The organism is Domibacillus epiphyticus (assembly GCF_001975785.1).
Lineage (GTDB): Bacteria > Bacillota > Bacilli > Bacillales > Domibacillaceae > Domibacillus > Domibacillus epiphyticus.
This window is the reverse complement of record NZ_MSFI01000005.1, coordinates 1-115,343: the sequence shown is the minus strand read 5'-3', so window position 1 is coordinate 115,343 and position 115,343 is coordinate 1. Positions and strand designations below refer to the sequence as shown.

General features: G+C 42.8%; 122 protein-coding genes, 1 tRNA gene, 1 other RNA gene and 2 riboswitches (1 of these 126 running past the window's edge). Of the genes, 98 read left to right on the top strand and 26 right to left on the bottom strand.

What is annotated here, in order from left to right; translation table 11 throughout:
* The 11 genes from BTO28_RS03200 to BTO28_RS03150 all read left to right on the top strand — a co-directional run.
* Window positions 1-333 carry the 3' portion of a hypothetical protein gene (locus BTO28_RS03200; RefSeq protein WP_076763977.1) on the top strand. It extends 237 nt beyond the left edge of the window, so 333 of the gene's 570 nt are visible here — the last part of the coding sequence; its start codon lies beyond the left edge, outside the window; the stop codon is at window positions 331-333.
* Complete coding sequence (locus BTO28_RS03195; protein WP_076763976.1) at window positions 330-872, top strand: redoxin domain-containing protein; 543 nt, start codon at window positions 330-332, stop codon at window positions 870-872. Before BTO28_RS03200 ends, BTO28_RS03195 begins: the two co-directional genes overlap by 4 nt.
* A 73-nt stretch (window positions 873-945) precedes the next feature.
* Window positions 946-2,076, top strand: a complete 1,131-nt coding sequence (locus BTO28_RS03190) for a trans-sulfuration enzyme family protein (protein ID WP_076763974.1) — start codon at window positions 946-948, stop codon at window positions 2,074-2,076.
* Between the two features lie 90 nt (window positions 2,077-2,166).
* Complete coding sequence (locus BTO28_RS03185) at window positions 2,167-3,360, top strand: PDZ domain-containing protein (protein WP_076763972.1); 1,194 nt, start codon at window positions 2,167-2,169, stop codon at window positions 3,358-3,360.
* Window positions 3,361-3,494: 134 nt separating this feature from the next.
* A complete protein-coding gene (gene yhfH, locus BTO28_RS03180; protein WP_076763971.1) occupies window positions 3,495-3,623 on the top strand; it encodes a protein YhfH in 129 nt (42 codons plus the stop codon).
* 137 nt (window positions 3,624-3,760) lie between these two features.
* Window positions 3,761-4,399: a YfbR-like 5'-deoxynucleotidase gene (locus BTO28_RS03175; RefSeq protein WP_076763969.1), complete on the top strand. Its 639-nt coding sequence runs from the start codon at window positions 3,761-3,763 to the stop codon at window positions 4,397-4,399.
* A 63-nt stretch (window positions 4,400-4,462) separates the two neighbouring features.
* Window positions 4,463-4,699, top strand: coding sequence for a CsbA family protein (locus tag BTO28_RS03170; protein WP_076763967.1), 237 nt, complete (start codon window positions 4,463-4,465; stop codon window positions 4,697-4,699).
* Between the two features lie 153 nt (window positions 4,700-4,852).
* Window positions 4,853-6,829 (top strand): excinuclease ABC subunit UvrB, encoded by a 1,977-nt coding sequence (gene uvrB, locus BTO28_RS03165; protein ID WP_076763965.1) that lies wholly within the window; start codon window positions 4,853-4,855, stop codon window positions 6,827-6,829.
* A gap of 14 nt (window positions 6,830-6,843) precedes the next feature.
* Entirely contained in the window at window positions 6,844-9,696 is a 2,853-nt protein-coding gene (uvrA, locus tag BTO28_RS03160; protein WP_076763963.1) for an excinuclease ABC subunit UvrA, read from the top strand.
* Between the two features lie 64 nt (window positions 9,697-9,760).
* Window positions 9,761-10,939, top strand: a complete 1,179-nt coding sequence (locus tag BTO28_RS03155) for a DUF4097 family beta strand repeat-containing protein (protein WP_076763961.1) — start codon at window positions 9,761-9,763, stop codon at window positions 10,937-10,939.
* 27 nt (window positions 10,940-10,966) lie between these two features.
* Complete coding sequence (locus BTO28_RS03150; RefSeq protein WP_076763959.1) at window positions 10,967-11,314, top strand: phage holin family protein; 348 nt, start codon at window positions 10,967-10,969, stop codon at window positions 11,312-11,314.
* Window positions 11,315-11,371: 57 nt separating this feature from the next.
* On the opposite strand, the gene BTO28_RS03145 is transcribed toward BTO28_RS03150, so the two are convergent.
* A complete protein-coding gene (locus BTO28_RS03145) occupies window positions 11,372-11,899 on the bottom strand; it encodes an N-acetylmuramoyl-L-alanine amidase (RefSeq protein ID WP_076763957.1) in 528 nt (175 codons plus the stop codon).
* 128 nt (window positions 11,900-12,027) lie between these two features.
* On the opposite strand from BTO28_RS03145, the gene hprK reads away from it, so the two are divergent.
* From hprK to BTO28_RS03115, 6 genes are all read left to right on the top strand, one after another.
* Complete coding sequence (gene hprK / locus BTO28_RS03140; RefSeq protein WP_076763955.1) at window positions 12,028-12,966, top strand: HPr(Ser) kinase/phosphatase; 939 nt, start codon at window positions 12,028-12,030, stop codon at window positions 12,964-12,966.
* An 11-nt stretch (window positions 12,967-12,977) separates the two neighbouring features.
* The gene (gene lgt, locus BTO28_RS03135; protein ID WP_076763954.1) at window positions 12,978-13,805 is read left to right on the top strand and encodes a prolipoprotein diacylglyceryl transferase; all 828 of its coding nucleotides are present in this window, start codon (window positions 12,978-12,980) and stop codon (window positions 13,803-13,805) included.
* The gene (locus tag BTO28_RS03130; protein WP_076763952.1) at window positions 13,802-14,743 is read left to right on the top strand and encodes a nucleoside recognition domain-containing protein; all 942 of its coding nucleotides are present in this window, start codon (window positions 13,802-13,804) and stop codon (window positions 14,741-14,743) included. The genes lgt and BTO28_RS03130 overlap by 4 nt, the downstream gene beginning before the upstream one ends.
* The gene (gene ppaX / locus BTO28_RS03125; protein ID WP_076763950.1) at window positions 14,740-15,396 is read left to right on the top strand and encodes a pyrophosphatase PpaX; all 657 of its coding nucleotides are present in this window, start codon (window positions 14,740-14,742) and stop codon (window positions 15,394-15,396) included. Before BTO28_RS03130 ends, ppaX begins: the two co-directional genes overlap by 4 nt.
* Window positions 15,393-15,881 (top strand): acyltransferase, encoded by a 489-nt coding sequence (locus tag BTO28_RS03120; protein ID WP_076763948.1) that lies wholly within the window; start codon window positions 15,393-15,395, stop codon window positions 15,879-15,881. Before ppaX ends, BTO28_RS03120 begins: the two co-directional genes overlap by 4 nt.
* Window positions 15,882-16,045: 164 nt before the next feature.
* Window positions 16,046-17,485 (top strand): carbon starvation CstA family protein, encoded by a 1,440-nt coding sequence (locus BTO28_RS03115; RefSeq protein WP_076763946.1) that lies wholly within the window; start codon window positions 16,046-16,048, stop codon window positions 17,483-17,485.
* Window positions 17,486-17,554: 69 nt separating this feature from the next.
* Here the strand turns inward: BTO28_RS03115 and BTO28_RS16940 are convergent, their stop codons facing one another.
* Window positions 17,555-17,944 (bottom strand): hypothetical protein, encoded by a 390-nt coding sequence (locus BTO28_RS16940; protein WP_144289443.1) that lies wholly within the window; start codon window positions 17,942-17,944, stop codon window positions 17,555-17,557.
* Window positions 17,945-18,186: 242 nt separating this feature from the next.
* Here BTO28_RS16940 and BTO28_RS03110 point away from each other — a divergent pair, with 242 nt between their 5' ends.
* The 16 genes from BTO28_RS03110 (at window position 18,187) to BTO28_RS03035 (ending at window position 31,982) form a co-directional block, all read left to right on the top strand.
* The gene (locus tag BTO28_RS03110; RefSeq protein ID WP_076763944.1) at window positions 18,187-19,371 is read left to right on the top strand and encodes an ATP phosphoribosyltransferase regulatory subunit; all 1,185 of its coding nucleotides are present in this window, start codon (window positions 18,187-18,189) and stop codon (window positions 19,369-19,371) included.
* Window positions 19,371-20,009: an ATP phosphoribosyltransferase gene (hisG, locus tag BTO28_RS03105; protein ID WP_076763942.1), complete on the top strand. Its 639-nt coding sequence runs from the start codon at window positions 19,371-19,373 to the stop codon at window positions 20,007-20,009. The genes BTO28_RS03110 and hisG overlap by 1 nt, the downstream gene beginning before the upstream one ends.
* A 6-nt stretch (window positions 20,010-20,015) precedes the next feature.
* Window positions 20,016-21,281, top strand: coding sequence for a histidinol dehydrogenase (gene hisD / locus BTO28_RS03100; protein WP_076763990.1), 1,266 nt, complete (start codon window positions 20,016-20,018; stop codon window positions 21,279-21,281).
* 15 nt (window positions 21,282-21,296) lie between these two features.
* Window positions 21,297-21,887, top strand: a complete 591-nt coding sequence (gene hisB / locus BTO28_RS03095; protein ID WP_076763940.1) for an imidazoleglycerol-phosphate dehydratase HisB — start codon at window positions 21,297-21,299, stop codon at window positions 21,885-21,887.
* A complete protein-coding gene (gene hisH / locus BTO28_RS03090; RefSeq protein WP_076763938.1) occupies window positions 21,888-22,526 on the top strand; it encodes an imidazole glycerol phosphate synthase subunit HisH in 639 nt (212 codons plus the stop codon).
* A complete protein-coding gene (gene hisA / locus BTO28_RS03085; protein ID WP_076763936.1) occupies window positions 22,523-23,254 on the top strand; it encodes a 1-(5-phosphoribosyl)-5-[(5-phosphoribosylamino)methylideneamino]imidazole-4-carboxamide isomerase in 732 nt (243 codons plus the stop codon). The genes hisH and hisA overlap by 4 nt, the downstream gene beginning before the upstream one ends.
* Window positions 23,251-24,009, top strand: coding sequence for an imidazole glycerol phosphate synthase subunit HisF (gene hisF, locus BTO28_RS03080; RefSeq protein WP_076763934.1), 759 nt, complete (start codon window positions 23,251-23,253; stop codon window positions 24,007-24,009). Before hisA ends, hisF begins: the two co-directional genes overlap by 4 nt.
* Window positions 24,006-24,632, top strand: coding sequence for a bifunctional phosphoribosyl-AMP cyclohydrolase/phosphoribosyl-ATP diphosphatase HisIE (hisIE, locus tag BTO28_RS03075; protein ID WP_076763932.1), 627 nt, complete (start codon window positions 24,006-24,008; stop codon window positions 24,630-24,632). Before hisF ends, hisIE begins: the two co-directional genes overlap by 4 nt.
* A gap of 108 nt (window positions 24,633-24,740) precedes the next feature.
* Window positions 24,741-26,252 (top strand): tetratricopeptide repeat protein, encoded by a 1,512-nt coding sequence (locus tag BTO28_RS03070; protein ID WP_076763930.1) that lies wholly within the window; start codon window positions 24,741-24,743, stop codon window positions 26,250-26,252.
* Window positions 26,253-26,349: 97 nt separating this feature from the next.
* A complete protein-coding gene (gene trxB / locus BTO28_RS03065) occupies window positions 26,350-27,303 on the top strand; it encodes a thioredoxin-disulfide reductase (RefSeq protein ID WP_076763928.1) in 954 nt (317 codons plus the stop codon).
* Between the two features lie 365 nt (window positions 27,304-27,668).
* Window positions 27,669-28,127, top strand: a complete 459-nt coding sequence (locus tag BTO28_RS03060) for an NUDIX hydrolase (RefSeq protein WP_076763927.1) — start codon at window positions 27,669-27,671, stop codon at window positions 28,125-28,127.
* A gap of 15 nt (window positions 28,128-28,142) precedes the next feature.
* Window positions 28,143-29,033, top strand: coding sequence for an RNase adapter RapZ (gene rapZ / locus BTO28_RS03055; RefSeq protein ID WP_076763925.1), 891 nt, complete (start codon window positions 28,143-28,145; stop codon window positions 29,031-29,033).
* Complete coding sequence (locus tag BTO28_RS03050; protein WP_076763923.1) at window positions 29,030-29,992, top strand: gluconeogenesis factor YvcK family protein; 963 nt, start codon at window positions 29,030-29,032, stop codon at window positions 29,990-29,992. Before rapZ ends, BTO28_RS03050 begins: the two co-directional genes overlap by 4 nt.
* Before the next feature lie 27 nt (window positions 29,993-30,019).
* On the top strand, window positions 30,020-30,973 hold the full coding sequence (gene whiA / locus BTO28_RS03045; RefSeq protein ID WP_076763921.1) for a DNA-binding protein WhiA: 954 nt from the start codon (window positions 30,020-30,022) through the stop codon (window positions 30,971-30,973).
* Window positions 30,974-30,990: 17 nt separating this feature from the next.
* On the top strand, window positions 30,991-31,254 hold the full coding sequence (locus BTO28_RS03040; protein ID WP_076763919.1) for an HPr family phosphocarrier protein: 264 nt from the start codon (window positions 30,991-30,993) through the stop codon (window positions 31,252-31,254).
* A 233-nt stretch (window positions 31,255-31,487) separates the two neighbouring features.
* Window positions 31,488-31,982: a hypothetical protein gene (locus tag BTO28_RS03035; RefSeq protein WP_076763917.1), complete on the top strand. Its 495-nt coding sequence runs from the start codon at window positions 31,488-31,490 to the stop codon at window positions 31,980-31,982.
* 279 nt (window positions 31,983-32,261) lie between these two features.
* Here the strand turns inward: BTO28_RS03035 and BTO28_RS03030 are convergent, their stop codons facing one another.
* Both BTO28_RS03030 and BTO28_RS03025 read right to left on the bottom strand, forming a co-directional pair.
* Entirely contained in the window at window positions 32,262-33,575 is a 1,314-nt protein-coding gene (locus BTO28_RS03030) for an MFS transporter (protein WP_076763915.1), read from the bottom strand.
* Window positions 33,576-34,064: 489 nt separating this feature from the next.
* A tRNA-Arg gene (locus tag BTO28_RS03025) sits at window positions 34,065-34,136 on the bottom strand.
* Window positions 34,137-34,347: 211 nt separating this feature from the next.
* On the opposite strand from BTO28_RS03025, the gene clpP reads away from it, so the two are divergent.
* From clpP to ssrA, 14 genes are all read left to right on the top strand, one after another.
* Window positions 34,348-34,953, top strand: coding sequence for an ATP-dependent Clp endopeptidase proteolytic subunit ClpP (clpP, locus tag BTO28_RS03020; protein WP_076763913.1), 606 nt, complete (start codon window positions 34,348-34,350; stop codon window positions 34,951-34,953).
* 84 nt (window positions 34,954-35,037) lie between these two features.
* On the top strand, window positions 35,038-36,363 hold the full coding sequence (gene rpoN / locus BTO28_RS03015) for an RNA polymerase factor sigma-54 (protein WP_076763989.1): 1,326 nt from the start codon (window positions 35,038-35,040) through the stop codon (window positions 36,361-36,363).
* 12 nt (window positions 36,364-36,375) lie between these two features.
* Entirely contained in the window at window positions 36,376-36,621 is a 246-nt protein-coding gene (locus BTO28_RS03010; RefSeq protein WP_076763911.1) for a glutaredoxin family protein, read from the top strand.
* 154 nt (window positions 36,622-36,775) lie between these two features.
* Window positions 36,776-37,804, top strand: coding sequence for a sugar-binding transcriptional regulator (locus tag BTO28_RS03005; protein WP_076763909.1), 1,029 nt, complete (start codon window positions 36,776-36,778; stop codon window positions 37,802-37,804).
* Window positions 37,805-37,870: 66 nt separating this feature from the next.
* Window positions 37,871-38,878: a type I glyceraldehyde-3-phosphate dehydrogenase gene (gap, locus tag BTO28_RS03000; protein WP_076763908.1), complete on the top strand. Its 1,008-nt coding sequence runs from the start codon at window positions 37,871-37,873 to the stop codon at window positions 38,876-38,878.
* Window positions 38,879-39,014: 136 nt separating this feature from the next.
* Window positions 39,015-40,196 carry a phosphoglycerate kinase gene (locus BTO28_RS02995; protein WP_076763906.1) on the top strand — a complete coding sequence of 394 codons (1,182 nt, stop codon included), beginning with the start codon at window positions 39,015-39,017 and terminating at the stop codon, window positions 40,194-40,196.
* Window positions 40,197-40,223: 27 nt separating this feature from the next.
* Complete coding sequence (gene tpiA / locus BTO28_RS02990; protein ID WP_076763904.1) at window positions 40,224-40,985, top strand: triose-phosphate isomerase; 762 nt, start codon at window positions 40,224-40,226, stop codon at window positions 40,983-40,985.
* Window positions 40,978-42,510, top strand: a complete 1,533-nt coding sequence (gene gpmI / locus BTO28_RS02985; protein WP_076763902.1) for a 2,3-bisphosphoglycerate-independent phosphoglycerate mutase — start codon at window positions 40,978-40,980, stop codon at window positions 42,508-42,510. The genes tpiA and gpmI overlap by 8 nt, the downstream gene beginning before the upstream one ends.
* Before the next feature lie 13 nt (window positions 42,511-42,523).
* Complete coding sequence (eno, locus tag BTO28_RS02980; RefSeq protein ID WP_076763900.1) at window positions 42,524-43,819, top strand: phosphopyruvate hydratase; 1,296 nt, start codon at window positions 42,524-42,526, stop codon at window positions 43,817-43,819.
* 316 nt (window positions 43,820-44,135) lie between these two features.
* A complete protein-coding gene (gene secG / locus BTO28_RS02975; RefSeq protein ID WP_076763898.1) occupies window positions 44,136-44,369 on the top strand; it encodes a preprotein translocase subunit SecG in 234 nt (77 codons plus the stop codon).
* 123 nt (window positions 44,370-44,492) lie between these two features.
* Window positions 44,493-45,239, top strand: coding sequence for an alpha/beta hydrolase (locus tag BTO28_RS02970; RefSeq protein ID WP_076763896.1), 747 nt, complete (start codon window positions 44,493-44,495; stop codon window positions 45,237-45,239).
* Between the two features lie 23 nt (window positions 45,240-45,262).
* Entirely contained in the window at window positions 45,263-47,623 is a 2,361-nt protein-coding gene (gene rnr / locus BTO28_RS02965; RefSeq protein WP_076763894.1) for a ribonuclease R, read from the top strand.
* Window positions 47,624-47,640: 17 nt separating this feature from the next.
* Window positions 47,641-48,108: an SsrA-binding protein SmpB gene (smpB, locus tag BTO28_RS02960; RefSeq protein ID WP_076763892.1), complete on the top strand. Its 468-nt coding sequence runs from the start codon at window positions 47,641-47,643 to the stop codon at window positions 48,106-48,108.
* Window positions 48,109-48,193: 85 nt separating this feature from the next.
* Window positions 48,194-48,556: a transfer-messenger RNA gene (ssrA, locus tag BTO28_RS02955) on the top strand.
* 77 nt (window positions 48,557-48,633) lie between these two features.
* Here ssrA and BTO28_RS02950 read toward each other — a convergent pair.
* The 7 genes from BTO28_RS02950 to BTO28_RS02920 are packed head-to-tail and all read right to left on the bottom strand — an operon-like array spanning window position 48,634 to window position 54,402.
* Window positions 48,634-48,987, bottom strand: a complete 354-nt coding sequence (locus tag BTO28_RS02950; RefSeq protein ID WP_076763890.1) for a Na+/H+ antiporter subunit G — start codon at window positions 48,985-48,987, stop codon at window positions 48,634-48,636.
* Window positions 48,965-49,249: a Na(+)/H(+) antiporter subunit F1 gene (locus BTO28_RS02945; protein ID WP_076763888.1), complete on the bottom strand. Its 285-nt coding sequence runs from the start codon at window positions 49,247-49,249 to the stop codon at window positions 48,965-48,967. Before BTO28_RS02945 ends, BTO28_RS02950 begins: the two co-directional genes overlap by 23 nt.
* Window positions 49,246-49,731 (bottom strand): Na+/H+ antiporter subunit E, encoded by a 486-nt coding sequence (locus BTO28_RS02940; RefSeq protein ID WP_076763886.1) that lies wholly within the window; start codon window positions 49,729-49,731, stop codon window positions 49,246-49,248. The genes BTO28_RS02945 and BTO28_RS02940 overlap by 4 nt, the downstream gene beginning before the upstream one ends.
* Window positions 49,732-49,761: 30 nt before the next feature.
* The gene (locus BTO28_RS02935; protein WP_076763884.1) at window positions 49,762-51,243 is read right to left on the bottom strand and encodes a Na+/H+ antiporter subunit D; all 1,482 of its coding nucleotides are present in this window, start codon (window positions 51,241-51,243) and stop codon (window positions 49,762-49,764) included.
* Entirely contained in the window at window positions 51,236-51,577 is a 342-nt protein-coding gene (locus BTO28_RS02930; RefSeq protein ID WP_076763882.1) for a Na(+)/H(+) antiporter subunit C, read from the bottom strand. The genes BTO28_RS02935 and BTO28_RS02930 overlap by 8 nt, the downstream gene beginning before the upstream one ends.
* A gap of 1 nt (window position 51,578) precedes the next feature.
* Window positions 51,579-52,001 (bottom strand): Na(+)/H(+) antiporter subunit B, encoded by a 423-nt coding sequence (locus tag BTO28_RS02925; protein WP_083711276.1) that lies wholly within the window; start codon window positions 51,999-52,001, stop codon window positions 51,579-51,581.
* The gene (locus BTO28_RS02920; RefSeq protein ID WP_076763878.1) at window positions 51,988-54,402 is read right to left on the bottom strand and encodes a Na+/H+ antiporter subunit A; all 2,415 of its coding nucleotides are present in this window, start codon (window positions 54,400-54,402) and stop codon (window positions 51,988-51,990) included. The genes BTO28_RS02925 and BTO28_RS02920 overlap by 14 nt, the downstream gene beginning before the upstream one ends.
* A 257-nt stretch (window positions 54,403-54,659) precedes the next feature.
* Here BTO28_RS02920 and BTO28_RS02915 point away from each other — a divergent pair, with 257 nt between their 5' ends.
* Window positions 54,660-55,340: a universal stress protein gene (locus BTO28_RS02915; protein WP_076763877.1), complete on the top strand. Its 681-nt coding sequence runs from the start codon at window positions 54,660-54,662 to the stop codon at window positions 55,338-55,340.
* Between the two features lie 80 nt (window positions 55,341-55,420).
* On the opposite strand, the gene BTO28_RS02910 is transcribed toward BTO28_RS02915, so the two are convergent.
* Complete coding sequence (locus BTO28_RS02910) at window positions 55,421-55,960, bottom strand: tyrosine-type recombinase/integrase (RefSeq protein WP_076763875.1); 540 nt, start codon at window positions 55,958-55,960, stop codon at window positions 55,421-55,423.
* Window positions 55,961-56,246: 286 nt separating this feature from the next.
* Here BTO28_RS02910 and BTO28_RS02905 point away from each other — a divergent pair, with 286 nt between their 5' ends.
* Genes BTO28_RS02905 through BTO28_RS02895 form a run of 3 tightly spaced genes read left to right on the top strand, consistent with a single transcriptional unit; the run spans window position 56,247 to window position 58,831 of the window.
* Window positions 56,247-57,044 carry an ABC transporter ATP-binding protein gene (locus BTO28_RS02905; protein ID WP_076763873.1) on the top strand — a complete coding sequence of 266 codons (798 nt, stop codon included), beginning with the start codon at window positions 56,247-56,249 and terminating at the stop codon, window positions 57,042-57,044.
* Window positions 57,045-57,060: 16 nt separating this feature from the next.
* Complete coding sequence (locus BTO28_RS02900) at window positions 57,061-58,074, top strand: ABC transporter substrate-binding protein (RefSeq protein WP_076763871.1); 1,014 nt, start codon at window positions 57,061-57,063, stop codon at window positions 58,072-58,074.
* Between the two features lies 1 nt (window position 58,075).
* Entirely contained in the window at window positions 58,076-58,831 is a 756-nt protein-coding gene (locus BTO28_RS02895) for an ABC transporter permease (RefSeq protein ID WP_076763869.1), read from the top strand.
* A 167-nt stretch (window positions 58,832-58,998) separates the two neighbouring features.
* Here BTO28_RS02895 and BTO28_RS02890 read toward each other — a convergent pair whose 3' ends face one another.
* Together BTO28_RS02890 and BTO28_RS02885 are read right to left on the bottom strand one after the other, a co-directional pair.
* Window positions 58,999-59,394 (bottom strand): secondary thiamine-phosphate synthase enzyme YjbQ, encoded by a 396-nt coding sequence (locus tag BTO28_RS02890; RefSeq protein WP_076763867.1) that lies wholly within the window; start codon window positions 59,392-59,394, stop codon window positions 58,999-59,001.
* Window positions 59,395-59,419: 25 nt separating this feature from the next.
* Window positions 59,420-60,298, bottom strand: coding sequence for an alpha/beta fold hydrolase (locus BTO28_RS02885; RefSeq protein ID WP_076763865.1), 879 nt, complete (start codon window positions 60,296-60,298; stop codon window positions 59,420-59,422).
* 345 nt (window positions 60,299-60,643) lie between these two features.
* Here BTO28_RS02885 and BTO28_RS02880 point away from each other — a divergent pair, with 345 nt between their 5' ends.
* Entirely contained in the window at window positions 60,644-62,044 is a 1,401-nt protein-coding gene (locus BTO28_RS02880; RefSeq protein WP_076763864.1) for an amino acid permease, read from the top strand.
* Window positions 62,045-62,101: 57 nt separating this feature from the next.
* Here BTO28_RS02880 and BTO28_RS02875 read toward each other — a convergent pair whose 3' ends face one another.
* Window positions 62,102-63,499, bottom strand: a complete 1,398-nt coding sequence (locus tag BTO28_RS02875) for an amino acid permease (RefSeq protein WP_076763862.1) — start codon at window positions 63,497-63,499, stop codon at window positions 62,102-62,104.
* A 79-nt stretch (window positions 63,500-63,578) separates the two neighbouring features.
* Window positions 63,579-63,759: riboswitch (Lysine riboswitch) on the bottom strand.
* 270 nt (window positions 63,760-64,029) lie between these two features.
* On the opposite strand from BTO28_RS02875, the gene BTO28_RS02870 reads away from it, so the two are divergent.
* Window positions 64,030-64,860, top strand: coding sequence for a methyl-accepting chemotaxis protein (locus BTO28_RS02870; protein ID WP_076763860.1), 831 nt, complete (start codon window positions 64,030-64,032; stop codon window positions 64,858-64,860).
* A 21-nt stretch (window positions 64,861-64,881) separates the two neighbouring features.
* Here BTO28_RS02870 and BTO28_RS02865 read toward each other — a convergent pair whose 3' ends face one another.
* The gene (locus BTO28_RS02865; protein ID WP_076763858.1) at window positions 64,882-65,211 is read right to left on the bottom strand and encodes a MerR family transcriptional regulator; all 330 of its coding nucleotides are present in this window, start codon (window positions 65,209-65,211) and stop codon (window positions 64,882-64,884) included.
* A gap of 180 nt (window positions 65,212-65,391) precedes the next feature.
* On the opposite strand from BTO28_RS02865, the gene BTO28_RS17400 reads away from it, so the two are divergent.
* The 14 genes from BTO28_RS17400 (at window position 65,392) to BTO28_RS02805 (ending at window position 75,591) form a co-directional block, all read left to right on the top strand.
* Window positions 65,392-65,586, top strand: coding sequence for a hypothetical protein (locus BTO28_RS17400; RefSeq protein WP_076763856.1), 195 nt, complete (start codon window positions 65,392-65,394; stop codon window positions 65,584-65,586).
* 76 nt (window positions 65,587-65,662) lie between these two features.
* Window positions 65,663-65,764 (top strand): hypothetical protein, encoded by a 102-nt coding sequence (locus BTO28_RS17395; RefSeq protein WP_233129812.1) that lies wholly within the window; start codon window positions 65,663-65,665, stop codon window positions 65,762-65,764.
* A 154-nt stretch (window positions 65,765-65,918) separates the two neighbouring features.
* On the top strand, window positions 65,919-66,665 hold the full coding sequence (gene cobA / locus BTO28_RS02850) for a uroporphyrinogen-III C-methyltransferase (protein WP_076763855.1): 747 nt from the start codon (window positions 65,919-65,921) through the stop codon (window positions 66,663-66,665).
* 121 nt (window positions 66,666-66,786) lie between these two features.
* Window positions 66,787-67,605, top strand: coding sequence for a formate/nitrite transporter family protein (locus BTO28_RS02845; RefSeq protein ID WP_076763853.1), 819 nt, complete (start codon window positions 66,787-66,789; stop codon window positions 67,603-67,605).
* A gap of 82 nt (window positions 67,606-67,687) precedes the next feature.
* Complete coding sequence (locus BTO28_RS02840) at window positions 67,688-68,287, top strand: alpha/beta hydrolase (protein WP_076763851.1); 600 nt, start codon at window positions 67,688-67,690, stop codon at window positions 68,285-68,287.
* 80 nt (window positions 68,288-68,367) lie between these two features.
* Window positions 68,368-68,667, top strand: a complete 300-nt coding sequence (locus tag BTO28_RS02835; RefSeq protein WP_076763849.1) for an AbrB/MazE/SpoVT family DNA-binding domain-containing protein — start codon at window positions 68,368-68,370, stop codon at window positions 68,665-68,667.
* A gap of 51 nt (window positions 68,668-68,718) precedes the next feature.
* Window positions 68,719-69,540: an undecaprenyl-diphosphate phosphatase gene (locus BTO28_RS02830; protein ID WP_076763847.1), complete on the top strand. Its 822-nt coding sequence runs from the start codon at window positions 68,719-68,721 to the stop codon at window positions 69,538-69,540.
* Between the two features lie 190 nt (window positions 69,541-69,730).
* Entirely contained in the window at window positions 69,731-70,999 is a 1,269-nt protein-coding gene (gene hflX, locus BTO28_RS02825; protein ID WP_095532636.1) for a GTPase HflX, read from the top strand.
* A 233-nt stretch (window positions 71,000-71,232) separates the two neighbouring features.
* Window positions 71,233-71,391 (top strand): hypothetical protein, encoded by a 159-nt coding sequence (locus BTO28_RS17065; RefSeq protein WP_158068778.1) that lies wholly within the window; start codon window positions 71,233-71,235, stop codon window positions 71,389-71,391.
* Between the two features lie 335 nt (window positions 71,392-71,726).
* Entirely contained in the window at window positions 71,727-71,849 is a 123-nt protein-coding gene (locus tag BTO28_RS17640) for a hypothetical protein (RefSeq protein WP_269843852.1), read from the top strand.
* 115 nt (window positions 71,850-71,964) lie between these two features.
* The gene (locus BTO28_RS02820; RefSeq protein ID WP_076763844.1) at window positions 71,965-72,915 is read left to right on the top strand and encodes an ABC transporter permease; all 951 of its coding nucleotides are present in this window, start codon (window positions 71,965-71,967) and stop codon (window positions 72,913-72,915) included.
* Window positions 72,908-73,855 (top strand): iron chelate uptake ABC transporter family permease subunit, encoded by a 948-nt coding sequence (locus tag BTO28_RS02815; RefSeq protein WP_076763842.1) that lies wholly within the window; start codon window positions 72,908-72,910, stop codon window positions 73,853-73,855. The genes BTO28_RS02820 and BTO28_RS02815 overlap by 8 nt, the downstream gene beginning before the upstream one ends.
* Complete coding sequence (locus tag BTO28_RS02810) at window positions 73,855-74,613, top strand: iron ABC transporter ATP-binding protein (RefSeq protein ID WP_076763840.1); 759 nt, start codon at window positions 73,855-73,857, stop codon at window positions 74,611-74,613. The genes BTO28_RS02815 and BTO28_RS02810 overlap by 1 nt, the downstream gene beginning before the upstream one ends.
* Window positions 74,614-74,631: 18 nt before the next feature.
* Window positions 74,632-75,591 carry a siderophore ABC transporter substrate-binding protein gene (locus tag BTO28_RS02805; RefSeq protein ID WP_076763837.1) on the top strand — a complete coding sequence of 320 codons (960 nt, stop codon included), beginning with the start codon at window positions 74,632-74,634 and terminating at the stop codon, window positions 75,589-75,591.
* Window positions 75,592-75,615: 24 nt separating this feature from the next.
* Here BTO28_RS02805 and BTO28_RS02800 read toward each other — a convergent pair whose 3' ends face one another.
* From BTO28_RS02800 to BTO28_RS02785, 4 genes are all read right to left on the bottom strand, one after another.
* Window positions 75,616-77,046, bottom strand: coding sequence for a sensor histidine kinase (locus tag BTO28_RS02800; RefSeq protein ID WP_076763835.1), 1,431 nt, complete (start codon window positions 77,044-77,046; stop codon window positions 75,616-75,618).
* On the bottom strand, window positions 77,033-77,716 hold the full coding sequence (locus tag BTO28_RS02795; protein WP_076763834.1) for a response regulator transcription factor: 684 nt from the start codon (window positions 77,714-77,716) through the stop codon (window positions 77,033-77,035). Before BTO28_RS02795 ends, BTO28_RS02800 begins: the two co-directional genes overlap by 14 nt.
* Window positions 77,717-77,800: 84 nt before the next feature.
* Window positions 77,801-78,259, bottom strand: coding sequence for a hypothetical protein (locus BTO28_RS02790; protein ID WP_076763831.1), 459 nt, complete (start codon window positions 78,257-78,259; stop codon window positions 77,801-77,803).
* A gap of 229 nt (window positions 78,260-78,488) precedes the next feature.
* A complete protein-coding gene (locus BTO28_RS02785) occupies window positions 78,489-79,103 on the bottom strand; it encodes a nitroreductase family protein (protein ID WP_076763830.1) in 615 nt (204 codons plus the stop codon).
* 162 nt (window positions 79,104-79,265) lie between these two features.
* Here BTO28_RS02785 and BTO28_RS02780 point away from each other — a divergent pair, with 162 nt between their 5' ends.
* From BTO28_RS02780 to BTO28_RS02775, 3 genes are all read left to right on the top strand, one after another.
* Entirely contained in the window at window positions 79,266-79,589 is a 324-nt protein-coding gene (locus BTO28_RS02780) for a winged helix-turn-helix transcriptional regulator (RefSeq protein ID WP_076763828.1), read from the top strand.
* A 69-nt stretch (window positions 79,590-79,658) separates the two neighbouring features.
* Complete coding sequence (locus BTO28_RS17635; protein ID WP_269843851.1) at window positions 79,659-79,793, top strand: hypothetical protein; 135 nt, start codon at window positions 79,659-79,661, stop codon at window positions 79,791-79,793.
* A 109-nt stretch (window positions 79,794-79,902) separates the two neighbouring features.
* Window positions 79,903-80,823, top strand: coding sequence for a CobW family GTP-binding protein (locus tag BTO28_RS02775; RefSeq protein WP_233129811.1), 921 nt, complete (start codon window positions 79,903-79,905; stop codon window positions 80,821-80,823).
* Between the two features lie 81 nt (window positions 80,824-80,904).
* Here BTO28_RS02775 and BTO28_RS02770 read toward each other — a convergent pair whose 3' ends face one another.
* Entirely contained in the window at window positions 80,905-81,225 is a 321-nt protein-coding gene (locus BTO28_RS02770; RefSeq protein WP_076763825.1) for a thioredoxin family protein, read from the bottom strand.
* A gap of 155 nt (window positions 81,226-81,380) precedes the next feature.
* Between BTO28_RS02770 and BTO28_RS02765 the strand changes: the two genes are divergently transcribed.
* A complete protein-coding gene (locus BTO28_RS02765) occupies window positions 81,381-82,553 on the top strand; it encodes an FtsW/RodA/SpoVE family cell cycle protein (RefSeq protein ID WP_076763823.1) in 1,173 nt (390 codons plus the stop codon).
* A gap of 140 nt (window positions 82,554-82,693) precedes the next feature.
* Here BTO28_RS02765 and BTO28_RS02760 read toward each other — a convergent pair whose 3' ends face one another.
* The gene (locus BTO28_RS02760; RefSeq protein WP_076763821.1) at window positions 82,694-84,298 is read right to left on the bottom strand and encodes a GGDEF domain-containing response regulator; all 1,605 of its coding nucleotides are present in this window, start codon (window positions 84,296-84,298) and stop codon (window positions 82,694-82,696) included.
* 345 nt (window positions 84,299-84,643) lie between these two features.
* Window positions 84,644-85,054: a VOC family protein gene (locus tag BTO28_RS02755; RefSeq protein WP_076763819.1), complete on the bottom strand. Its 411-nt coding sequence runs from the start codon at window positions 85,052-85,054 to the stop codon at window positions 84,644-84,646.
* A gap of 294 nt (window positions 85,055-85,348) precedes the next feature.
* Between BTO28_RS02755 and BTO28_RS02750 the strand changes: the two genes are divergently transcribed.
* The 19 genes from BTO28_RS02750 (at window position 85,349) to BTO28_RS02660 (ending at window position 104,303) form a co-directional block, all read left to right on the top strand.
* Window positions 85,349-86,638: an ABC transporter substrate-binding protein gene (locus BTO28_RS02750; protein ID WP_076763817.1), complete on the top strand. Its 1,290-nt coding sequence runs from the start codon at window positions 85,349-85,351 to the stop codon at window positions 86,636-86,638.
* An 87-nt stretch (window positions 86,639-86,725) separates the two neighbouring features.
* Window positions 86,726-87,586: a carbohydrate ABC transporter permease gene (locus tag BTO28_RS02745; RefSeq protein ID WP_076763815.1), complete on the top strand. Its 861-nt coding sequence runs from the start codon at window positions 86,726-86,728 to the stop codon at window positions 87,584-87,586.
* The gene (locus BTO28_RS02740; RefSeq protein ID WP_076763813.1) at window positions 87,586-88,404 is read left to right on the top strand and encodes a carbohydrate ABC transporter permease; all 819 of its coding nucleotides are present in this window, start codon (window positions 87,586-87,588) and stop codon (window positions 88,402-88,404) included. The genes BTO28_RS02745 and BTO28_RS02740 overlap by 1 nt, the downstream gene beginning before the upstream one ends.
* 23 nt (window positions 88,405-88,427) lie before the next feature.
* Window positions 88,428-89,462, top strand: coding sequence for a LacI family DNA-binding transcriptional regulator (locus BTO28_RS02735; RefSeq protein WP_076763811.1), 1,035 nt, complete (start codon window positions 88,428-88,430; stop codon window positions 89,460-89,462).
* The gene (locus BTO28_RS02730) at window positions 89,459-90,178 is read left to right on the top strand and encodes a ThuA domain-containing protein (protein ID WP_076763809.1); all 720 of its coding nucleotides are present in this window, start codon (window positions 89,459-89,461) and stop codon (window positions 90,176-90,178) included. The genes BTO28_RS02735 and BTO28_RS02730 overlap by 4 nt, the downstream gene beginning before the upstream one ends.
* 3 nt (window positions 90,179-90,181) lie before the next feature.
* Window positions 90,182-91,207: a Gfo/Idh/MocA family protein gene (locus BTO28_RS02725; RefSeq protein ID WP_076763807.1), complete on the top strand. Its 1,026-nt coding sequence runs from the start codon at window positions 90,182-90,184 to the stop codon at window positions 91,205-91,207.
* 15 nt (window positions 91,208-91,222) lie between these two features.
* Window positions 91,223-92,266: a Gfo/Idh/MocA family protein gene (locus BTO28_RS02720; protein WP_076763805.1), complete on the top strand. Its 1,044-nt coding sequence runs from the start codon at window positions 91,223-91,225 to the stop codon at window positions 92,264-92,266.
* A gap of 16 nt (window positions 92,267-92,282) precedes the next feature.
* Complete coding sequence (locus BTO28_RS02715; RefSeq protein ID WP_076763803.1) at window positions 92,283-93,251, top strand: sugar phosphate isomerase/epimerase family protein; 969 nt, start codon at window positions 92,283-92,285, stop codon at window positions 93,249-93,251.
* Window positions 93,252-93,352: 101 nt separating this feature from the next.
* Complete coding sequence (locus BTO28_RS02710) at window positions 93,353-94,453, top strand: ABC transporter ATP-binding protein (RefSeq protein ID WP_076763801.1); 1,101 nt, start codon at window positions 93,353-93,355, stop codon at window positions 94,451-94,453.
* Window positions 94,454-94,628: 175 nt separating this feature from the next.
* Window positions 94,629-95,474: a VOC family protein gene (locus BTO28_RS02705; RefSeq protein ID WP_076763799.1), complete on the top strand. Its 846-nt coding sequence runs from the start codon at window positions 94,629-94,631 to the stop codon at window positions 95,472-95,474.
* Window positions 95,475-95,723: 249 nt separating this feature from the next.
* The gene (locus BTO28_RS02700; protein ID WP_076763798.1) at window positions 95,724-97,097 is read left to right on the top strand and encodes an ATP-binding protein; all 1,374 of its coding nucleotides are present in this window, start codon (window positions 95,724-95,726) and stop codon (window positions 97,095-97,097) included.
* A gap of 167 nt (window positions 97,098-97,264) precedes the next feature.
* On the top strand, window positions 97,265-97,471 hold the full coding sequence (locus tag BTO28_RS02695; RefSeq protein WP_076763796.1) for a DUF1657 domain-containing protein: 207 nt from the start codon (window positions 97,265-97,267) through the stop codon (window positions 97,469-97,471).
* Between the two features lie 75 nt (window positions 97,472-97,546).
* The gene (spoVAC, locus tag BTO28_RS02690) at window positions 97,547-98,026 is read left to right on the top strand and encodes a stage V sporulation protein AC (RefSeq protein ID WP_076763794.1); all 480 of its coding nucleotides are present in this window, start codon (window positions 97,547-97,549) and stop codon (window positions 98,024-98,026) included.
* A complete protein-coding gene (spoVAD, locus tag BTO28_RS02685) occupies window positions 98,026-99,045 on the top strand; it encodes a stage V sporulation protein AD (RefSeq protein ID WP_076763792.1) in 1,020 nt (339 codons plus the stop codon). The genes spoVAC and spoVAD overlap by 1 nt, the downstream gene beginning before the upstream one ends.
* Window positions 99,042-99,248, top strand: coding sequence for a DUF1657 domain-containing protein (locus tag BTO28_RS02680; RefSeq protein ID WP_076763790.1), 207 nt, complete (start codon window positions 99,042-99,044; stop codon window positions 99,246-99,248). The genes spoVAD and BTO28_RS02680 overlap by 4 nt, the downstream gene beginning before the upstream one ends.
* 31 nt (window positions 99,249-99,279) lie before the next feature.
* Window positions 99,280-100,140 (top strand): DUF421 domain-containing protein, encoded by an 861-nt coding sequence (locus BTO28_RS02675; RefSeq protein ID WP_076763788.1) that lies wholly within the window; start codon window positions 99,280-99,282, stop codon window positions 100,138-100,140.
* A 277-nt stretch (window positions 100,141-100,417) separates the two neighbouring features.
* Window positions 100,418-102,139, top strand: coding sequence for a thiol reductant ABC exporter subunit CydD (gene cydD / locus BTO28_RS02670; RefSeq protein WP_076763785.1), 1,722 nt, complete (start codon window positions 100,418-100,420; stop codon window positions 102,137-102,139).
* On the top strand, window positions 102,136-103,854 hold the full coding sequence (gene cydC, locus BTO28_RS02665) for a thiol reductant ABC exporter subunit CydC (protein WP_076763783.1): 1,719 nt from the start codon (window positions 102,136-102,138) through the stop codon (window positions 103,852-103,854). Before cydD ends, cydC begins: the two co-directional genes overlap by 4 nt.
* Before the next feature lie 155 nt (window positions 103,855-104,009).
* The gene (locus BTO28_RS02660) at window positions 104,010-104,303 is read left to right on the top strand and encodes a hypothetical protein (protein WP_198936733.1); all 294 of its coding nucleotides are present in this window, start codon (window positions 104,010-104,012) and stop codon (window positions 104,301-104,303) included.
* 58 nt (window positions 104,304-104,361) lie between these two features.
* On the opposite strand, the gene BTO28_RS02655 is transcribed toward BTO28_RS02660, so the two are convergent.
* Window positions 104,362-104,955, bottom strand: a complete 594-nt coding sequence (locus tag BTO28_RS02655) for a TetR/AcrR family transcriptional regulator (RefSeq protein WP_076763780.1) — start codon at window positions 104,953-104,955, stop codon at window positions 104,362-104,364.
* A gap of 124 nt (window positions 104,956-105,079) precedes the next feature.
* Between BTO28_RS02655 and BTO28_RS02650 the strand changes: the two genes are divergently transcribed.
* The 6 genes from BTO28_RS02650 to BTO28_RS02625 all read left to right on the top strand — a co-directional run bounded on the left by BTO28_RS02650 (window position 105,080) and on the right by BTO28_RS02625 (window position 110,894).
* Window positions 105,080-106,072: an NADPH:quinone oxidoreductase family protein gene (locus tag BTO28_RS02650; protein ID WP_076763779.1), complete on the top strand. Its 993-nt coding sequence runs from the start codon at window positions 105,080-105,082 to the stop codon at window positions 106,070-106,072.
* A gap of 334 nt (window positions 106,073-106,406) precedes the next feature.
* Window positions 106,407-107,777 carry an adenosylmethionine--8-amino-7-oxononanoate transaminase gene (bioA, locus tag BTO28_RS02645; protein WP_076763777.1) on the top strand — a complete coding sequence of 457 codons (1,371 nt, stop codon included), beginning with the start codon at window positions 106,407-106,409 and terminating at the stop codon, window positions 107,775-107,777.
* Complete coding sequence (gene bioF, locus BTO28_RS02640) at window positions 107,774-108,940, top strand: 8-amino-7-oxononanoate synthase (RefSeq protein ID WP_233129810.1); 1,167 nt, start codon at window positions 107,774-107,776, stop codon at window positions 108,938-108,940. Before bioA ends, bioF begins: the two co-directional genes overlap by 4 nt.
* Before the next feature lie 3 nt (window positions 108,941-108,943).
* Window positions 108,944-109,639 (top strand): dethiobiotin synthase, encoded by a 696-nt coding sequence (gene bioD, locus BTO28_RS02635; RefSeq protein WP_076763775.1) that lies wholly within the window; start codon window positions 108,944-108,946, stop codon window positions 109,637-109,639.
* A 24-nt stretch (window positions 109,640-109,663) separates the two neighbouring features.
* Window positions 109,664-110,158, top strand: a complete 495-nt coding sequence (locus tag BTO28_RS02630; RefSeq protein ID WP_076763774.1) for a hypothetical protein — start codon at window positions 109,664-109,666, stop codon at window positions 110,156-110,158.
* Window positions 110,139-110,894, top strand: coding sequence for a 6-carboxyhexanoate--CoA ligase (locus tag BTO28_RS02625; RefSeq protein ID WP_083711270.1), 756 nt, complete (start codon window positions 110,139-110,141; stop codon window positions 110,892-110,894). Before BTO28_RS02630 ends, BTO28_RS02625 begins: the two co-directional genes overlap by 20 nt.
* A gap of 41 nt (window positions 110,895-110,935) precedes the next feature.
* On the opposite strand, the gene gntK is transcribed toward BTO28_RS02625, so the two are convergent.
* The gene (gntK, locus tag BTO28_RS02620; protein WP_076763772.1) at window positions 110,936-112,480 is read right to left on the bottom strand and encodes a gluconokinase; all 1,545 of its coding nucleotides are present in this window, start codon (window positions 112,478-112,480) and stop codon (window positions 110,936-110,938) included.
* Between the two features lie 314 nt (window positions 112,481-112,794).
* Window positions 112,795-112,995: riboswitch (cobalamin riboswitch) on the top strand.
* Between the two features lie 112 nt (window positions 112,996-113,107).
* On the opposite strand from gntK, the gene BTO28_RS02615 reads away from it, so the two are divergent.
* Window positions 113,108-113,959 carry a class I SAM-dependent methyltransferase gene (locus BTO28_RS02615; protein ID WP_158068777.1) on the top strand — a complete coding sequence of 284 codons (852 nt, stop codon included), beginning with the start codon at window positions 113,108-113,110 and terminating at the stop codon, window positions 113,957-113,959.
* 58 nt (window positions 113,960-114,017) lie between these two features.
* On the top strand, window positions 114,018-114,587 hold the full coding sequence (locus BTO28_RS02610; protein ID WP_076763768.1) for a nitroreductase family protein: 570 nt from the start codon (window positions 114,018-114,020) through the stop codon (window positions 114,585-114,587).
* Window positions 114,588-114,665: 78 nt separating this feature from the next.
* Here the strand turns inward: BTO28_RS02610 and tlp are convergent, their stop codons facing one another.
* Window positions 114,666-114,905: a small acid-soluble spore protein Tlp gene (tlp, locus tag BTO28_RS02605; RefSeq protein WP_076763766.1), complete on the bottom strand. Its 240-nt coding sequence runs from the start codon at window positions 114,903-114,905 to the stop codon at window positions 114,666-114,668.
* Between the last annotated feature and the right edge of the window lie 438 nt (window positions 114,906-115,343).

The following is a 115,343-nucleotide window of genomic DNA, read 5'->3' as shown; positions in this document are numbered from 1 at the left end:
GGTTTCTGGCTTGGGCTGGCATCGGCACTTTTCTATGCGTATGTGAAAAAAATGCCGACTTTTAATACGGCTGAAGCATGGGCGTTTGTTGTTGCCATATATCCGTTTGCTTTATCAATTCTCTCCAATACGTTTACAATATGGCATGTTGTACAGTTCACTGGCAGTCTTCTCTTTTTCATTTTTGCGAAAGAAGGACTTGAGAAGGCGCTTATTCTATTGTTATTCTGGCAGCTGCTCTTTTTATCAGGGGACGGGCGTTTATTTTCAGTGGAGTCACTTGTATACATAAGCGTCACGGTTTATTTCATTTTCTGGAGGAAGAAAACATGAATAAAAAATGGTTTGGCGTCATTTTATTGGCGCTGCTAATCGGGATTGCTGGATTTAACTTGTACAGTGATCGTAAAGATGTGACCAGCATTGAAAATATCGGCATCGCCGTTAATAATGATAAAACAGGTATTGAGCAGGGAGAGAAAGCCCCGGATTTCACGCTGAAGACGATAGATGGCAAGGAAGTGAACCTGTCTGATTACGAAGGGAAAAAAGTGTTAATAAACTTTTGGGCAACGTGGTGTCCGCCATGTAAAGCAGAAATGCCGCATATGCAGTCTTTTTATGACGGGGAACCGGAAAATGTCGAAATTCTCGCGGTTAATTTAGAAGAAAAAGAAGCGAAAGTAAGCGAATTTGTTAAACAATATGAATTAACGTTCCCGATACTGCTAGATGAAGAAGGTTCAGTAGGCGAAACATATGAAGTGTACACGATTCCAACGACGTATTTGCTCAATGAAGACGGGACCGTCAATCAAAAAATTATCGGCCCAATGGATGAAGCGATGATGAAGAAGTTAATAAAAGATTGATCCGCCTGCTATAGGCGGATTTGTTTTTGTTTATTTTTCGGAATATAATGAACCAATAAAAGGAGTGGAATTTATGGATTCATTTAATACAAAAGCAGTACACGGTGAAAAACTGCCGACGTCAATTCGCAGCAAAGTAACGCCGATCTATCAAACATCGGTTTTTTCATTTGACAGTTTGGAAGAATTGGAAGGGTACTATAACGGCAATTCCCCTTATTTATATACACGGGCTGGTAATCCGAATTCAGACGAATTGGCATCCGTAACGGCACGGCTTGAAGGAGCGCCTGCGGGAGTTGCTGCCTCATCAGGACTAGGAGCGATTATGGCAGCTGTGCTTGCTGTTGCGAAAAGCGGTGACCACCTTGTGGCCGCCCGTGATGTATACGGCGGCACTTTTTTTACGTTAAAAGAAGAGCTGGCTCGAATGGGGATTGAAACAACATTTATTGATTTTGAAGATGAACTGGCTATCGAATCGGCTATCCGTTCGAATACTGTTATTTTATATACGGAATCGGTCACCAATCCATTTTTACGGATTGAAAATCTGGAGCGGTTAGCCGGTATCGCAAAAAAACACAGCCTTGTTTTTATTGTCGATAATACATTTGCGACACCGTATTTTGTCCAGCCGTATGCTTTAGGCGCAGATATTATTGTCCACTCGGCAACAAAATATATTGGGGGGCATAGTGACGTCTCCGCCGGTGTCTTATGTGGAAAAGAACAATATGTCGATGCTGCACGAAGCCGGATTGTGAACATCGGGTTAAATTTGAGCCCTTTTGAATCTTGGCTCGCATGCCGAGGTGCAAAAACAATCGGCCTTAGAATGCAGCGCCAGTCGGAGAATGCCCAAAAAGCCGCCGAATGGCTGAAAACACACTCGAAAGTAAAGAACGTATTTTATCCAGCGTCGCTTTCTGACAAAGGGAACGGTGCAATTGTTACAATCCATTTGGCCGAAGAATCAGATGAATTCGCCTTTTTCCGTTCCCTCGGCTGGATTCAAATCGTTCCGTCGCTCGCCGGTGTCGAAACGTCGGTATCCTGGCCATTTGGGACATCTCACCGCTCGCTGTCACAGGCAGAGAAGACGGCAGTAGGCGTTTCCGAAAAAACGGTCCGCATTTCAATCGGGATTGAGGATGCAGAAGATATTATCAATCAACTAAATAAGGCGCTTGACAAAGCCTGACGAAAAAGCGCCTTTTGTCAGTTAACGCTTATATAAGTGTTCTGTTACAATAAAGGGAAGACTTATGTGCAACATTCTGGAGGGAATTGTATGGCTTTGGACTGGCTTATGCAACTAGGAGCAGCCGCGTTAAAATTATTTATTCAACCAATCTTTTATTTCTCATTTGTCCTAGCGTTTATCGTCGGGATGTTTCGCGTGGCACGTGAACGTAAAGATTTCGGCACGCGCATATATGATATTTATCAGGAAATACGGTTTATTTTGCCGGCGAGTCTCGCTGTCGGTGCTGTTTTGTCGGTGGTCACGATTACAGCCGGATTGGCGATTCCATCCGGAATGCTTAACTTTATCGCAGCAGTTTTAATCATTTTTAGCATCGGCGGCTTTTTCCTGTTGTCACCTGCCTGGACAATGACGGCAGCATACTGTATTTTTGTTTTGTCAGAATGGGTGAACGTTTCATTTATTCCATACAAGAATCTTGGTTTTGAAGCGATTTTAACTATTTTGGCGATCGTTACGGCGCTTCTTATGATTGTTGAAGGTGTCTTAATTAAAAAACGTGGTTATCAGGGAACTTCTCCCCGAATGGAAACTAGTCCGCGAGGTTTAAAGTCAGCGGTCCATTTAGCGAGGCGCCTTTGGCTCGTTCCGGTTTTTTTGCCGGTTCCATCGAGCAGACCATTGACATCTTTCGCTGACTGGTGGCCAGTTATTGATACAGGGGCAGAGTCATATAGTTTTATTCTATTCCCATTTTTGATCGGGTTTTCGATGACTGTCAGAAGTACTTTGCCGGCGTTGGCGGTGAAATCAACCGGTAGAAGCGTCATCGGGACTGGTATAATCACGCTGTTCATTGCAATCGGTGCCTATTGGGTCTGGCAGTTGTCCGCCGCTGCGGTATTATTTGCGGCACTTGCCCGCATCGCGATAACGCGTCGCCATTATAACTATGAAAAACACCGTCCTTACTTTTTTACGGCACAGGAGAAAGGAATGATAGTTGCCGGTGTCCTTCCGGCTTCACCTGCGCAGAAGATGGGGCTTGAAATTGGCGAAGTGATCACGAAAGTAAATGAAGTGAATGTCAACAATGAAAGGGAATTTTACGATGCACTTCAAAAAAACGGAGCATACTGCAAACTTGATGTGATTGGTACAAATGACCAGATCCGCTTTGTACAGGGGTCTATTTATGAAAATGAACACCATGAACTCGGCTTGATATTTGCGCCGGAAGAAAAAGAATACATGGATCAATCCGTATTTAATGATTAAAACGTCCTTTTGTAAGGGCGTTTTTTATTTTTTGTAAAAACAATTATATAACAGTTGTTGACTTTTATAATCTGTTATAATACAATAGATTCAACAGCAACACATCAATTAAAAATCTGAAGGAGGTCATCAATATGATGCCATTAGAATTTTACCGTAACATTCCAGGAAAAGATTGCAGCCAGTGTGGAGCACAGATTGTTGAACAGCACGAGTCTTACCATTCTGAGTGCGAGTACTGCTTAAGCAAAGTAGAGGAGTAAATACACGTTGAATCTTGTAACTGAATTTCATTGTTGAATCCGCCTGTTTTAAAAAAACGGAGCGGATTTTTCTTTTTTTTGGTCACATTTGCCGTTACAATAGGCATAATATGTCGAAATGAGAGGAAGTGGAGATCATGGGTGTTCATACATATTTTAAGAGCTTGTCCGATTTGGAGCATTTATACCGTCTGCCGGGGAAATTTAAATTTCAGTCACACACTGTAGCGGCGCATTCGTTTAAAGTAACGAAAATTGCTCAGTTTTTAGGTACTGTAGAAGAAATGAACGGCAAAAACGTCAACTGGCGGTCGCTTTATGAAAAAGCGCTTAACCACGATTACGCGGAACTTTTTACGGGTGATATAAAAACACCGGTCAAATACGCGACGGTTGAATTAAAGGAATTGTTTTCCCAAGTAGAAGAACAAATGGCGCGAAAATTTATTGAAGCGGAATTTCCCGAAGAATTTCATGATGCCTATTTAAACCGGTTTAAAGAAGGAAAAGACAATACGCTTGAAGGGCGCATTTTATCCGTTGCTGATAAAATCGACCTGCTTTACGAAGCCTATGGGGAAATATTAAAACGAAATCCGGATCCACTCTTTTTTGAAATTTACGAAGAAGCATTAAACACAATCTTGAAATTTCAGGAACTTCACTCGGTTAAGTATTTCATTCATCACATTATGCCGGATATGCTGGCGGAAAAATTTATGCCGCATAGCGAGCTGCGTGATTTGACAGAACGTATCATCAGCCGCCACGAGTAAATAGACTCTTTTCGGCTGTGGAAAAATCAGCTATGATGAAAGAAAAGCAATTAGGAGGACGAGATGGTCGATAAGATGATATTGGCGCTGTTTGTGCCCGCTTTGCTTGTCGTTTTATTTTCGCGCGTGACATACAACCAGTTTATCGGTCTTTTGCTGACAGTCGCGCTTATTGCCGCATCCGCCTATAAAGGATATACTCACACATGGGAACTCATCGTTATTGACGCTGCATCACTCACAGCCGGTCTATGGCTGTCCAGCCGAATGATGAAACAGTTGAAGTTGAAATTAAATTAACACCGAAAAACATTTCGGTGTTTTTCACATTACAAAAGCACACACTCCGAACAAGTGTGTGCTTTTTGTTGGCTTTTTTTGTTTCGTTCGTGATAAAATGGGAACTATAAAGAAGAATATGAGAACGGATACGTGAAAAGGGAGGCAAATGCGTTGGCGCATGAATTCAACTTAGTCTCGAAATACCAGCCGGAAGGCGACCAGCCGGCGGCGATAGCGGAGCTCGTCTCTGGAATTAAACAAGGCAAAAAACATCAAACGCTGCTTGGGGCAACTGGGACGGGAAAAACGTTTACCATCTCCAACGTCATTAAAGAGGTAAAAAAACCGACGCTTGTGATCGCTCATAATAAAACGCTTGCCGGCCAGCTGTACAGCGAATTTAAAGAATTTTTTCCTGACAATGCCGTCGAATACTTTGTCAGCTACTATGATTACTATCAGCCGGAAGCATATGTGCCGCAGACAGATACGTTTATCGAGAAAGATGCAAGCATCAATGATGAAATTGATAAACTGCGTCATTCTGCGACATCTTCATTATTTGAACGCGATGATGTGATTATTATCGCGTCTGTGTCGTGTATTTATGGCCTCGGTTCACCGGAAGAATATAAAGAAATGGTCATTTCACTTCGGACAGGAACAGAAATTGCGCGCAATGATCTGCTGCGCCGTCTAGTGGATATTCAATATGAACGTAACGATATTGACTTTAAGCGGGGTACATTCCGTGTGCGCGGGGATGTAGTGGAGATCTTTCCGGCTTCAAGAGATGAACATTGCATTCGTGTTGAATTTTTTGGCGACGAAATAGATCGGATACGTGAAGTAGATGCGTTAACAGGTGAAATCCTTGGCGACCGTGAACATGTCGCTATTTTCCCGGCATCCCACTTCGTTACACGTGAAGAGAAGATGAATCTTGCAATCGAGAATATTGAAAAAGAACTGGAAGAGCGGCTGATGGAGCTTCGTGCTGAAGAGAAACTGCTAGAAGCACAGCGGCTTGAACAGAGGACACGCTATGATCTTGAAATGATGCGTGAAATGGGGTTTTGCTCAGGGATCGAAAACTACTCCCGTCATTTAACGCTTCGTCCGCCTGGTTCAACCCCTTATACATTACTTGATTATTTTCCTGACGATTTTTTAATAGTGATTGATGAGTCACACGTTACATTGCCGCAGGTGCGCGGCATGTACAACGGAGATCAGGCGCGGAAACAGGTGCTTGTCGATCACGGGTTCCGTCTTCCTTCCGCGAAAGATAACCGCCCGCTTACGTTTCCAGAGTTTGAAAAGCATATTAATCAAATTGTGTACGTGTCAGCTACACCGGGTCCATATGAACTCGAACATACACCTGAAATGACGGAACAGATTATCCGCCCGACTGGCCTGCTTGACCCGACGATTGATATTCGTCCGATTGAAGGTCAAATTGATGATTTACTTGATGAAATAAATGAACGTATTGCAAAAAACGAGCGGGTTCTCGTTACGACGTTAACAAAGAAAATGTCTGAAGATTTAACTGCCTATTTAAAAGAAGTTGGCATTAAAGTGCAATATTTGCATTCGGAGATTAAAACGCTGGATCGTATTGAGATTATTCGTGATTTGCGGCTTGGTAAATATGATGTTCTCATCGGCATTAACTTGCTGAGAGAAGGTCTCGATATTCCAGAAGTATCACTTGTGACAATTTTGGATGCGGATAAAGAAGGTTTCCTCCGTTCGGAACGGTCGCTTATTCAAACGATTGGCCGCGCTGCCCGTAATTCGGCAGGGCATGTCATTATGTATGCCGATAAAATGACAGACTCCATGATAAAAGCGATCGATGAAACAAAGCGGCGCCGTGAGATTCAGGAAGAATATAACGCACAACATGGCATTACACCGATGACGATTCAAAAAGATATTCGCAATGTCATCCGCGCCACACAGGCAGCCGAGGAGACAGAAACATATACATCGAAAACGACAGGAAAGAAAATGTCAGCGAAAGAACGAAACAAGCTCATTTTGAGTCTCGAAACAGAAATGAAAGAAGCGGCGAAAGCGCTCGATTTTGAACGGGCAGCTGAGCTGCGGGATGCATTGTTTGAACTGAAATCAGAATAATTGAGGTGTTTTTTGTGGCCATTGATCATATATCAGTAAAAGGGGCGCGTGCCCATAATTTAAAAAACATTGATTTGACGATTCCGCGTGATCAGCTTGTCGTATTGACAGGCTTATCCGGATCCGGGAAGTCATCGCTCGCATTTGACACAATTTACGCCGAGGGACAGCGGCGATATGTTGAGTCTTTGTCTGCTTATGCCCGCCAGTTTTTAGGCCAGATGGACAAACCGGATGTTGATTCGATCGAAGGATTGTCACCGGCGATTTCCATTGATCAGAAAACAACGAGTCGAAATCCCCGCTCAACAGTTGGTACGGTCACGGAAATTTATGATTATTTGCGTTTATTATATGCGCGCATTGGCCGCCCCATCTGCCCGGTTCATGGGATTGAAATTACGTCACAAACAATTGGGCAAATGGTCGATCGTATTATGGAACTGGAGGATCGGACAAAATTGCAAGTGCTCGCTCCTATTGTTTCAGGGCGGAAAGGCACGCATGCAAAAGTATTCGAAGATGTGAAACGCCAAGGGTACGTTCGCGTGAGAGTTGACGGTGAAATGCGAGATCTCGAAGAAGACATTGAACTTGAAAAGAATAAGAAGCATTCGATTGAAGTGATTATTGACCGGATTGTTGTGAAAGAAGGTGTGGAAGCGCGTCTCGCTGATTCACTTGAAACGGCACTACGGCTTGGTGAAGGCAATGTCATAATCGATGTTATAGAGAAAGAGGAGCTGTTATTCAGCGAACATCACGCCTGCCCGCACTGCGGTTTTTCCGTTGGTGAACTTGAACCGCGCATGTTTTCATTTAATAGTCCATACGGTGCCTGTCCAACTTGTGACGGACTCGGTATGAAGAAAAAGGTGGATATGGATCTAGTCATTCCAAATCGGGAACTGTCGCTGAACGAGAACGCGATAGCGCCGTGGGAACCAGTAAGTTCACAGTATTATCCACAGTTGTTAAAAGCAGTCTGCACGCATTATGGGATTGATATGGACATGCCAGTGAAGGATTTACCTGCGAAACAACTGGACGTATTGTTGAACGGTTCCGATCGTGATAAAATCCGTTTCCGTTATGAAAATGATTTTGGTCAAGTGCGCGACAATCTAATTGTTTTTGAAGGCGTATTACATAACGTCGACCGGAGATATAGAGAAACAAGTTCTGATTATGTCCGTGATCAAATGGAAAAGTACATGGGCGAATCAAAGTGCCCAACATGTAAAGGACAGCGATTGAAAAAAGAAAGTCTCGCTGTAAAAATTGCCGGTTTAACGATTTCCGAAGTCACCGATTTTTCGAACCAGGAAGCGTCCGATTTCTTTAAACGTATCGAATTGACGGAGAAAGAAATGCAAATTGCAAGGCTCGTTCTGCGGGAGATTTGTGAGCGTCTCGGTTTCTTAATTGATGTGGGGCTCGACTATTTAACATTAAGCCGTGCCGCCGGTACGCTTTCCGGCGGAGAAGCACAAAGGATTCGCCTCGCAACGCAAATTGGCTCGCGTTTAACCGGGGTGTTGTACATTCTTGATGAACCATCGATCGGTCTTCATCAGCGTGACAACGACCGGTTAATTCGGACCATGCAAAACATGCGTGATATCGGGAATACATTGATCGTTGTTGAACATGACGAAGATACGATGCTGGCCGCCGATTACTTAATTGACATCGGTCCCGGTGCGGGTGTTCACGGTGGTGAAGTAATCGCTGCGGGAACTCCAGAAGAAGTAATGAAAAACGAACAATCCTTAACCGGTAAATATTTGTCAGGTGAAAAGTTTATCCCGCTCCCTGAAGAGCGGCGGAAACCAGACGGCCGCTGGATTGAAGTAACCGGTGCAAAAGAAAACAATTTGAAAAATGTAAAAGCAAAATTTCCACTCGGTTTGTTTATTGCTGTCACTGGCGTATCCGGTTCCGGGAAAAGTACACTGATCAATGAAATCTTGTATAAATCACTTGCTCAAAAATTAAATAAAGCAAAAAGCCGGCCAGGCTCTCATAAAGAAGTGAAAGGGATTGACCAGCTTGAAAAGGTGATTGATATTGACCAGTCTCCAATCGGCCGGACACCGCGTTCCAACCCGGCGACATATACAGGGGTATTCGATGATATACGCGACGTGTTTGCTCAGACAAATGAAGCAAAAGTGCGCGGTTATAAAAAAGGCCGGTTTAGTTTCAACGTTAAAGGCGGCCGCTGCGAAGCTTGCCGCGGGGATGGAATAATTAAGATTGAAATGCACTTTTTGCCGGATGTATATGTGCCGTGTGAGGTATGTCACGGCAAACGCTATAACCGGGAAACGCTCGAAGTAAAATACAAAGGAAAAAACATTTCCGATGTTCTTGAAATGACGGTTGATGATGCACTTGTTTTCTTTGAGAATATCCCGAAGATTAAGCGGAAACTTCAGACCATTACGGATGTCGGACTCGGATATGTTACACTCGGTCAGCCCGCGACAACACTTTCCGGCGGTGAGGCGCAGCGGGTAAAGCTTGCTTCTGAACTGCATCGCCGTTCTAATGGCCGCTCATTCTATATTTTGGATGAACCGACAACCGGTCTTCACACAGATGACATAGCGAGGCTTCTTGATGTATTGCAGCGCCTCGTTGACAATGGCGATACCGTTCTCGTCATCGAGCACAATCTGGATGTCATTAAAGCCGCCGATTATCTTGTGGACCTAGGCCCTGAAGGGGGCGACAAGGGTGGAACAATTGTGGCATCTGGTACACCAGAGGAAATTGCCGCTACGAAAGAATCACATACAGGCCTCTATTTAAAGAAAATTTTAGAGCGCGACCGGGAACGAATGACACAGCATACAAAATAAAAGTGAAACTTTATATTGGTATCTTCGTATTTAGTTTTATTAGACGAAACTGGAGGGTTCACAAATGAGTGAAGAAAAGCTTCGTATTTTGAAAATGTTAGAGTCGGGGATTATTTCAGCGGATGAAGCAGTAAAATTAATTGAAGCACTTGAAAAAAACCCTGCATCAGCGGGTGCATCAACAAAATCCACAGATAGTTCAAAAGGCTTCGCCGGCATTTTTGAAGAATTGGAGAAAATCGGCCAAAAAATAGCGGGTCACCGTCCAACATCAGATACGGTTCATCAATCAAAAGACAAACTATTCGAGTTTATGCAGACAGCGATGCAGCGTGTAAAGGATATAGATCTTCCTTTTATGGGGAAAGGCACCGAATTTGCACATGAATTTCATGAAGAAAATGTGATGCCGCGCCGAATGAAAATTGAAACAGCGAACGGTGCGGTCACCATTCGCCCTTGGGAAGGAAAAGGTGTAAAAGTGGAGTGCCGTGTGAAAGTGTACGGTGCAGGATCAGAAGAAGAAGCGCGGGAGTCGTTTCTAAAAAACAGCATCTTTTATGCACGCGAAGAAAAATTATCCTTTTCAGTCGGGTTAAAATTAATGAAAACAGATGTGACGCTATACGTTCCTTCAAAAGATTTGGAGGACATTTCTGTAAAGCTATTTAACGGCTCTTTTGATATGCGTGATATCAATTCGGAAAAACTCGACGTACGAGCAGCAAATGGAAAAATTGAATTAAAAAGCGGCCAAATTAAGACACTTGATATGGAAACCGGTAATGGACCGATTCGCTTAATTGACTGTCAAGGAGAACATGCGGAGTTGAATTCATTTAACGGCGCAATTCATATAGTGGGCACATACCGTTTCTCAGATTTGAAATCATTTAATGGAAATGTTTTATACGATGCCAAGTCTGATCAGGCGGAAGCAGTCAAAGTAGAATCAATGACAGGAAATATTGAATTGTATGTTCCTAAGGAGCTTCCGGTGAAAGGTGAAATCAGAACGACAGCAGGCCGCCTCCAGTTGCCTGAAACAGGGATGACGAACGTGGTGGAAAAAGACGAGCGTATTCAAAAGTCATTGAAGTTTGAAAGTGACAATTTGAATGAGGGCCGTCAGCTTGTAATTGACGCGGAAACAAAAACAGGTTCTGTTACACTGCGAGCTTCTTCGCTTCGGCAGACGCCGCCAACAACAGATCCGGATGAAACCTTTGGTGCCGGTATATAATTAAATCAATTAAGGGAGTTTTTCAATATGGGCTGGCTGATTGGCGTGCTCATTAATGCAGTACTCTTTATTGCGCTTTCGGGTTATTTTCCGGGACTGCATGTGGATAGCTTTTTATCTGCCATTATCGCGAGTTTTGTTTTGTCGATTCTCAATTTGCTCGTCCGGCCTTTCCTCATTATGTTGACATTGCCGATAACGATAGTGACACTCGGGCTTTTCCTTTTTGTCATCAACGCAGTGACATTGTTAATGACAGATGGCATTATGGGCTACGCGTTTGAAATCGAAAGCTTTGGACTTGCGGTCATCATCGCGATTGCAATGGCGGTTGTCAATATCGTACTGCAAATGACCGTTTTACGAAAAAAATAAAATCAGGAAGCCCGCACGGGCTTCCTGATTTTTTTATGATGATACAGAAACTTAATATTAGAATATACGATGTATGCCGGCAGCAATTGCCCGGGCGCATGTTTTACGGTAATTAACCGATTGTAACAATGCCGCTTCTTCACGATTTGTCATAAAGCCAGCTTCAATTAAAATGGCTGGCATTTTTGTTTTGCGCAGAACGTAAAAGTCAGCCGTTTTTACACCTCGATCCCGCCGTCCTGTAGCGGAGATAAGTTCTTTTTGAACGGATTGCGCGATCTTCATTGCTTTAGGAGGCCTTGAGGTGTATACATAAGTCTCAATCCCATGGGCGCTCGTCCATCCTTCGCCAAAAGCATTCGCATGGATCGAAACGAAAAGATCGGCATCAGCCTCATTCGCTTTCTTCACCCGTTCGGATAGCGGTACATCACGGCTGTCATGGTGCACAAATAAAATGTCCGCTGCCAGTTCATTTCGTAAAAACAGCGCCGTTTCCCGGTTGAATTCATATTCACGCATTCCGTCCGGTGACCGTTTCCCTGGCGTATTCCACCCGTGTCCTGCATCGATTGCAATCTTCAATATTCATTCCTCCCTTCAGTGTCTAAGTACAGTGAAATCGTGAAAATCGAAACGTAAATCATGGATTTTCTTAAAAACATGATACAATAATAGCAATTCGTTTTCTGTGAAGAAGGAGGGAACCCAAAGTGGCAAAAGTGCGTGCAGTTGATATATTGGAAAAATTTGATCTGGAATTAGTGAGCGGAGAAGATGGGCTTCACCGCCCAATTAAATTGAGTGACCTGTCGCGGCCAGGACTGGAAATAGCCGGTTTTTTTGACTATTATCCGGCTGAACGTATTCAATTGATCGGAATGACGGAGCTGTCTTTTTTTCAACGGCTCAGTCCTGAAGAAAAGAAAGAACGGATGGATCGGCTCTGTGACTATGAAACGCCTGCTATTATCATTTCGCGTAATTTAAGTGTGCCGGTCGAGCTGATCGAAGCATCCGAAGCCTATTCAGTCCCGGTTATGCGTTCGAAAATGACAACCACGAAATTTTCCAGCCAGCTGACGAATTACCTGGAGTCAATGCTTGCGCCAACGACAGCTGTCCACGGTGTACTCGTTGATATTTACGGTGTCGGTGTCCTGATTACCGGTCAAAGCGGCGTCGGAAAAAGTGAGACAGCACTTGAACTCGTGAAGCGCGGCCACCGCCTTGTCGCTGATGACTGTGTAGAGATTCGTCAAGAAGATATTGATACATTGATCGGCCACTCGCCAGAGCTCATTGAACATCTCCTTGAAATACGGGGGCTCGGCATCATTAACGTGATGACTTTATTCGGAGCGGGAGCCGTTCGGTCGCATAAGCGGATTACGCTCAATGTTTACCTTGAACAATGGCATCCGAAAAAGCAGTATGACCGCCTCGGTATTGAAGAAGACAAATTGAAAATTATTGATTCAGAAATTACGAAAATTACACTGCCGGTTCGTCCGGGGCGAAATTTAGCCGTCATTATTGAAGTCGCAGCGATGAATTTCCGCTTGAAACGAATGGGCGTGAACGCGGCGCAGGAATTTACCGAAAAATTAGCCGGCGTAATCAGCGAAGCTGGCGTCGACGAAATGAAATAAGGAGTGAAATAATGGAGGGATATCCGTTAAATCCGATTGCACTTGAGCTCGGACCCGTTCAAATACACTGGTACGGGATCATTATCGGCCTCGGCATTGCTCTCGGCTTTTACTTAGCTTCAAAGGAAGCCGACCGACTCGGTCTTCCAAAAGATACTTTCGCCGATCTATTAATTTGGGCGATCCCAATCGCGCTCATTTCCGCTCGCCTTTATTATGTTTTGTTTCAATGGGAATACTATTCAGAAAATCCGGGGGCGATCATACAAATCTGGAATGGTGGCATTGCGATTCATGGTGCGCTGATCGGATCTGTTGCAACAGCTATTATTTTCGCTAGAAAAAGGAATATATCCTTCTGGAAAATCGCTGACATTGCCGCGCCGTCGATTATTCTTGGGCAGGCAATTGGCCGATGGGGCAACTTTATGAATCAGGAAGCGCATGGCGAAGAAGTAACGAGAAGCTTCCTTGAAAATTTGCAGCTTCCTGAATTTATCATTAATCAAATGTATATTGATGGTGTGTATTACCACCCGACTTTTTTATATGAATCCATCTGGAACATCATCGGTTTTGCTTTGCTTCTCTTGCTTCGTAAAGTGAATCTTAGACGCGGTGAATTGTTTTTATCATATGTCATCTGGTATTCTATCGGACGCTTTTTCGTTGAAGGACTGCGGACTGACAGTTTAATGCTGACCGATTTCTTACGGATCGCCCAGGTCCTTTCGCTTACCCTAATTGTGGCTGCAGCGGTCATTTTCCTATTCCGCCGTCTCAAATTCACTCTCCCTCGTTATAACGATATGTCAAATGAAGGGAAGATGAAGTCTTGAACAAGACAGTGGGAAAAGGGTTTTCAACGGGATTGAAGACAACGTGGACGCTCGGGAAAGTCATTTTTCCTGTAACACTCATCGTCACCATTTTGCAGTTTACACCCGTTTTACCCTGGATTATTCAATTAATCAGCCCGATAATGGGGATATTTGGTTTGTCGGGTGACGCGGCCATTCCACTCGTTCTTGGCAAATTGTTAAATTTATATGCCGCCATTGGCGCAATCTTATCCCTCGACTTAACAGTGAAAGAAGTGTTTATTTTAGCAGTCATGCTGTCGTTCTCACATAATCTATTTATTGAAACGACAGTTGCTTTAAAGGTAGGGGTGAAAGTCTGGATCGTTCTTGCGGTGCGTCTTGGTCTAGCGTTCATGGCAGGCGTGATTATAAATCTCGTCTGGCGCGGCGGCGGTGAACTGGCACAGTATGGCATGGTGCCGGCAGCAGAAGAACATCCTGAAACATGGAGCGCGATTTTCCTGCTTGGCGTGGAGAAGGCGGGCTTCGGTGTTTTACAGCTGGCGGTAATCGTGATTCCGTTAATGGTGTGCATTCAAATAGCAAAAGATTTAAGATGGCTTGAAGCGTTTTCGCGGTCAATGGCGCCGGTGACCCGCTTTCTCGGCATGAAAGAAAATACGTCCATGACGCTTGCATCCGGACTGCTGATCGGTCTTGCGATGGGATCGGCTGTAATGATACAAGCGGTGGAGGAAGATGGGGTCAGCCAGAAAGATGTGACCATTGCGTTTATTTTTCTGGTTGCCTGTCACGCTGTTATAGAAGATACACTAATTTTTATTCCGCTCGGGATTCCAGTGCTGCCGCTCTTTTTGATTCGGATCGTGACAGCTGTTCTTTTGACACTTGTTGTCGCCCGGATCTGGAATCGCGCTGAAACGTTGCGGAGAAAGGAAGCTACATTCACATGAAAAACATTACAACCCTTTTGTTTGATTTAGACGGCACGTTAATTAATACGAATGAACTGATCGTCGAGTCGTTTTTGCATACGCTTAATCGCTATTTCCCTGATCAGTACAAACGGGAAGATGTGTATCCGTTTATGGGTCCGCCGCTCATTGAAACGTTTGAAGCGATCGATAAAGAACGGGTCACGGAAATGGTCGCGGATTATCGTAAATTCAACCTGGAACAGCATGATTCACTTGTAACAGAATTTGAAGGCGTGTATGAAACCATTCGCACTCTTCACGAAAACAAGTATAAAATGGCGATTGTTTCAACAAAAATGCACGATACGATTGTCAAAGGATTAAAGTTGACAAACCTTGATAAATTTTTCGATGTGATCGTCGCGCTGGACCATGTGGAGAATGCAAAACCGCATCCAGAGCCCCTTGAAAAAGCACTGGCTGCACTTGGTTCAAAGCCGGAAGAGGCAATGATGATCGGTGATAATTATCACGATATTGAAGGCGGACAAAATGCTGGTACTATGACAGCTGGCGTTGCCTGGTCGATAAAAGGGAGAGACTTTTTGAACGAGTACAATCCGGATTTTATGCTTGAGTCCATGACGGATTTGCTCGATATATTGAAAGTCGGAGCGGAAAGTAAATGAGACGAACGAAGCGGTACCGGCTGGAAGGGGATAAAAATCCGCTATTCCACTTATACGAAACCGTTTCGTTCTGGAAGACGTTTAAAAATACCGCAGTCATTGAAATCGGCCGTTTTGTCCCGACAGCCCGCATGAAAAATATTCTGTACCGGGGGATGCTCGGGATGACCATTGGGGAAGGGACAGCGCTTGCGTATAAAGTCGTGCCGGATATTATGTTTCCAGAGCAGATTACGATTGGCAGCAATACGATAATAGGCTACAATACGACCATTCTCGCTCATGAATATTTAACCGATGAGTACCGTATCGGACCGGTTACCATTGGAGACAACGTTATGATCGGTGCCAACTGTACGGTACTGCCTGGTGTTGACATTGGAGACGGCGCGATTGTGTCAGCAATGACTCTTGTGAACCGGGATGTACCCCCTGGAGCATTTGCCGGAGGAAATCCAATGATCATTAAACCTGTTTCAACGTAAAGTTGAAGCAGGTTTTTTTATGATTTGTAGAAAAAATATAAATATAACGTTTTCATTAGAGAAATACAGTAAAAAAACAGATTTTTTCGAAAAAAAGGTTGTTTTTCAATTTTTCAAAATATAAAATAGTAGAACAGTTTAGACAACAAGTGGAGGTTTCATCAATGATTACATTTATAACATCGATCGTATTGCTGCTTTTGGGCTATGCGTTCTATGCGAAATTTGTCGAGCGAGTATTCGTTATTAACGATGGCCAAACAACGCCGGCATATGAAAAACAGGATGGATTGGATTACGTGCCGATGAGCTGGTGGAAAGGCTGGTTTATTCAACTTTTGAATATTGCAGGTCTTGGTCCTATTTTCGGTGCCCTTGCAGGTGCACTGTACGGTCCGGTAGCGTTCTTGTGGATTGTCGTCGGCTGTATCTTTGCCGGCGCTGTTCATGACTACTTTTCCGGTATGCTGTCGCTTCGTCATGGCGGTGCGCAATTCCCGGCGCTTGTTGCACGATATCTCGGTAATGCGGTTAAATCAGCCGTGAATGTTATTTCACTTATTTTAATGATTTTGGTTGCTGCTGCATTTACAGCAGGGCCTGCTCAGCTTCTTACACAATTGACGCCGCTTAGCTTTATGACTGCTTTGATTATTGTGTTTGCGTATTTCATCCTTGCGGCAGTCTTGCCGGTCAACCAAGTTATCGGGAAAATTTATCCGATTTTTGGTGTCATTTTAGTCGTGATGGCTGTTTCTATCGGGGTTGCGCTATTATTCGGCGGTAAACCGATTCCAGAACTCACAGTTGAAAATCTTCATCCAGGTGAGCTTCCAATCTGGCCGCTTCTCATGGTGACGATCTCATGTGGTGCGATTTCCGGTTTCCATAGCACGCAAAGCCCGATTGTTTCCCGGACATTGAAAAAAGAGTCGGAAGGGCGAAAAGTCTTTTACGGCGCCATGATCGGTGAAGGGGTCATTGCTTTAATCTGGGCGGCTGCCGGCATGACGTTTTTCGGCGGGACTGCCGGGTTGCAGGAAGCTCTTGCAGCGGGCGGACCATCCGGTGTTGTGAACGAAATTTCGGTTTCATTGCTTGGCACATTCGGAGGCATCCTTGCTATTTTAGGTGTGATTATTTTGCCAATCACAACAGGGGATACAGCTCTTCGGTCATCACGAATGATTTTATCTGATTGGATGTCCAGCAAGTTTGACATGGAACGAAAAGGAATGGTTCTCCTTATGACAGTTGTCGTAGGCGTACCGACATTTTATTTATCAACGATTGATTACACATTCTTATGGCGATATGTCGGCTGGTCGAACCAGGTTGTCGCAGCTGTCATGCTCTGGACAGCTGTATCGTATTTGCTCAGAGAAGGAAAAAATCACTGGATCGCCGGAATTCCAGCGATGTTCATGACTGGTGTTGTGTGTACATACATTTTTTACGCGCCAGAAGGATTCGGGTGGGCTTATAATACGTCAATGATCGTTGGCTTTACATTAACGGCGGTTGTTGCTGCCTTGTACATTCGAAGCATTTTCCGCTACAAAAACATTGCTTCGAACGATAAATCGGAACGCACAGCATCATAAAATAATTGACTGCCTGCTTAAAAGCAGGCAGTTTTTGTTTATCTATACTGAACAGAATTTTCGAAACTTTTAGATTTTCATCGTAAATTTACTATGCAGCAGTGGCAAAGCGATCGGAAAGTATAATCGATCTCGTTGATTCTTCTGAGCGGTATTATCGTCTTTTACATGATCATGGCTTTTGGGAAGGTTAACGATTTGCTGTTTTTGACGAATATGCTCGGGATGGTGTGTCGTGAAGAGTCTGCTGAATTGGTACTTCAAACAAAGAGAGAACTGAGCGGCAGGGCTTGAAAGTGAAATCGATGCATTATCCAGCTCTTGGCGTGATTGCTTTTTCGGGGAAGATAGAGGAAGCGGCTCTAAGGAATTAAAAGACACCAAGCTATTAAAATGGTCAAAGGATATGGCAATTACAATCGCTTCTGTTTTTGCTTCGCAATCATGTAGTAATTCCAAAGAAGGAATCACTACAAATGTTCAATCGATAATTCAAGCACAGCAGGCGGCCATGGCTGCAACCACAGCAGGATTCGCAGCCGATTCATCTTCTCTTCAGGAGGCTAAACCGGGTGATTAAAAACCCGGTTTTTTGACTTGACGAGAATTGTCAGAACCGTTAAACTACATATAACTAAATCTTTAGTACATTAGCGAACTAAAGTAAAAATACGATGAATAATTATAGATCGGGTGATAAAATGTCGAAGCTGTTAATGTTTGAAAAGCCTGTAGGAATGCGGGATACATTACCGCACATTTATGAAACAAAAAGAAAGTTGAAAGAGGCTGCGGAACAGGAAATGAGAAGCTGGGGCTATCGTTTCATTGAGACGCCAGCTCTTGAATATTACGAAACAGTCGGTGATGCGTCCGCGATATTGGACCGCCAGTTGTTTAAGCTTCTTGACCAGGAAGGAAACACGCTTGTACTGCGGCCGGATATGACTGCACCGATTGCACGTGTTGCCGCAGCAAAGCTGTTGAAAGAACGTGTCCCACTTCGCCTTGCGTATTCCGCAAGTGTCTACCGTGCGCAGCAGCGTGAAGGTGGAAGAGCGGCAGAATTTGAACAAATTGGTGTTGAAATGATTGGGGATCATACGCTCAGCGCCGATGCCGAAGTAATTGCCTTGCTCGTTTCCGTTATGAAAAAGGCAGGTCTTGAGAAATTCCAGATTTCACTCGGACATATTCGTTTTATCGATGAATTGTTCCAGCAGATTCTTGGAACAGAAGAGCGCTCTGAACAGCTGCGACGGTTCCTTTATGAAAAAAATTATGTTGGTTATCGGGATCACGTGAAAAACTTGCCGCTGTCATCAATTGACAAAAAGCGTCTTTTGCAATTTTTAGACTTATCAGGGGGCATTGGCACCCTGAAAGAAGCGGTTAATTTGATTGAAGGAAGTGCCGGAAGCGAAGCGCTTGATGAATTAAAGACGTTATACAAACGGTTAGAAGAATATAATGTCGACCAATATGTGACATTTGATTTGCCGCTTGTCAGCCATATGAGTTATTATACAGGACTTGTGTTTGAAGTGTATGCAGAGGGAGTGGGGGCTCCTGTCGGCAACGGAGGACGCTATGATGACTTGCTTGAAAAGTTTGGCCGGCCGGCCGGTGCAACAGGATTTGGCCTTCGTGTTGACTTTTTACTGGAAGCACTTGAACAATTAGAAGACGAAGAAGGTATTCACTGCATCTTATTCAGCAACGAACGGCGTGTCGAAGCGATTAATGAGGCGCAGCGGCGCAGAGCAGCAGGCGAATGCGTTCTATTGCAGGATGTAGCAGGTGTCCAGGATGTGGATAAATTCACAGAGTCGTGCAAACATGTAACATTTTTTGTCGGGAAATCAAGTAGTGAGGGTGAAGTGTGATGTCAATGTTAACGATTGCGATGCCAAAAGGACGGATTTTTGAAGAAGCGGCTGCGCTTATGCAGGAAGCAGGATACCAGCTTCCGCCTGAACTTGATGAATCGCGCAAATTGATCATTGAAGTGCCGGAAGAAAATATGCGTTTTTTCCTTGCGAAACCAATGGATGTCGCGACATATGTGGAACACGGCGTAGCGGATGTCGGCATTGCCGGCAAAGACGTTCTTCTTGAAGAAGATCGTGATGTATATGAATTGCTCGATTTAAAAATCAGCCCGTGCTATCTTGCTGTGGCAGGTCTCCCGAATACTTCATTAAATGAAGTAGCACCAAAAATTGCGACAAAGTATCCGAATGTCGCGTCGACATATTTTCGTGGTAAAGGCGAGCAAGTTGAAATTATTAAATTAAATGGTTCGATTGAGCTAGCGCCGCTCATCGGCTTATCTGATCGGATTGTTGATATTGTGTCGACAGGCCAGACACTGAGAGAAAATGGCCTCGTAGAATACGAAACGATTGTCGGCATTACATCCCGCCTGATTGTGAATCCGGTCAGCTACCGGATGAAAAATAAAGAAATCTCGACTCTCGTCAGCCGTTTAACGGAAACAATTGAGGAAAAGGCGGTGCAATAATCAATGATAAAAATCGAACGGGTCAAAGCCGGCTTATCTATTAAACGATCCGTCGATGCCGGAACAGAAGACCAGCAGAAGACAGTTCGTGCGATTATTGAAGATGTCAGGAAAAATGGGGACAGTGCGCTTTTCGCTTATACAGAAAAGTTTGACGGAGCGAAATTATACAGTTTAAAAGTAACACAGGAAGAGATTAACGAAGCGTACGAGACGCTTGATGATGTAATGATCAAAATCATACGGGAAGCGGCAGACAATATTGCTTCTTTCCATGCAAAGCAGAAACGGGAAACGTGGCTGTATTCGGACGAAGACGGTTCGATTCTTGGACAGAAAATGACGCCGCTTGATTCAGCAGGTGTATACGTCCCGGGCGGAACTGCTGCTTACCCATCTTCCGTGCTAATGAATGTCATGCCGGCGAAAACAGCTGGCGTTGACCGCATTGTCATGGTATCACCGCCTGGAAGTGACGGACGTCTTCCGGCAGGTGTACTCGTTGCGGCAGACATTGCAGGAGTGAAAGACATTTTTAAAGTAGGCGGCGCACAGGCAGTTGCAGCACTCGCATATGGCACGGAATCGATTCAAGCGGTCGATAAAATAACCGGACCTGGCAACATTTTCGTGGCGCTTGCCAAACGGGAAGTGTTTGGTGATGTGGACATTGATATGATTGCCGGACCGAGTGAAATCGCAGTGCTTGCAGATGAAACAGCATCTGCGAAAGAGGTTGCGGCGGATATGCTCTCGCAGGCTGAACACGATCGTCGTGCATCGGCTGTGCTTGTTACAACATCAGAGACGCTTGCACAATCTGTGGCACGTGAAATTGAAGAGCAGCTTTTATCACTTCCACGATCTGAAATGGCGCGTGCATCTATTGATGATTACGGTGCCATTTACGTAGCGGAAACGATAAATGAAGCAGTGGAAACAATCAATGAACTAGCACCGGAGCATCTTGAGATTCTCACAGAAAATGCGCTCGAGCTTGTGAAAGACATTAAACACGCGGGCGCGATTTTTGTCGGACGGTATTCATCGGAGCCGGTCGGCGATTACTTTGCCGGTCCCAATCACGTATTGCCGACGAACGGTACAGCTCGTTTCTCGGGTCCGTTGTCTGTCGATGACTTTATGAAAAAGTCGAGCATCATCATGTACAGTAAGCAGGCATTTGATAAACATGGCGCGAAAATTGCCGCATTTGCCCGCCTTGAAGGATTAGAAGCACATGCCCGCGCGATCGAAGCGCGAAATGAATAAGAAAGAGGTATCATAATGGGAAATCGCTATGCAGAGCTGAAACGCTATACAGGTGAAACGAAAATTGATCTCGCATTTGAGGTGGACGGTGAAGGGAAGTCGAACATCGATACAGGCGTTCCGTTCATGAATCACATGCTTGACCTTTTTACAAAGCACGGTCACTTTGATCTTACAGTAAAAGCTGACGGCGATATTGATGTGGATGATCATCATACAACAGAAGATATCGGCATTGTGCTAGGGATGGCATTAAAAGAAGCCTTGGGAGATAAAAAAGGCATTAAACGCTACGGCAGCTTTTTTGTTCCGATGGACGATACACTTGCACAGGTCGTTGTGGATCTAAGCAACCGTCCTCATTTTGAAATGCGCGGCGAGTTCCCGGCGCAAAAAGTCGGAACATTTGATACGGAGCTTGTGCATGAATTTTTATGGAAATTTGCATTAGAAGCACGTATTAATTTACACGTTATTATTCATTATGGACAAAATACACATCATATGATTGAGGCGGTTTTTAAAGCGCTGGCACGTGCGATTGATGAAGCCGTTACGGTGGATCCTCGTGTGAAAGGCGTTCCATCAACGAAAGGGATGTTGTAAATGATCGGCATCATTGATTATGGAATGGGCAATTTGTTCAGCGTCAGCAAAGCGCTTGATCGGATTGGGATTCCTTATATTATCAGCGAATCACCGGAAGAATTAACGAAAACAAAAGGCCTTATCCTGCCGGGAGTCGGTGCGTTTAAAGATGCAATGGCTCGCCTGCGTGAAAAAGAGCTTGATCGTTTTATAAACACTTACGTTGACAGCGGTCGTCCGCTCCTTGGGATTTGTCTTGGCATGCAGCTGTTATTTGAAGAAAGTGAAGAAAACGGCCGTTTTGAAGGGCTTGGTTTATTAAAAGGCCGAGTTGTGCGTATTCCGGAACGGGATGCAGATGGTGAGCGGTTAAAAGTACCGCATATGGGCTGGAACAAACTTCAATTTCATCAAGAAGCATCAGTACTCGACGAGGTAGGAGAAGGGTTTGTTTATTTCGTCCACTCGTATTATGTAAATCAAATGGATGAAGAGTCACTATTGGCAAGTGCATCTTATGGTGTACAAGTGCCAGCAGTTGTTGGTCGTAACAACGTATTTGGCATGCAGTTTCACCCTGAAAAAAGCAGTGAGACAGGCATGAAGCTGCTTGCCAATTTTGCAAAAGCGATGGAACAATCGGAGGAATTGCTATGAGTTTTGTTATTTACCCGGCAATCGACATGCGAGGCGGCAAGTGTGTCCGCCTCGTACAGGGCGATTACAATCAAGAAACCGTATACGGAGATTCACCGTTCGACATGGCAAAATCATTTGTAGACCAGGGAGCAGAGTGGATTCATATGGTCGACCTGGATGGCGCAAAAGATGGCCAGCGTGTTAACGATACATTTGTAATTGAAGCGGCAAAAAAGTTGCAAGCCCGCGTTCAAATTGGCGGCGGAATCCGGACTGAAGAAGACGTTCGACATTATTTGGACAATGGTGTTGACCGGGTCATAATTGGCAGCCTTGCCGTGAAAGAACCGGAATTGGTGAAAAATTGGCTTCGTACATACGGTGACAAAATTGCCATCGGACTCGATGCGAAAAACGGATATGTAGCGACACATGGCTGGCTGGAAACATCGTCGGTAAAGGCGGTAGATCTAGCAAAAGAGTTTGCGGATGCCGGTGCAGAAACATTTATTTTTACGGATATAGCCAACGATGGCATGCTGTCAGGCCCGAATACGGAAGCGACAGCAGAGCTCGCGCGTGCAACTGCCAAAAGCGTGATCGCTTCAGGCGGCGTCAGCTCCCTTGACGATTTGCGTGAACTGGCGAAACATAAAGGAGCCGGCTTATCTGGAGCCATTTGCGGCAAAGCCATTTACACAGGCCGTTTTAGCGTAAAAGAAGCGCTTGAGGTGGCGGGACAATGATGACGAAACGCATCATCCCATGTCTCGACGTGAAGGAAGGCCGCGTCGTTAAAGGTATCCAATTTGTTGAGCTTCGTGACGCTGGCGACCCGGTTGAATTAGCTCGTGTGTATGACCAGCAAGGTGCAGATGAACTCGTTTTTCTTGATATATCAGCATCAGTTGAAGGCAGGAAAACAATGGTCGACGTCGTACAGGCAGTTGCATCAGAACTCGCGATTCCATTTACTGTAGGCGGTGGCATTAACGCTCTCGATGACATGAAACGTATATTGCGGGCGGGTGCGGATAAAGTCTCATTAAATACGGCAGCTGTCAACAATCCTGATTTAATTAATGAAGGGGCAGCCTTTTTTGGCTCACAGTGTATCGTCATTGCAATTGATGCCAAGTATGATTCGGAAATCGGTACTTGGCGTGTGTATACGCATGGTGGACGTACACCGACAGAACGTACAGTAATTGACTGGGCGAAAGAAGCGGTTGAACGGGGCGCAGGTGAAATTTTGCTGACGAGCATGGACGAAGACGGCAGTAAAAAAGGCTTTGACATTGCGCTCACGAAAGCTGTTGGGGATGCAGTATCTGTTCCGGTTATCGCATCAGGCGGCGCCGGTAATGCACAGCACTTTTTGGACGTATTTAAAGAAGCAAAAGCAGATGCGGCGCTTGCAGCCTCCATTTTTCATTATAAGGAAACAGGTGTCGGTGAGGTAAAACAATTTTTACGAAATGCGGAGGTTAACGTCAGATGATTGAAGAAGTAAAGTTTGATGAAAAAGGGCTTGTGCCAGCGATTGTACAAGATGCGACGACGTATGAGGTATTGACACTCGCCTATATGAATAAAGAATCACTTGAAAAAACAATGGAAACAGGTGAAACGTGGTTCTACAGCCGTTCACGCCAGGAATTGTGGAATAAAGGCGCGACAAGCGGCAACACACAAAAGGTTGTTTCCATGCAATTTGACTGTGACAAAGATGCGATTGTCGTAAAAGTGGAGCCAGCTGGTCCGGCGTGTCACCGTGGCACAACAAGCTGCTTTGATGAACCATTTTACGGTGAAGAGAGCGGAGGAGCACTGCCATACGCGATCTTGCAGCAGCTTGAGCAGGTGATTGCAGACCGCGAGCAAAATCGTCCGGAAGGAGCTTATACGACGTACTTATTTGAAAAAGGCGTCGATAAAATCTTAAAAAAAGTCGGCGAAGAAGCAGCTGAAGTCATTATCGCGGCGAAAAACCGCGATAAGGAAGAACTGCAATGGGAAGCAGCAGATTTGCTGTATCACTTGCTTGTTTTACTTCGAGAGCAGGATCTCCCACTTGATGACGTTCTATCCGTTCTCGCGCGCCGACACGAAGGAAAAGCATAAGTTGATGAAAGCCGGTCTTCGTTTAGACCGGCTTTTTCAATCTATTCTTTTCACTATGGAACTATGGTATAATGCAAAGGTTAATCATAGAACGTTCGGAGGATTTTCATGAGAAATGACTCAATGAGCCGGAAAGAAAAAGGGAACATCGTCTCGTTTTTTCCGACAGGAGAGTTTTACTATACAAAAGGAATGAAGGCGCTCGAAAAACGGGAGCTGACGAAAGCGAAAAAATATTTCTCGCGGGCAATGGATTTAGAGCCGCTTGACCCGATTATTGCCTGTCAGCTGGCCATTGTTGAAACTGAACTCGGTCATTATGAACAGTCAAATGGACTGCTGCATTTCGTGCTTGATGATCTCGACCCGCGTATGAGCGAGTGTCATTATTTTTTAGCGAACAATTATGCACACCTCGGGTCATTTAAAGACGCGTTCCGTCATGCGCAGGCTTATTTGGATTTAAATGAAAAAGGTGAATACAGCGATGATGCTGAAGATTTACTGGAATTAATAACGCTTGACAATGAAGATGCATTTGATGATTTATATGAGCAGGATGAAATGATGGAGATGCAGGAGGAATCCCGTTATTTACTAGAAAGCGGACACTTTGCTAAAGCAGCAGAACATCTTGAAAAAACGGTAAAAAAATACCCGGATTTCTGGGCGGCCTATAACAATTTGGCGCTTGCCTATTTTTATCTCGGACAAACGGAAAAAGCGCACAATGTTCTTGAAGATGTACTGGAAAAAAATCCGGGAAATCTGCATGCCATCTGCAATAAAATCGTGTTTTATTTTTACGAAAAAAAACAAGAACCACTTCACTATTTAGCGGATCAACTGGCGAAAATACAGCCGCTTATTCCTGATCAGCAGTTTAAAATCGGTGCGACATTTGCGCTTATCGGCCGTTATGAAGATGCATACCGGTGGCTGAAAAAGCTTCAAAAAAGCGGATTTGAAGGGGAAGCAGGCTTCTATTACTGGCTAGCGTATGCAGCACACTTTACTGGGCATCCTGAAACAGCGCGGTCTGCATGGAAAAAAGTCATCCGCGACAGTCCGGAAAAAGAAGGTTTGGAGCCATGGAGCAGTTTGACGGATGAAAGTGATATTGAACGGAATCCGGAAGCAATTGTTGGTTATTTAAACGGCGATCGTGATGAAGAACGGCTATTCGGGATTTTCTTGCTGTCTCTTGCCGGTGATCAAAAAGAAGTGATGACACACCCGGATTTTTGCGATATCGATTATTTGCAGCCGCATGAAAAGATTTATATGGCGGATGTACTTGGGATGCCAGTGGATAATTCGCTTTTATCCGAAATGAATACGCGCTTGGCACACGAAACGGCTCTTACACTGTATCGGCATTTTCGGCCTCTCAAAAAAGATGAGGCGGGTCTTTTCATGATCTGGTTTTCAATTTTTTTAGAACTTCAGAATCAAAAAACAAAGTTGACAAAACCAGCCGGTCTTGCAGCGGCTGTTGAATATATATGGCGAAAATTGCGAAGTGAGCAGGTCAGCCAAGCTGGAGTGGCTGATAAATACAGTGTTTCTGTATCGACTGTGCAAAAATACGCAAAATTTATTCGGAAGCACCTATTGTGAGCATAGTATTAGACGAATGCAATGAAATTAAGTAGGATTAAAGTATAATCTAAAAAATACGTTTAAGGGTATATTTTTTAAAAAAGGAGTGCGGATTATGTCGAATGAAGAAAAAATTTATGACGTTATCATCATTGGTGCAGGTCCTGCGGGCATGACAGCAGCGGTTTACACCTCTCGTGCGAACCTTTCTACACTTATGATTGAGCGCGGTGTGCCAGGTGGTCAAATGGCCAACACGGAAGAAGTTGAAAACTATCCTGGTTACGACCATATTCTTGGTCCTGAATTATCTACAAAGATGTTTGATCACGCGAAAAAATTTGGCGCTGAGTATGCGTATGGCGATATTAAAAATATAACAGATGGTAAAGAGTACAAAACCATTGACGCGGGCTCGAAGCAATATAAAGCTCGTGCGATCATCATTACAACAGGTGCACAGTACAAAAAAATCGGTGTTCCGGGTGAAAATGAGCTCGGCGGCCGCGGCGTTTCATACTGCGCTGTGTGTGATGGAGCTTTCTTTAAAGGAAAAGATCTTGTGGTTGTCGGCGGTGGTGATTCTGCTGTTGAAGAAGGCGTATACTTGACTCGTTTTGCAAAAAAAGTAACGATTGTTCATCGCCGTGACGAACTGCGTGCGCAAAAAATATTGCAAGATCGCGCTTTTGCAAATGATAAGGTGGACTTTATCTGGAGTCATACAGTCAAAGAAATTAATGACAAAGACGGCAAAGTTGGCAGTGTAACCCTCGTTTCCACTAAGAACGGGGAAGAGCGGGAGTTTCCGGCGGACGGTGTCTTCATTTATATCGGCATGGTGCCCCTCACGAAGCCGTTTCTTGATCTCGGCATTACAAATGACGAAGGCTATATCGTGACAAATGAAAAAATGGAAACATCAATACCAGGTATTTATGCGGCCGGAGACGTGCGTGAAAAAATGCTCCGCCAAATTGTTACGGCAACAGGTGACGGAAGTATTGCGGCACAGGCTGCACAGCATTATATTGAAGAGCTAAAAGAAGAAATGGGCGTTAAAGCGTAATCCATTTTTTACATGACCGTAACCATCCTGAAATATGCAGGTGGTAGAATAAAATTGTAATCAAACTGCCCCCTGCAGATGTTTACACAGCGTCCGGCACTCGCCGGGCGCTTTTTTTAGGACCACAGGAAGTTGGGCTCTTAGCCTTTGATCATTATAAGTTCATTTTAATGCATTAAACCAGCCTTCCTTATTGTAGATTCGGCACGGGGGTATTAAACTGCCTCTTCTATTCATCACAGGCAATTAATTCTTATAACGACCCCCATTTACAATAAAAAACACCCGGCAGCGTTGAACTTCCTTTTCTGTACATATATAATAAAGGAAATATATGTTGGTCGACGATTGCTGGGGGTGTTTTTGTGCAGCGTGTCACAAATTGTGTACTAATGAAAGATGGACAGGTATTATTAATGCAGAAGCCCCGCCGTAACTGGTGGGTGGCCCCCGGCGGCAAAATGGAGCCGGGGGAATCTGTTCGAGACGCCGTAATTCGCGAATTTCGAGAAGAAACGGGGCTGTACTTGCGTAATCCAGATGTAAAAGGGATTTTCACCTTTATTATTAAAGAAGACGACAAAGTGCTGTCTGAATGGATGATGTTTACGTTTTATGCCGATCAGGCGGATGGAAGCCCGCTGACGGAAACAAGGGAAGGGTCCCTTCACTGGAAGCCAATCGAGGAGTTGAAAGAACTTCCAATGGCAGAAGGTGACCGTCATTTACTTGAATACATGGTATACGGAACGGGTTTGTTATACGGTGCGTTTACATACACACCTGATTTTGAATTAATTTCCTACCGGCTTGACCCTAGTTAATGAAAAGAGAGGGGAATGACGATGGCAAATAACGATGTACAGCTTGTTATCATAACAGGAATGTCAGGCGCAGGAAAAACGGTTGCTGTTCAAAGTTTCGAAGATTTAGGCTTTTATTGTATGGATAATTTGCCCCCAACGCTGCTCCAGCCTTTTTTAACACTAATGAAAGACTCCGGGCAAAAGCTGAAAAAAGTGGCAATCGTTATGGATATGCGCGGACGTGAATTTTTTGATCATTTATCTACAGCACTTGATGAAGCAGCGGAAACATTAAACACAGCCCCAAAAGTGCTTTTTTTGGACGCGGAGGACGAAGTGCTGGTCCGACGTTACAAAGAAACGCGAAGAACCCATCCGCTGTCGCGTGATGATCGTCCGCTTGACGGGATTCACCAAGAGCGTGAGTTGTTAAATGATTTGCGCGGACGTGCAAATATAATCTTAAATACTTCAAAGTTAAAGCCGAAAGATTTGCGAGAAAAGATCATGCGTGAATTCTCACCGGATAAACAGGCGTCATTCACTGTAAATGTCATGTCGTTTGGCTTTAAACACGGTCTCCCAATAGATGCTGATCTCGTCTTTGACGTCCGCTTTTTGCCGAACCCTCATTACATTGAGCATATGAGGCCGAGGACAGGGCTGGAAGAGGATGTCGCAGAATATGTAATGAAATGGAATGATACAAAAAAGTTTCTTGAAAAAGTGACAGACCTTCTTACATTTATGATGCCGCATTATAAAATGGAAGGGAAATCGCAGCTCGTTATTGCGATAGGCTGTACAGGCGGACAGCATCGATCTGTTGCACTTTCTGAATATCTGGCGAATTATTTTGCGAATGGCTACAAGACGAGGGTAACGCATCGTGATATTGATAAACGAAAGGCTGCGAAATCATGACAAATGCATCACAGCCAAAAGTCGTCATTATTGGCGGTGGAACAGGGCTGTCTGTTTTACTCCGGGGCTTGAAGCGTCATCCGATCGATTTGACTGCGATTGTCACAGTCGCGGATGATGGGGGCAGCTCCGGACGGCTTCGTAATGAGTTAAATATTCCACCGCCAGGAGATATTCGGAACGTTCTTGCAGCTTTATCAGACGTAGAACCTCTTGTCGAATCTCTTTTTCAGCATCGATTTTCAACAAAAAATGAATTATCGGGCCATTCACTAGGCAATTTAATGATTGCTGCGATGTCGTCGATAACCGGTGATTTTGGCCATGCAATACAGGAAATGAGCCGTGTTTTAAATGTGCGTGGAAAAGTTTTGCCGGCTGCTAATCAGAGTGTCGTCCTCCATGCTGAAATGGAAGACAGGTCGGTTGTATCCGGTGAATCAAAAATCCCGTATTCCGGAAAAAAAATAAACCGTGTGTTCTTAACACCGGAGAAAGTTGAACCGCTTCCAGAAACGATTCGTTCTATCCGTGAAGCAGACATGATCATACTTGGACCGGGCAGTTTGTACACAAGTATTTTGCCGAATTTATTAGTCCCCGGCATCGGGGAAGAAGTATGCGCAGCGAAAGCAAAAAAAGTATATATATGCAATTTAATGACACAGGCGGGTGAAACGCTTGATTTTACAGCGTCAGATCATGTTGGAGCGATTTACGATCATATGAAATGTTCGTTTATTGATACGATTCTCGTCAATAAAGAGCCGATTCCGGACGTGATTCAGGAGCGGTATAAAGAAGAAATGGCGAAACCGGTTGTGTTTGATGTCGATAAATTGCAGGCAATGGGCTTGGATGCCATTTTTGATGAAATTGTCACATACGATGATTGCATTATTCGTCATGATACAGCGAAAGTAGCCGAAATATTAGTACGTCTCATCCCGAAACGGTAAGGGGACATCACGAGAGGAGTGGTGATGTTGTCTTTTGCATCTGAAACAAAAAAAGAACTGACCACCATTGAAACGAGCGGATGCTGTGCGAAAGCTGAACTATCTGCACTCATTCGCATGAATGGCTCACTGTCATTTTCAAACAGACAGCTTGTTGTCAATATTCAAACTGAAAATGCGGCGATTGCCCGGCGTATTTATGTGTTAATAAAGCATAATTATGAAGCGGAAGTTGAGCTTCTTGTCCGTAAAAAAATGCGGTTGAAAAAAAATAATGTGTACATTGTCCGACTAAAAGAAGAGGCAAAAGAAATACTGGATGACCTCGCGATAATTGAAGACGGATTTTCGTTTATACACCACATTTCCGATAAGATCATTACTAAAGATTGCTGCCGCCGTTCGTACTTACGCGGTGCGTTTTTAGCAGGAGGTTCCGTTAATAATCCTGAAACATCTTCGTATCACCTCGAAGTGTTTTCTCTATATCAGGAGCATAACGAAGCCCTTTGTGAACTGATGAATACATTTCACTTAAACTCGAAACCGCTTGAGCGGAAAAAAGGCTATATTACGTATTTAAAAGAAGCGGAAAAAATTTCTGATTTCTTCAGTATTGTCGGTGCACACAGTTCATTAATGCGATTTGAAGATGTCCGGATTGTAAGGGATATGCGTAATTCGGTTAATCGTTTAGTGAATTGTGAAACAGCGAATTTGAATAAAACGATCGGTGCGGCACTTCGCCAGGTCGAAAATATAAAATATATTGATGAAACCGTCGGACTGGGTATACTTCCAGATCGGCTCCGTGAAATTGCGGAACTACGGGTTCTTCATCAGGATGTCACGTTAAAAGAACTTGGAGAAATGGTATCAGGCGCGGCGGTCAGTAAATCAGGCATCAACCATCGTCTGCGCAAAATAGATGAAATTGCGGATAAAATTCGAGCTGGAGAACATACGGCAGCGGAAAAATAAAAAAGGAAGTGAATGAAGTGGTTGAAAAAACAGTTAATGTTCAGTTGAAATCCGGATTGCAAGCAAGACCGGCTGCCTTATTTGTACAGGAGGCGAACCGGTTCAACGCTGAAATTTTTCTTGAGAAAGACGGAAAAAAAATTAATGCGAAAAGCATTATGGGGATTATGAGCCTGGCGCTCGGGCGAGGCACAGACGTCGTTATCAGTGCTGAAGGCCGCGAGGAACAAGAAGCAGTTAACACCTTAGCAGAACTTGTGGAACGAGAAGATTGGGTATAAAAAAAGCCTTAAAAGTCGAATAATGACTTTTGAGGCTTTTTTTTATGTGATTAATATCATTTAAACAATAACCTCTATCGTCTTGACAGGTGTGTAGAACGCAGTCGGCAGTCTTGAAACGGCATTTGAAGACGAGAAGGATAAAAACTCACCATTTACTTTTTTCTAAATTGCGGGTTCAGCGTTTAATTTCGTGTACAGGTATCATAAATTTTAAAAAAGGAGGTTGTTACATGGGTAAAGCAGCAAAACTAATCACGTTCGGTACACTGATTGTTTTCGGTTCACTGGTAGTGGTATTGTTCTATGTGCCTGCGGAAGAGCCAGTACCTGTCGAGCCGGAAGAAACAGCCGTGGAACAAGACGAGTCTGCTGGAAGAGCAAAAGGGGATCAAGCCAAGATTGACAAAGTGGATAAAATACTGTCAGGTGACTTTACAGAAACATTCCGGTCTGAGTTCGCAAGCAACGACGGCATAGCACTGTTCGACCGGGCGGAGATCATGCCGGGGAAAAACTCGGCAAATGTATATTCTACAGTGGCTTCAACTGACAAGGACGACGTGCGCCAAACGGTTGTAAATAAACTCGGCGCAATGACTGTAAATCATTATTATTCGGACTTTCGGGACCGCATCGACTTAAACGACGTTCGTATTTACGGAAGCGACGGCAAAGACCTCGGCTACACGTTTAGCGACTTGCGATTATCGACCGACCAGAAATAAATAACGAAGTCGCCCCCGTCGTTTAACAGCTAATAAAGCAAACTTAACCAAGTATGAGGCAAAGCATAAATCGTATTTGTAGTGTGACAGATAGAATTGGCTTGAATGCCCAAAAAATTCGCGATTCTCGTGATGCAGTATCCAATTTGCTTTAATGCTGAAGGGAAAACCTCTGCGTTAGGTAACTAACGTAGAGGCTTGATAGCACTTTTCTCGAAAAGTAATATAAGTGTAAATGGATAACCAATTGTCTGGATATGTAACGTATCAGATAAGACACTACCGTTTTGCACTCTCTAGTTCAGCTTCGATTTGAGAGACCTTCGAAGATTCAGCCATTCGCCAATAGACTAGGAAGCTCACGGCTATACAACCGGCTACATAGTAGTAAAAGAGTGATTCGTATCCAATGTTTTTCAACCATAAAGCAATAAACTCTGCTGTTCCCCCAAATACCGCTACTGTAAGTGCATAAGGCAATCCTACGCCAAGAGCACGGATTTCAGTCGGAAAAAGCTCGGCTTTTACGATTGCATTAATGGAAGTGTAACCGGTAACAATAATGAGACCCAACATCATGAGCAAGAATGCAACGAATGAGCTTGTCGCCTGCTCCATAATCATAAATATTGGCACCGTCAACAGTGTTCCAAGGATACCGAATGTCATCAATAGAGGTCGACGTCCAATTTTGTCAGATACCATGCCTGCTAAAGGCTGAAGCACGACGAATATTAGCAGTGCAATAAAGTTAATCCAACTCACAACTTCCTTCTCAAGCCCTACTGTGTTCACCATGAACTTCTGCAAATAAGTGGTGTATGTATAAAATGCGACTGTTCCGCCGAGCGTAAGTCCGACAACTGTAAGTACCGCTTTCGGATGTTTCATCAGTGTGCGAACGGACCCGGCACTTTCCTTGCTTTTTGAATCCATTTTCGTAAATTGTTCCGATTCGTCCATGGTGCGGCGCAGCCAAAGAACAGCCAGAGCCCCCATTGCACCGATAACGAAAGGGATACGCCATCCCCAGGAATACATATCGGATTCGCTGAGAACTTGCTGAAGAATGATTTGAACACCGAGCGCGACCATTTGGCCTGCAACAAGTGTGACATACTGGAAGCTGGAATAAAAGCCGCGGCGGCCACTGCTTGCCATTTCAGATAAGTAGGTAGCCGAGGTTCCATACTCTCCTCCCAGCGACAATCCTTGAAGAAGTCGTGCAATTACTAGTATTATAGGGGCCATTATCCCAATGCTATTATAACTCGGGGTACAGGCAATAATAAGAGAACCACTTGCCATAACAGTTATGGAAAGCGTCAATGCAGCACGGCGTCCATGGCGATCGGCATAGCGGCCCATCAAAAGGCTTCCTATAGGGCGCATCAGAAAACCGACGGCAAAAATTGCGGCCGTATTTAACAGTTGGCTGGTAGGGTCTCCTTCTGGGAAAAACTCAGAGGAGAAATACACTGCGAAAGCAGAATAAACGTACCAGTCGTACCATTCAATTAGGTTTCCAACAGATCCTTTAAAAATGTTGCCGGTGATGCGGCGCTTATTTGCGCGCCCGTCAGATTGAATCATTATTAACTATTCCTCCTTTAGATCATTGTTTAATTTATAAAACTACTGCTGATAATGATGAAAAGGAAATTTAGTCTCAATTTCAATCAATCCATAAAATCCGATTATCGTACATACAACAGTATTTTGAGCGATAAGCGATTCATATCTAAACGTTAATTCTTCAAAAAAAGTGAAAATCCTCCATTGAAGAACGACAAAAAAAGAGAGAGCTAGCGACTTCGATTTACTAATCGATATGTATGGAGAATGATTTTGACAGTGCTGTCAATCGTAAACACATTAGACAAGGATTCTTAGAAAACGATTCGCAACGTCCTGGCAGTTCAACGTTTGCTTATTTGAACAGTTGGGAATGCTGAATGATGCGGATATCTTTTCGGATAGGACTACTCGCTGTTTTGGGGAGGAGAAGCGGGGCAGTTGGGTACCGTTTGTTGAAACAAAAAAAGCCTCTTCGTTAAACATAACGTAGAGGCTTACATAGGACGCCCTCGGCAGGAATCGAACCCACATCTCAAGAACCGGAATCTTACGTGCTATCCGTTGCACCACGAGGGCTTTTTAGTACATTACAAAATTATAGTGGATTGATAATGAAAATGCAATAATTAATTAAAAAATTGTTTGTAACCAGAAATTCATGGTGTTTAGCAGGAATTTGAGTATGGAAAGAAGAAAACGTACACATAGGCAAGCATAATGTTTGACCATCATTGACCTTGAATTGTATGATGTTGTTACAGAACAGCAACTAAAAGGAGGAACTACTGTGAATTTAATTCCTACAGTTATTGAACAAACAAACCGCGGTGAACGAGCGTATGATATTTATTCTCGTCTTTTGAAAGACCGTATTATTATGCTCGGCAGCGGGATTGACGATAACGTGGCTAACTCAATTGTCTCGCAGCTTCTTTTTCTAGAAGCAGAAAACCCGGAGAAAGATATTTCGATTTACATAAACAGCCCTGGTGGCAGTATTACAGCTGGTATGGCGATTTATGACACGATGCAGTTCATTAAGCCGGACGTGCAGACAATCTGCATCGGGATGGCGGCATCAATGGGCGCGTTCTTGCTTGCGGCAGGAACGAAAGGAAAACGTTATGCCCTTCCTAACAGTGAAGTCATGATCCATCAGCCTCTTGGAGGTGCACAAGGCCAGGCAACGGAAATCGAAATTGCGGCTAAACGCATTTTGTTCCTCCGTGATAAATTAAACGGCATCTTATCCGAGCGTACTGGACAGCCACTTGAAATCATTGCACGTGATACAGAACGGGATAATTTCATGACTGCTGAGCGTGCGAAAGAATACGGTCTTGTAGACCATATCGTGACGCGCAACGATGTGACAAACAAAGAGAAGAAGTAATTCACGAAAGACCTGCTGATGCGGGTCTTTTTTTTCGTGGCCGCTATCTGTATAATAACAGGAGGGGGGGCGATATGGTTGAACATGCAGATGAAGCCGGGTTTGTGGCAGCAGCAGTCGGTAAAGCTTGCAATGACACAGGAGCTGACACAGGCGATCACGCTGCTTCAATATTCAGCACAAGAACTGGTGGAGTTTCTCGAGTCGAAATCGGTGGAAAACCCGTTTATTCAACTTGAAGCACCTGATTTGAAAGCGCTTTATAAAAAAGAACGGAAGCCTCGTGTAAATGATCAGACAGAACATAAAAACTGGATTGAGCTCATTCCGGATTCTTCTTATACAATTACAGATCATTTAGAAACCCAGGTTCAGTTGTTAAATTTAACAAAATCACAAAAAAGAATTCTTGATTTTTTGCTTCATAACATGGATGAAAACGGGTACATGAAAATGAACAGTGCAGATGCATCACGTTTCCTGGAGCTGGATGAAAAAGAAGTTGTTTATATAATGAACATGATTAAACGGATGGAGCCTGCGGGTATTGGAGCGCGTGATTTACAGGAATGTTTATTCATGCAGATCGAAAGGCGTCTTGACGCTCCATTTCTTGCGGAAATCATTGTTCGTGATCATTTTATTGAATTTGCAAATAAAAGGTGGAAACCTCTTGCAAAAACACTCGGTGTTGATTTGAAAGAGATCCAGGAGGCTGCTGACTTTATTAAAACCCTTAATCCAAAACCGGGTTCCTGTTTTCACCAAGATCTTTCATCGTATGTGCGTCCTGATGTATCGGTGATTCTCTCCGGTGAAACGATTGAAGTGCATCTGCTTAATGAGGATTTGCCAAAAGTCGTATTCCAGAGAGACTACTTTAAGCAAATGGCTGCTCATTCTGATATAGAAGTGAAAAAATTTACAAAAGAAAAAGAAAAAGATTATCAATGGCTTTTAAAAAGTTTAGAACAGCGCCAGCAAACGATTGAGCGTGTAAGTCTGAAAATTGTTGAAAAACAGCGCGCCTTTTTCTTTCATGGTCCAGGATCTTTACAGCCGCTGACTATGAAAGAAGTAGCAGATGAGCTGGCGATTCACGAATCAACGGTCAGCAGAACGGTCCGGGGGAAATATATGCAAACGCCGTTCGGAACGTATGAATTAAAATACTTCTTTCCATCCGGACTGTCTGCGGTGGACACAGTTGGAGAGATGATGTCATCAAATCAAGTGAAAACACGCATTGAAGCGCTGGTCTCATCTGAAGACAAAAGAAAACCCATGTCCGATCAAACAATTTGTACTATACTGAATGAAGAAGGACTGACGGTTTCGAGAAGGACCGTAGCAAAATACCGGGAGCAGCTGAACATTCCGTCGTCGTCAAAGCGGAAACGATACGATTGAGGTGGGAAAAGAGTGGATGTTTATTTTTACACACGTCCAAATTGTCATTTATGCGAAGAAGCGAAAATCGTGATGGATATGGTCAAAGAAGAAATCGACATGATGCTGCAAGAGCGGAACATTGATGGATGTGATGAATGGACAGAGCGGTATGGATTGATGATTCCTGTTGTCGAATACAATGGTGAAATACTTCAGTATGGGCATATTGACTACGTATCAGTCTTTACGAAACTAAAACAAGAAATTAACAAATAATTTAAAAAATAAAAGGTCACTTTCGTTGATTTTTAAAAACCACCCTGCTACAATGAGTCTGTAAGCAGGGGAAAATTTTTTTCGACCGGGTGGGACACTTAAATTTTTTAGTGGGACTAAATAGAACCCGAGTAACCGAAGAGGGGCGCCGGATATGAAACCGATCCTAAATATTCAACAGCAGCTCGTACCGGACCTGCTTGATGTAATGCAAAAACGCTATCGGCTTTTGCAAGCGGTCAGGATTGCCGGGACAGCTGGCAGAAGAACATTAGCGCAGTCGCTTAGCATGACGGAACGCGTTGTGAGAAGCGAAGCGGAGTTTTTGAAAGAACGCGGTCTGCTTGATTTTAGCGCAGCAGGCATGAAGTTGACTGAAACGGGTATGGATGTGGTGAGAGAACTGGAAGAATTGATGCTTGAGTTGAAAGGGATCGATTCAATGAGTGAAGAATTAAAATCTCGCTACAACTTATCAGAAGTCGTCATCATACCGGGTAACTGCGACGATTCTGCTTTCGTAAAAAAAGCAATTGGGGAAGCTTGTGCTAGCCGTATAAAAACCTATCTGAGTGGAAAGACTATCATCGCTGTAACAGGTGGGTCGACAATGGCAGATACAGCACGGACGATGAAACCTGATTTTGCGGATGGAAAGCAAGTGTTGTTTGTGCCAGCACGGGGCGGAATTGGTGATGATGTCCGCAATGAAGCGAATACCGTTGCGGCATTAATGGCACAAAATACAAATGGTTCACACCGTGTCTTGTATGCACCTGAACGGATCAGCCCGGATGTGCGGGAGTCACTTCTACAAGAGCCGGCAATTAAAGAAGCTGTCAGTATGATTCAATCAGCTGATATCGTGCTTCACGGTGTCGGTGATGCAATTGCTATGGCGAAACGGCGTAAAACACCGGAAGCTGAACTTTCTGTGCTAGAAGAGAATGAAGCAGTGGCCGAAGCGTTTGGCTACTATTTCAACAAAGAGGGCGATGTGATTCATACATTATCAACCATCGGCTTAAAACTTGGCGATTTGCAACATGCAAAAGTCGTCATCGCTGCAGCAGGCGGCGCATCAAAAGGAAAAGCAATTCGCTCGTATTTGAATGGATCACCGAAACTCGACATTCTCGTTACAGATGAAGCAGCCGCACGTGAACTTCTACAGCAAACTTAACTAAACTCACACCCGGCAGTCATTTTGGCTGACGGTTTGATAAACAATTTTGAGGAGGAATTACTCATGACAGTAAAAATTGGTATTAATGGATTTGGACGTATCGGACGTAATGTATTCCGTGCAGCGCTTAAAAACCCGGAAGTTGATGTAGTAGCAATCAACGACCTTACAGATGCAAACATGCTGGCACACCTTTTAAAATACGATACAGTTCACGGCACACTAGATGCAGATGTAACCGTTGAAGGCGACACAATCGTTGTAAACGGAGAGCGCGTGAAAGTAACAGCTGAACGCGACCCTGCTCAAATTCCTTGGGCAGCAAACGGTGCGGAAGTAGTGGTTGAATCAACTGGCCGTTTTACAAAACGTGCAGACGCTGCGAAACACCTTGAAGGCGGTGCGAAAAAAGTCATCATCTCTGCGCCGGCATCTGATGAAGATATTACAGTTGTTATGGGTGTTAATGAAGACAAATACGATGCAGCAAACCACCAGGTTATTTCAAATGCATCTTGTACAACAAACTGCTTGGCTCCATTTGCAAAAGTATTGAACGAAAAATTCGGCATTGTGCGCGGCATGATGACAACTGTTCACTCTTATACAAATGATCAGCAAATTCTTGACCTGCCACACTCTGACTACCGTCGTGCGCGTGCAGCAGCAGAAAACATGATTCCAACTTCGACAGGTGCAGCGAAAGCCGTTTCTCTTGTACTTCCTGAATTGAAAGGCAAATTAAACGGTATGGCGATGCGTGTTCCAACGCCAAACGTTTCTATTGTTGACCTTGTAGCAGAATTGAAGCAGGATGTAACAGCTGAAGAAGTAAACGAAGCGTTAAAAGCAGCAGCTGAAGGCGATCTTAAAGGCATTCTTGAGTACAATGAGCTTCCGCTTGTATCATCTGACTATAACGGCAGCACAGCATCTTCAACAATCGATGGCCTTTCTACAATGGTAATGGAAGGCAACATGGTGAAAGTTCTTTCTTGGTACGATAATGAGAACGGCTACTCAAACCGTGTTGTTGACCTTGTACAATACATCGCGAAAAAAGGTCTTTAATTAAAAAAACAGTTTTTCAATCTTTCGTTTGGAAAACAACCGTTCACCATCTATAATGGAAAGGTGAAACAGGGGGCGGGATACAATCCCTGCTCCCTTTTTTTGTCTGTCAATCATGATAGGGGAGGTCTTCTTAATGAACAAGAAAACGATTAAAGATCTGGACTTGAAAGGAAAGCGTGTTTTTTGCCGCGTTGATTTCAATGTCCCGATGAAGGATGGCAAAGTAACGGATGATACACGCATCCGCGCAGCGCTTCCGACAATTCAATACTTGTCTGAGCAAGGCGCAAAAGTTATTTTGGCTAGCCATCTTGGCCGTCCGAAAGGTCAAGTAAATGAGGATATGCGCTTGACAGCTGCGGGCAAACGTTTAGAAGAACTGCTTGGCCAGCCGGTTGCAAAAACAGATGAAGCGTATGGGGACAGTGTAAAAGAAGCAATTTCAAAAATGAGTGAAGGCGGCGTTCTTCTTCTTGAAAATGTTCGTTTTTACCCTGGCGAAGAGAAAAACGATGAAGAACTTGCAAAAGAGTTTGCATCACTTGCAGATGTGTATGTTAACGATGCATTTGGTGCGGCTCACCGTGCTCATGCTTCAACAGAAGGCATCGCAAAATTCCTCCCATCTGCATCCGGCTTTTTAATGCAAAAAGAATTGGATGTACTCGGAAAAGCATTATCAGATCCAGATCGTCCTTTCACGGCCATTATTGGCGGTGCAAAAGTAAAAGATAAAATTGGTGTAATTGATCATTTGCTTGATAAAGTTGACAACTTAATCATTGGGGGCGGTCTTGCGTATACGTTTGTCAAAGCGCTCGGACATGAAGTCGGAAAATCACTTCTTGAAGAGGATAAAATCGACCTTGCAAAACAGTTTATGAAAAAAGCAGAAGATAAAGGCGTCAATTTCTTAATGCCGGTTGATGTAACAGTTGCTGATGATTTTGGTGAGCATGCAAACACAAAAATTGTACCAATTGAGGAAATTCCGGCTGACTGGGAAGCACTTGATATTGGTCCGAAAACCGTTGAGATATACGCAGAAACAATTAAAAATTCAAAACTTGTTATTTGGAATGGTCCGATGGGCGTATTTGAACTTGATAAGTTTGCAAAAGGAACAAAAGGTGTCGCTCAGGCCTTGGCAGACTCAGATGCATACTCTGTCATCGGCGGCGGCGACTCGGCAGCAGCTGTCGAAAAATTCGATCTTGCAGAAAAAATGAGTCACATTTCAACAGGCGGCGGCGCCAGCCTTGAATTTATGGAAGGAAAAGATCTTCCTGGCGTAGTGGCACTAGACGATAAGTAATTCATTGATTTGAAGGGAGAAGTATTCATGCGTAAACCTATTATTGCAGGAAACTGGAAAATGCATAAAACACTCGGCGAAGCACTGGATTTCGCAAACGACGTAAAAGGAAAGGTACCGTCGTCTGCATCAGTTGACAGTGTAATCGGTGCGCCAGCGTTATTTCTTGGACAGCTTGTTGAAGCGGTTAAGGGAACAGACGTGAAGATCAGCGCGCAAAATGCTCATTATGAAGATAACGGTGCATTTACAGGAGAAATCAGCCCGAAAGCACTTTCGGACATTGGTGTTTCTTACGTTATTATCGGTCATTCAGAGCGCCGTGAAATGTTCAATGAAACAGATGAGGCTGTAAATAAAAAAGCAAAAGCGGCTTTTTCACACGGGTTAGTTCCGATCGTCTGCTGCGGTGAAACACTTGAACAGCGTGAAGCAGGGGAAACAAATGATTTTGTGGCGGGTCAAATTAAGGCCGCCTTGGAAGGTTTAACAGAAGACCAAGTGTGTGATACTGTAATTGCCTACGAGCCGATCTGGGCGATTGGAACTGGCAAATCTTCTTCTGCGAAAGATGCAAATGAAGTATGTGCACACATTCGTGAAACCGTCCGTGGTCTTTATTCAGACAAAGCAGCAGATTCAGTCCGTATTCAATACGGCGGGAGTGTGAAACCGGAAAACATTTCTGAGTACATGGCAGAGCAGGATATTGACGGTGCTCTTGTTGGCGGAGCGAGCCTGGATGCTTCTTCTTACCTGGCTTTATTGGAGGCTGTTAACAATGGCTAAAGGACCAGTCGCGCTCATTATTCTCGACGGGTTCGCCTGCCGGGAAGAAACGAGTGGAAATGCGGTCGCTCAGGCTAAAAAGCCTAATTTTGATCGTTACTGGAATCAGTTTCCACATGCGCAGTTAACAGCAAGTGGCGAGGCGGTCGGTCTTCCAGAGGGGCAAATGGGTAACTCGGAAGTCGGTCATATGAACATCGGTGCAGGCCGCGTTGTGTATCAAAGTTTAACGCGTATTAACATTGCGATTCGCGAAGGTGAATTCTTTGAGAATGAGCAGTTTTTAAAAGCCGCTGCACACGCAAAAGAACATGGTACGGCTCTTCATTTATTCGGATTACTATCAGACGGTGGCGTACATAGTCACATTGAACATTTGAAAGCATTGCTTGAATTTGCAAAACGCCAAGGGCTTGAAAAAGTATATGTCCATGCCTTTTTAGACGGCCGTGATGTTGGACCGAAAACAGCCAAAACTTATATTGAAGATGTTCAGGCGAAAATGGATGAACTCGGTGTCGGCCGTTTTGCGACAATTTCTGGACGTTATTACGCGATGGACCGGGATAACCGCTGGGATCGCGTTGAAAAAGCGTACCGTGCGATTGCCCATAACGAAGCACCGATTTTTGAAGATCCGATTGAAGCGCTTGAAGCTTCTTATGCGGCGGGTGTGGTAGACGAATTTTTCGTACCGACGGTTATTGCAGATGAAAATCGCAAGACAGTGGCAAAAGTGAAAGACAACGATGCCGTTATTTTCTTTAATTTCCGTCCAGACCGAGCGATTCAGCTTTCTAATGTATTTACAAATGAAACATTTCAAGGCTTTGACCGAGGAAACCACCCGAAAGATTTGTTCTTCGTTTGTATGACACCATACAGTGAAACAGTAAAAGGCGTCATTGCTTACAACAAAACGGATTTGTCGAATACAGTTGGAGAGGTTCTATCAAAAAATAACCTTCGTCAGCTTCGGATTGCCGAAACGGAAAAATATCCACATGTTACGTTCTTTATGAGCGGAGGACGTGAAGATGAGTTTCCAGGTGAGACACGCATTTTGATTAATTCGCCTAAAGTGGCAACGTATGATTTGAAACCGGAAATGAGTGCATATGAAGTGACGGACGCGTTGCTTGATGAAATTAATGGGGACAAACAAGATGCGATTATTTTGAACTTTGCCAATCCAGACATGGTTGGACACTCTGGATTGTTGGAACCGACAATAAAAGCGGTCGAAACAGTTGATGAATGTCTCGGTCGGGTGGTAGACTTAATCTTGTCAAAAGGCGGAACAGCCATTATCACAGCTGATCACGGAAATGCGGATGAAGTAATTACCGTTGAAGGAGATCCGATGACAGCACATACTACAAATCCGGTGCCGGTTATCGTCACAAAAGAAGGCCTAACATTGCGCAACGGAGGCATTTTAGGTGACTTAGCACCGACAATGCTTGATCTTTTAGGTGTTGAACAACCGGTTGAAATGACCGGCAAAACATTAATTGAAAATTAAGGGAGAGAAAACTATGCCAGTAATTACAGACGTTTATGCACGCGAAGTACTCGATTCACGCGGTAATCCAACAATCGAAGTAGAAGTATACACTGAATCAGGCGCATTCGGACGTGCGCTCGTACCATCCGGTGCATCAACTGGTGAATACGAAGCAGTTGAATTGCGTGATGGCGACAAAGGCCGTTACCTAGGTAAAGGTGTAGAGCAGGCAGTTAAAAACGTAAACGAGATTATTGCAGCTGAAATCGTGGGCAGCTATGTTGTAACAGATCAAATCGGCATTGATAAAGCAATGATTGAGCTCGACGGTACAGAAAATAAAGGCAAACTTGGTGCTAACGCAATCCTTGGCGTTTCAATGGCCGTTGCACACGCTGCAGCTGATTACCATGGTGTTTATTTGTATGAGTACCTGGGCGGCGTTAACGGCAAGCAGCTTCCGGTTCCAATGATGAACATCGTAAACGGCGGTGAGCATGCGGATAACAACGTTGACATTCAAGAATTCATGATCATGCCTGTTGGCGCTCCATCATTTAAAGAAGCACTCCGCATGGGCGCAGAAATTTTCCATAACCTCAAAGCGGTTCTTCATGATAAAGGCTTGAACACAGCAGTTGGTGATGAAGGTGGTTTCGCGCCGAACCTTGGTTCGAACGAAGAAGCTCTTCAAACTATTATTGAAGCAATCGAACGTGCCGGCTACAAACCAGGCGAAGAAGTAAAACTCGCAATGGATGCGGCATCTTCTGAATTCTACAATAAAGAAGACGGCAAATATCATCTTTCTGGTGAAGGTGTTGTAAAAACATCAGCTGAAATGGTGGACTGGTACGAAGAAATGGCCAACAAATATCCAATCGTTTCAATTGAAGACGGCTTGGATGAAAACGACTGGGAAGGCCATAAATTGTTGACAGAGCGCCTTGGCGACCGTGTTCAGCTTGTTGGGGATGACCTTTTCGTTACAAATACGAAAAAGCTTTCTGAAGGTATTAAAAACGGCGTAGGCAACTCCATTTTGATCAAAGTGAACCAAATTGGTACTTTGACAGAAACATTCGATGCAATCGAAATGGCAAAACGTGCCGGCTACACAGCCGTTATCTCTCACCGTTCTGGTGAAACAGAAGATGCAACGATTGCGGACATCGCCGTCGCAACAAATGCAGGACAAATTAAAACAGGTGCTCCGTCACGTACGGACCGCGTAGCGAAATATAATCAGCTTCTTCGCATCGAAGACAACCTTGCTGAGCTTGCTGAGTATCTTGGAAACGAGACATTTTACAACTTGAAAAAGTAAGGATTAAAAAACACTCGGCAGCTGCCGGGTGTTTTTCTATTTTAAACAATGATAATTTTGATCGGAAGCCTGGGGACGTATAATTTTTGAATAACAAGCTGACGAAACGGCAGAAAGCACCGACAATATTATTGAGGCAGCAGAAGAACAATTCGCTTCAATGATGCAAATCGAAAGCTCGGCAGAATCATTGTGAATATTGGCCGAAAGTCCTCACCATTCGATTTGTAAGTTCAAAATGAGCTGACATTTCCAATAAACGACCGATATGTTATAATGGGTTTATCTATATGTTCGTCTTAATGGAGGTAACTATATGCATACATTGCTTTTAGTGTTGCTGATTATCGTTTCGATTGCATTAATCGCAGTCGTGCTGCTGCAGTCAGGGAAAAGCGCAGGTTTGTCCGGTGCCATCTCCGGCGGTGCAGAGCAGTTATTTGGCAAGCAGAAGGCGCGCGGAATTGACCTTGTTCTTCACCGTCTGACTGTTGTCTTGTCCGTGCTGTTTTTCGTTTTAACAATAGCGCTCTCTTATTTTGGATTGTAATAAAAAGGCGATTCGGCTGAATCGCCTTTTTTGCGCTTTAGATCTATACGATTCGGGTATAATGGGGTTGCGACAGGATGATGCGTTCTTAGCCTTTGAACCTTATGAAAGGAAACAATCAAAATGAAACTTACATTGCCAAAACCATTTACTTTTGAAGCAGGAGAACGTGCTGTCCTTTTGCTGCACGGATTTACCGGAAACTCTTCTGACGTGCGCATGATCGGCCGCTTTCTTGAGAAAAATGGATATACATCACACGCTCCTCATTATAAAGGACATGCCGTGCCACCGGAAGAATTGGTAAAAACGGGTCCGGAAGACTGGTGGCAGGATGTCTTGAACGGGTATAATCATCTCCTTGATCTTGGCTACAAGGAGATTGCTGTGTGCGGGTTATCGCTCGGCGGTGTTTTCGGGCTTAAACTCGGTTATACTAAACCTGTAAAGGGTATTATTCCAATGTGCGCGCCGATGTCAATGAAAGATGAAATAACGATGTATAACGGCGTTGTCGAATATGCCCGGGGATTTAAAAAATTTGAAGGGAAATCAGCGGACATCATTGAAAAAGAAATAGAGGCATTTAAACAGACACCGATGAACACATTGAATGCGTTACGCAGCTTGGTTCAAGACGTTAGAGATCATATCGATCACATTTATGCACCAACGTTTGTTGTGCAGGCACGCCTGGACAAAATGATTGATACAAAAAGTGCAAATGTCATTTATGATGGTGTAGAAACAGATGAGAAGCAATTAAAATGGTACGAACAGTCAGGTCATGTCATTACGCTCGATAAAGAAAAAGAGCAGCTTCATGAAGATATTCTCAGCTTTCTTGAACGTCTTGACTGGACCGTTTAAACCGAAACGGAGGGGTCTCCCGAATGGATCAGCACATACATGAATATGTCGACCGTTTGTTGACATATATGAAAGAAGAATCATACAAGCCGCTTACAGTGCAGGAGTTGGAGGAAGTACTCGGCATTAATGGATCAGACGGATTTCGCGATTTTGTAAAGTCGCTTGTCTATATGGAAGAGCGGGGGCTTGTCGTCAGAACAAGAGCGAACCGATACGGTTTGCCGGAAAAAATGAACCTTGTGCGCGGGAAAATATCCGGTCATGCAAAAGGGTTTGCGTTTTTAATTCCTGATGAACAGGGGATGGATGATGTATTTATCCCTCCTCATGAAACAAGCGGTGCCTTAAATGGCGACACGGCTCTTGTGCGCGTTACAAAAGAAGACCAGAGCGGATCGCGCCGTGAAGGGACGGTCGTCCGCATTTTAGAGCGCGGCAAGACGGACATTGTCGGTACGTTTATTGACAACAAAAGCTTTGGCTTTGTGGAAACAGATGATAAAAAATTCACCGCTGATATTTTTATTCCGAAAGAAAAAACAGCTGGTGCGATTGACGGCCACAAAGTTGTGGTCAAGATTACACGCTGGCCGGAAGGAAGACAAGCAGCAGAAGGGGAAGTCATCGAAATTATCGGACATAAAAACGACCCCGGGGTTGATATTATGTCGATTATTTATAAACATGGACTCCCGCAAGAATTCCCTGATGATGTACTGGAGCAGGCAAATGCGGTTCCGGAGCAGATCGATGTGAAAGATTTAAAAGGCCGCCGCGATCTTCGTGACGAGGTCATTGTCACCATTGATGGAGCCGATGCGAAAGACCTTGATGATGCAGTAACTGTCACAAAGCTTAACAATGGAAACTATAAGCTCGGTGTTCACATTGCTGATGTCAGTCATTATGTGACGGAAAATTCTCCTATTGACCAGGAAGCATACGAACGCGGGACGAGTGTTTATCTTGTTGACCGGGTAATCCCGATGATTCCGCATCGACTGTCAAACGGGATCTGTTCGTTGAATCCGAAAGTCGATCGTCTAACGTTGTCCTGTGAAATGGAGATTAATCAAGCAGGGGAAGTGGTCAGCCACGAAATCTTTGACAGTGTAATCCGGACGACAGAGCGGATGACATATTCAGATGTCAATTCAATTTTAGTTGATAAAGATGAAGAACTGCGCGCGAAATATGAGCCGCTCGTTCCTTTATTTGAACGGATGGAAGAGCTTGCGGAAATTTTACGTCAAAAACGGACGGACCGTGGTGCGATTGATTTTGATTTCAAAGAAGCGAAAGTGCTTGTAGACGATGACGGTTATCCGATTGATGTCGTGCTTCGCGAGCGTTCTGTCGGTGAAAAACTGATTGAAGAATTTATGCTGGCGGCAAATGAAACGGTAGCCGAGCATTTTCATTGGATGGACGTTCCGTTTATTTACCGTATTCATGAAGATCCGAAAGAAGATAAACTGCAGCGTTTCTTCGAATTTTTAACGAACTTTGGATTGAATGTAAAAGGAACAGCGAATTCAGTTCACCCGCGTGCGCTTCAGGAAATCATTGAAGGGGTAAAAGATACGCCAGAAGAAACGGTTATTTCAACAGTTATGCTTCGTTCAATGCAGCAGGCAAAGTATAATGCGAACAGTCTTGGCCATTTTGGTCTGGCAACAGAATTTTACACGCACTTTACGTCACCGATCCGCCGCTATCCGGATTTGATTGTTCATCGTCTGATTCGCACCTATTTAATTGAAGGCGATTTGTCAAAGCCGACACAAGAAAAGTGGGATGCCAGACTTCCTGAAATTGCCGATCACACGTCAAGTATGGAACGGCGGGCAGTTGATGCAGAACGAGATACAGATGAGTTGAAGAAAGCGGAGTACATGCTTGATAAAATTGGCGAAGAATACGATGGTGTGATTAGCTCTGTCACGAATTTCGGCATGTTTGTTGCGCTTGATAATACAATTGAAGGGCTTGTCCACGTTTCTTATATGACCGATGATTATTACCGTTACGACGAGCGGCATTTTGCCATGATCGGTGAAAGAACCGGGAATGTTTTCCGCATTGGCGACGAAATTACCGTGCGCGTCCGTGACGTGAATAAAGAAGAACAATCAGTTGACTTTGAAATTGTCGGAATGAAAAAACAGCGCCAGCGACCGAAACGGGATGAGGATGCCCGTTCGAAAAAGATGCGCGGAAGAAGAGAAAAATCTGGAATAATAGAAAAGAAACCGGCACGAAAGCCAGCCCGTCCAGATATGAAAGAGAGCGGAAGCGAGTGGACAACGCAGCCGCAGGGCAAAAAGAAGAAAAAGCGAAAATTTTATGAAGGAATTGCGAAGAAAAAGAAACGCAAGTAAGAAAGTGGGGAGACGAATTGCCAAAAGGAGAGGGGAAAGTGATCGCGCAAAATAAAAAAGCGCGCCACGACTATTTTATCGAAGAAACATATGAGGCAGGCATGGTGCTTCTGGGAACGGAAATTAAAGCAATCCGCGCGGGACGGGTGAATTTAAAAGATTCATTCGCCCGTATACGGAACGGGGAAGTATTTGTCCATAATATGCATATCAGCCCTTATGAGCAGGGAAACATCCATAACCACGATCCGATCCGGACACGGAAGCTTCTTTTGCATCGGAAGCAGATTAATACGCTGATTGGCGAAACGAAAGAAGCAGGCTACTCGCTTGTCCCGCTGAAAATTTATTTGAAAGACGGCTATGCGAAAATGCTGATTGGCCTTGCAAAAGGGAAAAAGAAATTTGACAAGCGTGAAGATTTGAAGCAGAAAGAAGCCAAGCGGGATATTGAACGGGCATTTCGCGACCGCCAAAAAGGGTGAAATTGGATGTTTGCTCACGTATAAAAATGTGGTATAATCATCTATGTCACTAAAAAGCAGACTGATCTGCTATTTCTTTTAATCCGGGGACGTTACGGATTCGACAGGGATAGTTCGAGCCTGGGCTGCGGGTCAGAGGGTCGGCTCTGTCAAAACGCACTTGCCTATAATAACTGGCAAACAACAAACACAACTACAAGCTGCCTAATTTAGGCTAGCCTGTGCTCCTTCCGCTGTTGTCCGTGCAGTCGGATCAGGGGCCCACTCTAAGCGGACTACGCCGGATTCCTCCGCCTGGGGATGAAGGAAGAGACTAATCAGGCTGGCTGATCCAGAGGCCTGCCGTCCGGCAAATGGATTTGCGAGACGATAAATAGCACGGCTACACCCGTAGACGCTCAGGTGCCGTTATCTTTGGACGCGGGTTCGACTCCCGCCGTCTCCACCATACATAAAAAAATGGTGGAACTATATAAATAAAAAAGCAAAAGCTGTCCTCCTAAATTGTGGACAGCTTTTGCTTTTTTATTTGGGATCATGATTATTTTGTAAAACGGTTTCTCCCGTCTTGTTTGTCATCTTTACTTCTGAATTATACGCCGCCCGGCAAATAAGATGCCCCGCAACAGGAGCGGTTAAAAATAAGAAGACGATGCCGAGGACAAGACGGATGCTGATATAGTGTCCTGAGGACCAGAAATAAATGAATACGCCGGTTAATGTTAATAAAACAGCGAGTGTTGAGCTCTTTGTTCCGGCGTGAGAACGAGTATAAACATCCGGTAAACTGACGATGCCAATCGCGCTGATAATGGCCGTAATACTTCCGAGCAGTACCATGAAAGCCGCGATCAATTCAACGATTTCTTTTTCGGTCAATGATGACACCCCTCTCAATGTATTTCGAGAAGGCGATAGTGCTGATAAAAGCTAGAATGGCAATAATGAGTATCACTTCCAAATAAGCTTTTGTGTGCAAAACGACACTCAGCACAGCCGCGATGGAAATAAGATTAACGCCGATGACATCGAACGCGACAACGCGGTCTGGCAGCGTAGGTCCTTTCAAAACGCGGTAAAGCGATAGTGCAATGGCAATACTAAACAGAACAATGGCGGTTACAAATATGAGGTTGGTCACGGACGGGTCACCTCCAAAATAATTTTTTCATACATGCGAATTGATTTTAATACCGCTGGCTTTGTTTTTTTCATGTCCATGGCATGAATATAAAAAATGTTTCCTTCTGGTGAAATGCGCAGAACCACAGATCCAGGGGTCAACATAAGAAGGAGGGCAAGCGCCGTCACTTCCCAGTCGCTTTTTAGTTTTGTTTCGTGCGAGAAAATTCCCGGCTCAAATTTGGTGCTTGGAAGCAAGATTTGTTTCATGATCAAAATGCTGGATGTCAGAAGCTCGTAGTTAAAAATCCAAAGCAGCTTGAGCATAGAGAAGGCGCGCTTCAAATAAAATGGTGTTCCGAAAAAACGGTGCATGAGAAAGATGATGACGATCCCGATTAAAAAACCAGACACGAAAGTTGGAACTTCGAACGTATCTTCATCCTTCAAGAAGACCCAGAGCAAGGCGATTAGCAAATTTAATAGAAACTGTACCGGCATCTTCCTCCACCTCCTGTACACAAGATCCGATTATTCATCTTTCAGCGCCCCTTCAATATAAATTTCCGGGTTCATTAACACATGTGCAGCTTCGGCTACAAAAGGTGAAACCACTCCCATACCCAGTCCCAATCCTACGGTGAGTAACGCTAAAATAAGACAGGGAGCTATCATTCCTTTCGGTAAGATCACCCGGTTTTTTTGTGAAATAGATGTCTCTCCCCAAAACATATTTAAAAAGATGCGAAGTAAAGAATACAAAACGAATAGGCTCGATAAAAAGGCTGCAGCAACTATCACATATTCACCAGCTTCCAGTGCCCCTTGTCCTATTAAAAGCTTGCCGGCAAACCCACTGAACGGAGGGATGCCGCCTAGTGAAAGAGTGGTGATAAGAAATAGCCAGCCAAGCAATGGATAGCTGGTAATTAAACCGCTGGCCTGATCCAATTTTGTCTTGCCTGTTACATATATGACTGTTCCGATAATAAGGAATAACAGGCCTTTCACGAGAATATCATGCATCAAATAATAGATGGATCCTTGAATAGCCGCTTCATTATTGGCTGCCAATCCTACTAGGATAAAGCCGATGGCGATGATCACATTGTATGCTGCTATTTTTCTCAGATCCGTATAAGCAATTGCCCCAATGCTTCCTCCGGCCATCGTAATGATCGCCATCAAGCCGATGATCGTATGCGTGATAGAGGGCTCGTGGTAAAACAATAATGTAAAGACACGAAAGAGTGCATAAACGCCTACTTTTGTTAGCAAGGCCGCAAATAAAGCGGAGACCGCAGTTGGCAATGCACTGTAAGAACCAGGAAGCCAGAAATAAAGCACCAATCCAGCCTTTAAGGAAAAGACGACTAAAAATAAAATGCTGATCGTTGTCAGGAGGGGAGGCTGTCCAGCTTCCGCGATCCGTTGGGAGAGGTGAGCCATATTTAATGTACCAAGCGAACCGTACAAATACGCAATGCCCAACAAGAAAAACCAGGAAGACAATATGTTGATTAAAATATATTTGATCCCTTCGGTAAGCTGTCGTTTTTCTCCTCCAAGTGTCATTAACACGTAAGAAGCGAGCAGCATTACTTCAAAACAAACAAATAAGTTGAATAAGTCCCCTGTTAAAAATGAACCGTTTACGCCTGCAACAAGCAATAATAAAAATGGGTATAAAAAGAATTTCTCTCTTTTTTCATCTTTGGCAAAGGCGGCATATAATAAGCAAAGGATTGAAACGAGCGAGGAGGATGTCACCAGCAGCATCGCAAAGGCATCTGCGACAAATGTGATGCCAAAAGGCGGTGCCCATTCTCCAAAATTAAGGCGCAAAATAGTCTGATCCATCACTTGAAATAATATCCAAAGGCTGATGGCAAAGACGGCGATCATTGTCAGTATGCTTCCCCACCGCTGAATAGCCGGCTTCGAACGGAAGAAAAGCAATATTACGCCGGCAATGATCGGAAGGACCATAGGAAATACTAAAATATTATTCATCTTCTTCTGTCCCTTTCATTTCAAGCAAATTATCTGTTCCTGTGGTTTGATAAGTTCTGTATACAAGAACGAGGAAAAAGGCGGTCACCGCAAAACTAATGACGATAGCGGTTAAAATCAATGCTTGTGGCAGCGCATCGGTATATGTTTCAACAGTATCTCCTAATATAGGGACACTCCCGATTTTCAACCCCCCCATTGTCATCAGCAACAAATGGACGGCATGAGATAAAATGGCGGTGCCCAAAACAACCCGAATCATATTTTTTGAAAGGAGAAGGTAAGTGGCAACAGATACGAGCACACCGGCTAGAAGAATAATCATCGTTTCCATATTATACATCCTCACTAATACTAATGATAATGGTTACAACAACACCAACCACGCCTAATGCGATCCCCGACTCGAACAATACGACAGTTGCAAGCTCTGTTTTCCCGAAAATGGGAAGATCGAAATAAGCAAAGGTCTGGCTGAGAAAAGCACTGTCAAAGAGAAGCGCCCCCATTCCGGTGAATATGGCGATCAGCACCCCTGTCGCCGCAACCATTTTGTAATCGAGCGGAATCCCGGCGTTAACCGTTTCAACGTCAAACGCTAAATAAAGGAGAACAAAAGCAGATGATAAAGTAAGGCCTCCGATAAATCCACCACCCGGGTTATGGTGACCGGCTAAGAATAAATAAACACCAAATGTTAGTATAATGAATACCGCGACTTTGGACACCGTTTGTAAGATAACATCATTCTCTCTCAATATCATCCCCTCCTTTAGGCTCTTTTAATTTAATAAGGGTGTAGACGCCGACGCCAGCAATAAAGAGGACAACGACTTCGAGCATCGTATCAAAAGCACGGAAGTCCCCTAAAATGGAGTTGACGATATTTCGCCCTCCTGCGAGCTTATAGGAATCTTCAAAGTAACTCGATATGGATTCAAACATTTTATTGCCTTGGACAGAGAGGGCAAGTAAAACGGTCAATGCACCAGTTCCAATCGAAACGACCATTTTAGGAAAGCGGACTTTCAAGGATCGTTCCTCTTTTGACCACTCAGGTAAATGATAGAAGCAAAGGAGGAATAAAACAGTTGTGACCGTTTCGACTACTAGCTGTGTCAGCGCTAAGTCAGGTGCTCTAAACAATACAAAGAAAATAGCAATTGAGTAACCTAGCACACCATTTAACAAAGTAGCGGTCATTCGAGACTTCGTGAAAAGAATGCTAATTGCTGCGGTCGCCATAATGACAATAATGATTCCTTCGTACACACTGACGGGGGCATCGTTGGAAGTATCAATTACGATACTGCCCGTCAGCCATAGCGTTCCACCAACGACGAGCAAAAGGAAACCATAAATATAATAAAGATAATTTGTTAAGAAACCTGTCATATAACGATCTGTTGCTCGTTTCGATCCACTTTCGCCCCTGGCTAACATCCACTGGTATCCGCGGTCAATACTTCTTTTTTCAGGAAAGAAGTCATAAACAACATTCCAGTATCGATAAGTTCTTAACAAAAACGCGCCCAGTAGGACAACTCCGGCTGTCATAAATAACTCTAAGTTAAATCCATGCCAGGGAGAGATCTTCGGAATTAGCCCGTCCATGTTCTGATAAGCTGGCAATATGCTGTTCATTGCAGGCGATAGCAAATAATCACTTAATCGGTTCGGTACAAAAAACAAAAGTATGACGAGCATACATAAAATAATGGGTGAGATTAGCATCCCAACAGGCGCCTCGTGCGGGTCTTTCTCCAGTTTTTCACGGCGATAAGGACCGAGAAATGTCCGGAAAACCACAATCATTGAATAAGTGAAGGTAAAAATGCTTCCTATCCAGGCGATAATTGGAAATAAGAGTCCCCAGGTGTCCATCGAGAAAATGGTCATTTCATTCGCGTTTAATACAGCAGTAAAGAACATTTCCTTACTCAAAAAACCATTAAATGGCGGAAGTCCAGCCATCGAAAAGCTGCTAATCACCGTAAGCGTGAACGTGATCGGCATCAAGGAAATTAACCCGCCGAGCTTTCTGATATCCCTTGTGCCAACTTCATGGTCCACAATTCCGACAACCATGAACAGGGCGCCTTTAAATGTGGAGTGATTTACAAGGTGAAAGAGTGCGGCAAAGATTGCTTTTGTATAGATAACGGACTCCGCAGAAGCTCCTCCCTGCAGCGCTGCAGATCCGAGACCGAACAGGGACATGATTAAACCTAACTGGCTGATGGTTGAGTATGCGAGCAGTGCTTTTAAGTCTTTTTGTCTAACAGCGGAGAATGAACCCCAGAACATGGTAAAAATCCCTACACCACTCACGAGCCAGAACCATGTCGCTTCTCCTCCGAAAACCGGAGTAAAGCGGGCTACTAAAAACAAACCGGCCTTCACCATTGTGGCAGAGTGCAAGTACGCACTAACCGGTGTCGGTGCTTCCATTGCATCCGGCAGCCATATGTGAAATGGGAATTGTGCAGATTTTGTAAATGCCCCGAGTAAAATTAATACTAAGGCAGGAACGAATAATTCGTGTTCCTGAATGGAATCACGCATGGCGATGATTTCCTGCACGCTGTTTGTCCCGGTCATAACTTGGAGCATAATAAACCCGACAAGCATTGAAATTCCACCGCCGACGGTAATCAAAAATGATTTTTGGGCACCATAACGTGATTTTTTCCGGCGGAACCAAAAGGCAATTAATAAGAAAGAAGAGATGCTTGTTAATTCCCAAAATAGGTAAAGCACCATTAAGTTATCGGATAACACGACGCCAAGCATCGCTCCCATGAATAGAAGCAAGTAGGCATAGAAATGGGAAAGTGATTCTCGCTCCTTCGATAAGTAAAAGATTGAATAAAGAACGACTAGGCTTCCAATCCCTGTTATTAACAGGGTGAAAATGAGACTGAGACCGTCTAAATAAACGGAAAAATAAAGATCTAATGCACGGATCCAGGCAACAGAGCCTGTGAATGTTTCGCCAGCAGAAATTGATGAAACTTTTGAAACGAAAAAACTAAATAATACAATTGGAATCGGGAGAGCTGCCCAGCCAAGATGCAATTTAGGAAATTGCCGTCCAATGACAGGAATGAGAAAAGCGGCTAAAATAGGGATAAGAAGCAAGATATGAATAGAAGTCAAATCGAGTCCCTCCTAACTGATTTTTTTGTAATAACTTTATATATAAAACGAATACTTGTAAGGCTTGTCGAATAAGGGGAATATAATAAAAAAGAACAAAAAAATAAATTAGGGGTTGAAATATCCTTAAGTCCCCTATATTCTTACACTCGGGATAATAAAAATATCTATAATGTATTTGTTTCCATTTATAGATCGAAGTACAATAAAGCAAATTAAAAAAAATTTCAAAACATGTAAATAGAGGTGGGACAGCTTTGAAAAAATTGAGAGCCCGTATGGATGAAAGCATATTAGTCTGTGCGTATTATGGTCCAAATGGCGAGCGGTTGATTAAACGCGGCTGCAAAATTGCCAATATGCTTGATTGCCCGCTATATATTCTAACTGTTGATTCACTTCCTCAAGAGGAACTAAGCGCGGATAAAGCCGCTTATATTGATCAGTGGAAACTCCTTGCGGAAGAGCTCGGTGCTGAGGAGTTGATTATCCGTGATAACGAAAAGAGACCGGCTGTTAAGGTCATTGCGGAAGTTGCCCGTGAATTAAATATCACACAAATTATTTTGGGACAGTCTCCTCAAAGTCGATGGGAGGAGATTAAAAAAGGATCTTTTGTCAATATGCTGCTCCGTGAAATCTCTTTTGTCGATTTCCACGTAGTGTCCATCGACCGCTCTGTTGAAGACGATGACAACCTCTTCGAGAATGGAACGAGAGCTTATTTAATTAAAGATGATAAAGGACACCGTATTAGTTTTACTTATTCCGACGAAGTCATTCATGAAGGAATCTTTTACAAAGAAACCGGAACCGATTTTAATAATGGCGTATTCAAGTTTATGAAAGATAATAAAACGTGTCAGCTTCATGTAACAGATGATAAGATCACGGAACCTACTTCCATCCACTCTTCTATAAAAGAAGAGAACCTATAAAATGAAATAAACGCGATAACATTTTGCAGAGTCTTAAGAATTTTTCTTAAGGCTCTTTTTAATTTTCTGTCAGCTGATTTTTATAGATTTACATCTATTTTCTGTTTTGTCTCATCCATTCCGATATATCGAAACGTTTCCGATGGGGAAGCGTGATGAAATCTTTCTTGAATCAGTGAAATAGCGACTCCTTTTATATAAGCGTGGTAGCCGAAAGTTTTTCTTAAAGTATGGGTGCCAATTTGATCACGAATTCCGGCTTTTCTAGCTGCTTCATTGATAACGCGATAAGCCTGCTGACGCGAAATAGGCGACTCGCTTTTTGGCGATTTAAAAAGATAACTGTCAACAGGAGGAGTAGAATGATTCAAGTGTAACTGTAAAGCTGCTTTCACCTGGTCGTTAAGGTAAACACATTGATTGTCAATTTGAAGAAAAGAGTGTATCTCTCCATTTTCATCGACTAATTGATTAATTTTTAAGGATAAAAGAGTGCTGATTTTAAGTCCTGTGTTAATGCCCAATACAAACAAGACGAAATCCCGGCTTGATTGTTTTTTTAATATTTCCTTAATTAATTGTATTTTTTCGATGTTTTTTATCGGATTTACATATTCCATTTTCTTCTCCCCTTATGTTACATAATACTAGCGTAACATGTATTTATGTAACATTCAAATGATAAGGCTGAAAAAAATACGATGCAGGGAATAGGTAGATGAGGAAGGTTTTTGGGAATAATACTACTAGCGCTGGACGAATCCAGATGATTCCGTATAATTTCTTAAATTTATAGTCGGAAATTGTCGAAATTTAGAGTTGAATTTGCCTAAACATATTGTTACAGTCTAATTTAGGATATCGTATAAAATTAGTGGGAATTAAACTGCAGGAAAGGAGATCGTGATGGAAAAAGAGTTAAATGATAAATTAACCATAAACCAGTTAAATCTTTCTTATGACGGGAAGAGGACCATATTTAAAGATGTTTCCCTCAATATTAAAAAGGGTGAATTTGTCAGTATTGTTGGACCCAGCGGCTGCGGGAAAAGTTCTTTATTGAATGTCATTGCGGGATTTATTCAGCCTACAAGCGGAGACATATACGTAAACAAAACACCTGTTAAAAAACCCGGCCCGGATCGGGCGGTTGTATTCCAGGATTTGGCGCTTTTTCCGTGGCTCAATGTCATTGACAATGTAGCTTTCGGTTTGAAAATACAGAGTATGGATAAGAAGGATCGATTCGAAAAAAGTATGGAGGCTATTCAATTAGTCGGTCTTTCCGGTTATGAGAAAGCAAGCATTCATGATTTATCCGGTGGGATGAAACAGCGTGTAGCGATTGCGCGAACGCTCGTAACCAATCCTGAAATCTTGCTGATGGATGAGCCATTTAGTGCTCTTGATGCACAAACGAGAGAAAACATGCAGGATGAATTGATGAGGATTCAGGAAAAAACGGGTATGACGATCGTATTAGTGACACATAGCATAGATGAAGCAGTTTATTTATCAGACCATGTGGTTGTAATGCAAAATGGCGGGGGAGCGATCCTTGATATGATAAACGTTTCATTGCCTCGCCCGCGCAATCTAGAGATGCGGTTAACACCGGCATTTAATGAATATAAAAGACAGCTGATTCAAAACTTGAAAGAGGGTCACGTTTACAAAGGGGAACAATCAGGTTCAGGTATTTAAGAATGGAGGAAAAAAAGTGAAAAACTTAACAGCAAAGAAAATGCATACATTTCGTTTTTTGATGATTTTAATGATCTTCACAGTAATTCTTGCAGGATGCGGCAGTACTTCTGAGAAGGACCAGACAGCAGAAGAAACTTCGGGTGAAACAATCCGCATCGGATATGTAAATATTTTGTCCAATGCACCTGCGGTTGTAGCGGAAAATAAAAAATTAATTGATGAACAAGGATTGAAAAGTGAATTTTATTCATTTTCAAATGGACCAGATTTATACAAAGCGTTATCGTCAGGGAAATTAGATATCGCCTATGCTGGTGTTCCGGCAGCTGTGAACTGGGTTTCAAGAGGGGCTGAAATAAAAGCCATTGCGAAGGTAAGTGATGGAAAATTCGGTTTGATGGTTAACCCTGATTCCGGCATTGAAAGTGTAGAAGACTTAAAAGGGAAAAAAATCGGCTCTATTGTAAAAGGGAGCGGAGCAGATATCTTGTTAAGGGGCTTAGTACTACCTGAAGCAAAGGTAGCAGAGTCCGAAGTATCGATTACTCAAATGCAAATGCCTGTGATGGAGCAGGCCATTAACAAAGGAAGTATCGATGCTGCTGTAGCGGCTGAGCCTTTTTTATCGATAGCTGAATTGCGTGGCTTAAAAGTATTGAAGGAAATGCCGGATCCTGCACTTGTGATCTTAGCGACGAATGACTTGTTGAGCAATCAACCCGAGACTGTAGAGAAATTTATGGCCGGCCATAAAGAATCGATTCAATTTATTCAAGATAATAAAGACGAGGCTGCTGATATTCTTGTGAAAAACTATAATGTTCCAGGCATCACGGATCAAAGCGGGAAAGCATGGGATGCAAAAGACGTTTTGCTAAAAGCGTTAGAGCGTCATCAATTCAATGATAAGATAACAGAAGAAGATTTTACATTTTATCAAGAAGTGGCAGACATGAATTACGAGTTAAAAATGATTGATAAACCGTTTAACGTAGAGTCGATGTTTGATAAGGATTGGGTAAAGTAAGATGACTGACTTGAAAAAGTGGTTATGGGGAAGTTTGTCAATTCCGTTTCTATTTCTTGTCTGGATAGCGATCGCAAGCCGCTATCCAGATCTTATTTTTCCGGGACCTATCATAGTCATTAAAGAATTTTCTGTACAATTGGCGTCTGCGGAATTTTATGATCATGTTGGAATTAGTTTATACCGATTAGGGATCGGGTTTAGTATTGCCGCTGTTAGTGCTTTTATTGTCGGCACACTGGCGGGGCTAAGCAGGCCTTTCCGTTTGTTTTTAAGTCCGATCGTGTCCTTTTTTCAGGCAACGCCTCCGATGGCTTGGGCGCCTTTGTTTATCCTTTTGCTTGATTTAGGAAATGCCCCGATGATTGCTGTCATCGTAATGGCTGCTTTTTTCCCGATACTTGTAAATGTGATTCAAGGGATGGAATTAATTAAACAGTCCCATATAAGAGCCGCATTAAGCTTTGGTGCAAATCGTTTCCAATTAGCACGTTATGTGTATTTGCCGGAAGTTATGCCGTCTGCTTTTAGCGGTGTAATAGTTGGTTTTGGCATTGCATGGCGTTCTTTAGTCGCTGCAGAGATGATCGGCGGGGACGCTGGGATTGGCTGGCTTATTTCGACAAGCGGTCAAATGGCAAATTCTTCGTTAGTCATGGTGGGCATTATTACAATCGGATTAATGGCATTATTCTTCGAACTTGTTTTGCTTCAGCCTTTAAAGAAACGATTTGCCTCCTGGGCGCCACGTTCATAAAGAAAAACGCATATATACAGCTTACATGCAGGGGAGTATTTAAATGCGCAGGGGGATATCAAGTGTTCCAGCTGTTCATTGGAAGATGAGAGCTGCTTGTAGGAAAATTAGGGCAAGTGGACAGCGTTGCGGGAGGAACGCTGTTCACTTGCCTTTTTGATTTGTTTTTATATGATTTTCACAAGAAATTCTCGTTTTCTCGGTCCGTCAAATTCACAAAAATAAATTCCCTGCCATGTTCCGAGAACAAGATTTCCATTTGATATAATAAGAGTCTGGGCGTGTCCCACTGTACTGGTTTTTAAATGAGCGGCAGTATTTCCTTCCCCATGCCGGTCTTTTGGGTGCTCCCATGGGTATACTTCATCCAAACGCATAAGCATGTCCTTTTTTACATCGGGATCTGCGTTCTCGTTAACGGTAATGCCAGCTGTCGTATGAAGGGACGACACTATGACAATTCCATTTTCAACACCTTGTTCCCGTATCCATTCTTCAATTATGGAGGTAATGTCAATCATTTGATCCCGTTCCGCGGTATGTAATGAAAATCGTTTCTCCATTTACCTCATCCTTTCTAAAAAAGCGTTAATAATACAAGCTCAAAAACTCTTCTGCATTGTCATTAATTTTAATTATAAACTTTTCAGATGGGAAGTGGCCCATATTATATGAATAGAACACCGGTAAGTTTGGAATAATTTCTTTTGCTTTTTTCAAGACCAGTTCTTCAGGGAAGAATATGTCTTTTATACCTGCGATGATCATTGTTGGAGAGGGGGAATTTGCCAGCTCCGCCTTTGTCAATAATTTAGGCATCTCCTTTTCGAGCTTTACATGTTTAATAATCTCCCAAATTATTTGTTTATCTTCTTCCTTCATGCTGTTTATCGACATCACATCCGTAATTTTTTTTAACTGATTTTCAGATGAACGCGCCTTGTAAATAAGGAATGGAAGTACGACTTTTTTCATTAACTTGCTTTTAGAGCCTATCTTTATTCCAGACGGTGAAACGAGGACGGAACAGGCAATTTTATCCGGCATATACGCAGCCATTCTTAAAATAATACCGGCACCATATGAGGCACCGATAAATGCGCTTTTATTCACATTGAAATGGTTCATTAAATCAGAAATCCATAAGGGAAAGCTTTCATCTTTTGGTGAAATCCTTGTTTCATCACTATAACCTGGATGTCCGATTGTATCCGCCGCATATATTCGGTACGTTTTAAACAAAGAAGTGAACCATGATAATGTCATGGGATTGATACAGTTTCCTCCTTGTAAGATGAAAACGGGTTTTCCATCCTCCGGTCCAGCAACTAACATATGCGTCTTCCCAAAGCGGGTTTTGACATACACTCTCTCAATAATCGTATCAAAAGACTTCAGGTATGATTCATAATGCTCGAGAATTTTTTTCCTGCCTTCTTCACTTTTGTATATCGACTGCTGTTTCATTTGGCACCTTCTTTTCGGAATCAAATTTATAATATAACAAAAATGTTTATATTTCCCTTTAATTATTCCCAATAATTTCGCTCACCTTAGTATGGACCAAGTCCCCCCTAAATTTAAACAATTTAGCTATAGGCGCTGTCTCAATGGTATGCCTATTACTACGAATTTTATTGGCAGTACTTGAATGGTTATTAAGTCTCTGCTTTTAATAAGACTGATTCGAATAGAGAATGAATAGAAGTTGTAGACATGGACATGATTAATGACAAAGTTTTTCGAATAGTTTATAGCGAAAAAACGTTATTTTTATATAATGAAATGTTTTGAAAGTGAGGGTATCTTTATATGGGGAATCCATTATTTCGTAAAAAAAGCATTAGCGATTTATTAGATGGAAAGCAGCCTAAAGAGGATGCACTGAAGAAAGAAATGGGCGCATTTGATTTAACAATGCTGGGTATCGGGGCGATCATTGGAACGGGCATCTTCGTATTAACAGGAACGGGTGCTTTAACAGCAGGACCGGCGCTCATTCTTTCTTTTGTCATTGCAGGGTTAGCTTGTTTGTTTGCCGCTTTAGCTTATGCGGAATTTGCTTCCACTGTACCGGTATCCGGATCCGTCTACACATACACTTATACGACCCTCGGGGAATTTATGGCGTTTATCATCGGGTGGGATTTAGTGCTTGAGTATTTATTGGCAGTAAGTGCTGTGTCGGTGGGCTGGTCAGGTTATTTTCAATCGCTGCTCGGAGGTTTCGGGCTGCATATTCCGGCTGCTTTGACTTCTGCTCCAGGTACCATTGAGGGTGCAACAACCTACTTTAATCTTCCGGCATTTTTAATTGTCATGATTATTGCATTTTTGTTGTCAGTTGGCATCAAACAATCTAAAAGAGCCAATAACATTATGGTTATCATTAAAGTGGCGGTTGTGTTGTTATTTATTGCGGTTGCTGTGGGTTATGTAAAACCGGGAAACTGGGCGCCGTTTATGCCCTTTGGTTTTGATGGTGTATTTGCAGCGGCCGCGCTTGTGTTTTTTGCGTTTATTGGTTTTGATGCCATTGCATCAGCGGCAGAGGAAACAAAAAATCCGAAAAGAGATTTGCCTATTGGGATTCTTTCCTCATTATTTATTTGTACATTACTGTATGTCATCGTTTCAGCCATCATGACAGGTGTAGTCCCGTATCAGCGATTTGAAGGAGTAGCTCACCCCATCTCGCTGCCTTTACAAGCAGCCGGTCAAGATTGGGCAGCAGGAGTTATCGACCTTGGTGCAATCATCGGTATGACAACTGTTATGCTGGTGATGTTATATGGTCAGACACGTGTCATATTTTCCATGTCGAGGGATGGGTTAATGCCGCCGATTCTTTCTGAAATTCATAAGAAATACCATACACCATACAAAGCAACCTGGTTTTTTGGATTAGTCGCAGCGCTTATGGGGGCACTGATCCCGCTTGACGAGTTAGCAAAACTGGTAAATATCGGAACGCTCTCTGCCTTTATTTTAATTTCGATCGCGGTTATTGTCTTAAGAGTAAAACAGCCTGATTTAAAGCGTGCGTTCCGTTGTCCGGCTGTTCCGCTTATACCGGGACTAGCGATTTTATTTTGCGGATTCTTGATTCTGCAGCTCGGCGCTTCTACATGGATCCGTTTTGGTATCTGGTTAGCTATCGGAGTAGTCATTTATTTCTTATATTCACAAAAAGGATCTAAGTTAAATAAGTAAAGATTGAAAAAGAGCAGCCTTGTAATATAAGCTGCTCTTTGAATGTTGGGTTGGAAATTATGGTTTAATGTATCGAAGTCGGATAAGAAGAGGATAAAGAATCACGCCCAATAAGAATAAGCCAATCCCTAAACTAAACGTTGTCCAATCTGCTGTTCCAGACTTGATGACCCAAAGGGAGTATAGAAAAGCGGTCGCAGCAATAAAGCCGTTCAATAAACGTGATTTTTCACCTGGATTGAATGTATCTCTTTTTATAACCATTTTTAAAAGGAAAGCAGAAGAAACTAAATACGGTATTAAATAGGCGAGTGTAGCGGATGTTGTCAGGAATGTATAAGCTTCACTAATAGTCCCTGAAATGGTCGAAAAAATAAATAGTTGGGACATCATATTCGTTACAGTCAACGCTCTGACAGGACTTCCTCTTTTATTTAACTTTGCAAAGTAAGCAGGGAAGATGCCCGCCTTTGCTGCATTATAAGGAACCTCTGAACTTAACAATATCCATCCGATCGTAGAACCGAATAATGAAATGACTGCTAATAGAGCCATAATGGCTGCGCCTGTATCTCCAATTAAAACGGATAGAGCATCTACAAACGGTTTATCGGACGATTTTAGTACATCCTGAGGCAGCACCCCCATGATTAGTAACGTAATCGCCATGTAAATACCAAGCGCAATGAGAAGGCCAGTCACAGTTGCCCGGCTTACATCACGCTGCGATTTTGCACGTCCGGATAGAATGACGGCAGACTCAATGCCTACAAAAGCCCAAAGAGTGGATATGGCAGCCATGTTGACTTGACTTAACAGGTCATGTGATTCACCATCAGCACCTACTGTCGGAGTATATATATCACCGATTGTGGACAGTTCAAATGCGAAAAGAGCAGCCGTAATCACAAGCATGAATCCGATTACTTTTGAAGCGGTGGCCACGAAGTTTAACTTACCGGCACTTTTAATACTAGTCATCAGTATAAAATGAGTGCCCCACAGCAAAAAGCTGCAGACGAAAAACGTGACGGCTCTTCCAGTGGCAATTTCCTGAGATCCGACAGAAAAAAGAATCGACTCGCTTCTCATAACGGGAAAGAAGGTTGACAAATAGCCGGCAAAACTAGTAATAATAGCTACATTGCTAATCCAATTGGCTACCCAGTAGCCCCAAACCATTGCAAACCCGGCTGTTTTTCCATGCTTGGGAGAGCTAAACAAAGCTTGAGCATAGCTCTGGGGTCCGCCCGTTAATTCGGGTTTACGGTTGGATAATGTGCCGAATACTAATGCGATCATTAATACCCCAAAACCAGTCAGGAGCCATGCGATTGCAACGCCTAATGGACTGGACAGCTGTGCCAGAGTGCTTGGCAGCATGAATATGCCCGAACCGACCATATTTCCGACTACGATAGCTGTCAAAAGCCAAAAACCCCACTTTTTATCCATATAACATTCCTCCTAAATAAAAAAACGCATAGGAATAGACCCTTTGCGTTTTTAACAGTATGATAAAACCCGCAAACTATCTTAACGCAGCCCTCCACAGATGATATCTGTGACAGTTTTACACCTGTTTGATGTAAACCCAGCAAGGGAGAATAAATGGATCTCCCTTGCTTCGGCAATAATTCCTTTCGGCATACCATCATCAACCCCATTTGGTTTCAGGCAAGCTACTATTAATTATTGCAACCTCCACCCCATCAGATAGCAATGAGGATTTATATTATATATGAATAACTATGAGAATAACAAATACTAATTATATATGTCAATTAAATATATTTTTTTACAATATTTTGATTATTATCCTGTTTGAAATTGCAAGAAAAAATTGACTGGTAAAAAATAACCAATAAATCACATTAAGTTTTGTGTCAAAATACGCAACAAACTAGAACTATTTGTAATAAGGTGTTATATTTTCCTGACTATTGTTATAATAAGTCCATAAATACATAGTTGGAGGTTTAAACGTGGAGAATCAAATACATCCGCTGCTTCGGAACATGTTAGATGTAGTCCCTATTTTAAAAGGAGCTATGCCGATTGACTCAAATATGACAGTGATCGACCGGGATGGTGTTTGTATTGGCTCTTACCCTGGGGAGAAGTTTAATTTGGGGATTAACCTGGGTGAGAAGGTTAGCCAGCAGACGCCTCTTTTTGTGGCGGTAAGAGATAATAAGAAAATGGTTGTCAAAATACCGGAGCATCTATATAATATGCCCTTAACTGCTGGTGTTATGCCTATTCACGATGAAAGTAAACAAGTGATTGGCGGTTTAGGTATTGCGCTTGAAACAAAATATGAAAAGATTTTAAAAGATTTTCATGAAAATGTAGAAGCATCTCTTTCTGCGGTTAATACGAATATGGGAAAAATGAATGAAGATGCGAACTCTCTTGTGACAATCAGTAATAAGCTAACTGAGAAGCAGAAGGAGTCTGAAGAGAAGTTAACAAAAATAGATGATGTCATCCAAAATATTAACTATATTGCAAAAAATGTCCAGCTGCTTGGAATTAATGCTCGAATTGAAGCGTCGCGCGCCGGAGAAGCGGGCAAAGGATTTGCGGTTGTTGCTAGCGAAATTCAAAAATTATCAACGAACATCTTTGAATTTACATCTATTATTGAAGAGTCGATTGGCGACGTTCAAAAAGTTGTGCAGTCTATCTCTAGCTCAATTGATCATGTTGTAGAAGTCGGCGATCATCAATTGAAAGGAATAGAAGAGATCAATCAGTCTATACAGGAAGCCATTGATATGACTAACTCTTATTTAATAGAAGAACAGAAATAAGACTTGCTCTCGCGGCAAGTCTTATTTTCTTTGTTCGTTTTGAATGCCAAACCGGGCGTTTAGCTGGCCTTTGATCATTGAACGGCGCAGTTTTTGTTCATCCGGTTTCTTTTTCATTTCTTGTCTAATTTCAAATGTCCGCACCCCATCCTCCATCTGGTTAGCGATATCCATTAACGTTTCGACGTCTGCAAATGAATACTTTCGTGTGCCCCGTTCAGAGCGTGTCGGGAAAATGAGCCTCCTTTCTTCGTAGTAGCGTATTTGTCTCTCTGATAATCCGGTTAGTTCACTGACGATGCCGATCGTAATCACTTTTTTCGTTTTATACGTTTTTTCCTCATCCGTCATATACTCACCTCGAATTGTTTGTACAAGTATTATATCTCATTTCTTTATTACATGTAACTCGATCATGTCAATTTTTATTACATATTATAAATTATGTAAGGATATATAACATAAAGTATGACAGCTTTTTTGATCTACTTATAATAAACCTTAACAACAGTCTCTTAGGAGGATGGGAAGATGGCAAAAGAAAGAATCGTCATGATCGGGAATGGAAGGGCGCGTGTTCGTTCGATAGATGAAATAATAAAGAGATGTCCGGGACGCTTTCATATTACGATCTTCGGCACTGAGCTGTATCCGAACTACAATCGCATTCAATTGTCAGAAGTATTGCAGGGAAGATACGACGCTTTCAGATATTACACTGAATGACTGGAGCTGGTATGCAAAAAACAGAATTCAGCTTTATGCAGGAGAAACTGTTATTCATGTTGATATAGATACAAAGTTGATCAAAACAAATAAAAAACGTACTGTCCCTTTTGACAAATTAATTATTGCAACTGGGTCACTACCGTTTATTGTTCCGGTACCCGGTGCGGATGACTGAGTGGTGGCTGTGGAATCAGATTCCGGTAACGATAGGGAACGTTGCTGGATGGGCTTTATTCACTGGAATGGCACTTTATTCCACGAGCAAAAAGAAGGAGCTGAAGGGGTCCGTTATTAAGACGAAAACAGGAACAGAATAGGAGGCGGGCGGCATGGGAGAAGTGTATATCGTTGGCGCAGGGCCAGGTGATCCGGATTTAATTACCGTAAAGGCGTTAAAGGCGATACAAAAAGCGGATGTGATTTTATATGACCGGCTTGTAAATAAACAGCTGTTAAAAGTATCAAAGCCGTCCTCCCTTCGTATATTTTGTGGTGAATTCCCACAGTCTCATACGATGAAGCAGGATCGCATTAACCAGCTTATGGTAAAATATGCTTCGAACGGAAAAATGGTTGTAAGGTTAAAAGGCGGCGATCCATTTGTTTTTGGGAGAGGAGGAGAAGAAGCTTCGTATTTAACGAAGCATGATATTCTCTTTCATATTATTCCAGGTGTGACAGCAGGCATTGCGGCACCAGCGTATGCGGGTATTCCGGTTACACATCGGGAGTTTGGCAATTCATTTGCCATTGTGACAGGTCATCAAATTAGTGGCAAAAAAGATGTGAAATGGACGCATATAGCGACAGCCGTTGACACGATCATCATCTATATGGGTATGAAACAGCTCCCCGTCATTTGTGATGAGTTAATGAAAAATGGCCGGAGCGGAGAGACGATGGCGGCAATTATTGAGAATGGAACAACAATAAACCAGAAAGTTGTGACCGCACCGCTCTGTCATCTAGTAGAAGAAGTGAAAAAACATTCAATTGCAAACCCGGCGATCATTGTTATTGGGGATGTGGTGACATGCCGTGAAACCCTGGATCAAAAAACGGCGGCAGTTTTTTAAAAAAATGTACAAAATGAAAGCAGTCTTGTGATATTATTCAACAGGGCTGCTTTATTATTTTTTGCCAATATAATTGGTGAAAGAATAATTTAAAAGAAAAGAGATCAAGGAGTTGTATGATATGAGTTACGTAAAGCCTGACCAGGTCGTAGAAAGTATGGTCCAGGCCGGGGCAAAGAAAGCGGGTTTGCCTTTTCGGGATTTATTAATTAGAAGTATTCTTGCCGGCGTGGTTATAAGTTACGCGGCAACACTTTCGATGACGGCAACAGTTCAGACGGGAATTGGGCTTGTCGGCGCGCTCGTCTTCCCAGTAGGACTTGTCATGATCGTGCTGCTCGGAATGGAGCTTGTCACTGGAAATTTCGCGCTTGTTCCACTTGCTGTATATGAGAAAAAAGCATCATCAACTCAAATGTTGGTGAACTGGGCATGGGTCTTTATCGGAAATATGATTGGCTGCCTCTTTTATGCGTTACTTTATTTTATATCTTTTCGTTTTTCATATGACCAATCGGTTATTGAACAAGTGATAAAAACAGCTGAAGCGAAAACTCTAGCATATGAAGCGCTCGGCAGCCAAGGATTTGCCGTCGCGTTCGTTAAAGGTATTTTATGTAACTGGATGGTGGCACTTGGTGTCGTTATGGCAATGACGTCTGAAAGTGTCATTGGTAAAATTGTGGCGATGTGGCTGCCGATTTTCATCTTTGCCGCTCAGGGTTATGAGCATGCTGTCGTCAATTTGTTCGTTATTCCAGCAGGTATGATGTTTGGTGCCGACGTGACGATGTCAGACTGGTGGCTGTGGAATCAAATTCCGGTGACCCTAGGAAACCTTGTCGGCGCTGCGTTCTTTACTGGCTTCGCCTTATACGCGACGCACAAAACGAGAAATGTGAAAAAGCTGACGATCGTTGGGAAAACGGGAACGGAATAAGAGGATTAATCAATTGACGGGATACCTTTCCTCCTGTAGTATTATCTTCAATTCGAGATAATAGGTGAACGGAGGAATTGTTATGAAACATATTTTCCAGCAGGGAAAGAATGAATGTGTATTGCTGATGCTGCATGGAACAGGCGGCACCGAACGAGATTTACTGCCACTTGCTGAGGCTATTGACTCGAACGCGTCTGTTTTAAGCGTCCGCGGCAATGTTCTTGAAAATGGGATGCCTCGTTTTTTCCGCCGGCTCGCTGAAGGTGTTTTTGATGAAGAAGATTTGCTTTTTCGCACAAAAGAACTGAATGAATTTCTTCATGACGCTGCAGAGGAACATGGCTTTAACCGTGAGTCAATCATTGCCATTGGTTATTCAAATGGTGCGAACATCGCGGCAAGTCTGCTGTTTCATTATGAAAAAGCATTAAAAGCTGCGATTTTGCATCATCCAATGGTTCCACGCCGTGGAATTGAATTGCCTTCATTAACAGGGGTTCCGATCTTTATGGCTGCAGGTGAAAACGATCCTATTTGCCCATCGCAAGAAACAATAGATTTACAGCAGCTGCTAGATGGTGCGGGGGCAGATACGACGATTCACTGGGAACAAAATGGACATATGCTGACAGGAACAGAAGTGCAGGCCGCAGCTAATTGGTATAAAAAGAATGTGTAATTATACACATTCTTTTTATTTTAACGTTAATGTGAAATAATGTAAAATGAGGTATAATAATGAATTTATGGAGGTTTGAAATGAAAGAACTGCTTATCAGCCGAACTGTTGATAAAGAAGGTCGAGTCATCATTCCAAAATCAATTCGTATCCAGCTTCATATTCAAGTTTCAGATAAGGTTGTTATGGAGAAAGAATCAGATGCAATCATCCTTAAAAGGTATGAAGACCATCCTGATTCTGAGGAAAGAAAGTGCTTAATGACCGGCGTCGTTTCAAAAGATAATTGGCAATTCAGCGGGGGTATTGTCCTTAGCAAGGAAGGTGCAGTTTGGCTTTTGGACGAAATTCAGTCTAAGCGGATAATAGTTGGCGTATAATTCAAAACATGCTATTTTAAAGAGTGGAAATCAGAAAAAGGAGATTAATTAATGGATTTTATTACTCTTTTAAAAGCAGTCATCCTTGGGTTAGTCGAAGGATTGACCGAATTTGCGCCGGTGTCATCCACAGGCCACATGATTATTGTCGATGATATGTGGCTTCAGTCAGAAGCATTTTTAGGAAAGTTTGCCGCGAATACTTTTAAAATCGTTATTCAACTTGGCTCCATATTAGCCGTTGTTGTTGTTTTCAGGAATCGTTTCATTGATTTACTTGGATTAAAGAAGGAAACACGCGGACAGGGCGGTCGTCTTCGTTTGACGCATGTCATCGTTGGCCTGATTCCGGCGGGTGTTCTCGGGGTTTTATTTGAAGATTATATTGATGAAAATTTATTCTCAACAGAAACGGTGTTAATCGGTCTTGTTGTCGGGGCGTTTTTAATGATTGCAGCCGATTTAATCGGCGGACGGAAGCGAAAAGTGGAAACAGTCGATCAAATTACATACGGACAGGCTTTATCCATTGGTTTGATTCAATGTTTATCACTCTGGCCGGGCTTTTCCCGTTCCGGTTCAACCATCTCAGGCGGTGTCTTGCTTGGTCTGAGTCACCGGGCTGCTGCTGATTTTACATTTATTATGGCTGTTCCGATTATGTTTGGGGCAAGCTTGATTTCCCTGACGAAAAACTGGCAGTATTTCACGCCAGATGCATTCCCGTTTTTTGCTATTGGGTTTATAAGTGCTTTTGTTTTTGCGCTCTTTTCGATTAAATTTTTCTTGAAATTAATTAACCGCGTGAAACTAATTCCATTTGCGATATATCGAATCGTGCTTGCGGCTGTAATTTATTTCGTCTTTTTATAAAAGCAAGGCTTCTGCCCTTGCTTTTTTGTGTGGTTTTATCTGGCGGTATCAGTGGCAGAAGATGTTGAATGAAAAAATGGATACAGCTATGGACAGTGTTTGATTTGTAAGAGAGAAGCATGATAAAATAACGAAACGAATGGAAACCGCAGGCAGCCGTCTGCGGTTTTTTTATAACGGAGGATATGCAATGAACGAAACAAAACTGGAGCAGTTAAAGGGAATTGTGGCCGGTGTGAACCTTGATAATGGCGATGATTTTGTTTATTCGATGGAAGAACTGAAAAATTTGGCGGATGCATGCGGGATCGATGTGCGCGGAGAAATGATGCAAAACCTGCCGCGTGTTAATTCAGCTCTTTACATGGGGACCGGTAAAGTTGAGGAATTAAAATCTCTTATTGAATATGAAGAAGCAGACGTCGTAATTTTTGATGGAGAATTATCACCTTCGCAAATTCGCAACTTGGAAAAAGAGCTTGAATGCGAAGTAATCGACCGAACGATGCTAATTTTGGATATTTTCGGTCGTCGTGCGAAGACGAAAGAAGCACAGATGCAGGTTGAAATGGCTCGTCTTCAATATATGCTGCCCCGTCTTGTGGGCACGTATATTGCACTCGGACGGCAGGGGGGCGGTTCAGGCTTTAAAAATCGCGGCGCCGGCGAAACGAAGCTTGAACTGGACCGCCGGAAAATTGAAACGAAAATCTCCTATCTTCGTAAAGAACTCGCTAAAATTTCCGAACAGCGCACGGTGCAAAGAAAGCAGCGTAAGAAAAATAATATGCCGGTTGCGGCGCTAGTCGGCTATACGAATGCTGGGAAATCAACCATTATGAATGCGATGCTGCAAACGTATGAAGGCGGTGGTTCGGAGGTGTTTGAGAAAGATATGTTATTTGCAACACTTGATACGTCTGTTCGCAGCATTACACTGCCTGATAAAAAAGAATTTTTGCTTGCGGATACAGTAGGTTTTGTTAATAAACTGCCCCATCACTTAATAAAGGCATTCCGCTCCACTCTCGAAGAAGCAGCGGAAGCGGATTTGCTTGTCCATGTCATTGACGTGTCGAGCCCGCAGCACCAAACGATGATTGACATTACAGATAAGACACTTGCAGACATTGGTGCGAAAGATATGCCTGTCATCTATGCGTACAACAAAGCGGACCTTGCCGGAATTGAATACCCGGAATCTGTTGGAAATTCTGTATATTTATCAGCAAAAGAACGGAATGGTATTTTTAAATTGACGGATGTAATGAAACGCCATTTGTTCAAAGAGTATGTCCGTTGTGAATTGCTGGTTCCTTATGATGAAGGGGAGGTTGTCTCTCATTTTAATGAAAATGCGTCTATTTTTGAAACTGCCTATGAAGAAGAGGGGACAAAGCTGGTAGTTGAATGCCACCGGGCTGATTACGAAAAATATAAAAAATATGTCATTAAATAAATGCGCTATAATTAGTGTCAAAAAAGCTTTCTCAAACGTTTCGTGCGAGGAAGCTTTTTTGGTCTTTCTAGGAAACTTATAAGCCATCTTCGTGAAAAGACACAGTTCGGTTCCTGCTCTATTTATCTATGAGATGGAAAAGATGGAAAAATTACTGTTGACAATGAAAATCGTTATCAATATAATTAAGGTGTGAAAATCATTCTCATTTAAGCGGGGGGGGGGAGGTACAAATGTTTATCGAAATGAAGACGATTATCGTCGAACCGGGTACATCAAACCTCGTTGTCGATCAATTTGACAGCAAAAAAGCTATGGCGGAGATGGAAGGATTAGTGACAAAAGTATTTTCATCCACACCCGGAGTAAAGAAGACGAGAAAGTCATCGTGACGATACGCGGGGAATCAGAAGAAACATATAAAGGCTGGAAAAAAAGTCCTGTGCAAAACGTAAAAAGCCAGTATACGTTATTGACTCGATGAGTGAGACGTTTAAATACTTGCGTCAGTAAAGGAGCCTGTTTAATAGACAACTACTTGCGTCTACAAGTTCTTTCCTTTACAATGAAATGGATAGCTGTCAAATGGGATTAGTGATATAAACACTTGATAACTCACTAGGATATTAAATTGTTTTAAAGTTCACGGATGATGACAAACCGGCTGAACCAGTATTTTCGTTTATACGGGTATCCGATAACACATAAGCAGCAGCAGGTGTAAAACATGATATATGTCTATACTTCGATTGGAAGGCAGACGATTATCGATGCTTCTAAAGGGATTAATCCGGACGAGTTTGAGCAATGTCTGCTTTCGCTCAATCTGATTCACCGAAATTTAACGTGAACATGATGAACAATGATTGCCGGTTCTCAATCGGCATCTATATTTTTCATTTCAATTGAGAATGAATCTCTCTATCATCATTTTGTTGACAGTAATACAAAGGTTAGGACAAGCCATGAAAAAACGTTACTTAGTTGTTTTGCTCATTTTATTGTCAATTACATCATTATTTGTCGGCGTGACGAGCATATCTCCGCTTGATTTATTCCGATTCAGCGACCAGCAGACGGAAATTTTCTGGCAAAGCCGTGTACCGAGACTGATTAGTATTTTAATTGCCGGTGTCACGCTTAGTATAAGCGGGTTTATTATGCAGCAGTTAAGCCGAAATAAATTCGTGTCACCGACAACAGCAGGAACGATGGATTCTGCTCGATTCGGTATTTTAATCGCGCTTATTGTTTTTACGTCAGCAAGTCCGTTTGAAAAAATGGTTGTCGCGTTTATTTTCTCGCTTGCCGGTACGTTTTTATTTATGAAAATACTCGACAAGGTGAAAATGAAAGATCCGATTTTCATTCCACTCGTCGGATTAATGTTCGGGAATATTATCAGTTCAATTACAACGTTTTTCGCATATAAGCATGATTTAATTCAAAACATGTCGGCATGGCTGCAGGGAGATTTTTCGATGATTACAGCTGGTCGCTATGAAATGCTATATATCAGCATTCCGCTTGTTTTCATTGCATACATATTTGCAGACAGGTTTACCATTGCCGGCATGGGGGAAGATTTTGCTCGTAACCTCGGCCTGAATTACAAGCAGGCGGTCAATGTTGGTTTAGTGATCGTTGCCTTATCGACAACACTGGTTGTGCTGACAGTTGGACTCATTCCGTTTCTCGGTCTTGTCGTCCCTAATATTGTGTCTATCTATAAAGGGGACAATTTGAAAAACAGTCTGTCTGACACAGCGCTGCTCGGTGCGGTATTCATTTTGTTTTGCGATATTCTCGGCCGCGTTCTCATCTATCCGTACGAAATTCCGATCGGTCTTACAGTCGGGGTCATCGGAAGCGGTATATTCATTTATTTGTTGATGAGGAGACGGGATTATGCGTGAAAAGAGCAAATTGTTGCTGTTATTTATTCTGGCGGGTGCTTCCATTGCAGGGTACATGTTTATTGAACTTGGACCCAATTGGGACTATGCTCTGCCGCGTCGCGCTGAAAAGATCGCTGCCATTGTATTGACAGGTTCGGTGATCGCGATTGCAACACTTTTATTTCAAACCGTCACTAACAACCGGATATTAACACCAAGCATTATCGGTCTGGATTCGCTTTACATGCTCGTTCAGACAACGCTCGTGTTTTTCCTCGGTTCAACAAGTTTGACGGTCATGAACAAACAAATCAATTTTGCGATTTCAATCGCCTTTATGGTTGTATTCGCACTTATTCTATATCGGCTGTTATTTCGCCGTGAAGGGCAGAACATTTACTTTTTGCTTTTACTCGGGTTAATTTTCGGTACGTTTTTCGGCAGTTTCACATCATTTATGCAAGTGCTTATTGATCCGAATGAATTTCAGATTATTCAAGACCGCATGTTTGCGAGCTTTAATAATATTCAGACAGAAGTTCTCATTATGGCGGCGATCATTACTGGTGTGGTGCTGTTGTATTTAACAAAGTTCGTTAAATATCTGGATGTGCTGGCATTAGGAAAAGAAACAGCGATCAACCTTGGTGTTGATTACGATTATACCGTCAAAAGGCTTCTAGTCATTGTCGCAATTCTTATTTCTGTGGCGACCGCACTGGTTGGGCCCATTACGTTTTTAGGTTTGCTTGTTGTCAATGTCGCTTACGAAATGTTCCGAACGTACAAGCACTCCACATTAATCTTTGCGTCAATGCTCATATCGATCGTCGCACTTGCCGGCGGGCAAATGCTCGTTGAACATGTATTTACGTTTTCGACCCAGCTGAGCGTGATCATAAACTTTGTCGGCGGTAGTTACTTTATTTACTTGTTATTAAAGGAGAGTAAAAAATAATGGTAGAAGTACATTCAGTCTCGAAATCATACGGATTAAAAGCGGTTGTAGATGATGTGTCAGTCAATATTGAAAAAGGCAAGATTACATCTTTTATCGGTCCGAACGGTGCCGGGAAGAGTACACTCCTTTCCATTATTAGCAGACTGCTGTCGGCGGATACAGGTGAAGTACTCATCGACGGGCAAAAAGTAAATGAAACAAAAAGCCGTGATCTCGCGAAAAAAATAGCTATTTTAAAGCAGTCAAACCATTTAAGTCTGAGGCTGTCTGTACGAGACCTGGTCTCATTTGGCCGGTTTCCATACTCACAAGGGAAGCTGACAAAAGAAGACCACGCTTTTATCGATAAAGCGATCCGTTACATGGAACTTGAAGATATGCAGGACAAATATCTAGATCAGCTGTCCGGCGGGCAAAAACAGCGCGCATTTATTGCGATGACTATTGCCCAGGATACAGAATATATTTTGCTTGATGAGCCGTTGAATAATCTTGATATGAAACATTCTGTGCAAATTATGAAAGTACTTCGCCGCTTGGCGGATGATCTAGGTAAAACCGTTTTAATTGTCATTCATGATATTAACTTTGCTTCTGTTTACTCCGATTACATCGTCGCGTTAAAAGACGGAAAAATCGAAGCGCAAGGGACAGTCAATGAAATTATTACAAGCCTGACGTTAAAACAAGTTTACGGAATGGATATGTCTATTCAAGAAATAAATAACCAAAAAATTTGCGTGTATTTCAGTTAATAAGGAGACGACCATAAAATGAAAAAGTATTTATTATTAATTGTCATGGCGTTGTTTGCGATGATCGCAGCAGCGTGCAATTCTTCAACATCAGGCGGAGAAAGCAAAGAGCCGGCAGAAAGCAATGAAAAACCGACTGAGGTAACGGTTAAACACGAACTTGATGAAACTGTTGTGCCGGTGAATCCGGAAAAAGTTGTTGTTTTCGATTTTGGAACACTTGATACAATGGCAGAACTTGGCGTTGAGCCAGTTGGTCTTCCAAAAGAAAACATTCCAGATTACTTATCACAGTTTGAAGATGAAAAATATGCAAATACAGGAAGCTTGAAAGAGCCGGATTTTGAAAAAATAAACGACCTTGCACCAGATTTAATCGTGATCTCAGGCCGTCAAATGGATCTTTACGATCAATTTGCGGAAATTGCTCCAACGGTTTACCTTGCAGTAGACGAATCAAAGTACATGGAATCTTTTAAGAAAAATGCGACAATAATCGGTGAAATTTTTGGCAAAGAAGCTGAAGTAGAAGAAAAGTTAACGGCAATCGATGAAAAAGTAGCTGCACTGAAGGAAAAAGCGTCCACAATGGAAGGAAATGGTCTTGTCATTCTGGCGAATGAAGGAAAGATCAGTGCGTATGGTCCTGCATCACGCTTTGGTATTATTCATGATGTATTTGGTGTGAAACCAGCTGATGAAAACATTGAAGTATCGACTCACGGACAAAGTGTATCATTTGAATATCTTGTGGAAACAGATCCTGATTACTTGTTCGTTGTTGACCGCGGTGCAATTGTAGTGGGGGGAGAATCCTCTGTAAAGCAAGTGGTTGAAAATGATCTTGTGAAAAATACAAAAGCGATTAAAAACGATAACGTTATCTATCTTGATCCAAATGTCTGGTATTTATCAGGCGGAGGACTTCAATCTGTCCTTGCACAAGCTGACGAGATCGAAAAAGGAATTTCAGAATAAAGGAAAACAGCGCCGACGGTCACGTCAGCGCTGTTTTTTTGATGTTAAAGTAAATGTTGTTCCCGTTGAAGATGTTTCTTTTAATGCAAGATCGCCGTCCATTGCGCGTGCAAGCAGCTGGCTAAATGGAAGTCCAAGTCCGAGCCCGCGTACTTTAAATTTTTTATTTTCCCCCCGGTAAAACCGTTCGAAAATAAGGGTTTGTTCTGATTCAGGGATGCCAACACCTGTGTCCATTACATCAATTGAAGCGTAATCTTCGCTGTCGTACACTCGAACGGTTATTTTACCTGTTCCTTCAATCGCATGAGCGGCATTATTTAATAGGTTCATCATAATTTGCCGAAATCGCACCGGATCGGATAGAACAAACAAATCCTGATGATGCGGGTGAAAAAGAACGGAAATTCGATCTGTCTTCCGTGCTAAATTCCACTCGTAGACCGCATCGCGTGTCAGTGAATTTAATTCCTTAGAATCAGTAGAGACTGGTAACGCATTCGCGGCAAATGTATTAAACTCAAGCAAGTCATTGATCATTGTTTTCATTCGTTCTGTTTCGTTGAGTGAAATAGTGATAAATTCTTCCGCTTCTTCACCTGTGACAACTCCATCTTTTACCGCTTGAAGCAGACCGCTGATTGAGGTCACCGGTGTTTTCAATTCATGAGTGACACCGGCCAGCAGTTCAGCGCGAATGGATTCAAGCTGTTCAAGCCGGATCGCCATATCATTAAACGATGTAACGAGGTCATACACTTCTTGTTCTTTCACTTTTGATGGGATGAGTGACACACCATAATTCCCATTTCGTATTTCATTCGCTGCAGCGGCTGCTGCGCTGATTGGACGTGCCAGCCGGCGTGACAATATATAAATCGCAGCCCAGCCAAGCAGCCCGCTTCCGGCAATAAGCAGTGCAAGAAGTCTATATTCATCGTTTAAATCAGCAAATTGATTTTCAGCCTGGAGCATGACAACCCATCCAAATGTGACATCATTGACATTGATTGGCTTTTTTATTAAATAAACAAGTGAATGATGATCATCTCTCATTGGAAATGTATGCACATCATTCTCTCTTTTTAATATGACATCAGGAAACGACTCTTTGCTGTACAATTTCTGGTCACTTGCAGATAATATGGTGCCAGATGCATCGGTAATGAAAATAGAGGGAGGGGAGTCCATTTTCGCTAGTTCGTCATGTGCTTCAATGATATCGTCATCAATATACGTCTCACTGTCGTGACCTTCCTGCTGGCTTCCAGCGATCCGGATTGCCAGTTCTGCCGCCAGAAATTCAGACACGTCCAGCTTGTTTTCAAGCGTCGTGTGGCGGATCCAGACAACGGAAAGCATAGCGAGAACGAGTAGTCCGATTGCAAGTGTAACCGCATATCGTGTTGTCCAGTAGCGAAGAAGTGAAATGCGCCGTCCTTTAGTCCTCGACAACAAATTGATACCCCAATCCACGCAGCGTTTTAATTTCCCCTTCAGATGCCGGCCATTTTGCTAACGCTTTTCGGATGCGTTTTATCGACAAGTCAACGGCCCGGTCACTCCCGTCATAATCGTGCCCCCATACTTCATCAAGCAGCTGTTCTCGTGTAAACGTACGGTTCGGAGCAGATGCCAGAAACAAAAAAAGCGATAAGTCACGAGGCGTGAATGAAATTTCTTTTTTAGATAACGTGACACGGTGAGCATCAAAATCAATGGTTAAGCTGCCGAATGTACGATTATTTTCTATTGGCTTAACATCATCTGAGCGGCGCAGCACTGCCCGCACGCGCGCGACAACTTCATCCGCGATAAACGGCTTTGCAATGTAATCATCCGCACCGCCATCGAGGCCGTTAAGGCGATAATTCACTTCATTGAGAGCCGTCAGCATAATAACTGGACAAGTACTTTCTTTACGAATTTCCTTTAATACCGCCCAGCCGTCTTTTCCTGGCATCATCACATCCAGCAGCACGAGGCTGGGCTCCTCATCGTGGAACTTATTTACTGCGTCGATACCGTTGTATGCTTGTAAAACCGTAAAACCTGCTTTGGCGAGATAAACTTTTAATACCTGGCTGATTGCAGGTTCATCTTCTGCGATTAAAATGGTTTGCATGATCAACACCTCGTTTTTTAGATAAAAATCCATGGTGGACTATAGCGTTTCACCATAAAAAAACCGGCTTCAGCCGCCGGTTTTTTAATAAAATCCATTTAATTGTGAAGCTGCTTCCGGGCTGATATGTGAAATCTCGTCGATAATGTCTTTTATCCGTTTTCCTGCTGTTTCGATTCCAAAGAAGTTGGCTGTATCATAAACATTTATTTCATGTGCATGTTTCACTTCATGACGGAGTAATTTTTCATCTTTGTCTTTCGTTTCAATGTTTAACGATCTGGCTTGATTGTGTAACTTTGTGACCCGTACTTTTTTCGCTGCGGTTTCCAGGTCATCACCGTCTATATTAATTCCGAGAGCGGCTGCCTGTTTGGCAATGACATCCGAAAAATTCTTTGTCCCTGTTCTTGTCACGGACGATGCTGTCTGTTCTTTTATAAGTTGTGGAGAAGCTGCATGAGCTGGAGAAGAATGAACACCACTAAATATTGTTATTGATAGCGCACCGGTCATCACATATGACATCGTCTTCTTCTTCATGATCAATCCTCCTGAGTATATATATGTAATCATATTCTTATTCTAAAGGAGAAATGTGTCATGTGAATGTCAAATATGCAAAAATTATGTGTTTTTTTAATAAATTAAAAGAAGTTTTTACTCTTTTGATGGAAAGTGATGTCCAAGCATGTCGAAGAAATAAAAAAGCCGCAAGTAATTCTTTTAAAAAAATTCCGGTCCCTATTTGTTGGGCCGGAATTCCATCAGCTTATTTGTAAATTTTTACACGGTTTTCAAGCGGCGAAAATTCTTTGTCGCCAGCAGGTGCAGCTGGTTTGCCAAATGGCATTTGCCCGATCAATTTCCAATCAGCCGGTACATCCCATTCAGACGCCACTTTATCATCGATTAATGGATTGTAATGCTGAAGTGTAGCGCCGAAACCTTCCGCTTCAAGTCCTGTCCAAACAGCAAGCTGCAACATGCCGGAAGCCTGTTCTGACCAGACAGGGAAGTTATCAGCGTACAAAGCGAATTGCTCTTGCAAACCGCGGACAATTGATTGGTCCTCGAAGAACAATATGGTGCCATATCCTGCTTTAAACATATCCATTTTTTCCTGAGTCGGCGCAAAGCTATCAGCTGGCACAACACCGCGAAGTGTTTCTGTTGTTAAATCCCATAATTTATCGTGCTGTTCACCAAGAAGAATGACTACACGTCCTGTTTGAGAGTTGAAGGCAGTAGGGACATGTTTCACCATAAATTCAACCACTTCTTGAATGCGCTCATCTGATGCGACATGATCTTTTGAAATAGCATAAATTGAACGGCGGTTTTCAAGTGCTGTGTAAAGATCGATTTTTGTTAGGGTGTTTGACATGTAAAATTATACCTTCTTTCCTTTGTGGTTTTTTGTTACGTTTCGTAACCTAATATAAAAAATTCACAAAATAAAGTCAAGAAACAATGTTTAAAAAAGTGGACAAATATCATTATTTATAAAAATCATGTATACTATTTTAAATAGAAGAGGTGAGTGGAGATGAGTCTTTGCCCAAAAGTTGAAAAAGCGATGCAGCTACTTGGTAAACGATGGACAGGCCTAGTTGTAAAACAGCTTCTTGACGGTCCGCAGCGTTTCTCAGAAATTAAAGCCGGTTTTCCAATCAGCGGCAAGCTGTTAACAGAACGGTTGAAAGAGTTGGAAGATGAGGGGATTGTTACGCGCAAAGTGTATGCAGAAGTGCCGGTTCGAGTGGAGTACCGATTGACGGAAAAAGGACGTGCACTTCAAGCAGTCATTGGTGAAATTGAGCACTGGGCACATGATTGGATGGAAATCAAAGAACAAGCCCAGTTAAATTAAGTCTTTCGCCTCGTTTTAGCAGGAGAGGCCGCGGGAAGGGACATAGGAGAACGTTTAAGGAGAATTCATATGACCCGAGAACAGGAAGCGCTGCTAGAAGTGATGCAGGAAGCATGCATACATGGTGAACAACGAGACACTGATCTTTCAAAAATGCTCAGTCTAATTACGGAAAAATTAACGCCGGTTGTGAAACCGGAATAAAGCGGGAGAATTGTACTCCTGCTTTTTATTTTGATTTTAGTCCCCGAGCGTTTACGTTAAAATATATACAATAAGATATTAAATCGTTATGGTTTCGAAGTGGAAAGGTATGATTAAAATGAAGACGGATTTATACATTATCGGCGGATTTCTCGGAAGCGGGAAAACGACATTATTGCTGCAGCTTCTTGAAAAGGAAAAACAGGCAGGACGAAAAGTGGCTGTATTAATGAATGAAATCGGGTCTCTGTCAGTTGATTCCGCAATGCTTGGTGAGGATGCTGCCGTACGTGATATGCTGAATGGCTGTATTTGCTGTACGATCAAAGATGAAATTGAAGTAGAGCTGTTAACACTTTATAAAGATCATCGCCCGGATGTGATCTTTGTTGAAACGACAGGTGCGGCTCATCCGATGGAAGTGCTTGATGCATGTACATCACCGATTATTGCCATGCAAATCGAAGTGAAGGGCATTATTACACTTGTGGACTGTGCGCGGTGGAAGGAGCGGAATCGACTGCCGATTGCACACCGCAAATTGATGGAAGATCAGGCGCGCTGGAGTGATGTAGTCGCGTTGACAAAAACAGATTTGGTATCGATTCAGACACTAGATGACATAAAAGAAGAAATCCGTTCATTGAATGAAAAAGTGATCTTGCAGGAAATGGTTTTTGGAAAAGTGAATGGGGAAATTGCTTTTGGCGGCGGCGGCCAATCAGAAGGCGGTCACCATGCACATCATCATTTGCATGTACGGACGTATGCCTATGAATTTACGAACCACGTTCCACGTGCGGAGTTCACAAAGTGGGTGGCGGGACTGCCGGATTCAGTGCTTCGTGTGAAAGGGTTTGTAAAATTTGAGGACTCTATAGAACGGCCGGAACTGTTTCAATATGCATACGGTGTGCCTTTTTTTCAGCCGCAGCCATTCAAAATGCCTTCCGTTATCGTCATAATCGGCGACGAACTCGAGACAGAATCCCTTCAGCAAGCTCTCGAATGTCTGGATGGAATTTTTTAATGCTGTATAAATGAAAATCCTGTTAGGTTGTACCGGATTTAGAAAACAAGCCGGACTGCTTTTGCGTCCGGCTTGTTTGTTTTATACAGGAAGACTTTGTAAGTAGTCACGCACTTCTTCCGGTGATTTCGCATTGGCGCTGTGAAGGTGAGCGAGCTTTTCGCCATTCTGGAACAATAATAAGCTCGGAATCCCCATCACGCTGTATTTCTCAGCTATTTCCGGGAAATCGTCACGGTTCATTTCAAACCATTTATATTGTCCATAGTCAGCAATAATGTCATCAATAAACATATCCATGCGTGTGCAGTCCGGGCACCAGCCGGCATAAAATTTAATTATGACCGGTTCGCTGCCGGCAATGAGTTGTTCAAATTGATTATTTGTAGTAATAGCTTCCACTGAAAAACTTCCTTTCTATTTTACAATATATTTATTGTAGCATGCCGATATTAATTTTATGCAGATTTTTGTTTTTAAACCGTTTGACTGTTGTACTATGACACAATAACGTTATAATAATAGTTGGTCTACTTCTTGAAGAAAGAGGAATTTATATGAATTCTCATCAACAGTCAAGCCGCATTGATTACGGGTTGATTTTAATATTACTTATGATGTTCGTCGTCAGCTGTGCGGCGATTTACAGCGCTCAAACAACAGGACAGTACGGCACGAACTTTGTCATTAGGCAAATTGTCTGGTATGTGGTTGGTATTGGGATTATTACGTTATTTATTCGCTTTGACTCGGATCAATACCATGGTATGTCATGGTATTTATATGGGATCGGAGTCTTATTACTCGTTTTCTTAATTGTAGCGCCTTCATCTATCGCACCGACGATCAATGGAGCGAAAAGTTGGTATCGATTTCCGGGAATTGGCCAGATTCAGCCATCTGAGTTTTTTAAAATTTTTCTGATCTTGACGTTATCACGTATTATGGTAAACCACCATATAAAAAACCCGATCAAGACGATTCAAAGTGATTTCATTCTGCTTGTGAAGCTAGGAGCTACGACGGCAGTACCGCTTCTTCTTATTATGCAGCAGCCCGATCTCGGGACCTCGCTTGTGCTCATTTCAATTTTGCTCGGGATGATTTTCGTTTCAGGAATAACATGGCGGATTTTAGTCCCGCTCTTTGGCAGTGCTGCGGGACTTGGGGGACTAATTTTTTACATGGTACTCTGGCATCCTTCGATTCTTGAAAAATACCTTGGCGTGAAGCAGTACCAGTTTGGACGTATTTATTCTTGGCTTGATCCGTACAATTATGAAAGTTCAACCGGTTTCCATTTAACAAGATCACTGCTTGCCATTGGTTCCGGCCAGACGATGGGGAAAGGTTTTGGCTTTCGTGAAGTGTATTTGCCGGAAAGCCATACCGATTTTATCTTCAGTATAATAGGTGAGGAGTACGGATTTATCGGTGCGTCGATCGTCGTCAGCTTATTTTTCGTGCTTATTTACCACATTACGAAACTAGCATTAACGACAAAAATTCCGTATTATTCATATATGTGTGCCGGCGTCATTGCCATGATCACATTTCATGCGTTTCAGAATATCGGTATGACGATTGGGCTCCTGCCAATCACCGGTATCCCATTGCCATTCATCAGCTATGGGGGCAGTTCACTTATGGGGAATATGCTCGCACTGGCGCTCATTTTTTCCATTACATTTAACGAACGTCACTATATGTTTTCAACGGATAATTCGTAACCCGCTCCTCTATCTGAGCGGGTTTTGCTTTGCGCTTTCGAATGCTAGAATGATAATATTTTGATGATATGAAATGATTCAAGGGAACTAATGACCCGTTTACACCGTAGAAGGGCTGCTATTTTTCAAAGAGGATACATTCATTTAAACAATCTCTTCGTTAGACGCTGTACACGTGCAAAAACTTCCTGGGGATGGAATGGCTTTACGATGTAATCATCTGCACCGCTTTTAAGCGCCCATATGATATCGGATTCATTTGTTCTCGCTGTCAGCATAGAAACGACGATATTATCATCAGGATAACGCTTACGCAAATGCATCAGTACCTCAATCCCATCCATTTTTGGCATAATGCCATCAAGCAAAATCATATAGTTTTCATTAGGCTCATACCAGTCAGATTCTAAAAACGTCATTCCGTCCGGGTATTCGCGAACAAAGATATCCATTTCATTCGGTTTCCAGCTTGAAAATTGATCGGACAGCATTTTTCGTGTAAGTACATCATCATCAATGATCACCACATTTAAATGGCGTTTTACATTGCCGCTGTCCGGCTGATAGATTACCGTTTGATTGCGTCCATTTCGCTTGGCTTGGTATAACGCCTGATCCGCTTCGCTCAGTGTGGTTTCCTGGTTGACAAAGAATTCTGAAACACCTGCTGAAAAAGTCACATAAAACGGTTCAAAAGAAGGGAATGTAAACATGATTTTAGACAGCTTTTGACGAATGTGCTCAATTAAGATCACTGCTCTATCAGGCGGTGTATCCGGTAATAGCAAAGCAAATTCTTCTCCACCGTACCGGAAAAAGTAATCTGTATCCCGTTTGGTATTAATAACAAGCTGACTGAATGATCGAAGTACTTCGTCACCAACGGGGTGACCGTATCTATCGTTCACTTTTTTAAAATAATCGAGGTCAAGAATAACAAGTGTAAATGTGCGCCGTGTTCGTTCTGAAACGGATGATAGTTGAGAGAAGGCATCATTGAATTGGCGCCGATTTCCTGCGCCGGTCAATTCATCTGTTGACGCTGACTGCCATATTGTTTTCTTATGCTGAAGACGATTTAAGATATATGGAATAAAAATGGCTGCATCAATTGGTTTGGCGATAAAATCCATGGCGCCCATTTCAAACGCACGTATTTGATTTTCTTTGCTGCTGTCCAGACTGACAAAAGCAATAGGAACATACCTTGTACGGGCAAGATCGCTAATTTGCGCCAAAATATCAAATCCATTCATATCTGGCAGGTTAATATCAACAATGACCATATTCGGCTGTAGTGTATAAAACAGTTCTAATCCTCTTTTGCCGTTTAATGCAATGACGACCTGGACGCCGTTTTCTTCAAGTGTTTCTTTTATAAATGAAGCGAATTCTACGTCATCGTCAATAATCAGAATAAAAGAACTTCCCTCCTCAATCGCCAAGGCCGCATCTTTTTCAATTGTTTTTGCTTCAATATCTTTCGGAAAAAAGTTCCGCATAAGGTAAATGAATTTTTTTAATGACCTGACGGGAATGATAGTTTCACTACTGTCAGAAAGTGTTTCAAGCTGCGAAGCGCAAAATTCAGCCATGTCAGCCATCCCGATTGAGCTGGATGTATCTTTCATTGTATGTAAAAAACGATACAGCTCTTGTTCCGTTATATGCTTCTGTTCGAACCAGCTGGAAAACTCGTCTTCCATACGCTTTGAAAGCAATACGCGGTTATCGTTTCGAGCCATGTATATCCAATCCCCTCAACAAAAAATAGTAAAAAAGGTCTGTTTTCGTTATGTATATTATACTACAACAGCATGTTTAAACGAACACTATATAAAATAGTTTCGGTTTTATTTCACATATATGGGAAATCATTAAAAAAATGAAGGACTAAAGAAGTGTCTTTTAATGGATGCTTACGTTATTTATCCTTAATAAGCGTAGAAAGAACTTCCGTCCTCTTGAGAGGTAAAAATCTGTTAGGGGGAAGACACGTATAGAAATGACGTGTCATTGAAGTGGTGTTAAAATACATCAAGAATAATCGCACTAAAAACAACCGGCGCATAGGCAGCCGGCGTTCTGTTTTATCCTTTCGGAAAATCGAGATCCCAAATGACTCCGAATTTATCCTGTACTTTCGCAAATTTAGAATTCCAGAATGTATCCTGCAGTTCCATATGTACCGTGCCGTCTACTTTCAATTCGTCATACACTGATTGAATTTCGTCTGCACTTTCACATGTAACTGCAAGAGAGACGTTGTTTCCGGCATTTACAGGATGTCCTAAAAATGCATCCGATACCATGATCAAAAAATCGCCTTTTCTGAAGCGTGAGTGCATAATGCGGTCTGCTGCTTCCGGAGGTGTTGGAAAATCGGCTTCTCCAAATTTTTGTACCCCTTGAATTTCCGCTCCGAACACTTTCGCATAGAAGTCAATTGCCTCCTGCGCATTGCCGTCAAAGGTTAAATAGGGCGTTACTTGACCTTTCAATAAACCCACTCCTTTCGGTTAGTACACTCACTATAATCGACCTCTTTTTTCTCGTCAATTTTCAGCCGGATCATTTGCAGAAACTGTGCAAGCGTTTGCGTAAAACTAGGCAAAAAATCGCGTATAATCCGGATCAATAGTCCTGTTTTACACAAGATAAAGACCTTTTAAAAATGCGCAAACGATTTCTTTAAAAATGTTGACGTTTTCATAACGAGGATGATATAGTATGGTCATAAATTGAAAGCGGTTACTTAAATTTGATCGAAAAACAAATGAAAAGGAGTAGATGGCGTGTTCAAGAAAAAATCACTTTTACTTTCATCAGCATTATTCCTCGGACTTGCAGGCTGTTCAACCGGCGAAAAAACGGAAAGCGGCTCTTCAGGCGGAGGCGGCGATCAAATTACGGTAGACATTTTCCAATATAAAGTGGAATTTAAAGAACAGTTTGAAGAACTTGCTACCGATTATGAAGAAGAAAACCCGGGCGTTAAGATAAACGTCCAAACACTCGGCGGCGGAAATGATTACATGGCTGCTTTGAAAGCGAAATTTGCTTCTGGAGAAGAGCCGGATATATTTAATATCTATGGCGCCGTTGATATTGAGCAATATAGAGATCGTTTAGCTGACCTGAAAGATACTAAAGCGGCTGGACAAGCCCTTGAAGGAACGTTATCTGGCGTGGAGCAGGAAGGAGAAGTTCTCGGTCTTCCATTCAACCAGGAAGGATATGGCCTTATATACAATAAAGAAATCTTTGAAAAAGCGGGGGTTGACCCTGCATCCATTAAATCGATGGAAGATTTAACAAAAGCGGTGAAAACAATTGACAGCAAAAAAGAAGAGTTGAAAATTGATGCCGCTTTCGCTCTGCCGGCGAAAGAAAAGTGGGTAACTGGAAATCATGCAGCATCTGCTTTTCTCGCATCTGATTTCAAAAATGATGTGTTAACGGCTTTTGAAGCAAAAGAAGTGCCGTTCACAAACGGTGATGCCTTTAAAGAATATCTCGACCTTCAGAATAAATACTCTGTTCAGCCGGTTGTCAGCCTTGATTATTCACAGCAGGTAGAAGAATTGTTTTCAACCGGCCGGGTGGCCATGATTCAGCAGGGGAACTGGATTTATCCAACCGTTGAACAGATGGATCCAGAACTTGCAGAGTCCGGCATTGGCATCATGCCAATCCCATTGAATGATGAAATGAAAATGCCAGTCGGTGTGCCAAATTACTGGTCTGTAAATAAAAAAGCAGATGAACAAGTACAACAGGCTGCTGCTGATTTTTTAGACTGGATGTATATATCTGACACTGGAAAGGAAGCTGTTTTAACACAGTTCAAATTTATTCCGGCATATGAAGGCTATGACACAGAAAAAATTTCCGATCCACTTTCAAAAGAAATTTACAAGTATTCTGAGGAAGGGGACACGACTGCATGGGTATTCCCAAGTTATCCGATTGGCTGGGGTGAAAACGTACTCGGCGCCAATATTCAGAAATATCTTGTTGGTGAAGCAACGTGGGAAGAAACAATAAAAACAGCACAGGACGAGTGGGCAAAGGCGAGAAATTAGGTCTTTTGAAAATGTAGAAGATAACAGGCTTGCTAGTGCTGTTGTCTTTTTCTTTACTCAATTTAGACAGAAAAGAGGGAAGACATCATGAAAAGCAAGGATTTTTCGTTCTGGCTCTTTCTTTCTCCTGCCATGATCGGACTTGGTCTCGTCGTTTTGATTCCGCTGCTTTACGGCTTTTATTACTCCTTTACAGACTGGGATGGAGTCAATCAGACTGAATTTATCGGAATGAGAAACTATATAAACATATTGAGTGACCAGGATTTCCTTTATTCACTCTGGTTTACATTTAAGTTTTCGATCGTTTCCGTTATTGTCATCAATGTAATGGGCCTAGGGCTTGCGATGCTTGTCACATCCTATATTAAATCAAAAAATATTCTCCGGACGATTTTCTTTATGCCGAACTTGATCGGCGGCTTGATTCTAGGTTTTATTTGGCAGTTCGTTTTTACAAAAGTATTCGATGCAGTCGGTCGCATGACAGGAATCGGGTGGCTGCAAGGATGGCTGTCTGACACTCAGACTGGTTTTTGGGGGATGGTTATCTTAATGTCATGGCAAATGGCCGGCTACATTATGATCATCTACATCGCCTACCTTGAAAATGTGCCAAAAGATTTACTGGAAGCGGCTGAAATTGACGGAGCGAATGCCATCCAGCGTTTTCGGAATATCACATTCCCGCTTGTTGCACCTGCATTTACGGTTAGCTTGTTCTTGACACTGTCCAATGCGTTTAAAATATACGATCAAAACTTGTCTCTGACCAATGGAGGCCCCTTTAATTCGACAACAATGGTTTCCATGGACATTGTTGATACGGCATTTAAAATGAATCAAATGGCGTCCGCGCAAGCTAAGGCGGTTATTTTCTTTATGATTGTTGCCATTATTTCATTGACCCAGGTTTATATTAATAAGAAAAGGGAGGTTGAGATGTAATGCAAAAGACAAGAAAGAGATATATATTCGAAATCATCGGGATTTTACTGGCGCTTTTATGGATCTCTCCCTTTTACTTAATGATCGTCAATGCAATTAAAACAAAACGAGAAATTTTCACCAATACGGTAAAGCCTCCTGAGGAGTTTACATTTGAAAACTTCATTCAGGCATTTGAAGAGTTGAGCTTTGTGCAAACGTTTTTTAACTCGGTGCTTGTAACGATTCTCAGTGTCGCGGTGATACTCTTTCTCTCTGCGCTTGCGGCTTACGCCTTGTCTCGGAACGGAAGCAAAATAAGCGGATTTATTTTTTTCATATTTGTTGCGGCGATGCTTATTCCGTTCCAATCTGTTATGATTCCGCTTGTCTCGCTTTTCGGAAAAGCAGACATGCTCAACTTTTATGGCCTTATTTTCATGTATCTCGGCTTCGGGTGCAGTCTATCCATTTTTCTTTATCATGGTGCTTTAAAAGGGATTTCGAAATCTCTTGATGAAGCGGCGACGATTGATGGGTGCAATAAATTTCAAGTATTTTGGTATATCATTTTCCCGCTGTTGAAACCTATTTCCGTTACGGTTGGGATTTTAAACGTGATCTGGATCTGGAATGATTTCCTTTTACCGTCACTTGTGATCGGCGGAGATGGAACAGAAACGATTCCATTAAAATTGTTCAATTTCTTCGGTCAATATACGAAGCAATGGCATCTTGCACTGGCTGGGTTAACGATTTCAATTATTCCAGTGATCATTGCCTATTTCGTTGCCCAAAAACACATTATTAAAGGGGTTTCTGAGGGCGCAGTAAAATAAAACAAAGAAAGAGGGGACAAGGGGTGGCAGTAACAATAAAAGATGTGGCAAAAAAGGCACAGGTTGCGCCGTCTACTGTCTCCCGTGTGATTGCAGACCATCCAAAAATTACGCAGGAAACGAAAGACAAAGTACGCAAAGTAATGGAGGAGCTCGGTTACCATCCGAACTTGCTAGCGCGCAATCTAGTGAAAAAGTCTTCACAGACGATCGGGATTGTCATGAAGGAATCTTCGAAACATTCTGTCTATGATCCATTTTTCCCGGCTGCCTTAAAAGGAATGAGCGATCTTCTTCATGAACGGAATTACAGTATTTCCCTGTCAACTGGTGAAACAAATGAAGAAATTTATGGCGATGTTGTCAAGATGGTTCAGGGGAAAAATGTAGACGGAATTATTATGTTGTATTCGAGAGATGACGATCCGGTTTTGCAGCATTTATTGAAGCAGGACTTTCCCTTTGTCATGATCGGAAAACCGACGACACACATAAATCAAATTATGTATGTCGATAATGACAACGTGAAAGCTGCGCGTAATGTGACGGAGTATTTACTGTCAATTGGTCACAGGCGTATCGCGTATGTAGGAGGCGATCCAGCGTTTGAAGTTCATAAAGACCGTCAGCAGGGTTATACAGAAGCGTTAACGATGGCTGGCATTCAAGAAAAAACGATATTCCAGGCAATGATTACGAAAGAAAGCGGCGAAGAAGTGGTAGAGGCACTTTTGAAAATGGAGAATCGTCCAACAGCAATTATCACGACAGATGAATTAATGAGCATGAGTATTTTATCATCACTTTATGCAAAAGGCCTTCGTGTTCCGGATGATATTTCTTTAACGTCTTTTATGGATTCACTCATTTCAGAGCTTTCGAGCCCACCGCTTACAACAGTCGACATTCAACCGTTCCAGCTCGGCTATGAAGCGGCAAAAACATTAATCGATTTGCTCGAAAACCCGGATATGATGAAGCGTAACATTCTCGTCCCTACATCGATTGTTGAACGGCAGTCGTGCAAAAAAATAACGATCAATAAGGAGTTGCTATGAATATTACAGTTTGGAACGAATACCGGCATGAAAAGAAAAACCCAGTTGTCACAGACATTTACCCGGATGGTATTCATCAAGTCATAGCCGGCTTTTTAAAAAATAGTGATGTAAATGTAAAAACAGCTACATTGGATGAAGCGGAGCATGGGCTGACAGAGGACGTTCTGACTACCACAGACGTATTAATCTGGTGGGGCCATGTTGCCCATGACGAGGTAAGCGATGAGATCGTTCAAAAAGTAAAGCAGCGCGTGTTAGAAGGCATGGGTCTTATCGTGCTCCATTCCGGACATTTTTCAAAAATATTCAAAACGTTAATGGGTACATCATGTGATTTAAAGTGGCGGGAAGCCGGAGAAAAAGAACGGCTTTGGGTTGTCGATCCGACGCATCCGATTACAGAAGGGATCGGCGAATATTTTGAACTCGACCATGAAGAAATGTACGGTGAGCATTTCGATATTCCCGTACCGGACGAACTGATTTTCTTAAGCTGGTTTGAAGGGGGAGAAGTGTTCAGAAGCGGTGTGACGTACAAACGCGGAAACGGAAAGATCTTTTATTTCCGGCCGGGACATGAAACGCATCCGACATACTACAACAAAAATGTTCAAAAGGTTATTCAAAATGCTGTGAAGTGGGCTTCACCTTTGAAACGAGAACGTCCTGTTTATGGAAATGCACAATCACTTGAAACGACAAAAGGAGAATAAACAATGCCCAAAATAAAAGTAGGTATTATTGGATGCGGAAGTATTGCAAAGCATCGTCATATTCCAGAATACGCAATGAACAAAAATGTAGAAATCATTGCATTTTGTGATATTGTGCATGAACGGGCACAGGCATTTGCGGATGAACACAATGCAATGGCATACACGGATTACAAAGATCTTATCCAAAATGCTGATATAGAAGCAGTGAGCGTATGTGCGCCGAACTCATTCCACGCTCCGATATCGATTGCGGCACTTGAAGCGGGAAAACATGTTTTGTGTGAAAAACCAATGGCGACATCAAGAGAAGAAGCCGAGGCAATGATTGCAGTCGCAAAGAGGAATGGCAAAAAATTAATGATCGCCCACAATCAGCGTTTTGTTTCCTCACACGTAAAGGCCCGCAATATTATTGAGAGAGGCGACCTTGGCAAAATTTACAGTTTCCGTACAGCTTTCGGGCATGGCGGCCCGGAAAAATGGAGTGCTGACGGTGAAAACAGCTGGTTTTTTGACAAAGAGCGTGCATTTATCGGTGCAATGGGCGACCTTGGCGTTCATAAAACAGACTTGCTTCGCTATTTAATTGGTGAAGAATTTGTAGAAGCAGCAGCATTCGTTGAAACGTCTGCCAAACAAAACTCGACCGTGGATGACAATGCCGTCTGTATTTTGAAATCGGAAAGCGGCATTATCGGTACACTCGCTGCAAGCTGGGCGTACAACGGCGGTGAAGACAATTCAACTGTTTTCTATGCGGAAAACGGCATGATGCGCCTTGAAGATGATCCAGACTATTCATTAATTATTCATTATAAAAATGGCAGCAGTGAGCGGCACAGCCTTGGCGCAATTCAGTCGAATGACGAAGGAAAGCAGACGAATACACACGTAATTGAACATTTCATTGCCTGCATTTTAGAAGATAGCGAACCGCTTGTGAACGGGGAAGAAGGAAAAAAATCACTTGCAGTTATTTTTGCAGCACTTGAATCAAATAAGAAAAAACAAATTGTGCGTATTTGACCCGAGGTGAATAACATGAAAACACTGAAAATCGGTGTGTTAGGGGCCGGTGAAATAGCAAAAGGACGGCATATCCCGGCTTTTCGCCATGTAGAAGAGGTGTCGGTTACAGCTGTAATGGACATAAACGAAGAGCGGGCACAGGAAGCAGCTGAAAAATTTGATATTGAACGCGTATACACCGATCTCAATGATATGCTAGAGAACATTGATGCACTCCTTATTACAACACCGAATAAATATCATGCCCCGGCGGCGGTTCAAGCGTTGAATGCCGGTGTTCATGTTCTATGTGAAAAACCGATGGCACTGAATACGAAGGAATGCAAAGAGATGATCGAAGCCGCGGAAAAATCAGGAAAAGTGCTGACAATCGCTTATCATTATCGGTTTATGAAAGAAGCACGGGCAGCAAAAAGAATTATAGACAGCGGTGAAATAGGCGAACCGCTCGTCATTCGGATTAAAGCGATGAGGCGTCGGAAAGTGCCCGGCTGGGGCGTGTTTACAAACCGCGGCTTGCAAGGCGGCGGAGCGTTAATCGACTACGGCTGCCATTTGCTTGATCTGGCATTGTGGCTGACCGGCAGCTCGAAGCCAACCGAAGTAAGCGGCACGACCTACAATAACTTGAGCATGCAGAAGGATCAGGTAAATGAGTGGGGAACAATTAATCCGGCGACATTTGAAGTAGAAGATCATGCGGCTGCATTTATCAGATTGGAAAACGGTGCAACAGTAATATTGGAAACGTCGTGGGCGGCAAACATTCCGGAAGACGAAGAAACAATTAGTATTTCTGGCACGAAAGGCGGGCTCGACGTTTTTCCACTTCGTCTTAACAAAGCGGAAAATGGTGTTCTTTTAAATACAGATATCACTTGGATGCCAGAAGAAGAGCCATTTGAAATTTTGCAGGCAAAGCATTTTGCAGCGTGCTGCCTCGGATTCGCTGTTCCGCTGGCAAATCCGTATGAATCGCTATATGTTTCAAGCATTATGGAATCAGTTTATGAAAGTGCAAAAGTGGGAAGAAGCATTCAAATAAAAAGGGAATAGAGGAGAGGGATACGTTTTGAAACTAGGTGTATTTACGGTGTTATTTGCAAACAAATCATTTGAAGAGATGCTGGACCACGTGAAAGCATCAGGACTTGATGCAGTGGAAATTGGGACAGGATGCTATCCTGGGAACACTCATTGCCCACTTGATGAACTGTTAGAAAACGAACAAAGGCGGCATGACTATCTGGAAGCTGTTACATCACGCGGTCTCACAATTAGTGCATTCAGCTGTCACGGTAATCCCCTCACACCGGATAAGACATTTGCGGAACAGTCCGATTCGGTACTTCGCAAAACGATTAAACTGGCGTCACTTCTTGGCGTTCCTGTTGTTAATGCCTTCTCTGGCACAGCTGGTGATTCGGAAGAAGCGAAGCAGCCGAACTGGCCGGTTGTTCCCTGGCCTGCAGAATACGGCGATGTGTTGGCGTGGCAGTGGGAAAACAAGCTCATTCCATATTGGAAAGAAATTGGTGAACTTGCGCAGCACCATAACGTGAAGATCGGTCTTGAACTGCATGGAGGATTTCTCGTACATACACCGTATACAATGCTAAAACTGCGTGAAAAAACCTGTGATGCTATTGGTGCAAATTTAGATCCGAGTCATATGTGGTGGCAGGGAATTGACCCGGTGGCTGCAATTAAAATTCTTGGAAAAGCCGGCGCAATCCACCATTTTCATGCGAAAGACACGTATATCGATAAGGACAATGTGAACATGTACGGGTTGACGGACATGCAGCCATACGGAAACGTGCAAACACGTGCGTGGACTTTCCGTAGTGTTGGATGCGGACATAGCCTTCAGGAGTGGTCCGATATGATGAGCGCCTTGCGCACATACAACTATGACTACGTCGTCAGCATTGAACATGAAGACCCTATTATGTCAATCGATGAAGGCTTTGGGCGCGCTGTTAAAAATTTAAGAGATGTCTTAATCCGTGAGGCTCCGGGAGAAATGTGGTGGGCGTAAATAAACGCCTGTATGCACAAATAGTTGTTGGTGCATGCTTTATCTTTAATTTCACCGTAAGCGAATAAAATGTATATGAACGTTTACAGGAGGGGATATGTATGGCAGAGCTTCAACTAAATCATATTTATAAAATATATGATGGAAAAGTGACGGCGGTTGATGATTTTAACCTCCACGTTCAAGATAAAGAGTTTATCGTCTTTGTAGGCCCATCTGGCTGCGGGAAATCCACTACGCTCAGGATGATTGCAGGCCTTGAAGAAATTTCTGAAGGTGACTTCTACATCGATGGCCGCCTCGTAAACGATGTAGCACCGAAGGACCGTGATATTGCAATGGTATTCCAGAACTATGCCCTTTACCCGCATATGACAGTATATGATAATATGGCATTTGGCTTGAAGCTCAGGAAATTGCCGAAAGATGAGATTAAGAAGCGCGTAGAAAATGCGGCGCAAATTTTAGGGCTAACTGAATATTTAAAGCGGAAACCGAAAGCATTATCGGGTGGTCAGCGCCAGCGTGTGGCACTTGGCCGTGCGATCGTCCGAGATGCAAAAGTATTTTTAATGGATGAGCCGCTTTCAAACCTTGATGCAAAACTTCGCGTTCAGATGCGTTCAGAAATCATAAAACTTCACCAGCGTCTGCAAACAACAACGATTTATGTGACGCATGACCAAACAGAGGCGCTCACGATGGCAACACGAATTGTTGTGATGAAGGATGGGAAAATCATGCAGATTGGTTCGCCGAAAGAAGTGTATGAGAAGCCCGAAAATGCGTTTGTCGCCGGCTTTATCGGTTCACCTCCAATGAATTTCTTCAATGCGGATCTTCATGAAGGGATCATTAAAATCGGATCAAAATCAATTGCCGTTCCTGAAGGAAAAATGAGATATTTGCGTGACCAGGGTTACATAGGAAATCGGATTATGGTCGGTATTCGTCCGGAAGATATTCACGATGAACTCATCTTCATCGAATCATCTCAACATTCATCTTTCCCAGCGACCGTTTCGGTATCGGAGCTTCTTGGTGCGGAAGTGATGGTTTATTCAGACATTGAAGGACAAAACTTCGTTGCCCGTCTTGATTCCCGTCTTGATATAATGGCAGGTGAAGAATTGCGGCTTGCTTTTGACATGAACAAAGCACATTTCTTTGACGCAGTGACTGAGTTGAGGATAAGAGAATAGTGGCAGGAAGTGACATTCACTCCTGCTTTTTTTTATTGGGGTGAAGTTAACTAGCAGAATCCAAATGCATGAAGAAGTTTCTTGACAACTTTTTATATACACCTATATAATTAGTTACATAAAGTAACTAATTATCGAAATGTAAATAAAAAGGTATACAAAGGGGAACAGCAAAATGGAACATTTTCACCGTAAACCGAACACGTTTGTTGGAGAAGTCAATATTACCGTAATGGATTTAAAAAGAGCGATGACATTTTATAAAAACGTGATCGGTTTTCAAGTACTGGAGCAGACAGATCGAACAGCCGTTTTAACAACAGATGGCAAAACACCGTTAGTAACGCTGGAGCAGCCGTTGGATGTCTCACCAAAAGAAGGGCGTACAACCGGCTTATATCACTTTGCGTTGTTATTGCCAAGCCGAGCCGATTTATCGGTCTTTTTACATCACTTACTTCAAACTGGCTATCGTTTCGGCGCGTCGGATCATTACGTCAGTGAGGCGCTTTACATTAACGATCCAGATGGCAACGGAATTGAAGTATATCGGGACCGGCCATCAACTGAATGGACGTGGACAAATGATAAAGTCGCTATGGCAACAGAACCTCTTGACGGAGATAGTCTTCTTGCGGAAAGTGAAGGAGAATGGAGCGGATTGCCAGCTGATACTGTAATGGGCCATATTCATTTGCATGTAGCCGATCTAAAAAAAGCTGAAGAATTTTATATCAATGGACTCGGATTTGCCGTTGTCAGTCTATATCCACAGGCCATATTCACTTCTACGGGAGGATACCACCATCATATTGCGCTAAATACATGGCAGGGGATTGGTGCACCTGTCCCCAAAAAGAACAGTGTAGGCTTAAACTGGTTTTCACTTGTTTTTCCGGATGAGGAAGCAAGAGGCAAAGCTATTAAACAACTTGAGAAATTGGGCGCTTCAGTCACGAAAGAGGCGGATTCTTATCTTGCAACAGATCCGTCAGGAAACAAAATTCGAATGGTTATATAAATTCAACAGACTCTCTATAGACTAGAGGGTCTTTTTTCTCTCTATATTCACAGGGATCAAAGTCATCATTACCTGCTGCACAATTCAAGTATGATGTCTGTTTGAAAAATAATAAATATTCAGAAAAAAATACATAAAGGGGCAATTATTTGATATTATATATGATAATGGTTTTAACTTTAGAACGAGTCTAAAGTTTTATGCAACAACCTTTTTTATGCAAAGGAATTTGCCTGGAGGGTAAATGATATGGTTTTTTTTAAGGATGAAGAAATGAAGTTTTTTTTGAATAAAATTGGTGGAAATATATTTATTTTAGATCAGGATTTTACAATTCAATGGAGCAATGATTATACGAATAATCTAGTGAATAAATTTAGTAAATATATTAATATACATTCGAAGGAAGAATTAATTGGAAAAAGCATAGGAATGTTTCTTTGTGACATTGGCGCACAGCTGGATATTTTAAGAGAAGGTCCTTTTCCGTATGAAACAATAGTGACTTTATTTGATAGGTATACTGCATGTATCATCATAGATCCGTTTTTTTATAAAGGTAAGTATAATGGATATGTCCTGACCTTGAAAGATGTAACAGAGCTTGAAAATAAAATGACGGATATTCAGGAAGTGATCGATCATTCCATTATACTTGCATATTGCGATTTGGAAGGATTCATCACTTCCGCAAATGACAAGTTCTGTGAGTTGTCTGAGTACAAAAAAGATGAATTAATTGGAAAACATTTTTACTTTTTAGGTTCAAATTATTATTCGCGAGAATTTTACAATGATATTTTTGGAATCATCAGCAAAGGGGATAGATGGAAAGGAGAGCTGAAACAAAGAACAAAAAACGGATTGGAGTATTGGATTGATGTAACGATCGTTCCTCTCATGGAAGACGGCAAACCCAATCAGTATGTCGTTATTCAGCATGATATTACGTCAAGAAAAAAAACAGAAGAACTTCTGTTAAGATCCGAAAAATTATCCGTAATTGGCGAATTGGCAGCGGGAGTTGCTCATGAAATTCGGAATCCTTTAACGTCAATAAAAGGGTTTACGCAGCTAATGTCAACAAACAATGAGTATCAAAAAATCATATTAGACGAAATTGATCGAATTAATGTGATTGTAAGTGAATTTATGCTGCTTGCTAAGCCACATCCTGTGCATTTTGCTCCAAGAAAGATTGTACCTCTACTTAAACATGTTATTTCATTACTTGAGTCAGAAGCAAATTTGAAAAATGTTCAATTTCATTTCCATATTAAGGATCATGACACAATGGTTGAATGTGAAGAACATCAGTTAAAACAAGTATTTTTAAATATGATGAAAAACGCAATGGACGCGATGCCGAACGGAGGAAAGATCACAATAAGTGTACGCCGGAACAAAGATAGGGTCGAAATTGGCATAGCTGATGAGGGAATTGGGATTCCTCAAGATAAAATGCTGAAAATAGGAGAGCCTTTCTATTCATCAAAAGAAAATGGAAATGGATTAGGTTTAATGATGAGTTTTAAAATCATTCAGAATCATGGTGGGAAGTACCATATTGAGAGTCAAGAAAATAAGGGGACTACTTTTACTATTTCACTTCCCCATTGTTAATAACCGTTCGGGTTCTTCGAACGGTTTTTTTAGTATTTGAAAATAATTACTCTTTATGCTTTTTTTCACCACCATTTTTTTCGTATTCTGGATAGATTTGAAGAACATAAAACAGCTTCAATTTCCTCATTCTAAACGTGTTCTTAAAAACAAAGGAGGAAACAGAGATGACTGTAATCAGTGATGTTAAGCAAACGATGGCTGGGCTAAAAACAGTTCAAGCAAGCTTCGAAACATTTTCGCTCAGTACGGATAATCAACAAGCGAAAAAGCTTTATGAAGATGCTGCTCAACAAACAAAGACAATTATTGACAGTTTCTCGCCGCGCATTGATCAAATTTTAAAGGAAGAACCACAGTATAAACAACAATAACGATTTGAAAAGGTTGGTTATGGATAACCAGCCTTTTCTTCCATTTATATTAAAGTGGGATAGGAAGTGGTGAAAATGTCCAATAATCAAAAAAAGGAATTAACGCCTGTTCAGCAGGAGTATCAGAAACTTCAAAAGAAGCGCGAAACAAAGCGGCCTGTTTTAAATAATTGCCTGAAAGCATTCCTTGTAGGGGGAATTATTTGTGTAATCGGGCAGGCGATCCAATACTTTTATATTTTCTTCTTTGATTTTACAGAACAAACGACAGGGAACCCGACAGCAGGAACAATGATCTTCCTTGCAATGCTTTTGACGGGTTTTGGCGTTTACGACCGAATTGCGCAATTCGGTGGTGCCGGTTCGGCAGTTCCCCTTACTGGATTTGGAAATGCCGTTATATCGGCAGCCATTGAGCATCGGACAGAAGGGTTTGTGCTTGGTGTAGGCGGCAATATGTTTAAATTAGCTGGTTCTGTTATTTTATTTGGCGTTTTTTCCGCTTTCATTGTTGCGATGATTAAAACCATTTTGACACAGTGGGGTGGTTTATGATGTTAGCCGGTCATCGTACGTGGGTCTTTGAACAAAAGCCGGTGATTGTCTCGACAGGAACAGTGGGCGGACCTTTTGAAGCGGATGGCATGCTCGCAGATGACTTTGATCTTCTTCACGGTGATTTATGGTTGGCTCAGGATTCTTATGAAGCGGCCCATCAAGTGCTTTTTGAAGAAGCATGCCAAAAAGCAATGGAAAAAGGCGGGATTCAAAAAGACCACGTTCAGTTTATCCTTGCTGGAGACTTAATCAACCAAATTACACCGACAAGTTTTGCCTGCCGGACACTCGGATCTCCTTATCTTGGATTGTTTGGTGCCTGTTCGACTTCCATGGAAGGATTGGCTTTAGGCGCGTATATTGTCAATACAAAAGGTGCTAAATATTTGTTAACGGGTGCATCAAGCCATAACGCTGCGGTTGAGAAGCAATTTCGCTACCCAACTGAATACGGGGGACAAAAACCGCCTACTGCACAATGGACGGTGACGGGTGCTGGTGCTGCTTTGTTAAGTGGTGAAGGATCGGGGCCGCGTGTGACATCCGCAACGATCGGCCGGGTTGTAGATATGGGATTGACCGACCCATTTAATATGGGAGGAGCAATGGCGCCGGCTGCTGTTGATACGATTGAAGCGCATTTTACCGATCGAAAGTTGGATCCGTCGTACTATGATTTGATCGTAACGGGGGACCTCGGAAAAATAGGCCGTGAAGTGTCACTTGATTTATTTAAAAAACATGGAACCGCTGTACAAGAAGAACAGTTTCAGGATTGCGGATTAATGATATACCGTAAAGGGCAGCCGGTTTTATCTGGAGCGAGCGGGGCAGGGTGTTCAGCAACGGTTGTGTATGGGCACCTCTTAAATCGAATGAGAAACGGTGAATTAAAACGAATGCTTGTTGTCGCTACAGGGGCGCTATTGTCACCGCTTAGCTTTCAACAAGGGGAAACGATTCCCTGCATTGCCCATGCGGTGTCTATTGAATACGGGGAGGGGGATATGGCATGACCGTCGCATCAGATGTGAAACAATGCCTTTCCAGTCTTAAAGGCATAGAAGCGAGTTTATCCAGTTTGGCGGTGCTTACACTAGATGATCGAACAAAACGCACGCTGCATGAATCAATGATGGAAGTTGGAGAAATTGTAGAAGACCTAAAAAAACGTGTTGGCGAATTAGAACGGCAGGAAGTTCAGTACGAAGGCTTTTAAAATACCGGGTTTTTGCAGGAGGTGTTAACAAGTGCTAGATTGGTTAGAAATTGTGCTTCGAGGCCTTTTGTTCTTAGTGGTTCTTTTTGCCATTACAAAATGGCTGGGGAAGAAACAGCTCTCACAGCTCTCGTTCTTTGAGTATGTGACAGGGATTACGATCGGGAGTATCGGAGCAGAAGTTGTAACAGGACTTGAACGCAACATCATGCATGGTATTATTGGAATCCTTACTTTTGCTGCGGTCCCCTTTTTAGCCGGATTACTTTCGTTAAAAAGCAAAAAATTCCGCGATTTTATGGAAGGAAAAGGTGTTATCTTAATAAAAGATGGAAAGGTTATGGAAGAAAATTTAAAGAAAGAGCGCTATACAACGGATGAATTATTGGAATTGCTTCGTCAAAAGGATGTCTTCAAAGTCGCAGATGTTGAATTCGCTATTTTGGAGGCGACCGGTGATTTAAGTGTTTTGCTGAAAAAAGAAAACCAGGCATTAACCCCGAAAGATCTAAACATGAAGGTTGCTTCTGCTAAAGAACCTCAGACGGTCATCATGGATGGGGAAATATTGGATGAGCCGTTGGCAACAATCGGCCGAAGCAGAAACTGGCTGCATACAGAACTTGATAAATTGGGCGTAACCGTTGAAAATGTTTTTCTTGGCCAGGTGGATTCATTTGGACAAGTAACGGTTGACCTTTTTGATGATAAGCTCGAAGTCCCAGCTCCTCAGGAAATGCCCCTATTGCTTGCATCGATGAAAAAGTGCCAGGCGGACTTAGAAATGTTTGCCCTCGGAACGGAAGCAAAAGAAGCGAAAAGCATGTATGAAAAAAATAGTGAAAGGTTGCAAGCTGTTATTGATAAAGTGGAACATATTTTAAAAAGTTAAAACTTTCATCTCGATCATATTGTGATAAAGAAAAACACCCCTTATCGAATTAGTTGTGGACTAGTCGATTAACAAGGAGGGTGTTTTATTTTTTTAAACCAGTGGCTTTGTGCGTTAATCATTTATCAAGCGGATAATATAATGAATAGGTACTTGTAAAATAAAATTCATAAACCAGCAAAGCCCAGAACAGTATTTTTTCATAACATCCTATATAATAAAAAGAGACATTGTGAAATATTTCACTATTTTATAAGGTGGGGAGAATTTTAACAATATGGACATGCTTCGGAAATGGGCATTTGAACAGAAAACGATGATTGTTTTATTGTTTGTTTCATCTCTTTTGACTGGTGCACTTATCATCGGCCAGGCATACTTTTTTGTAACGATTGTGGACCGGGTTTTCTTGAAAGGACAGTCATTTCAAGAAATAGTGCCGTTATTATGGGGGCTGGCAGCTGTTCTTGCATCTCGGGCGGCACTAACTTATTTAAATAGTCGAACAGGTGTGAAAATGTCATCAAATGTGAAGCGGCGTGTTCGGAAAATGCTGCTTGAAAAGTATACAAAAAATCCGATACAGGCGGCGATACAAGGACAATCTGGCGGCAAAGTGAGTGTGATGATGGATGCGGTTGATGAGATTGACAGCTATTACAGCAAATACATTCCACAGGTCATTCATACGTCAATCGTCCCATTTATGATACTAGCTGTAGTGCTTTACGAACATGTGTACAGCGGTCTTATCATGATCGTCACAGCGCCGTTTATTCCGCTTTTTTTTATCATTATCGGCATCAAAACAAAAGCGAAATCAGAAGAACAGCTCGATAAGTTAGCCGCATTTTCCGGACGGTTTTTAGATACGCTTCAAGGGTTGACGACATTAAAATTATTTGGACGGGCAGCAAAACAGCGGGAATTGATTGAGCAGAGCAGTATTGATTTTCGAGATGCGACGATGACGATTTTGAAGATTGCGTTCATTTCGACATTGATGCTTGAATTTATTTCAACGCTTAGTATTGGGCTAATCGCGCTGGAAGTGGGTCTTCGGCTTGTTGTGTTTGAAAATATTACGTTTGCTGCTGCCTTTTTTGTTCTAGTGCTTGCTCCGGAATATTATTTGTCGCTGAAAGAACTTGGCAGTGCCTTTCATACGGGGCGCAGCAGTATGGGTGCTGCGAAAAAAGTCATGGACGAGCTGGCAGAAACGGAGCACTCTGTGATATGGGGGACTGAGAACGTCGTCAACATGCCCCAGATTGAATTGCGCAGTGCCGGTTTTCAATATGGGGAAGGATTTGCATTGAAAAATATAAATGTCGTCATTCCACCAAAAGCCAGGGTCGCGATTGTGGGGCGGAGCGGCTCGGGAAAAACAACGCTGCTTCATGTCATTGCCGGGTTATTTGATCCGATGGAAGGAAAGATACTCCTAAATGGGCGGACTCGTTCGCATTACAGTGAGAAATCATGGTTTGATCAATTGAGCTATATTTCCCAGCGCCCGTATTTATTCTCGGGCACGATTGCGGAAAATATTGCAATCGGCGGCAGATACGCCGCAGGAAGAGATGAAGTTGAGGAAGCGGCTAAAAAATCCGGTATTTCTGGATTGGTAGAGTCGTTTGAAAACGGGTATGATACGCCGATCGGTGAAGCTGGCCGCGGAATTTCGGGTGGTGAGAAACAAAGGATTGCACTGGCGCGTGCTTTTTTTAAAAAGCCATCCGTCATTTTATTTGATGAACCGACGACCGGTCTTGACTTGCAGACGGAACGCATTTTACAACAGTCGATAAACGAATTATCACAAACATCGACCGTGATCACCGTTGCACATCGCTTGCATACGATCAAAGAGGCGGAGATGATTCTATTCTTAGACAAAGGCGAGCTAGTTGCGTCCGGCAGTCATGAAGAGCTGATGGAGTCGGTGCCTGAATATCGTCATATGGTATCGGTGCAGCAGGGAGGTGGGGCTGAATGAAGGATATAATGGTTATCATCAAATTAATGATGGTGGAAAAACGGGATGTTGTGTTGTCGATCATTTTCGGCATTATTGCTGGTTTGACGGCAGTTGCCTTGTTCGCAATGAGCGGATTTATGATTTCGAAATCCGCACTCTCGCCCCCGTTGTATGTGATTACAATTATGACCGCGCTTTTAAAACTATTTGGATCAACAAAATCAATCAGCCGCTATGCGGAACGGTATTTTTCACACCGCGCGACCTTCACGATTTTAAGTAATTTACGTGTTTCCTTTTATGAGAAGCTTGAACCGCTCGCCCCGGGCATTTTCGGAAAGTATCGAAGCGGTGACTTGCTTTCGCGTATTGTCGGCGATGTCGAAAGTTTGCAAAACTTCTTTTTGCGTGTCTTTTATCCACCAATTGTACTCGTCATTGTCTTTTTAAGCACCATTTTCTTTACGTCGTTTTATTCTCTGTATGCCGCGCTTTTGCTGCTTGTTGGTCTTTTTCTGACGGCTTTTATCATACCGGCGCTGTTCGCGTTGCAGCAGCGAAAAATTGACAGTCGTGTGCGCGAAGATCGTGGGAAGCTGTCGACGGATGTAACGGAGCTTCTGCACGGGTTTCGAGAACTGAAAATTTATCAGAAGCTTGAAGAGAAAGAAACAAAATTATTGGAGTCGGCTGATTTGTATGTGAGCGGACAGGAACAAGAAGGAATGATTGCAACGTTTAACCAGTCAGTCAATACACTCGTTGCACTTATGGTTTCTTGGTCTGTACTGGCGCTCGGTGCGTTTCTTGTGACAGATGGACAACTGGATGGCCTGTTTTTAGCGATGCTCGTCATGATTTCATTGAATGTTTTCGAAAGCGCGGCGCCAATGGCTGTTTTCCCGGCTCATTTAGAAGATAGCAGGCGTGCAGCATCTCGTCTTTTTTCGATTGTGGGAGAAGAAGCGCAAGAAGTGAAAAGAGAGTGTAATGAGCAGCTTGATGATCGTAAAACTTATTCAATTGAGATGGATGATGTGACATTTACGTATCCAGAGGAAACGAGGGAGTCACTAAAAAACATTCATTTGCTGCTGCCGGCTGGTTCCAAAACCGCAATTGTCGGTCCAAGCGGTTCCGGAAAGTCAACCTTGCTGCAGCTTTTATTGAAAATGTTTCAGGCTGACAACGGGGATATTCGTATTGGGGGCATGGAGATTCAGTCTTTGTCACAGGAAAGTGTATGGAAACAAACGAATGTCATTTTGCAGGAAAATCACTTTTTCTTCGGCACCATTCGCGAAAATTTGATGCTTGCAAAAGATGGAGTGACGGATGAGGATTTGAAAAAGGCACTTTTGTACGTAAAGCTTGAGTCGTTTTCATTAGATGACCCCGTCTTAGAAAAAGGAGAGAACTTGTCTGGCGGGGAGAAGCAGCGCCTGGCGATAGCGCGGGCTTTGTTGAAGAATGCACCTGTCTGGCTGCTCGATGAACCGACGTCTTCCATCGATGCTTTGACAGAGAAAATCATTTACGATTATCTATTCCAGACGGCAAAAGACCAAACCGTTGTTCTCGTTAGTCATCGATTGACAGGACTTGAGGCAATGGATCAAATTATTGTGATGGAGCAGGGAAGGATTATTGAATCGGGAACATTTGATAAATTGATGGAGAAAAAAGGATATTTCTATGAAATGAAACAAATAGAAAAGAGTGTATTTATGTAAAATAATTTGATTTATAAAAGCAGAACCGGACAAACATCGTCTTGTTCTGTTTTTTTGTTATAAATTTATCTAAAAAAATGGGATATATATACACCTTATTAAGAGGGCTTGAATAAAGTATGGGGGAAGTCAAAAATGATAAGGAGGCTTATATCTTGAGCGATCATCATGTGAATTCAGAAGAACCGTTTGAGTTTGAGTCATTAGAAGAACAAGACTATGCCGAATTTTTAAATGACGCAACAGAAACACAGCAGCCGTATCACTATCCACGGCCAAGACCGCCGTACCATTATCCACGGCCGCGGCCAAGACCAAGACCATATTATCCATATTATCCTTATCCACCGTACTATCCATATTACCCATACTATCCTGGTTATGACTATGGATATGGCTATGGAGATGATAGACGGGACAGACGGGGATACGATTGGGGTTCTGAATAATTTTTTCTCATAGAAAGGCTGCCGGTAACACAAGCCGGCAGCCTCTTTCAATTAAAATTCAAGGAGATCGTAACAATGTTGAAATAGTTTCAAAACAGGTTTTTTTATAAAAATCATGAAGGTCATCCTGGTCACTCATTAACCATTGAATTAAGCAGCCGTCGATCATCGCCCGCATCATTTTCGCAGATGTATCGGCATCAAGGTCAATGGAAAAGACACCTTCCTTTTTTCCAAGGGTAATGATTTCATGGCCGATACTCCAGCAGTTTTCATAAAAACGATGATTGATCTCTTGATAAGTGTGGTTCCGGCTTGCCTGCGCTAAAAAATCGACATATACCCGATAAAACTTTTTATTTTTTGCAGGAGAAATAAAGACGGTCTCAACGTACGCTTTTAATTTTTCGAGAGCTGTATGTTTATCTGTGATGGCTTTATGCTCTATTTCGTAAATTTGGGCCGTAATGAATTGCAACAGCGCTGAGAAGATATTCTCTTTATTTTGAAAATAGTAGTGCACGACACCTTTGCTGACACCTGCATAATCCGCAATATCCTGCAGCGTCACGGAATCATATCCGTGGCTTGCAACTGCTTGGAAAGCAGCTTTTAACACCTGTTCTCTCCGCTCTTCCGCTTTCTTTTTCAAAAAAAACCCCCCGATTGCTTATATGAATAAGTATATAACAAATGAAAGGTGCGATAAAATTATTCTGACTGGTCAGAATAATTTGGTATAATCATGATATTACTCAAAGGGGAGAGTGGATGTCATGAATGAACAATTTAACGCATTAATCGTCGACAAAACGGAAAACAGTTTTTCCGTATCCGTCAAACAGATTACGCCAGAAGAGCTGCCGCAAGGAGATGTATTCATTAAAGTTTCTTATTCCGGCATTAACTATAAAGACGGCCTTGCGAGCATTCCGGATGGGAAAATTGTTCGGTCCTATCCATTTATACCGGGAATTGACTTAGCAGGAGTTGTTGTTTCCTCGGAAGATCCTCGCTTTAAAAAAGGTGATGAAGTCATTGCGACAAGCTATGAAATCGGGGTTTCTCATTTTGGCGGATACAGTGAATATGCACGGATTCCTGCTGATTGGATTGTTCCTTTGCCAGACGGCCTTACGTTAAAAGAAGCCATGACATTTGGAACAGCCGGATTTACAGCTGCTTTATCCGTCCAGCGGCTAGAAGATAATGGATTATCACCTGATAAAGGGAAGGTGCTGGTAACGGGAGCGACCGGAGGCGTTGGGAGTTTTGCCGTATCGATACTGGCGAAACGCGGTTATGATGTTGTTGCGAGTACGGGAAAAGAGTCAGAGAAAGCCTATTTGACGAATCTTGGTGCAAAAGAAGTTGTATCACGGGATGACGTTTATAATGGGAAGATTAAAGCGTTAGATAAAGAACTGTGGGCCGGTGCAGTGGATCCGGTCGGCGGCGATACGCTTGCGTCTATTTTAAGCAAAATAAGCTATACAGGATCGGTTGCTGTCAGTGGCTTAACAGGTGGGACGAGTGTTCCAACAAACGTTTTCCCGTTTATTCTCCGCGGTGTGAATTTACTCGGCATTGATTCCGTTTATTGCCCGATGGAAACGAGACAGGCGATCTGGAAGCGCATGGCGTCCGATTTAAAACCGGAAGATCTGTCAGCGTTTGTACAGCAGGAAGCAGCGCTTGAAGAATTACCGGACATTCTACCGGAGATTTTAAAAGGGAAAATGCGAGGCAGAGTTATAGTGAGGCTATAAATATAGCTTTATCGAAAAGCAGAACCAGCATCGATCTGGTTCTGCTTTTTTGTTATCGTTTCAACAGGAGCTCGCAAAATTGGAGGATAAACCTTTTATGGCCGGAATTTCAGGATATAGGCCGGTTTTTTTGAAATTGGGCCGGATTCTCAAAATTTAAGCCGGATTTTTGGTTAATTCGGCCGAAGTGGGTCAGAATCCGTCCGTTAGCACGCCGCCAGCAACGGATAGGACAAATTCTTTTCCTTCTTAAGGAATAGTATTGGAAATTTCATTTATTCGTGGTATCATTTTTTTAATGTTAACCTAATAATTATTTAGGTTAACAAAAAGGATGAGGAGTGAGGAACCATTGCTAAATTATGATGAATTGGCTGAAAAAAATAAGCGATATGTTTGGCACCCTTTTACACAGATGAAAGAATACATTGAGGGCGATCCAGTCATCATTGCCGGTGGGGATGGCCGGAAGCTTCAGGATGTCCGGGGCAATGAATATTGGGATGGTGTTTCCTCCATCTGGCTCAATGTCCATGGTCACCGGGTGCCAGAAATAGATCAGGCAATCCGTGGCCAATTAGAAAAAATTGCACATTCTACCATGCTTGGGATGGCGAATGTACCCGCAGTTCTTCTTGCTGAGAAACTCATACATCTAATGCCTCCAGGACTGGCGAAAGTATTTTACTCGGATGCCGGCGCAACAGCCGTTGAGATTGCGATTAAAATGGCGTTTCAATACTGGCAGCATAAAGGGCAGCCGCAAAAGCAGCGCTTTATCACAATGAAGGAAGCCTATCATGGAGACACAATTGGCGCTGTTTCAGTTGGAGCCATTGATATTTACCGTCATACATACTCCAATCTCCTTTTTAGCCCGATCCATGTTCCGTATCCATACATATACCGTTCACCTATAACCGGTGATGACGAGACGCAAACGGCGTTCTTCCTGGATGAATTAGAAAAGACACTTCAAGCACATCATCACGAAACAGCGGCATTGATTATTGAACCGGTTGTTCAAGGAGCCAGCGGCATCATTGTCATGCCAGATGGTTATTTAAGAGGTGTTCGTGAGCTTTGCACGAAATACAACGTGTTGATGATTGCCGATGAAGTAGCAACAGGGTTTGGACGTACCGGACGTTTATTTGCCTGCAATCATGAAGAGGTAACGCCTGACATTTTGACGGCGGGGAAAGGTCTTACAGGCGGTTATCTGCCTGTTGCGATCACGGTGGCGACAGACGAAATTTATGAAGCGTTTCTCGGGGACTATGAAGATCAAAAAACGTTTTTCCACGGCCATAGCTACACAGGAAACCAGCTTGGGTGTGCAGCAGCTATTGCGAACTTAGATTTAATGGAAGAGAAAAATTTAATCCACGAAGTTCAGCAGCAGTCCCGTTATATTGCGAGTCGATTGCAGGAATTCAGCAAGCTCTCACATGTGGGTGATATTCGGCAAAAAGGGTTTATGATCGGTCTTGAACTTGTCGTCGATCGAGAAACGAAGGAACCTTATGAATGGACCGAGCGGGTTGGAGTTCAGGTGTGCACGCGCGCGAAAGAATTAGGCATGCTGATTCGCCCTCTTGGCAACGTGGTCGTCTTTATGCCGCCGCTTGCTTCAACAAAGGAGGAACTTGAAGCAATGCTCGATATACTCTATCAATCGATCCAAGAGGTTACAGAATCGTGAGTTGGGAACAAGAGATCCAGCTGATCAAAGAAAACGGACTTTATCGTCAGATGCAAACAGTTGAATCCTTGAATGACCGGGGCTATGCGATGGTGAACGGAAAAAAAATGCTGCTGTTTTCATCCAATAATTACTTAGGACTCGCTCATGACGATCGCCTAATCCAATCTTCAATCCAGGCGACACAGTGTTATGGAGCAGGCTCAACTGGGTCAAGATTAACCACAGGAAATACGACTGTCCACGAAGAACTGGAAAAGAGGCTGGCCCGGTTTAAAAAAACGGAAGCTGCCGTTGTATTTAACACAGGATATATGGCCAACCTGGCAGCTTTAACGACACTTGTTGGCGGGGATGATGTGATTTTATCGGATGAAATGAATCATGCAAGTATTATTGATGGCTGCCGTTTATCACGAGCGGAAACCATCATCTATCGTCATGCTGATTTGAAGGATTTGGAATTAAAACTTCAGCAAACGTCCCACTATCGCAAACGGCTCATTGTCACCGATGGGGTGTTCTCCATGGATGGTGATATTGCCCCTTTGCCTGGCATTGTAGATCTTGCAGAGCGGTATGATGCAGTGGTTATGGTCGATGACGCACATGCAACAGGTGTATTAGGCAAAGATGGCAGTGGAACGGTTGAGCATTTTGGTTTGAAGGACAAGGCTGTTATCCAGATGGGCACACTCTCGAAAGCTGTGGGAGCGGAAGGAGGGTACATTGCCGGAGGCCAATCATTAATTGATTATCTTATAAACAAAGCAAGACCGTTTATTTTCTCCACTTCTTTGCCAGCAGGAGTAATCGCAAGTGCCCTGGCTGCCATCGATATTATTCCGTCCGAGGACGAGAGAAGGGTGCGTTTGAGAGAAATAAGCAAGCACCTTTATGATGAATTAACATCTTTGGGCTACACCGTATGGGGAGGGGAAACACCGATTCTCGCCATTATTTGCGGGGAGCCGGAAAAGGCTTTGTTCTTATCAAGAACATTATATGAAAATGGCATTTTCGCGCCGGCCATTCGCCCTCCGACAGTTCCATCCGGGACATCGCGTATACGATTTACGGTTATGGCAACCCATCAAGACGAACAAATAAAAAAAGTCATCGAAGTGTTCAAAAAGATGGCTCCGTTGATACAGGGGGAATAAAACATGAACGGTTATTTCATAACGGGTACGGATACCGATATCGGGAAAACCATCATCGCCGGAGGAATAGCCGGAGTTTTACGGGAAAAGGGGTATGATGTTGGAGTATATAAACCTGTCCAAAGCGGGCACCTTGTCCACCATTCCGAAGGGGATGCGGCAAGATTAAAAGGGCTGTCCGGAGTAGAGGATCCAGTGGAGGATATTTGTCCATATGCATTAGAGGAACCTCTTGCTCCGATTCTGGCATTGAACAGAGCTGGACAAAAGGTCACTTTACATGATCTTCAAAAAGGATATGTCCATCTGAAGGAGAAACATGAGTTCATGATTGTTGAGGGAGCTGGTGGTCTTGCTGTTCCTTACGTTCACGATGGTCTAGTAGTGGATGCGGCAAAGATGTTTGAGCTTCCGCTGGTTATCGTCGCAAGGCCAAATTTAGGGACTGTTAACCACACTCTCTTGACGATTGACTACGCCATGCAGCGAGGAATACAGGTAGCGGGCGTGATCATATCCGGATATCGAGAAGAAATGGCGGGTATTTCGGAACGTTCCAATCCGGATATGATTCAATCTTATAGTGGGATTCCGGTACTGGGTGTCGTCCCGTGGATTGATGGTCTGGACTCTCGGGAAAAAGTATTAGAAACAGTCAGGAAATCGATCAAATGGGATCAGATCCAAATTACATGTTGAGAAGAAAATGAAGGACGGTTTATCATGAAAACCAACGTTTATACCATTACGGAAGTGTCGTTATTAGCAGCGATGATTGCCATAATCGGTTCTTTAAAAATTCCAGCTGGCTTTCCAGGTTCTGATTTTCAGCTCTCCGCTCCACTCGCGGTTGCCATTGCCGCTGTTTTTGGATTTTGGCGATATATGACCGCCGGCATCATTGCCAGCCTTCTATTAATGCTTCTCGGTATCCATAACCTGCTTCATGTTGAAATATCAATGGTTTTTAGAATTGTAGCAGGAGGAATCGTTGCCCTTCTTGGACATTCTCTTCCGATTCTTGTGTTAGCAGGTCCAATTGGTACAGCGGCGGCGAGATGGGTTCTGTCAATAACAGTCGGGCTGCCTTTCTGGCCACTTGTAATGCAATCATTGCCGGGTATGATTTTCACCGCGGTCAGTGTTTATCCTTTGTATCGTATGTTAAGGCGTGTAAAAAAGGAGCGGGGTGGTACGCTTGTACGAAGAAATGTATAGCGTTCGAATGAGAGCGGCAGAAGGGGGCCCTCATGAACAGGGAGGTTTTCACATTTCCGGTGGCGAGACACTGGTCCCAAAGAGTGTGTTGGAAGAGACGGCTCGGACATATGTACAAAAAGCGCTGCAACATAGCAGAGGCGATGCTGATTTCATCCAAGTCATCATTGAAAAAGTCTCTGCTGAACATCTCATCCGTATTGCTCCTTTATCTGTCTCCACAATAGCGGTGCAAAGTGTTGAAGAAGGTCATCTAAAGGCTGCGAAGTGTTTACAAAATGCCGGTGTATCCGAGAAAGCAATTAAAAAAGGGATCCAGATGTTGCAAAGTACGACAGATTTGCGCGGAGCTATGATCGTAAGTGCTTTGACCGGAGAACGTTTAGATTATCGAGGGGAGCGCGGGGTAAGAGCGACTCGAATGGGGTGGAGCAAAGAAGGATATGCACGATGGTCTGCTATGCATCCAGAACTTTCATCACCGCGTGTGGCGGAAGCGATTGTTCTGGCGACCAAGGTTGCGCATGCCCCTTTTCTTGTCGCTGAACTTTGCTGGTCAGATGATCCTGAATATGTGACAGGATATGTTTCTTGTCGGGAAAAAGGATATGTCCGAATTACCCATTTAAAAGAAAAAGGGGATTTCGCCGGTGGCCGCATATTTTTTGTTGCAGAAGATCTAGAGATAGAGTCGTTAATCGCTTATTTAGAACAAACTTCAGTTCTGCTAACATAAAGGGAATAACCGGTTGTATATAACGACAACCGGTTATTTATTTATTCTAGTGTTTTTCGTTGAAATTCGGCAATTGCTGTGTATTCTTCACTTAGTTTACGGGAAACACGCAAATAGATCGGTACAAGTTCACGGTATATGTCCACGTTTTCTTGAATAGGTGCATGTGTAAATGTTGCGCCAACCATTTTGGAGACAACGTTCAGAGAATCAATTTCTTTTAATGCATACAAACCAAGAACCGCAGCGCCAAGACAGGAACTTTCGAAGCTTTCCGGCACCGATACTTCCTGGTCAAAAATATCGGCCATCATTTGCCGCCATAAAGCAGAGCGGGCAAATCCCCCGGTAGCCAGCACTTTTTGGGGAACACCGATTTGTTCTTTAAGCGCGAGGAATACATTGTATAAATTAAATATAACTCCTTCGAGCACTGCGCGGATCATGTGCTCTTTTTTATGGTGCAGTGTTAATCCGAAAAAGGACCCTCTTGCATCCGGATTCCATAACGGTGCCCTTTCACCGGCTAAATAGGGATGAAATAATAGACCGTCTGCGCCGGGGGATACGCGTTCGGCGATTTTTGTTAACATCTCGTACGAATGGATGCCAAGACTTTTCGCTGTCTCAACTTCCGCAGAGGCGATCACATCGCGAACCCAGCGGAAAGTCATGCCGCCGTTATTGACTGGACCACCGATTACCCAGTGGTTTTCGGTTAATGCATAACAGAACGTTCGCCCTTTTGGATCTGTGACAGGTTTGTCAGTCACCGTTCGTATCGCGCCGCTTGTGCCGATTGTGACAGCTACAACGCCCGGTTCAATTGCACTGACACCGAGGTTCGATAAAACACCGTCATTTGCACCGACAACAAATGGAACAGAAGGAAGGATACCGAGAAACACCGCGGTTTCCCAATGAAGCCCTTGAATGTAATGTGTCGTTGGGACGAGTGTCGATAGATGATCCGGTGTAATACCGGCGGCCTGGAGTGCTTCTTCATCCCAATCAAGGTTATGTAGGTGAAGCATTCCGGTTGCCGAAGCGATGGAATGGTCGACGATAAATTGGTTAAATAGGCGTAAAAATACATATTCCTTAATGGAGATAAACTTCTTTGTTTTCGAAAATGTATCGGGCATTTCTTCTTTTATCCAGCGAATTTTGCTTAAAGGAGACATGGGATGAATCGGTGTGCCCGTCCGAAAATACATTTCACGGCTGTTTAGCTCATTTTTCATCTTTTTTGCCCATGCGGCACTTCGATTGTCAGCCCACGTCATGCAATTCGTCAGTGGTTTTCCTGATTCATCCACTGCAATGACACTGTGCATGGCAGAACTGAATGAAATGCAAAGGAGATCTTGTGGGGCAACGGCGCTTTTCCGAATGGTCTCTTTAATCGTCCCAAGCACCGCTGTATAAATCTCATCTGGATTTTGCTCAGCGGTTGAAGGAGTCGGGGTTAGAAGTGGATATTCAATCGTGTGATGAGCGATAACCTTGCCGTCTGTCGCAAAAAGAACCGACTTCGTACTTGTTGTGCCGAGATCGACACCTAACATAAAGCCCTTTTTTTTCATGAAGAGTACCTCCTCCAATTTTGAGAAATAAATGGGTTGGATCTAATGATTCCACTAATGAGCCTATTTTAAAACTTCTTTTTTCCTATGTGCTTTTAAGCTGGGGATCTGAATAAAAATACGAGCATCGTTCTTTTCTATAGTAACATCATACATGTTTTTTCCATCTCATGGGACCGGAGAGTTTTGAAATAGAGGAGAAACAGCCAAAGCTATCCCACCCAAAAAGATGATCACAAAATAAAACAGCTGGATTAATGAATTGCGGCTGTATATAATTTTAGTAGACTGAATTTCCTCTTAAGGGAGAATTCTATAATATTAGCAATGCTGGTGTCATTTACAAGACTGAAAAAAAACTTGGTGAAAAACCAAGACTGCCCCCGCCACTGTATATGTGGTCGAAATGACAAAACCACTGCATCGCAGCGCTTATTAAAAGCGGTAAAGATGCTGGAAGGGTCAAAGCAGGAAGAAGCATGAATCGGGAGACCTGCCAGAATTTCAGTTTCAAATCTCGGGGAGATGGAGTGTTGAAATGACGTATGAGCCTTTATTTTAATTGTCATTGAAACTCTTCTTCTCCGGGAAGGGTTTTTTGTGTTTTCAGAACAGGAGGGCGTAATGGTGAAGGAGGAAACATATAAACGATCCTTTTTTGAAGAGCAATGGCAGGAGAGAATGAAAGATTGGGAGGGAAACCTGCCGGAGCGGATGGTAGATGATACGTGTGAGGAACATTTTTGGAGGTGTTTTATCGAACGAAAACAAGGAGACGCCAAACCAGATGCTTATTCACAGGACATAATGAGAGCGATCGTCCCCTTCATTCATGCAGAGGACCAGCTGCTGGAAATCGGGCCAGGATCGGGAAATTACACGTTTTCTTTAGCCGAACGGGCAGAATCATTAACAGTTGTCGATAGTTCAGAGGCGGTTTTGACATTTCTTAAAACAACTTCTGAAGAAAAAAAGCTAAAAAACCTCCACATGTTTCATGGGAAATGGGAGAATTTTTCAAGTGATAAGAGCTATGACGTTATTTTCGGAATGAATTGCTTTTATCGAATGTTTGAGATCAAACAGGCGCTTCGGCTGATGAATCAATATGCAAAAAGGCTTGTTATTTTGGGAATGACGACAGGACCAATAAAGCCTCATTATGTGTACCTTCACCAAAAATACCAGTACGAAATGAAATGGCCTCGGAGAGATTATATTGATCTTTTGAATCTGTTATATGAGTTAGGCATTTATGCTGAGTGCAGGATGATTCCGCTAAAGAAGACATATCGATTTTCATCTTTTGAAGAGCTGCTTAACAAAAGCACTAGCAAAGTATTGTCACCAAATGTTCGTCAAGAACACCTAAAGGAAAGTCTTGAGCCTTATGTATATTGTGATAACGGCAGCTATTTTTATGATCATAAGTTTCATGCCGCCATTATCACATGGACCCCAAGCCCACTCTTTTATTGATGGAAAGCTGCCATTCACTGCATAGGCAACATAAAGGCTATTAGAAGGAGAGAAATTAATGTCAATTTTATCTGAATTAAAAAATCGCAGAGCCATTCGCGACTATACGGACCGCGATGTAGAAGATGAAAAAATAAAAGTGTTATTAGAAGCCGCGACCTGGGCGCCGAATGATCGCAAGAGAGAACCGTGGAGCTTTTATGTGATCAAAGGCAATGCAAAAGCACATTATGAAAAAATCGCCATGGAATATTTGCAGGAACGGTTTCCGACAAAACCGAACTTGGTCGAAAGTTCTTTAAAGGTGTTAAAAAATACACCAGTACATATTGTTGTCACATCAGATGTTGTTCCAGGTGATATCGAAGCGTCAGAAGATAATGAATATGCCGTGTGCTGTGCTATCCATTCCATGTGGCTGGCTGCTAAAGAATTAGGTTTAGGATTTGTTTGGAGAACAAGAGGAGTCGGTATGGTTCGTGATGAACGGATGTACCAGTTTATTGGGTCACCGGAAAATAAAAAAATAATCGGAAATATCTTTATCGGGTATCCAGATCAAGTGTCACTGGAAAAAATGAAGCCCTCGACAAGAACATCATTTGATGAAAAAACGAAATGGCTGTAAGGAAAAAGAAGAACGAAAAGGCTGTTGATGGAAAAATGGAGAAAACCTTTCTCCATCTTCCTGTCACAGCCTTTTGAATTATTCTTGAGAATATCCCTTTTTCCGTGCGGCAGCCTCATCCTCGATTTCGCTGCGCATGCCTGCGATACTTTCTTCACGGCGTTCGTTTTTTGCTTTAATAGCAGCACGTTCCCGCCCATCAGCAAAAACCATTGTTTCCTCTGCTGCTTCAATATTTCCGATCGTATTTTGCACCATCTCCTGAAGCTTTTCTACATTGTCGGACCGGTCATCCGGTTTTGGTTTGTTGCGCGTCATCACTATTCCTCCTTTATTTTTTAATGACGTACAAGTGATAGCGTCCCCATTTGCCATCAACCTATGCCCAAAAACAATACAGTCCCCTTAATTACTGTAGCTTACGTGAGGGTGAAAATTTTCAGCTAAGAAAAAGAAGCAAAGAAGTGTTCAGTAAGATTTCTATGTGGAGCAATAGAAAGATATTTTAAAACATGCACAATTATAATCTTATTTTATAAGTGTTATTTTTATGGATTCACAGGATATTAATGAATATGCGAATATTTTTTCGCATACTGTTTCATTTTTTGATTTTATTAAAAAACTTGATTATTACTAAACAACTCACTCTTCCTTAGCTGGCTGTTTACATTATTAAAAACGAAAAAACCCGGATATGGGCGAGGCCTTTATGGAGTGACCCCTAAAAGTTAGACACGGTTATTTCATTAGGCA

What these genes read in the sequence shown, in the direction of transcription:
- BTO28_RS03195 (WP_076763976.1), top strand. Translation starts at nt 330, where the DNA reads ATGAATAAAAAATGGTTTGGCGTCATTTTATTGGCGCTGCTAATCGGG.
- BTO28_RS03190 (WP_076763974.1), top strand. Translation starts at nt 946, where the DNA reads ATGGATTCATTTAATACAAAAGCAGTACACGGTGAAAAACTGCCGACG.
- BTO28_RS03185 (WP_076763972.1), top strand. Translation starts at nt 2,167, where the DNA reads ATGGCTTTGGACTGGCTTATGCAACTAGGAGCAGCCGCGTTAAAATTA.
- yhfH (WP_076763971.1), top strand. Translation starts at nt 3,495, where the DNA reads ATGATGCCATTAGAATTTTACCGTAACATTCCAGGAAAAGATTGCAGC.
- BTO28_RS03175 (WP_076763969.1), top strand. Translation starts at nt 3,761, where the DNA reads ATGGGTGTTCATACATATTTTAAGAGCTTGTCCGATTTGGAGCATTTA.
- BTO28_RS03170 (WP_076763967.1), top strand. Translation starts at nt 4,463, where the DNA reads ATGGTCGATAAGATGATATTGGCGCTGTTTGTGCCCGCTTTGCTTGTC.
- BTO28_RS03155 (WP_076763961.1), top strand. Translation starts at nt 9,761, where the DNA reads ATGAGTGAAGAAAAGCTTCGTATTTTGAAAATGTTAGAGTCGGGGATT.
- BTO28_RS03150 (WP_076763959.1), top strand. Translation starts at nt 10,967, where the DNA reads ATGGGCTGGCTGATTGGCGTGCTCATTAATGCAGTACTCTTTATTGCG.
- lgt (WP_076763954.1), top strand. Translation starts at nt 12,978, where the DNA reads ATGGAGGGATATCCGTTAAATCCGATTGCACTTGAGCTCGGACCCGTT.
- ppaX (WP_076763950.1), top strand. Translation starts at nt 14,740, where the DNA reads ATGAAAAACATTACAACCCTTTTGTTTGATTTAGACGGCACGTTAATT.
- BTO28_RS03120 (WP_076763948.1), top strand. Translation starts at nt 15,393, where the DNA reads ATGAGACGAACGAAGCGGTACCGGCTGGAAGGGGATAAAAATCCGCTA.
- BTO28_RS03115 (WP_076763946.1), top strand. Translation starts at nt 16,046, where the DNA reads ATGATTACATTTATAACATCGATCGTATTGCTGCTTTTGGGCTATGCG.
- BTO28_RS03110 (WP_076763944.1), top strand. Translation starts at nt 18,187, where the DNA reads ATGTCGAAGCTGTTAATGTTTGAAAAGCCTGTAGGAATGCGGGATACA.
- hisG (WP_076763942.1), top strand. Translation starts at nt 19,371, where the DNA reads ATGTCAATGTTAACGATTGCGATGCCAAAAGGACGGATTTTTGAAGAA.
- hisB (WP_076763940.1), top strand. Translation starts at nt 21,297, where the DNA reads ATGGGAAATCGCTATGCAGAGCTGAAACGCTATACAGGTGAAACGAAA.
- hisH (WP_076763938.1), top strand. Translation starts at nt 21,888, where the DNA reads ATGATCGGCATCATTGATTATGGAATGGGCAATTTGTTCAGCGTCAGC.
- hisA (WP_076763936.1), top strand. Translation starts at nt 22,523, where the DNA reads ATGAGTTTTGTTATTTACCCGGCAATCGACATGCGAGGCGGCAAGTGT.
- hisF (WP_076763934.1), top strand. Translation starts at nt 23,251, where the DNA reads ATGATGACGAAACGCATCATCCCATGTCTCGACGTGAAGGAAGGCCGC.
- hisIE (WP_076763932.1), top strand. Translation starts at nt 24,006, where the DNA reads ATGATTGAAGAAGTAAAGTTTGATGAAAAAGGGCTTGTGCCAGCGATT.
- BTO28_RS03070 (WP_076763930.1), top strand. Translation starts at nt 24,741, where the DNA reads ATGAGAAATGACTCAATGAGCCGGAAAGAAAAAGGGAACATCGTCTCG.
- trxB (WP_076763928.1), top strand. Translation starts at nt 26,350, where the DNA reads ATGTCGAATGAAGAAAAAATTTATGACGTTATCATCATTGGTGCAGGT.
- rapZ (WP_076763925.1), top strand. Translation starts at nt 28,143, where the DNA reads ATGACGATGGCAAATAACGATGTACAGCTTGTTATCATAACAGGAATG.
- BTO28_RS03050 (WP_076763923.1), top strand. Translation starts at nt 29,030, where the DNA reads ATGACAAATGCATCACAGCCAAAAGTCGTCATTATTGGCGGTGGAACA.
- BTO28_RS03035 (WP_076763917.1), top strand. Translation starts at nt 31,488, where the DNA reads ATGGGTAAAGCAGCAAAACTAATCACGTTCGGTACACTGATTGTTTTC.
- BTO28_RS03030 (WP_076763915.1), bottom strand. Translation starts at nt 33,575, where the DNA reads ATGATTCAATCTGACGGGCGCGCAAATAAGCGCCGCATCACCGGCAAC.
- rpoN (WP_076763989.1), top strand. Translation starts at nt 35,038, where the DNA reads ATGCAGATGAAGCCGGGTTTGTGGCAGCAGCAGTCGGTAAAGCTTGCA.
- BTO28_RS03005 (WP_076763909.1), top strand. Translation starts at nt 36,776, where the DNA reads ATGAAACCGATCCTAAATATTCAACAGCAGCTCGTACCGGACCTGCTT.
- gap (WP_076763908.1), top strand. Translation starts at nt 37,871, where the DNA reads ATGACAGTAAAAATTGGTATTAATGGATTTGGACGTATCGGACGTAAT.
- BTO28_RS02995 (WP_076763906.1), top strand. Translation starts at nt 39,015, where the DNA reads ATGAACAAGAAAACGATTAAAGATCTGGACTTGAAAGGAAAGCGTGTT.
- tpiA (WP_076763904.1), top strand. Translation starts at nt 40,224, where the DNA reads ATGCGTAAACCTATTATTGCAGGAAACTGGAAAATGCATAAAACACTC.
- gpmI (WP_076763902.1), top strand. Translation starts at nt 40,978, where the DNA reads ATGGCTAAAGGACCAGTCGCGCTCATTATTCTCGACGGGTTCGCCTGC.
- eno (WP_076763900.1), top strand. Translation starts at nt 42,524, where the DNA reads ATGCCAGTAATTACAGACGTTTATGCACGCGAAGTACTCGATTCACGC.
- secG (WP_076763898.1), top strand. Translation starts at nt 44,136, where the DNA reads ATGCATACATTGCTTTTAGTGTTGCTGATTATCGTTTCGATTGCATTA.
- BTO28_RS02970 (WP_076763896.1), top strand. Translation starts at nt 44,493, where the DNA reads ATGAAACTTACATTGCCAAAACCATTTACTTTTGAAGCAGGAGAACGT.
- rnr (WP_076763894.1), top strand. Translation starts at nt 45,263, where the DNA reads ATGGATCAGCACATACATGAATATGTCGACCGTTTGTTGACATATATG.
- BTO28_RS02940 (WP_076763886.1), bottom strand. Translation starts at nt 49,731, where the DNA reads ATGCCGGTACAGTTTCTATTAAATTTGCTAATCGCCTTGCTCTGGGTC.
- BTO28_RS02935 (WP_076763884.1), bottom strand. Translation starts at nt 51,243, where the DNA reads ATGAATAATATTTTAGTATTTCCTATGGTCCTTCCGATCATTGCCGGC.
- BTO28_RS02930 (WP_076763882.1), bottom strand. Translation starts at nt 51,577, where the DNA reads ATGGAAACGATGATTATTCTTCTAGCCGGTGTGCTCGTATCTGTTGCC.
- BTO28_RS02910 (WP_076763875.1), bottom strand. Translation starts at nt 55,960, where the DNA reads ATGGAATATGTAAATCCGATAAAAAACATCGAAAAAATACAATTAATT.
- BTO28_RS02905 (WP_076763873.1), top strand. Translation starts at nt 56,247, where the DNA reads ATGGAAAAAGAGTTAAATGATAAATTAACCATAAACCAGTTAAATCTT.
- BTO28_RS02895 (WP_076763869.1), top strand. Translation starts at nt 58,076, where the DNA reads ATGACTGACTTGAAAAAGTGGTTATGGGGAAGTTTGTCAATTCCGTTT.
- BTO28_RS02890 (WP_076763867.1), bottom strand. Translation starts at nt 59,394, where the DNA reads ATGGAGAAACGATTTTCATTACATACCGCGGAACGGGATCAAATGATT.
- BTO28_RS02885 (WP_076763865.1), bottom strand. Translation starts at nt 60,298, where the DNA reads ATGAAACAGCAGTCGATATACAAAAGTGAAGAAGGCAGGAAAAAAATT.
- BTO28_RS02880 (WP_076763864.1), top strand. Translation starts at nt 60,644, where the DNA reads ATGGGGAATCCATTATTTCGTAAAAAAAGCATTAGCGATTTATTAGAT.
- BTO28_RS02875 (WP_076763862.1), bottom strand. Translation starts at nt 63,499, where the DNA reads ATGGATAAAAAGTGGGGTTTTTGGCTTTTGACAGCTATCGTAGTCGGA.
- BTO28_RS02865 (WP_076763858.1), bottom strand. Translation starts at nt 65,211, where the DNA reads ATGACGGATGAGGAAAAAACGTATAAAACGAAAAAAGTGATTACGATC.
- BTO28_RS17400 (WP_076763856.1), top strand. Translation starts at nt 65,392, where the DNA reads ATGGCAAAAGAAAGAATCGTCATGATCGGGAATGGAAGGGCGCGTGTT.
- cobA (WP_076763855.1), top strand. Translation starts at nt 65,919, where the DNA reads ATGGGAGAAGTGTATATCGTTGGCGCAGGGCCAGGTGATCCGGATTTA.
- BTO28_RS02845 (WP_076763853.1), top strand. Translation starts at nt 66,787, where the DNA reads ATGAGTTACGTAAAGCCTGACCAGGTCGTAGAAAGTATGGTCCAGGCC.
- BTO28_RS02840 (WP_076763851.1), top strand. Translation starts at nt 67,688, where the DNA reads ATGAAACATATTTTCCAGCAGGGAAAGAATGAATGTGTATTGCTGATG.
- BTO28_RS02835 (WP_076763849.1), top strand. Translation starts at nt 68,368, where the DNA reads ATGAAAGAACTGCTTATCAGCCGAACTGTTGATAAAGAAGGTCGAGTC.
- BTO28_RS02830 (WP_076763847.1), top strand. Translation starts at nt 68,719, where the DNA reads ATGGATTTTATTACTCTTTTAAAAGCAGTCATCCTTGGGTTAGTCGAA.
- hflX (WP_095532636.1), top strand. Translation starts at nt 69,731, where the DNA reads ATGAACGAAACAAAACTGGAGCAGTTAAAGGGAATTGTGGCCGGTGTG.
- BTO28_RS17065 (WP_158068778.1), top strand. Translation starts at nt 71,233, where the DNA reads ATGTTTATCGAAATGAAGACGATTATCGTCGAACCGGGTACATCAAAC.
- BTO28_RS17640 (WP_269843852.1), top strand. Translation starts at nt 71,727, where the DNA reads ATGATATATGTCTATACTTCGATTGGAAGGCAGACGATTATCGATGCT.
- BTO28_RS02820 (WP_076763844.1), top strand. Translation starts at nt 71,965, where the DNA reads ATGAAAAAACGTTACTTAGTTGTTTTGCTCATTTTATTGTCAATTACA.
- BTO28_RS02815 (WP_076763842.1), top strand. Translation starts at nt 72,908, where the DNA reads ATGCGTGAAAAGAGCAAATTGTTGCTGTTATTTATTCTGGCGGGTGCT.
- BTO28_RS02810 (WP_076763840.1), top strand. Translation starts at nt 73,855, where the DNA reads ATGGTAGAAGTACATTCAGTCTCGAAATCATACGGATTAAAAGCGGTT.
- BTO28_RS02805 (WP_076763837.1), top strand. Translation starts at nt 74,632, where the DNA reads ATGAAAAAGTATTTATTATTAATTGTCATGGCGTTGTTTGCGATGATC.
- BTO28_RS02795 (WP_076763834.1), bottom strand. Translation starts at nt 77,716, where the DNA reads ATGCAAACCATTTTAATCGCAGAAGATGAACCTGCAATCAGCCAGGTA.
- BTO28_RS02790 (WP_076763831.1), bottom strand. Translation starts at nt 78,259, where the DNA reads ATGAAGAAGAAGACGATGTCATATGTGATGACCGGTGCGCTATCAATA.
- BTO28_RS02785 (WP_076763830.1), bottom strand. Translation starts at nt 79,103, where the DNA reads ATGTCAAACACCCTAACAAAAATCGATCTTTACACAGCACTTGAAAAC.
- BTO28_RS02780 (WP_076763828.1), top strand. Translation starts at nt 79,266, where the DNA reads ATGAGTCTTTGCCCAAAAGTTGAAAAAGCGATGCAGCTACTTGGTAAA.
- BTO28_RS17635 (WP_269843851.1), top strand. Translation starts at nt 79,659, where the DNA reads ATGACCCGAGAACAGGAAGCGCTGCTAGAAGTGATGCAGGAAGCATGC.
- BTO28_RS02775 (WP_233129811.1), top strand. Translation starts at nt 79,903, where the DNA reads ATGATTAAAATGAAGACGGATTTATACATTATCGGCGGATTTCTCGGA.
- BTO28_RS02765 (WP_076763823.1), top strand. Translation starts at nt 81,381, where the DNA reads ATGAATTCTCATCAACAGTCAAGCCGCATTGATTACGGGTTGATTTTA.
- BTO28_RS02760 (WP_076763821.1), bottom strand. Translation starts at nt 84,298, where the DNA reads ATGGCTCGAAACGATAACCGCGTATTGCTTTCAAAGCGTATGGAAGAC.
- BTO28_RS02745 (WP_076763815.1), top strand. Translation starts at nt 86,726, where the DNA reads ATGAAAAGCAAGGATTTTTCGTTCTGGCTCTTTCTTTCTCCTGCCATG.
- BTO28_RS02740 (WP_076763813.1), top strand. Translation starts at nt 87,586, where the DNA reads ATGCAAAAGACAAGAAAGAGATATATATTCGAAATCATCGGGATTTTA.
- BTO28_RS02730 (WP_076763809.1), top strand. Translation starts at nt 89,459, where the DNA reads ATGAATATTACAGTTTGGAACGAATACCGGCATGAAAAGAAAAACCCA.
- BTO28_RS02725 (WP_076763807.1), top strand. Translation starts at nt 90,182, where the DNA reads ATGCCCAAAATAAAAGTAGGTATTATTGGATGCGGAAGTATTGCAAAG.
- BTO28_RS02720 (WP_076763805.1), top strand. Translation starts at nt 91,223, where the DNA reads ATGAAAACACTGAAAATCGGTGTGTTAGGGGCCGGTGAAATAGCAAAA.
- BTO28_RS02710 (WP_076763801.1), top strand. Translation starts at nt 93,353, where the DNA reads ATGGCAGAGCTTCAACTAAATCATATTTATAAAATATATGATGGAAAA.
- BTO28_RS02705 (WP_076763799.1), top strand. Translation starts at nt 94,629, where the DNA reads ATGGAACATTTTCACCGTAAACCGAACACGTTTGTTGGAGAAGTCAAT.
- BTO28_RS02700 (WP_076763798.1), top strand. Translation starts at nt 95,724, where the DNA reads ATGGTTTTTTTTAAGGATGAAGAAATGAAGTTTTTTTTGAATAAAATT.
- BTO28_RS02695 (WP_076763796.1), top strand. Translation starts at nt 97,265, where the DNA reads ATGACTGTAATCAGTGATGTTAAGCAAACGATGGCTGGGCTAAAAACA.
- spoVAC (WP_076763794.1), top strand. Translation starts at nt 97,547, where the DNA reads ATGTCCAATAATCAAAAAAAGGAATTAACGCCTGTTCAGCAGGAGTAT.
- spoVAD (WP_076763792.1), top strand. Translation starts at nt 98,026, where the DNA reads ATGTTAGCCGGTCATCGTACGTGGGTCTTTGAACAAAAGCCGGTGATT.
- BTO28_RS02680 (WP_076763790.1), top strand. Translation starts at nt 99,042, where the DNA reads ATGACCGTCGCATCAGATGTGAAACAATGCCTTTCCAGTCTTAAAGGC.
- cydD (WP_076763785.1), top strand. Translation starts at nt 100,418, where the DNA reads ATGGACATGCTTCGGAAATGGGCATTTGAACAGAAAACGATGATTGTT.
- cydC (WP_076763783.1), top strand. Translation starts at nt 102,136, where the DNA reads ATGAAGGATATAATGGTTATCATCAAATTAATGATGGTGGAAAAACGG.
- BTO28_RS02650 (WP_076763779.1), top strand. Translation starts at nt 105,080, where the DNA reads ATGAATGAACAATTTAACGCATTAATCGTCGACAAAACGGAAAACAGT.
- bioA (WP_076763777.1), top strand. Translation starts at nt 106,407, where the DNA reads ATGAGGAGTGAGGAACCATTGCTAAATTATGATGAATTGGCTGAAAAA.
- bioD (WP_076763775.1), top strand. Translation starts at nt 108,944, where the DNA reads ATGAACGGTTATTTCATAACGGGTACGGATACCGATATCGGGAAAACC.
- BTO28_RS02630 (WP_076763774.1), top strand. Translation starts at nt 109,664, where the DNA reads ATGAAAACCAACGTTTATACCATTACGGAAGTGTCGTTATTAGCAGCG.
- gntK (WP_076763772.1), bottom strand. Translation starts at nt 112,480, where the DNA reads ATGAAAAAAAAGGGCTTTATGTTAGGTGTCGATCTCGGCACAACAAGT.
- BTO28_RS02610 (WP_076763768.1), top strand. Translation starts at nt 114,018, where the DNA reads ATGTCAATTTTATCTGAATTAAAAAATCGCAGAGCCATTCGCGACTAT.
- tlp (WP_076763766.1), bottom strand. Translation starts at nt 114,905, where the DNA reads ATGACGCGCAACAAACCAAAACCGGATGACCGGTCCGACAATGTAGAA.